Source organism: Crossiella sp. CA198 (assembly GCF_052078295.1).
Lineage (GTDB): Bacteria > Actinomycetota > Actinomycetes > Mycobacteriales > Pseudonocardiaceae > Crossiella.
This window is the reverse complement of sequence record NZ_JBQJIM010000003.1, coordinates 166,511-276,759: the sequence shown is the minus strand read 5'-3', so window position 1 is coordinate 276,759 and position 110,249 is coordinate 166,511. Positions and strand designations below refer to the sequence as shown.

The following is a 110,249-nucleotide window of genomic DNA, read 5'->3' as shown; positions in this document are numbered from 1 at the left end:
CTTCCTGGTCATCCTGTTCGTCGGCGTGGTGCTGCGCGGCACGCTGTCCCGCACCGCGGTGCTGGTCGGGGTGCTGGTCGGCTGGCTGCTGGCCGCGTTCAACGGGGAACTGGACCCGATCCGGCTGCGCGAGGTGCTGTCCGCGCCGTGGTTCGGGCTGCCCGCCTTCCAGACCCCGGAGATCCGGCCCGCGCTGGTGATCGCGGTGCTGCCGGCCGTGGTGGTGCTGATCGCGGAGAACGTCGGCCACCTCAAGGCGGTGGCGGCGGTGACCGGCCGGGACCTGGACGGCAGCGCGGGCGACGTGCTGATCGGCAACGGGCTGGCCACCGTGCTCGCGGGCACCGGCGGCGGGGTGGGCACCACGACCTACGCGGAGAACATCGGCGTGATGACCGCGACCCGGGTGTACTCCACGGCCGCGCACGTGGTGGCCGCGCTGGTGGCGATCATGCTCTCGTTCTCGCCGAAGCTCGGGGCGATGATCAACACCGTGCCGCCAGGGGTGATCTCCGGGGCGAGTCTGATGCTGTACGGCATGATCGGGCTGGTCGGCATCCGGATCTGGCTGGACGCCAGGATCGATCTCTCCGATCCGGTGAACCTGATGGTCGGCGGCGGCGCGCTGGTCGCCGGGATCGGCGACCTGACGCTCAGTGTCGGCGATGTGCCGCTGGCCGGGATCGCCTGGGGCACGATCATCATCGTGGTGCTGCACCCGCTGTTGCGCTGGCTGCGGAGTCTCACCCATGGCACGGCGCGGGCGCAGGCCGCGGGGAGAGGCCCGCGTGGCCGGGAGCCGGGCAATCGGGATCAGGACGGCCAGCAGCCGGGCGAGCGGGAGTCCGACGGCGGCAAGGCCTAGCGGCCGCGCAACACCAGTTCGGCCGGGTCCAGGGTGAGCGGGAACGGGCGGGAGATCGTGGTCTGGCTGCCCGCGAAGGCGGTCAGCGTGTGCGTGTACTGGCCGCGCCGCAACTCCGAGGTGATCAGGTGCGGGGTGCGTTCCAGTTCCAGCCGCCAGTAGACCGGGATGCCCGCCTCGGCGTAGAGCTGCGGTTTGATGATCCGGTCCTGCGGGTGGGTGGACGGGCTGACGATCTCCACCACGGCGCGGACCTCGGTGGCCGGGTAGCGGGCCGGGTCGGTGTCCGCGTAGTCGCCGTTGACCACCACGATGTCCGGGACGGCGAGCCGCCCGCCGGGGATGACCACGTTGACCGCTTCGAGGATCTCCACGTCCGCACCGGCCCGCGCCGCGGCGGTCTCCAGCAGGTTGGCCAGGGCGCGGGAGGCGCGCTGGTGCCGGGTGCCCGGGGCGGGACTCACCGTGAGGACTCCGGGCGTGAGCAGCTCGTAGCGCGTGTGGTTGCCGTTGTCGGGAAGGGCCTCGATGTCCTCGATGGTCCACGGACCGACATGGCGGACGAACGCGACACTCACGGGCTCCCTCCCTCCAGCTCGGGGTCGACTGCCTCCAGTGTGGCATCAGGCTGGCAGCCAGGACAGTGGTAGGTGACCCGGGGCATCCCGTAACTGAGCTGCTCGCCCACCCGAACCGGACCGCCGCAGCGCAGGCAGCCCGCGCGGCCGCGTTCGAACACCCAGTGCTTGCGCCCACCGGTATGACCGGTGGTGGACTGCTCGGGGTGCAGCTTGTTCCGGGCGAGCAGGCGGCGGCACAGCCGGACCGCGGCCCGCGGGTCCACCGCGCCGACCGGGGACCAGGGCGAGACGCCGAGCAGGAAGCAGGCCTCGGTCTTATATATGTTGCCGATGCCTGCCATGACCCGCTGGTCGAGCAGGGCCGTGCCCAGTTCGCGGGTGGGGTCGGCGGCGAGGCGGCGGACCGCCTCGTCCTCCAGTGCGGCGTCCCAGTCCGGGGACAGCAGGTCGGGGCCGAGGTGGCCGATCAGGGTGTGTTCCCCGGCGGTGGGCAGCAGGGCCAGATCGTGCAGGCGGAAGCCGACCGCCACCCGGTCCTCCGTGCTCAGCAGGGCGCGGATCTGGTGGGCCGGGCCGCGCCAGGCTTCGCCGGGGCGGTAGAGGTGCCAGCTGCCGTCCATCCGGAAATGGCTGTGCAGCGTGGTGTGGTCGTCCAGGCGGAACAGCAGGTGCTTGCCGACCGGGCGCACCGACAGCACCGTGCGACCGGCCAGATCGGCCGCGGCGAGGTCAGGGTGGCGCAGCTCGCCACGGGTGAGGATCCGGCCGCTCAATGCCTCGTGCAGGCGTTTCGCGGCCAGGAAGACGGTGTCGCCCTCGGGCACCTAGGGCCCCTGCAACGCCAGTCGCAGGCCGAGACCGAGCAGGATGGTCGCGGTCAGCCGGTCCAGCCAGGTGCGCACCCGGCGCTTGGTCAGCCAGCGGCGGGCGCTGCCCGCCAGGCCGACCAGCACGAACTGCCAGAGGAAACCCAGGCCGACGTGGATGAGCACGAGCAGCGCGGCCCAGCCGGTGGTCGGGCCGGCCGCGGGCAGGAACTGGGGCAGCAGGCTCAGGTAGAAGACGCCGACCTTGGGGTTGAGCAGATTGGTCAGCAGGCCCGAGCGCAGGGCCCGCCAGCCGCCGAGCGCGGGTCGTTCCGGCTGGTCGTCGACCTGGGTGGGCTTGCCGCGGTCGCGCCAGGAGCGCCACAGCGCCGAACCGCCCAGCCACACCAGGTAGACCGCGCCGGCCAGGCGCAGCGCGTGGTACCCGAACTCCGAGGCGCGCAGCAGCGCGGTGATGCCCGCGATGCTCGCCGCGCCCCAGACCAGGCAGCCCAGGGTGATGCCGAGGCCGGTGGCCAGGCCGGTGCGGCGGCCGCCCAGGACCACCGAGCGCAGGATCAGCATGGTGTCCAAACCGGGGGTGACCACCAGGACGACCGCGGCCAGGCAGTAGGCCAGGAGTAACTCGCCGTTCACTCGACGTCCTGGTCGACCAGCTCGCGGCCGACGGCCTGTTCCTCGGCCTCGGCGATCTCCTCGTCGAGTTCCCGGCGGGCGCGGGCGTTCGCGCTGCGCGCCGAGCGCAGCACCCGGGCCAGCAGCAGGTTGAAGGCGAGCGCGACCTCGCGGGCGCCGGGCGTGCCCCACTGGTGGATCGGCATGCACGCGCCCTGCGCCTGCTGCACGGCCAGCCGGTCCGGCAGCGAGACCGGCATGACCAGCGGGCCGAAGATCTCGCGCAGCTCCTCGATCCGGAACTGGTGCTCGTGCGAGCGCGGCCGGACCCGGTTGACCACCACACCTAGGGGCTGGAGTTCCGGGTTGTTCTCCTCGCGCTCGTTCTGCACCGCCTCGAAGGCGCGCTGCACCCCGGACACGGCGAAGATCGTCGGCTCGGTGACCAGCAGCGCGCGGTCCGCGGCGACCAGGGCCGAGCGGGTGAGCTGGCCCAGCGAGGGCGGGCAGTCCAGCAGCACGAGCTGGTAGGGCAGGTCGTCCTCGGCCATCAGCTCCTGCACCCGGTCGAGCACCGTGCCCAGCCGGTTGAGTTCGGTGAGGGTCGGGTTGGGCTGGTTGATCAGCTCGGCTTCCTCCGCGCCGACCAGCACGTCGACCTCATCCCCCCAGGCGCTGGGGGCGATCGCGGCCCGCACGGCCGTCTTGGTCGGGTTGGTCAGGACATCGACGAGGGAGGAATCGGTCTCCTCTGGCTCCAGCGCCGAGGTGGCGTTGCACTGGGGATCAAGATCGATCACCAAGGTGCGCACCCCGCGCCGCATCGCTGCTGAGGCGAGCCCCAGCACCACCGTCGTCTTGCCGACCCCACCCTTGAGGCTCAACACCGCGACCGTATGCACGGGTGCAGCCTACGGGTTTCCCGATTCAAGGTCTTGTAGCCCGTTTCGGGACTCCTGAGCCAGGCGGATTAGGGTGCGGCTATGCGATCCGACGCCGTGCACCGTGTGCTGGAGGCCGAGCTGGCCGCGGTCCGGGACCGCGGGGTCAGCGCGCCCCGGGTGCTGGATGTCGGCGGTGGCAGCGGGGTGTGGGCGGTGCTGCTGGCCGCGGCCGGATGCGCGGTCACCGTGGTCGAGCCGAGCCCGAACGCCCTGGCCACCCTGCAGCGGCGGGCGCGGGAGGCCGGGGTGGCCGACCGGGTCACCGCGGTGCAGGGCGATGTGGACTTCCTGCTCGACGTGGTCGAGCCCGGCGGGGCGGACCTGGTGCTCGGGCACGGGCTGCTGGAGGTCGTGGACGACGTGACCGCGGCCATCGCCGCGCTGGCCGCGGCGGCGGTGCCCGGTGGAGTGGTGTCGGTGCTGGTGGCGAACAGGTACGCGGCGCTGGTCGGGCGGGCACTGGCGGGCAGGCTGGGCGAGGCGCGGCGGTTGCTGGACGATCCGGACGGCCGGGTCGGGCCCGCGGACCAGTTGCAGCGCCGCTTCGACGCGGACAGCCTGGGCGAGCTGCTGGCCGGGGCCGGGCTCGCGGTCGAGGTGCTGCAGGGGGACGGGGTGCTCACGGACCTGGTGCCAGGGGCGGTGCTGGACGCGACGCCGGGGGCGGCGGAGGCGCTGGCGGAGCTGGAGCTGGCGGCCGCCGCGCGGCCACCGCTGCGGGATCTGGCGACCCGGCTGCACGCGGTCGGGCGACGCTGAGCGGGTTCTAGCGCGAAACGCGGTTACCTAGAGAACCGTGTTTTCCGGTGCCGGTGAGCTTGGCCGGGACGGCGGCCATTCGCCGCCCCAGCCGTCGCGGGCCCGGCGAGGGGTCACTGGGCGGTGCCGCCGGTGGGGCTGTGGAAGGTATAGACGGCGGTGTATTTGACCGGCTGCTGGGCGCCGGTGACGCAGGCGCCGGTCGGGCTGACGCCGCCTTCGGTCTTGAGGCGCTGGACGTAGCCGACCTTGCCGAAGACGCCTTCGCCGCGGGTGGCGGTGGACTTGAGCAGCAGTTCGGGCACGGCGCCTGGCCGGGCGTTGCTGGCGCCGGCGACCGGGGCGGCGGCGACCGCGCTGCCGTCCAGGGTGGAGATCCACACCGGGCCGCGGGAGTGCAGGCCGATGGTCCTGCCCTCCTTGTCGGTCAGGGTGGCGGCGGGTTCCAGGGGCTTCCAGGCCGAGTCGAGGCAGGTGTAGACCTGCACGCCGGTGGCGTCGTAGGTCGCGGTGAGGGTGTGGCCGGCGGGGACGGCGACCGCGGCGGCGACCTGGCCCGCGGCCTTGACCACGCTGCCCGGCGCGCCGGTGGCGGGCTGCCGCGGGGCGCCGTAACCCGCGCCGCCGCCCTGGTCGCCCTCGCCGAGGCGGCCAGGACGCTCGCGAGGCCGATCAGGCCGAGCGTGACACCGAGCATCGTGAACCGGTTCATGATCTTCTCCTCGAATCGCACCATTCGGGTGACCAGGTCGTGTCCTCGTCAACCGCCGTGAGATACGGGTGCGATGCGGGCTCGGCTCAGCACAGTGACGCTGTTCGCGATCCGGGCCGGAGCTGAACGGGCGCGCGTGACTCCTCGTGCGAACCGTTGGTACAGAAGGGTTGTGGATGCTCAGCCGGGTTGTGGATGCTCGGCGGCTCAGTACGGCGTGTGCACCGCGGGTGGCGTCACGTGCACGCCCGCCCGGTACTTCGGCACCCGCACCCGCACCTTGGTGCCCGCGCCGACCGCGGTCTCCACCACCAGGCCGTAGTCGTCGCCGTAGACCTGCCGGAGCCGCTCGTCCACGTTGGCCATCCCGATGCCCTCCGACGGCGCGCCCGCCCCGGCCAGGATCCCGCGCAACGTCTCCGGGTCCATCCCGGCGCCGTCGTCCTCGATCACGATCTCCGCCTCGGCCCCGGCGTCCCTGGCCAGGATGGTGACCCGGCCGGTCATGTCCCGGCCGGACAACCCGTGCTGCACCGCGTTCTCCACCAGCGGTTGCAGGCACAGGAACGGCACCGCCACCGGCAGCACCTCCGGCGCCACCTGGAAGGTCACCGCCAGCTTGTCCCCGCTGCGCGCAATGGCCAGGGTCAGGTACTGGTGGATGGCTCGCAGCTCGTCGGCCAGGGTGGTGAACTCGCCGTGTTTGCGGAAGGAGTGCCGGGTGAAGTCGGCGAAGTCCAGCAGCAGTTCGCGGGCGCGTTCCGGGTCGGTGCGCACGAACGCGGCGATGGTGGCCAGCGAGTTGTAGATGAAGTGCGGGGAGATCTGTGCGCGCAGCGCCTGCATCTCCGCCTCGACCAGCCGGGTGCGCGAGCGGTCCAGTTCGGCCAGTTCCAGCTGCGCGGACACCCAGTTCGCGACCTCCTTGGTGGCCCGCACCAGGATCGGCGGGCTGGAGTCGCTGTAGGCGATGAGCGTGCCGAGCACGTGCTCGTCCACCACCAGCGGCGCGATCACCGCGTGCCGCAGCGGGCAGCGGGAGTCGGCGCAGCGGGCCGAGCTGACCTGCACCCGCCCGGACCGCAACGTCTCCGCGGCCTGGGTGAGCGCGCTGGCCGCGTGTGTCTCGCAGTCGCCGGACCAGGCCAGCACCGTCTCCTGGTCGGTCAGGCAGAGCGCGGGGGTGCCGAGCAGATCGCGCAGCCGCCGGATCGCCTTGCGCGCGGCCTCCGCGGTCAGCCCGGCGCGCAGTGGTGGCGCGGCCAGTGAGGCAGCGTGCAGGGTCTCGAAGGTGGCCCGGTCGGTCGGGGTGCCGAAGTCCCGGTTGGCCCGGGAACGGCGCACGATGACCAGCAGCGCCACGCTCAGCGCGGTGAGCAGCAGCAGGAGTACGAACAACGCGGAGGTGCGGGTCATCGGCCGGTGGTTCCTTCCGGGGCGTGCAGCCGGGCCATGGTCGCGTTCACCGAACGCGGTGCGCGCTTCCGGGTGACCAGCGAGACTCCGATCATCACCGCGAAGCCCAGCGGCACCGACCAGGCGGCGGGCCAGGACAGCAGGGTGGTGAACCAGCCAGCTTGCAACTCGCCGGAGATGGTGGCCAGCACCGCGAGCAGGGCCAGCCCGCCGCCGGTGAGCAACCCGGCGACCGCGCCCGCGGCGGTGAGCCCGCGCCACCAGATGCCGAGCACCAGCAGCGGGCAGAACGAGGAGGCGGCGACCGCGAAGGCCAGGCCGACCGAACTGGCGATGGGCAGGTCGGTGCCGATCAGCGCGAGCCCCACCGGCACCACCGTGGCCAGCACCGCGGACAACCGGAACCCGCGCAGCCCGCGCCCGCGGAAGACGTCCTGGGAGAGCACTCCCGCCACCGACATGGCCAGTCCGGAGGAGGTGGACAGGAACGCGGCGAACGCGCCGCCTGCCACCAGCGCGCCCAGCAGTTCGCCGCCGAACCCGGGGATGAGCCGCCGGGGTAACACCAGCACCAGCGCGTCGGTGGCCCCGGTCATCAGCAGATCCGGCGCGTACAAGCGGCCGAGCGCGCCGAAGACCAGCGGGAACAGGTAGAAGACGCCGAGCAGTCCGAGCACCACCAGGGTGGTCCGCCGGGCCGCCCGGCCGGTCGGGTTGGTGTAGAAGCGGACCAGCACGTGCGGCAGGCCCATGGTGCCCAGGAAGGTCGCCACCATCAGCGAGTAGGTGACGTAGAGCGGGTGGTCGTCCCGGCCGCCGGAGAGCGGACTTGCCCATTCGTCCCCGGTCAGCGGCCGGGCCGGGGTCACGTGCGGCACCGCGGCGCCCGCCGGGAACACCACCGTGGTGTCCTGCCCGAACTCGTGCGCGCCCGAGGTCAGCTCCAGCCGCGCGCCGTCATAGGTCTTGTCGTCCAGCCGTCCGCGCACGGTGACCTGCACCGGTTCGGCGTTGTGCACCCGGACCGGAGTGCGGATGGTGACCGTGGTCTGCTGGCTGAAGGCCACCGGCCGGTCCCCGTCCAGCAGCGGCGCGCCGTCCCGCTGCCAGACCATGATCAGCAGGATGGCCGGGACCGCGATCGCGGTCAGCTTGAGCCAGTAGTGGAAGGCCTGCACGAAGGTGATGCTGCGCATCCCGCCGGAGGCCAGGTTCAGCGTGACCACCACCGCCACCACCACGCCGCCCACCCATACGGGCGCGTTGGTCAGCGTGTTCAGCGTCAGCCCCGCGCCCTGCAGCTGGGGCAGCAGGTACAGCCAGCCGATGCCCACCACCAGCAGGCTCGCCACCCGGCGCACCGCCACCGACTCCAGCCGGTTCTCCGCGAAGTCGGGCAGCGTGTACGCGCCGGAGCGGCGCAGTGGCGCGGCCACCAGCGCCAGCATGATCAGGTAGCCGGCGGTGTAGCCGACCGGGAACCACAGCATGTCCGCGCCGAAGCTGAGGATCAGCCCGGCCACGCCGAGGAAGCTGGCCGCGGACAGGTACTCGCCGCTGATCGCCGAGGCGTTCCACCACGGGCCCACCGAGCGGGAGGCGACGTAGTAGTCGGAGGTGGTGCGGGAGACGCGGAGGCCGTAGGCGCCGATGAGGATGGTCGCCACCGTCACCACGCCGACCGCGATCAGACCGGAGAGCGCGTTCACGTCGAGTGGTCCTCCACGAAGTCCTGGTAGTCGCGCTCGATGCGTTCCGCGCCGCGCACGTACAGCCAGCCGATGAGCAGCAGCACCGGGTAGACCCCGCCGCCGAGCACCAGCCACGGCACCCGCACCCCGAACAGCTCGGCCGAGCGGCTGGCCGGGACCAGCGCGAACAGCAGCGGCAGCAGACCCAGCGGCAGCACCGCCAGGCAGACCGCGATCGCGGCGCGCAGCTGGCTGCGGATGAGCGCGCGCAGCGACACCTCGTCCAGGGTCGCCTTGTCGTCCCGGCCGATCCGGGCGGCGCGATTGGGCCGGGCGGACCTGGTGCGCGGGCCGGTGACCACCACCCGCCGGGGTGGCTGGCGCGGCTCGGTCACGTCGTGGTCTCCCGTGGTCGCGGAGCGTGGTCAGGCGGTGCCGGCGCTGACCCGGGTGGATGATGCCGGAGAGCAAGCCTGTTGAAAGTGACCCAGGTCACGGCCGAGTCTAAGGTCCGCGGATATCAAGGCCAAACGGATCGAGGGAGCCCACCGGTCGGCGGCCGTTCATCGTGGCGGCTGCCGATCGGGACGGGCCTGCCGCACCAGCAGATCGCGCAGTTCGCGGGCGTGCCGCCGGCTCACCGGCAGCACCTGCGCGCCGACCCGCACGCTGAGTTGCCCGGTGTCCAGCCGCAGTTCGTCGACGAAGCGCAGCGACACAAGGTGGCTGCGGTGCACCCGCACGAACCCGGCCGCCCGCCAGCGTTCCTCCAGTTGTCCGAGCGAGGCGCGGATCAGGTGCGTCTCCTGCCCGGTGTGCAGCCGCGCGTAGTCCCCGCAGGCCTGGGCGTAGTGCACGTCGGCCAGCCGGACGAACCTGGTCAGCCCGCCCAGCTCGACCGGGATGACCTCATCCGGCGGCTCCTGGGTGACCGGGTGCGCGCCGGCCGGCTGCGCGGCCGCGGGCGGTCCGGCGGGGACGGGATCGAGGCGTTCGGTGCGGACCCGCTCGTCCACCCGGCGCACCGCCTCGGCCAGCCGCGCCGCCCGGATCGGCTTGAGCACGTAGTCCACGGCCTTCAGCTCGAAGGCCTGCACCGCGAAGTCCTCGTAGGCGGTGACGAACACGACCAGCGGCGGGGTGCTGAACCGGGTGAGCAGCCGGGCCAGTTCCAGTCCGTCCAGGCCGGGCATGTGGATGTCCAGGAACACCGCGTCCAGGACATCGCCTTCCTTGGCGACCTGGTCAATGTGGCGCAACGCCTCCATCGCGCCCTCGGCGCCGTCGGCCTGCTCGATCCGGCCGTCCGCGCGCAGCATGTGCAGCAGCTCCGCCAGCAGCGGAGCCTCATCGTCGACCGCCAGCACCCGTAGCACCCTCGGTACTGTAACGACCTGATCAAACGATCAGTAGCGGGTGCCCGGGTACTTCCTGGCGCAGACCGGTGAAGTGCCTGCGGACGAGGTCCTGGGCGTAGCCGAGCACGCACTCCACCAGCTCGAAGGCGGGCAGCCCGCCCAGGTGGTAGGTGCGCCGCTGGCCTTGCAGGGCCTCCAGCCGGTCCAGCGCGCCCGCGGCCAGGTCGGCGCTGTCGAAGTGCGGCAGGAACCGCCAGCGGCGTTGCAGGTGCAGCCGGTGCAGCTGCCCGCCCCAGGCGCGGACATCGGCGCGCAGCAGATCGGCCACCGCCGGTCCGTCCAGGTCCGGCCGGCCGTAGGCGTGGCAGGCCAGCACGTCGGTGTCCGGGTGGCGGCGGTGGAAGGACACGCAGTGGCCCCGGCTGGCCGAGCCGGTCAGGTGCGGCTGGACCAGGGTGTGCGCGCCCGGCGGCAGACCGCTGACGCTGCCCAGGGTGGTGTAGAGGTCCAGTCGCCGGATCCGGGCCGCCAGGGCGCGTTCCTCCTCGGTGGCGTCCAGCACCGGCAGCACCTCGTCCAGCCCGACGGCCAGCACCAGGTCGTCGAAGGTGTGCTCGGTCCCGTCCACGACCACGCGCACGCCGTCGGCGTCCCTGGTGATCCGCTCGACCCGCACGCCGCGGCGCAGGCCGGGCAGCTCCCGCGCCACCCGCCGCCACAGTTCGGCGAAACCGCCGTCGAGCGCGCGCACCTGGCCCGCGCCCAAGCCGGTCAGCTCGGCGTACTTGACCAGGTAGAGCGCGGGCAGGTCCAGGTCGAGGTGGCCGTAGCCGGCCGCGGTGTAGCCAGGGCCGAATGCCTCGGCCAGCGCGCTGAGCCGGTACTCGGCCAGCCAGCGCCGGGCCGGGGCGGCCAGCACCCTGGCGGAATGCGCGAGGCCGGGATCGGCGATGCGCGGGAACAACTCGGCCCGGACCCGGTGGTAGCGGGTCAGGGTCTCGCGGCAGAGCGGGCCGGGGACGCGTGGCCGGGAGCGGCCGGTGACCGGGTCGAACAGTAGCGGCGGGCCGGTGTCGGTGGTGCGCAGGCCGAGTTCGGCGACCAGCGCGTCCAATCGGTGGTGCGCGGGGGAGTAGCCGTGGCCGCCCAGGTCGTAGCCGCGGCCGTCGATCTCCGCCGCCGCGCACTGCCCGCCGACGGCGTGCCGGGCCTCCAGCACGGTCACCCGGTGCCCGGCCCTGGTCAGCTCGCGTGCGGCGGCCAGCCCACTGGCGCCGGCGCCGAGCACGGCGACCGAGCGCGCGTGCTCGAAGTCTGCGGGCATGAGTTCCTCGGTGCGTTCGCGCGGGGGCCGGAGAAGAATCACTCCACGGCCAGCATGGCCTAACCTGCGGCCGGTCGGCCACTTCCACACCCAATCGGGTGAGTCGGATCAAAATAACGGTTCTGGCAATGTTCTTGATGGCTGGCAAGTTCTGTGCTCTCCAGGAACATTGCCGCTGGTGACCGCCGGTGCGCTAGGCTCTGGCACGAGTAGATCGGTTCATTTTCAACTACTTCGCCGGGTCGACCGATTAACGGTGAAACTGACCGTTCGTCGCCAATTCCGCGCCATTCGTCGGCGGTATAGTCCATTGGTGGCGCGCTGGCGGGAACATGTCATTCCGGTCGCTATCGTGCGGAATCCGCTCCCTGTCCCCGCTGGCGCCGCCGGTGTTCTCCCATCGATCCGGCTGAGCCGCCGCGGTCCCGTGGCCCGTACGGGAAGGGGAGTGGACCGCCTGCCGTCGCCCGCCGTCCCGGCCCCAGCCGGGGGCGGGCGACGGTCTCGCGGACAGCGATGTTTCCCGGTCACTCACCACAGTGGACCGCACATGGCAGGATCGGCATGGCCGAGCAGGTGCGGGGAGGAGGCGCGAGATGTCGACAGACGCGGTCACCTCGCCCGACGCGGCCGCCCCTGACCGGATGCGCGAGCTGATCAGGGAAGGCGCGCTGAGCGAGGCCATCGCCCTGGCCGACGCGGTGATCGCGCGTGCCGAGGAGCCCGCGATCGTCGGCCGGTCGCTGCTGATGAAGCTCGGCTGCCTGATGATGGACGGCCACCGCCTGGAGGCCGTGTCAGTGGCCGACCAGGCCTTCGACGTGGTGCTGGCCAGCGGCGACCCGGCGCTGATGGGCGAGTTGTACGCGCTGGCCGCCTACGTCGCGCTCACCGAGGGCTCGGTGGACCGCTGCGTGCGGCACCTGGTCCGCGGCTCGCGCACGATGGAGCTGGTGACCAGGGCGGACCTGATCGCCGCGGACGCCTGGGCCGATCTGGCCATCACCTACTCCATCGCCGGTTTCCACAACCAGGCGATGCTGGCCTCGGTGCGCGCCCGCAACACCGCCGCCGCGGCCGGGCTGCCGCCGGAGGAGTACCTGACCCCGGAGATCCCGCTGCGCTGCGCGGTGTCGCTGGACCACCGCGGCGACGAGCAGGGCGCCAGGGACATGCTGCGGGCAGCGGTCGCGCTGGCCCGGCAGTGCACGCCCGGTGGCGAGCTGCGCCCGGCCGACTACCCCTTCTACCGCTACGCCAGTGCCCGGCTGCGCGCGCTGGGCGAACCGGTCGAGCTGGCCCTGACCGAGGTGTCCCTGGAGGGCCACGAGGCCGCCGACCTGGGCGCGCTGGCCCAGGTGTGCGACGCGATCTCGGCGGGCCGCCCGCTGGACGCGCTGGCCCGGCTGGACTCGATGACCCTGGTCGCCAACACCCTCGGCCCGGCCGAGTTGTTCCGGCTGCGCGCGCTGGCCTACGCCGCCGCGGGCGACCACCGGGCCGCGCACACCGCCGACCGGCAGACGTTCAAGCTGGCGGGCGAGCACCCGTCCCGGCTGGTCGACCGGTTCATCGAGGGCGTCGGCGCCCGGCTGGACCACGAGGACCTGCGCCGCGCGGTCGGCCGCTACGCCGCCGAGGCGCTCACCGATCCGCTCACCGGCCTGCCCAACCGGCGGCACCTGGAGCAGCGGCTGGCGATGATCGCCGAACAGCGCGGCACCGCGGCCATCGGCGTGATCGACCTGGACGGGTTCAAGACGGTCAACACCGTGCACGGCCACCTCTCCGGAGACTTGGTGCTGGAACGGGTCGCGGCCATCCTGTCCCGCACCGTGCGCCGCGGCGACTTCGTGGCCCGCTACGGCGGGGACGAGTTCGTCGCGCTGCTGCCGGAGACCAGCGTGGTCGAGGCGGTGGAGATAGGGGGCAGGCTGGCCGCGGCGGTGGATGAGGAGGACTGGGAGGCGCTGGTCGCGGGCACTCCCATCTCGGTGACCATCGGCTGGGCGGACCTGGCGCATCCCGCGGACCTGCCCACCGCGCTGGCCGAGGCCGACCGCGCCATGCTGGAACTCAAGGGCGCCCGCCGCTAGCGGCACCGGCGCCAGCCGACACCGGGAGTCCGCCGACGCCAGGGAGTCCACCGTGCCCGGACCGACCAGCCACGTCGAGCACACCGCCGAGATCCGCGCGGTCAGCCGGGCCGGTCGCGAGGTGCTGGCGGCCTTCGAGCGGGTGGACCGGGGCTGGTTCGTGCCGCGCCGGATGTGGTGCTCGCCGCGCGGCAGGCTGCCGCAGCCGGTGGACCTGCTGACCGATCCGGAGCTGTGGCGGCGCTGCGTCTACGGCGACACCGTGGTGGTGACCCAGTTCGACGACGGCGCGACCCACTGGCCGGAGGTCGGCCGGGTGGCCACCAGCAGCGCCTCCCAGCCGCGGCTGGTGGTGGACATGCTGGAGCGACTGCGGCTGCGGCCGGGCACGGCAGTGCTGGAGATCGGCGCGGGCACCGGCTACAACGCGGCGTTGCTGGCCGAGCTGACCGGCGCGGAGCGGGTGACCACGGTGGAACTGGACCCCGCGCTGGCCGAGATCGCCGCCGCCAACCTGGCCCGCACCGGCCACCCGGTGCACCTGGTCCGCGGCGACGGCACCCTGGGCTGCCCGGACCGCGCGCCGTTCGACCGGGTGGTGGCCACCGTGGCCGCGGTCGGCGACGGCCTGCCCTACGCCTGGGTCGAGCAGACCCGGCCCGGCGGACTGATCCTCACGCCCTGGGGCAACGCCTATGACAACGGGGTGCTGCTGGAACTGACCGTGCGGCCGGACGGCACCGCGTCCGGCCCGGTGGTCGGCGGGGTGGCCTTCATGCAGTTGCGCGGCCAGCGGGTGTTCACCGGCCACGCCGCGGACTTCGCCGAACTGGCCGACGCCGGCGACCCCCGGCACAGTGCGGTGCCGCCGGGCGAGGTGGCCTTCGGCGAGGGCGTGTTCGGCATCGGCCTGCGCATGCCGGAGGTGTGCTGCGAGGTCAGCTACACCGGCGAACGAGACTACGAGGTGCTGCTCTACGACGCGGGCAGCACCTCGGCCGCGGTGGCGGACGTGCGGGACGGCGTGGTCGAGGTCCGCGAGTCCGGGCCCCGGGCGCTGTGGGCGGAGGTCGAGGCGGCGCACGGCTGGTGGGTAGGTCAGGGCCGCCCCGGACTGCACCGCTTCGGCGTCACCGTGACGCCCGAGGGACAGTGCGTATGGCTGGACCGCGAGTCCAACCCGCTGTAGCGGCTGCCCGGGCGGGCACGGCACGATCATCGCCTCGTGCGAGGGCGATGCCGTCCGCGCCGAGCCGGGCGGCGGTGACCCGCTGCACCGGCACGGTCTGGAAACCCTGAACCGGCCGCCTCAGCGCGCGTACTGGGCCTGATCGGTCTGCATCCGTCGCAACAGCACCTGCTCGATCAGCGAGACCAGCACGCCCTTGACCGAGGACCGCTGCCGCGCGTCGCAGCTGACGATCGGCACGGTCTCGTCGATGCCGAGGGCCTCCCGCACCTCGTCCATGGCGAAGCGCTGCGCGCCCTCGAACTCGTTGACCGCGAGCAGGAACGGGACGTCCTTCTCCTCGAAGTAGTCCACCGCCGGGTAGCAGTCCTCGATGCGTTCGGTGTCGGCCAGGATCACTCCGCCCAGCGCGCCTTCCACCAGGTCGTCCCACAGGAAGGAGAAGCGCTCCTGGCCAGGGGTGCCGAACAGGTAGAGCACCAGGCTGCGGTCCAGCGAGATGCGGCCGAAGTCGAAGGCGACGGTGGTGGTGGTCTTGTCCGGCCTGCCGGTGGAGTCGTCGACGCCGACCGACACCTCGGTCATGGCCGCCTCGGTCACCAGGGGTTCGATCTCGGAGATCGCGCCGATAAACGTCGTCTTGCCGACACCGAAGCCGCCACTGACGATGATCTTCACCGCGGACGGGATGGCGGTGGAGGACAACCCGTCGTGGTCAGAGTGCCCTGACAAGGTCACGGATCCTTTCGATGACGTGGACCGGCAGGTCGGCGCGTTCCTTCAAGGACAGCAGGCCGCCGGTGACGAGGTCGGCGATGAGCACCTGGGCCACCCCGACCGGCACGGTGAGCAGTGCGGCGATCTCGGCGACCGAGCGCGGAGTCTGGCACAGCTCGATGATCCGCCGCCGCTCGAAGGCCAGTGGCGCGGACAGCGCCGCGGGCGCCGCGCCCACCATGGTGTCCACCCGCAGCCCGTCGTGCAGCGGCCGGGTGCGACCGCCGGTGACGATGAACGGCCGGACGAAGGTGTCCTCCACGGCCGAGTCCGCCCGCACCGGCGGGGGCTGGTTCTGCGGCTGGTCACCGTGGATCGGATCGAACCAGGACCGCGGCTGGGCGGCCGGGATCATCCGTGGATCGGGCAGGCGGGGCGCGTCGCTCATTCCGGCAGGAACCTCCGCAACTCCGAGATCAGCATCGGGGTGAGCATGCCGCCCGCCCGCTCGGCCAGCACCGCGATCTCGTAGCCGATCAGGCCGACATCGCAGTTCACCTCGGCCAGCACCCCGACGCAGCTGCCGTCGGCGATGGCCGAGACCAGCAGGAAGCCCCGCTCCATCTCGATCATGATGAGCTTGAGCCCGTCGAAGTCGTAGCTCCGCGACGCGCTGCGGGCCAGGCTGGTCAGCCCGGACACCAGCGCGGCCAGCCGGTCCGCGGAGTTGCGGTCCAGGCCGTTGGACATCGCGATCAGCAGACCGTCGGAGGACACGCACACCGCGTCGCGCACCCCGTCGGTGTCGCGGACGAAGTTGACGAGCAGCCAGTTGAACGTATTCCCGTTCGGGTGCAGTTCAACGGTCACCGGGGGTCCTCCTCGGAGGGTCGGGGGTGGGAAGGGGACGTGCGCGCCCCCGGCTCGGCGGAGCGCTCCGCCTCGAACAGACCGCGCTGTCCGCGCCGGTGCCCGTTGCGGAAGGAGGACAGCATCGAGCGCACGTCGTCAGGGTCACGAGTGTCCACCGGCGGCCGGTCCTCAGCGGGGCGGGGGCGGCTCGCCGGTTCGGGGCGAGTGGGTGCGCGGTTCTTGGGGACGCGTTTGAGCAGGCCGTTCTTGGTGCGCGCGCCCGGGGTGGCTTCGGGGCGCACGGGGGCGCCGGTGGGCGCGGCGGGGTTCGCCGGGGCCTCGGCGGGGGCGGTCGCGGCGGGGGCGGGGGCCTCGGACCCGGATGCCGCGGGCGGCGGTGTCGTGAGGGGCGGGGTCGCGTTCGCGACGGGCGGGTGCGCAGCCGGTGTCGCGGCGGTGCGCCCGAAGGTCGCGGGGGATTCGGCCAAGCCGGCGGCGAGAGGCGCTCCGGCAGGCGCCGGTGCGGCGCGGTGCGGCGCGGGTGTCGCACCGGCCTGCCGCGCGGCGGCGGCCGGGGGCGGGCCCGACACCGGTGCCGCGGACTGCCGCGACTGCTGCGCGGGCACGTTTGCCCGGCTCCCCGCGGCGACGGCAGCCTGGCTCGCCTGCGCCTGCGCCTGCGCCTGCGCCTGCGCCTGCGCCTGCGGTTCGGCGGACAGCGGCTGCTTCGCCGAGGGATCCGCGATCAGCGTGCCCGGCAAGGTGATCCGGGCCGTGATGCCGGTCGCCGGCGACTCCGCCAGCTCCACCGTCGCGGACAACCGCTGCGCCAGCCGGCCCACCACGTAGTGCCCGAGGAACCGGGTCGGCGCCACCAGGAAGTTCTCCTCGCCGCGCAACCGGGCGTTCGCCCTGGCCAGCGCGTCGGCCGGCATGCCGACCCCGTGGTCGATGATTGCCAGCAGGTACTGCGAGCCGACCCGCCGCCCGTAGATCTCGACCTCCAGGTCCGGCGGTGAGAAGGACAGCCCGTTCTCGATCAGCTCGGCCAGCAGGTGCGCCACCTCGGTCACCACCGAGCCGGTGAGGTGCACCTCGTCCATCCGCCGCAGCACCACCCGGCGGTAGTCCTCCACCTCCGACAGCGCGGCGCGGATGACATCGGTGATCGGCAGCGGCGCGGCCCAGCGCCGCGGGTTGGACTCGCCGACCAGCACCAGCAGGCTCTCCGCGTTGCGGCGCATCCGGGTGGCCAGGTGGTCCAGCTCGAACAGGTTGGCCAGCGTGGTCGGGTTCAGCTCCTCCTGCTCGAACTCGCTGATGAAGCCGAGCTGGCGGCGCACCAGGTTCTGGTTGCGGCGGCCCAGGTTGGCCAGCGACTCGCTGGTGTTGCGGCGCAGCACGGCCTGTTCGGAGGCCAGGGAGAACGCGGTGTTCTGCACCCGGTCCAGGGCCGCGGCCACCGAGCGGATCTCGGTGCTGGACCGGTCCGGGATGCGCACCGGCGGCGGGGGTTCGGCGTGCTCGCCACCGCCCTCGCCGATGGCCGCCTGCACCCGGTCCACCGCCTCGGGCAGCCGGTGCCGGGCCATGTCGTCGGCCTCGGTCACCAGTCCGGCCAGCGGGCCGATGATCGACCGGGTGGCGCCGATGACCAGTGCCACCTCGACCGCGATGGCCAGCGCGGCCAGCGCCAGGTACCCCAGCAACTGCCAGGTCGCGTTGTTCTGCAGACCGGCCGCCACGCCGCGGATGTCATCACCCACGGCCTGCTGCACGGCCCGCATGTCGTCGACCAGCCTGGTCATCGTGTTCCACCAGGCCTGCGCGTCCACCTTGCTGGACAACGCCCCCGCGGACCCGCTGATCGCGATGCCCTCGTAGCCCGCGGCCTCGGTGGCCGGACCCGAGCGCATCGCCTCGTCCAGCTTGCTGCGCTGGTCCTGGGTCGCGGCGCGGCCGAAGGCGGACAACGCGTTCTGCTTGCTCGCCCGGATCTCGCTGAAGTGCACGTACTCCTGCTGCTGGCGGAACTTGTTCGCGGCGAAGACACCGTTGAGGAACCCGCGTTCCTGCGCGGTCGCCTCCTTGGCCTCGCCCAGCGCGGTCAGCGCCAGCACCCCGCGCCGGATCACCGGGTCGGCCGACTCGCTCAGGCCCAGCTCGGTGTGGGTGAGGGTGGTGATGTTGTCGGTGTAGTAGTTGAAGGTGGTGTCCCGCTCGGCCCGGCCGCCGTCCACGGTGCCGCGCACCTGCGCCACCCCGGCCAGCCTGCTCAGCGCGGCGCGCAGTTCGCCCGCGCCGCTGAGCGCGGCGTCGGAGTTGAGCCGGTTCAGCCGGTTGAGCACCTCATCGGTGCGCCCGCGCTGGGTGTCGACCTGGGGCCGGTAGCGGGTGTCGCCGCCCAGCAGACCGTTGGTCATGCCGCGTTCGCGCTGGAGTTCGTGGATGAGGTCCTGCACGCCGAGCGCGAGCGAGACGGACTCGGCGGTCTGGGTCGCCTGCCGCTGCCGCTGCACCACGTCCAGCACGATGATCACCAGCAGGGCCAGCACGATCACCAGGGACACGGTGAGGATGCGGGCCAGCTTGGCCCGGATCGAGCGCGGCCGGACCAGGGAGGTGGCCAACGTCGCGAACCGGGACTGATCTGTCCGCGTCTGCTCGTCCTGCGGTGCGGTGATCGAGCGATGACGAGCGCCCACCAAACCTCCGGTCCATGGAATTCGACAGGCCGTTTCGCTCGACCATTCATGTGCGGGCCGCCTGCACGTTCTCAGTTCCAGTGAACCGCGACAATACGACAACCGGGTGAACTTCTGATGTTTTCACCAAGCGTGACGGAAAACTACTGACTAGCCGGTCAGTAGTGCGGCATAAGTCGCTTCTATGCGGTTTGACCTGCCGATATGGCTAGCTGAAAACCCATCCTACGGGTGTTACGTGATGCCCAACCTGGTTATACAGTGATTTCTTTAGGGTAACGGAGTTCGATTTGCCCACTTGATGGGCATCTTTGTGGGTCGGCACGCCTTTCTGCTATGAAACTCACCGGTTCGATTGCGCCTGGGGGATCGTCGGAATTCCCCGCGCCCCGCGCTCGTGGCCTGGAGGGGACAGCGATGAGTCCGCGGCAGGTGGTCGTCGTCGGCTACGGCATGGCCGGGGCCCGGCTCGCCGAACTCATCCGCCGCCGCGAACCCGACCCGGCCCGGATCGCGCTGACGGTGATCGGCGCCGAACCCGAACCCGCCTACAACCGGGTGCTGCTGTCCGGCGTGCTCGCCGGACAACTGTCGCCCGTGGCGGTTCATCTGCACGAACCCGACTGGGCGGACCAGTCGGGCATCGATCTGCGGCGCGCGGTCAGCGTCACCGCCGTGGACCGCGACAGCCGGATGCTGACCCTCTCCGACGGCGACCGGCTGCACTACGACGCCCTCATCCTGGCCACCGGCGCCCGCCCCTGGCTGCCGCCGACCCCGGGTCTGTGCGCCGCGAACGGCGCGCCGGCCCCCGGCGTGCGCGTGTTCCGCACCCTCGCCGACTGCGCTCAAATCCTTGAAGTGGCCCGCCCCGGCGCCCCCGTGGCCATCCTCGGCGGCGGCCTGCTCGGCCTGGAGGCCGCCCGCGGCCTGGCCGGCCGGGGAAGCCTGGTCACGGTGGTGCACCCGGTCGGCCATCTGATGGAACGCCAGCTGGACGCGACCGCCGGCGCCATCCTGGCCGAGGTGCTGGCCGAACTCGGCATCGAGTTCCGCCTGGGCGTCACCGCCACCGGCTATCGCCCCGGCGACGGCCTGGCCCTCTCCGACGGCAGCCAGGTCCCCGCCGACCTGGTCGTGGTCGCCGCGGGCGCCACCCCGGACACCACCCTGGCCGAGGCCGCGGGCCTGACCGTCGACCGCGGCGTCCGGGTCGACGACGCCCTGCGTACCAGCGACCCGCGCATCCACGCCCTGGGCGACTGCGCCAGCCACCCGGGCGCCACGGGCGGTTTCGTGCAGTCGGCCTGGGAACAGGCCGAGGTGCTGGCCGACCTGCTCACCGGCGCCGACCCTGCGGCCCGCTACCACGGCACCCCCGCGGTGACCCGCCTGAAGATCCGCGACGTCGACCTGGCCACCCTGGGCGAGGCCCACCTCGACCGCACCGACCCAGGAGTCGAGATCCTCCGCCTGGAGGACTCCACCCGAGGCCGCTACGCCAAGCTCGTCCTCCGCGGCGACCAGATCGCCGGCGCCATCATGCTCGGCGCCCCGGACGCCGCCGCCCGCATCACCCAGCTCTACGACCGCGGCGCCCCAGCCCCCACCGACCGCCTGGCCCTGCTGCTGGGCCGCGCCCTGCCCACCGGCGCCGAGCCCGCGGGCAACCCGGCCGACCTGCCGGACGCCGCGATCATCTGCCGCTGCAACACCGTCACCAAGGCCACCCTGACCCAGGCCTGGCACAACGGCGCCCACCAACCCGCCGACCTGGCCCGCGTCACCCGCGCCACCACCGGCTGCGGCAGCTGCCGGGAAACAGTCAAGGCCCTGGCCGCCAGGCTGGCCGAATCAGCGGCCACCGCGGCCCAGCCGCCAACAGCGACCCAGCCCGCGACCACGGCCCAGGCCCCGACCACGGCCCAGACCCCGACCATGAAGCCCGCCGCACCCACGCCTGCCGCGCCCGCGCCCGCCGCTCCGCCGCCGCCCGCCACGCACGCAGGGACCGCCGCGCCCGCAGCCGCCGTGCTCATGGCCGCCACGCCACCGTCCGCCGCGCCCGCAGCTGTCACGCCACCGCCCGCCACGTCCGGGCCCGCCGCGTCACCGCCGACCACACCCGTCCCGCCGACCGCCGTGCCGGAGCAGCCGGTCAGGCCGCAGCCCACGGTCGGGCCAGCCCAGGGCACCGCGCCTCTCGGCGCTGCCCCGGCCATCACCGCGGCCGCACCCAACGGCACCGCGGCGCTGGCCGGCGTCACCGCGTCCGCCGAGACCACCACATCGGGAACATCTGCCGCACCCACGGCTGTCCCCGAGCCCGGAGCCGTTGCCGCCCAACGGTCCTGACCCCATGAGAGACAAGGCGGTTCCTTCGAACATGAGCGCGCAGACCACAGTTCGCCGCGGCCGGTGGATCGAGCACTGGGAGCCGGAGAACCCGGAGTTCTGGGCGAGCACCGGTCGCCGGGTGGCCAACCGGAACCTGGTGTTCTCGATCCTGGCCGAGCACCTGGGTTTCTCGGTGTGGCTGTTGTGGAGCACGGTGACCGTGTTCCTGCCGGCAGCGGGGTTCGCCTTCTCCGTCGACCAGCTTTTCTGGCTGGTCGCACTACCGAACTTGATCGGCTCCGTGCTGCGCCTGCCCTACACGTTCGCGGTCGCCACCTTCGGCGGTCGCATGTGGACGGTCATCAGCGCGGCCCTGTTGCTGGTGCCCACCGGGATGCTCGCGTGGTGTGTCTCCGATCCGTCGACGCCCTACTGGATGTTCGTGCTCGCGGCCTGCACCGCCGGTCTCGGCGGCGGCAACTTCGCTTCGTCGATGGCCAACATCTCCTTCTTCTTCCCGGACTCGCGCAAGGGATTCGCGCTCGGCCTCAACGCCGCGGGCGGCAACATCGGCGTGGCCGTGGTGCAGCTCGCGGTGCCGTTGGTGATCTCGGCGGGCTCCGGGGTGCACCTGGCTTACGCCGGGCTGATGTGGCTGCCGTTCGTGATCATCGCGGGCGTGTGCGCGCTGTTCTTCATGGACTCGCTCACCGAGGCGCGTTCGGACTTCCGGTCCTACGCCGCCTCCACGCGTAATCGGCACACCTGGGTGATGTCCTTCCTCTACATCGGCACCTTCGGTTCCTTCATCGGCTACTCGGCCGCGTTGCCGCTGCTGATCAACTCGACCTTCCCCGAGGCCAAGGCGGGCTACTTCGCCTTCCTCGGCGCCCTGGTCGGCTCGCTGTCCCGGCCGATCGGCGGCTGGCTCGCCGACCGGATTGGTGGCGGGCGGGTCACGTTGTGGACCTTCCTCGCCATGGGCGCCGGAGTGCTCGGGGTGGTGCTCGGCCTCGCTCAACACGATTTCTGGTTGTTCCTCGGCTCCTTCCTCTGGCTGTTCATCACCACCGGGGTCGGCAACGGCTCGACCTACCGCATGATCCCGGCGATCTTCAGTGCCCAGTTCGACGATCCGGCCACCGCGCGGCGACAGGCGGCCGCGGTGATCGGCATCGCCGGCGCCGTCGGCGCCCTGGGCGGCTTCCTCATCACGCGCGCCTTCGCGATGTCGGTGACCGCCTACGGCTCCCTGGTGCCTGCGTTCCTGGTGTTCCTGGCGTTCTACGGCGTCTGTCTGGCGGTGACCTGGTGGTACTACCTGCGCCGCCGGGTGTTCGTCCGGGTGCCCAGCCTGGCCCACGCCGGGATCTGAGCGCCAGCTCGTAGCCAGGACCTGTGCGTCCCTGGGACTCCCCGTCCCAGGGACTGCCGGTCCCAGGGACGGAGAGTCCCCCCTTCGGGACCGGCATGCTGTCAGACCTTCTGTCTAGACTCCGCGAGGATGGCTCGAACGCTCGTTCGAGGCCTTGGATCGGAGCTGGTACGGAGGTGCCGGGTGGGCCGCAGCGGTGACCTGCCGCGTGGGCTGGTCGACCGGTACCGGGCGCGTGACGGCGTCTGGCCGGACGACACCGGCTGTCCGATCCTGCACGTGGACATGGACGCCTTCTACGCCTCGGCGGAGATCAGGGAACGACCCGAGCTGAAGGACCTGCCGGTCGTGGTCGGCGGCACCGGCAACCGCGGTGTGGTGTCCTCGGCCAACTACCTGGCCCGCACCTTCGGCATCCGCTCGGCGATGCCGACCAACCGAGCCAGGGCGCTGTGTCCGAAGGCCGTGTTTATCCCGCCCGATTTCTCGCTGTACACGGCGGTCTCGGCCGGGGTGATGGCGATCTTCCGTGACTTCACCCCGCTGGTGGAGCCGCTGAGCCTGGACGAGGCCTTCCTCGACGTCCGCGGCGCGTTGCGCAGGCTGCGGATGACGCCGGGGCGGATCGGCCAGGAGATCAGGGCCAGGGTCGAGGCCGAACACGGCATGACCTGCTCGGTCGGTGTCGGCTCGACCAAGTTCGTGGCCAAGCTCGCCTCCGGCCTGTGCAAACCCGACGGCATGCTGGTCGTGCCCAAGACCGAGGTGCTGCCGTTCCTGCGCCCGCTGCCGGTGGGCGCGCTGTGGGGCGTGGGCAAACGCACCGAGGAACGCCTGGTCGACCGCGGTTTGCACACCGTGGCCGAGCTGGCCGAACTGCCGCTGCCCAGGCTGCGGCGCATCGTCGGCAACGCCCAGGCGGAGCACCTGCACAGCCTGGCCAACGGGCACGATCCGCGGACCGTGGTGCCCGAGACGCCGGAGAAGTCGATCGGCGCCGAGGAGACCTTCGAGACTGACCATCACGACCGCGCCGTGCTGCGCCGCGAGCTGCTGCGGTTGTCCGAGCGCACCGCGGGCTCGCTGCGTGGCCGCGGACTGCGCGGGCGAACCGTGTCGATCAAGGTGCGATTCGCCGACTTCAGCACGATCACCCGCTCCCGCACGCTGCCGCTGCCCACCGACGTCACCCAGGAGATCTACCGGCTGGCCTGCCAGTTGCTGGACGAGCAGACCCCGCCCGGCCCGGTGCGGCTGATCGGGGTGCGGGTGGAACAGCTCGACGACCACGGCGGCGCGGGCGATCAGCTGACCTTCGACGAACCGGAACGCGGCTGGCGGGAGGCGGACCAGGCCGCCGACGCCGCGCGGGCCAAGTTCGGCGGCGCGGCCGTCAAACCGGCCTCGCTACTCGGCGCCGCGCCACAGCGGGCCGATGTGACCAGGCCCCGGATGGCCCGCGACTGAGTCGCGCCGGACTAGGAACCGGCGGCGCGGACCACCGCCACCGGCACGTGCGCGTAGTGCACGACCGCGTGGCTGACCGAGCCGAGCAGCAGACGCCGGAACGCGCCTCGGCCGTGGCTGCCCACCACGATAAGCGCCGCGTCCTGGCCGCGTTCCAGCAGGGCGTCGGCCGGCTTCTCGGTGGTCACGACCGCCTCGACCTCGATGTCCGGGCGTTCCCGCTGGAGCGGCTGCAGCCAGCCCGCGAGCAGTTCCTGGCCTTCCCGCTGCATGACCTGGGGGTCGAAGTCCCACACCCGGACTGGGCCGAAAGCATCCAGCGGCAGATCACTCCAGGCGTGCACGGCCACGATCCGGCGGCGGTGCCGGGCGGCGAAGTCGAAGGCGAACTCCAGGGCCGCCGCGCTGGTCGCCGAACCGTCCACGCCGACGATCACCGGGCCGCGCTCGGGGTCGGCCGGGGCACGCAGCACGATCACCGGGCAGCTCACCCCGCGGACCACACTGGAGGCGATCGAGCCGAGCCGGATGCCGGTGCTGGCCGAGCGCCCGGCCGCGCCGAGCACCAGCAGCGCGGCCTCGCGGCTGTGCTCGACCAGCACATCCAACGGGTCGCCGGGCACGAAGTCGCCGTGCACATCCAGGTCAGGGTGGGCGGTGCGGCAGCGCTGGACCAGCTCCGCCAGGGACTGTCTGGCCCAGTCCCGCACCGAGTCCTGCTCGACCGCGCCCTCCGGCAAGGCAGCCACCCCGTAGCCAGGGGCGGTCACCTCGTGCGCCCACACCAGCCGTAGCGGCAGTGCCCGCAGCCGGGCCTCGGTCGCCGCCCACTCGGCCGCAGCCACCGCCGAGGGCGAGCCGTCGACTCCCGCGACCACCCGTGCGCCAAGTTCCGCAGTCATAGCTCCGGCTACCCCCTCCGAACCCGGACAAACAGAACCGCCGACAACAGCCACTGCCAGCGGATTTGACTAAAATTTCAGTCAGTGCCATGGTGGACCCATGCCGCCGAACAGCCAGAACACCGCACCAGGCCCACCTTGGCGGATGCCGGCCGAGTGGGTTCCGCACGCTCGCACGCACCTGTCCTGGCCCGCGCACACCTCGCTGTACCGGACGGACCTGCCCGCCGTCCGCGCGACCGTGGCCCGGCTCGCCCGAGCCATCGCCGAATACGAACCGGTGGCCCTGCTGGCCCGGCTCGAGCAGCAGACCGCGGCCAGGCAGGCGGTCGGCGGCGCGGTCGAGGTGCTGCCGATCCCGGTGGACGACCTGTGGACGCGCGACCACGGGCCGACCTTCGTCCGCCGTCCCGGCGAGGTGGCCGGGGTCGACTTCGGCTTCAACGGCTGGGGCGACAAGCAGCGGCCGCACGAGGACGACCACCAGGTGCCCCGGCGGCTGCTCGGCCACCTGGGCCTGCCCCGGCGCGCCGCGCCGGTCGTGGCCGAGGGCGGCTCGCTGGAGGTCGACGGCGAAGGCACCCTGCTGGCCACCGAAAGCTCGCTGATCAACGACAACCGCAACCCCGGTCGAGGCAAGGAGGACATCGAGGCCGTGCTCGGTGCGCTCCTGGGTGTCCGCAAGGTCATCTGGCTGGCCGGGCTCCGGGGCGGCGACATCACCGACTGCCATGTGGACGGCCTGGCGCGGTTCACCCCGCCCGGTGTCGTCCTGCTCAACCGGCCTGCCGCCGGATCATCGCCGGATGAGTGGACGGCGGTCTGTGACGAGGCCCTGAAGTCCCTCCAGGCCGCCACGGACGCCCAGGGCCGGGCGATCGAGGTGATCGAGCTGCCGGAGCCGGAGCGCTCCCGGATCCGCGGCTCAGGGGACTTCCTGGCCACCTATCTCAACTACTACGTGGCCAACGGCGCGGTGTTCGCGCCGCGGTTCGGCGACCGGCGGGCCGACGACCACGCCCGCGGCCTGCTGGCCGAGTTGCACCCGGGCCGCACAGTGGTCCAACTCGACATCGACCCCATCGCCTACTACGGCGGTGGCATCCACTGCGCGACCCAACAGGAGCCAGCCATGACAATGTGACCTTGTGAGCGAAGCCCCAGACCGACGGCAGGCCCTGCTGGAGGCGACCTGCCGGATGATCTCCCGCACCGGCGTCCGCGGCCTCCGGGTCGAGGAGGTGGCGCAGCAGGCCGGCGCGTCCACCGCGTTGATCTACTACTACTTCAAGAGCCGGAGTGGCCTGCTGGCGGCGACCATGCGGTTCGTCGACGAGCGTGCCGAGGACTACACCCACTCAAGCCGCGGCACCGGGTTCGACCGGCTGCTGGACAACCTGCAGCGTGAGTTCCAGGACAAGCGCCGGGTGCGGGAGAACTCCGCGGTATGGGGTGAGCTGCGCGCCGCCGCGGTGTTCGACAAGGGACTGCGAACCATCGTGGGCAACGCCAACCTCCGGTGGAACAACGCCGTCACCGAGCTGATCGAGCGGGGCACGGAGGACGGCAGCATCCGGGCCAAGGTCGATCCGGCGGCGATGGCGGTCCGATTCACCGCGCTCGTGGAAGGACTCAGCTCACGCTGGCTGGCCAAGTTGATCAGCACCGAGGAGGCGCATTCGGCGGTACTGGCCGCGGTGTCCGCCGAGTGTCGGCCGCGACATCTGCACGCGGTCCAGCCGGAGCCGACTGCTCCGACCGTGTGACGTGTGGATCACCTGCCTGGCAGCCGTGACCTGGGGTTCCCAGGGGCGACTGGGAGGGTGGTGGCGATGCGTGGTCCGGCCTGGGCGGAGCGATCAAGCAGATGGTCCGTCGGAGTGGGGTTAACGGACTGGAACATCATTCTGAACGGTGTTCAGTCACCCTTGGCTACTACCCCGAGCGGATGACGTCTGAGACACCACGGTCTCGACTCCGGCGACCGGGTAGTCTAGGCGTCGCACGGATCGTATTCTCAAAGTGACGCCCCACGCGGGGCGCCCGCCGGGTCCGGCGGAACCGCTGAAGCCCGGCGCCCGCTACAAGCTGTGCCGGAGGAGGAGCCATGCCACTCTCCGAGCACGAGCAGCGACTGCTCGACCAAATCGAGCGCGCGCTCTACGCCGAGGACCCCAAGTTCGCCTCCACCGTGCGCGGCGCTCGGTTGCGAAGGCCATCTCGACGGCGACGCCTACAGGGGCTTGCGGTGTTCGTGGTGGGCCTGTTGCTGCTCGTTGTTGGTGTGATCTTGCCCGTGTTGCGACCGGCCGAAATTCCGGTGCTGAGCGTCGTCGGCTTCCTGCTGATGTTCGTCGGCGCCGTGTGGGGCCTGTCCGCCACGAACAAGACAGACCCGGCCGCCGAGGAAGGTGGATCGCCACAACAGCGCTCCGCCACTCCTAGACGGAGCTCGTTCTCCCAGCGGATGGAAGAACGTTTCCGCCGCCGTTTCGACGACGGTGATCAACACTGATCGCAGCCGCAGCCACAAGATAGTCCGACTACCCAGCGGGGTGTCGCCTCCCAGCAGCCAGGGAGCCGACACCCCGCTGAGTCATGCCCATGGGCGGGTGGGCACTGGGCTGGGTCGGGCACGAGCACCGTCGTGCGTCGGTAGTCACGGGTGCCCTTCGCCAGGGCAGAAGCTCCAGCGTGCGTGCGCCGCGGGGCCGGGCAGGTAGGTCGTCGCGGCGTTGCGGATGGACGGGGCGAGCTGAGCGACGGGTGGGCGAGGTGGGCGATGTGATGGGCGCGGCGCTCAGCTGCGGCGTGGTTGAGGCCGCGGCCAACCCGCCTGCCGGGGCGAGCCGGGAGCGCTGGGGCGACCTGCGCGAGCGCGTGGCGCTCACCGGCAGGTCAGGAGGCTGGACAGGTCAGCGGGCTGGCAGGTCAGAGGATTGGCAGGTCAGGGGGCTGGGTGGGGCCAGGGGTCGGTGGGGTTGAGGTGTTGCCAGGTGTTGTGGGCTCGGCGGGCCAGGTCGGGGCGGGTGGCGGTCAGGGTCAGCCAGGTTTCGGGGTCCAGGTCGGCCAGTAGGTAGGGGTCGGTGGTGGGGGCTCGTTCGAGGAGGGTGATCAGGGCTTCCGCGGCGAGGGGGGTGGGGTCGTTCTGCAGGGCGTCGGTGATCAGCCTGGTGAGGGGTTCGGTCAGGGCAGGGGTGGGGGGTTCGGGGCGGGTCAGCAGGGTCAGGGCGTGGCGGATGGTTCGGGTTTCCAGTGCGGGGGCTCGGGTGGGGAGGCGGAACAGGTGTTGGATCAGGTCGGCCAGTAGAGCGGTGGCCAGGGTGGTGGGGGACTGGTCGTCGGAGGTCATCAGGGTGAGGGCCAGGTCGAGGAGGGCTAGGCGGTCCGGGGCGGCGGGGTCTTGTGGGCGGGTTTCAGTGATCTGGATGAAGCGTTCGTACTGGGCTGCGTGGTCGGTGGTTGGCTCGCGGTAGGGCAGGGTCAGCAGGTCCAGCAGGGCGCGGGGGAGGGTGGGCAGGATCTCGCCGTCCGCGACGGGGTGCAGGGCGTAGTCGCGGGCCAGGTGGTCGAAGAGAGGTTCCAGCACGTGCAGGTGGATGTCCTCGTTGCCGCAGAGGAAGTGCAGCAGACGGCGTTGGGCGCGCGGGGTCTGGTTGGCGTACTGGAGGCCGCTGAGGGTGGGCGACAGCTCGGTCGCCGGGCGGCGGGTTGACCAGTTGAGGTCCAGGGGTGGCGGGGTGAAGGAGCCGTCATCCAGGCGGAGGTCGAGGTCTCGGCGGGTGCCGCGCCAAGTTCGGGTCAGGGCCAGGGTTTCGACCAGGCCGGTCCAGTCGTCGGTGCCGAGTTGGGAGCGCCACAGCAGGGCGTCGGCGCGCCACTGCAGGATCACGCCGGGCTGATCCTCGTCGGTGCCGTACAGCTCGCTGGCGCGCAGCTCTCGGGCGGTGATAACAGTGAGCAGCAGCAGGTTGGCGCGGTAGGCGGCGTGCTGGGCGGGGACCGTGGTGCGGCGGGGCCGGTAGTCGGCGTGACTGCGGGTGGGGTGGGCTTCGGGGGCCGCGCGGTACAGGCGGATCAGCAGAGCGGTCAGGCCGGTGCGGGTGTCCGGGGTGGCGGCCGCGGCGAGTTCGGTGAGGAAGGTGAGGATGGGGCGGCGGCTGCTCAGCGGGTTGTGCGCGAGCAGGGCATGCAGGAAGCCGTCGTTGAGTGGGATGACGGCGAGGGGGTTGGCGGCCGCGGCGGCGGCCATCGCGTGCAGGCCGTGCAGGGCCTGCCAGGTGAGGCGGGCGACCAGGTATTCGCCGAAGGTGGCGTGCAGGAACTCGTAGGTGCGCAGGCGGCGGTCGTCCCGCTGGGCCTCGGCGCGGTGGATGAAGAAGAACCGGCCCAGCGTGGTCTCGGCCGGACCGAGCGGGGTGCGCACGCCGGTGCGCGGGTCGCCGCGGGTGCCGAGCAGGGCGGCCAGGTCCGCGTCCAGGTCCGGCTCGGTGATCCACTGCTGGCCGCGGTTGAACATGCCGTAGGCGACCACCGACAGCCGCCGGAGTTCCTCCTCGACCGCGGCCGCCAGGTCCGGATCGGCCAGGCCGTCGCGGGTCTTGCCGACCTCGCGCCGGGCGAAGCGGCGCAGCAGGCGTTCGTACAGCTCGCTTTCCCGGAGCTGGGTGTCGCTGAGGTCGCCGCCGTCGGCGTCGTAGATGGCCAGCATCAGCAGCAGCAACGGCTGGGTGGCCAGGGCCGGGTAGCGCAACGCGGTCGCCGCGGTCAGCCGGAACCGGGAGCCGGGGTTGCTGGCCTGCCAGTGCGCCAGCCAGCGGGTCACCCGGGGTTCGTCGAAGGGCTCCAGGCGCAGGGCCACACAGCCGTCGGGGATGCGGGCCCGGTCGGCGACCGAGGTGCGGGTGGTGACCACCACCGCGACCGGCCGGCCCTGGTCGGATTCGCGTTGCTGGAACGCGCGGACCCGCTCCAGGTAGTCGCTCTGGCTGACGCCGGTGGTCTGCAGCAGTTCGTCGAACCCGTCCAGCAGCACCACCGGCAGCGCGTCACCGGCGGAGTTCGCCAGCTCCGGCCAGTCCAGCCGGTACCCGGTGCCGAGCCGGATCGCCTGCTCGATCTGGGTCTGCACGTCGACCTCGGTGGCCACCTCGCGCAGCGGCACCCGCACCGGCAGGAAGTCCGTCGCGGGCAGCCTGGCCGCGAGCACCTGGGTCAGCACCGACTTGCCGGAGCCGGGCTGCCCGAGCACCAGCAACGGCCGCGCCACCGCCTGCGTCGAGGTGAGGTATCCGGTCAGGAAGTCCTGGATGTCCTGCCGCGGCTGCACTTCCTCCCACCACGGCTCCTGACTCGGTGTGTCGCCCTGGTGGATTTCCCTTACCCGGCCCAGCGGGTCGATGTAGGCCTCGCCGAGGGTGGGGATCCGGAAGTCGGCCGGCAACTCGGCGGGCTCGACGAGTGTCCGCTCCAGCCTGGCCAGGTAGCCGCGGGCCAGTTCGGCCCGCCGGGCGTCCGGCTCGCGGCCGGTGGCCAGCGCGGCCAGGTGGGTTTCCAGCCGGGAGAGTCCGGCGCGGAGGAGTTCCTGGGTGCCCTGGTGTTCGGTGAGGTTGGCCCAGAATCCGAGTTCCGGGCATTCCACGGCCAGCTGCCGGAACAGTTCCTGGTACCGCGCGAGCGCCGCGGGCACCAGGAGGTCATCCACCTGAGAGAGGAACCGGTCGCGCTCGGTCTCGTTCCACCGATCCCACACCGCGAGCCCCATGACGAAGGCGATCAGCTCGGTGCCGTGCCGGTCGTAGTGACCCCTGAGTGCGTTGAGATTGTCGCGGTAGGGGCGCTGCGGTGCGGGCAGTGGGACGCCGCTGTTCAGCAGCTTGCCGACCAGTTGGGCTGTCCTGGCACGATCGGCCTGGACCTCGGCGGGATCCGGTCGGAACGGCAGCGCCTCGAACGCCTCGAAGAAGGCCAGGGTGACGATGACCGCGTGCGCGGCCTCCAGGCGCTGGGTGCGGTCGAAGCGGCGTAACCCGCGGACCCGGTCGGAGAGGCCGTTGACCAGATCATGGCCGTGTTTCACCAGATCCGCCTTGGCGTCGAACCAGCCGAGCACCTCCTCCACCGCGGGCGCGGTGCCGAGCATGGCCGCGCCGGTGATCCGGTCCAGCCAGGTGACGGCCTTGTTTTCCTTGCCGCCCAACAGGCGGACGGCGTCGGCGTAGCTCAGGATGCGCGGCACGGGTCAGCCTTCCGAGCGGAGGTCGTCGAGGATCCGGGCACAGCGCCGGTAGATCGGGCTGCTGCTGCCGAGGTGTTTCCCGGCGCGGGTGAGCAGTTCTCCCAGAGCGGCGGAGTCGAGGGCGGTGTCCGCCGCCAGGCGTTCCAGGATGAAGGTGAGGTACTGCTCCTGTTCGCTACCGGAGAGGAGTTTGCAGGCGGCACCGGCCAAGAAGTCGAGTGCATGTTGGTAAAGCGCGATCCGGTCCGGCAGGGGGATCTGGCGGGCGGACAACAACCACAGATCCATGATGCGGCGGGCTGGCGAGGGTTCGACGATGCCGTTGACACAGGACGCAAAGTTGATCATGTCGCCGAGATGATGAAGGAGGGGTTCGATTGCGTGTACCAGCATCGGCGACCGACCGAGGAAGTGGTAGCGGCGCAAAATCTCGGGGCCCGATTCATCGTCGTAGCTGTAGACGTGGGCAGAGCTGTGGTCGGCCCTGCATAGCTGGTCCAGATCAACTGCAGGCGGAACTTCGTCTGGCTCTGCGAGGCGCAACCAGGTCTGCCTCCCAGACGGGGAGAGGACGTAAGTCGGGGCAATCGTGTCCGTCAGGCTGCGCCACGCAGAGTGTTCGAGTTGGGCGTGCCATAGGCGTGACTCGTAGTACCAGGATCGGTAGGCAGTGACTTCGACTTTGCCCGCGACGATTACGTTAAGCAGCATCAGGTTCGCGCTATAGGCGGCGTGCCGGGTGGGGACAGAGTGTCGATTGGGCAGGTAAGCAGCATGGCGGCGGGGTGCTCGTTCGTGGTGTGCGGTCTGGAACAAGCGCCCGAGTAGCGCGAAAGTTGCCACCTGGGACGATTTGTCCAGGCAGGCCGCCAGTTCGGACAGGAAACTGATCACCGGTTTGCGGGAGCTGAGGGGCTCGAAGGAGATCAGGGCGTGCAGCAGGTCGTCATTGACCTCGGTGGTGGAGTACGGGTCGTCGGCGATGGCTTTCTCCTGGGCTACCAAGCCCTGTAGGACTTTCCAGGTGAAGCGGGCGACCAGGTATTCGCCGAAGGTGGCGTGCAGGAATTCGTAGGTGCGCAGGCGGCGGTCGTCGCGGCTGGCTTCGGCGCGGTGGATGAAGAAGAAGCGGCCCAGGGTCTGTTCGGCCTCGGTCAGGTCGGCCTGGAGGCTTTGCGGGGCAACGGGTGTGCGCGGTGGGCCGGGCAGGGCGGCGAGGTCGGATTCCAGGTCTGCTTCGGTTATCCACTGGGTGCCGCGGTTGAACATGCCGTAGGCGACCACGGACAGGCGGCGTAGTTCCTCTTCGATCGAGCGGCGGATTTCCTTGTCGGGCAGGGAGTTCTGGGTTTTCACGACTTCGCGGCGGGCGAAGCGGAGCAGCAGGCGTTCGTAGAGTTCGCTCTGGCTCAGGCCCGCCTCGGCGGTGAGCGCGCCGCCCTCGGAGTGGTACAGGGCGAGCATCAGCAACAGCAGGGGCTGGGTGGCGAGGTCGGGGTGGTGCAGGGCGACTTCGGCGGGCAGGGCGGTGAAACCGGGGCCCGTGTTGGCGGTGTTCCAGGTGTCCAGCCAGGTGCTGACCCTGGGTTCGTCGAAGGGTTCCAGGCGCAGGGCCACGCAGCCGTCGGGGATGCGGGCGCGGTCGGCGACCGAGGTGCGGGTGGTGATCAGCACCGCGACCGGGCGGCCGGTGTCGGACTCGCGTTCCTGGAACTCCTGGACCTTCTCCAGGTAGTTGCTCTGGCTGACGCCGGTGGTCTGCAACAACTCGTCGAAACCGTCGAGCAGGACCACCGGCAGCGCGTCCCCGGCGGAACGGGAGAATGTGGGCCAGGACAGGGATTCGCCGGTGTCGGCGCGGATGGCCTGTTCGATCTGGGACTGGATGTCGCTCTCCGCGGCGACATCGCGCAGCGGCACCCGGACCGGCAGGAAGTCGGTGGCGGGCAGGCGGGCGGCCAGCACCGAGGTGAGCATGGACTTGCCCGAACCCGGCTGGCCGAGCACCAGCAGCGGGAGCTGGGTGGCGACCGGATTGGTGAGGTAGCCGGTGAGGAAGTCGTGGATGTCGGTGCGGTCCGGGAGTTTCCGCCACTCGGACTCGTGCGCGGGCGAGCGGCCCTCGGCGGCCATCGCCCGGAAAACCGGGTCCACGTAAGCCTTCTCCAGCGCCGGGATGCGCAGGTGCGCCGGCAGGTCGCCGCCGATGAGCACCGGGCGGGACAGCCTGGCCTGGTAGCGGCGGGTCAGTTCGGCGCGGCGGTCGTCCGGGAGGCGGCCGGTGGCGATCTGGTCCAGGCGCTGCGACAGCGCGGCCAGGCCGGTGCTGATGGTGCCGCGGGTGGCCTGGTGGTCGATCAGGTTGGCCCAGCAGGCCAGTTCGGGGCAGTCGGTGGCGAGTTGCCGGAACAGGTCCTGGTAGTGGCCGATCGCCTTGTCCGGCACGGTGTTCCGCAGGGTGCCGGTCACCCGGTCGCGCTGGGTTTCGTGCCAGGTGTCCCAGATCGCGAGGCGGGGAAGTTCGTCGCACAGGAGGGCGGCGCGGACGCGGTAGTGCCCGTGCAGGGTGGCCAGGTTGTGCTCGTACGGGTGCTCGGGGCTGGGCAGCGGGAGCGGGGCGGTCAGCAGTTCGCGCACCGCTTGCTCGAACGAGCGGGAGGGGCGGTCCTCGGTCGGCAGCGGCAGGTCGGCGCAGGCGGTGAGGAAGGCGGTGGTGACGATGATCGCGTGCGCGGCTTCCAGGCGCTGGGTGCGGTCGAAGCGGTGCAGGCCGCGCAGCCGTTCGGACAGGCCGGTGACCAGGTCGTGGCCGTGGCGGACCAGGTCGGACTTGGCGTCGAACCAGCCCAGCACCGCCGCCGAACCGGGCGCCGCGGCCAGCATGGCGGTGCTCGCGGCGCGGTCCAGCCAGGCCACGGCCGGGCTCTGGCCGTCGCCGAGCAGGCGGACCGCGTCGCGGTAGCTCAGGATTCTCCGCACGCCTCACGTTATCCAGAGTGCGCGGGCGATCACTGCCAGCGGAACAATTTCGTTGCACCGAACATGGCCACGGCCGCGAAACCTGCCGCCACCAGCAGGTGCACCGGATTGGGCCAGTTGCCGGACCAGGCCGCCTGCATGGCCTGGGTGCCCGCGCCGAGCGGGCTGAACTCGCCGATCCGGCGGACCAGCTCCGGCATCAGCGGACCCGGCGTCCACAGTCCGGCCAGGAACATCAGCGGGAAGAACGCCAGAGTGCCGATGCCCTGGGCCGCCTTGGTGGTCGGCGCGAGCGCGGCGATCAGCAGGCCGATGCCGAAGACCGCCAGCGTGGCCAGCAGGAAGGACAGCAGGAAGGCGACCGGGTTGCGAGGCAGCGGGACGTCCGCGACGACCTTGCCCAGCCCGATCAGCACCACGGTGGACACCGTCACCATCAGCAGGTGCACCAGCAGTTGCGCGGCCAGCAGCCGGACCGGCGGCGTCGGGGTGGTGGCCAGGCGGCGCAGCACACCCAGTTCGCGGTAGTTGGCCAGGCTGCCGGAGAGCAGGCTCAGGCCGATCATGGCCAGCGACATCGCGATCAGCGTGGGCAGGTAGAAGTCGACGATCCGGGCGCCGCCGTAAGCCGCCTGCGGTTCGCGGAAGAACGGGATCGAGCCGAACACGATCAACAGGACCGGACCCAGCCCGAGGCTGAGCACAACGGCGGCCGGGTCACGCAGGAACAGGCGCAGTTCGGTGGCGCTCAGGCGGGTCAGGGCGGTCATCGGGCGGTTCCGTTCTGCTCGTCGGTGAGGGCGGCGCCGGTCAGCGCCAGGAAGGCATCGTCCAAAGTGGACCGTTCGATGCTCAGGTCCAGTGGGGTGAGCCGGTGCGCGGACAAGGTGGTGACCACCGCGTTGAGCAGGTTTCCCTTGCCGGACACGGTGATCCCGTCGCGCCGGGTGGTCATCGAGGTCACCTCGGGCAGTGCTCGCAGTGCTTGCTCCGGGACGGCGCCGTCGAGCCGGAAGGTCAGTCGCTGCTCACTGTCCACAGTGGACATGAGTCCGGCCGGACTGACCACCGCGAGCACCCGGCCCGCCTCGATCACCGCCAGCCGGTCGCAGAGCCGTTCAGCCTCGGCCATGAAGTGGGTGACCAGCAGGATGGTGACGCCGCGGTCGCGGACCTGTTCGATCAGCCGCCAGGTGTCCCGGCGGGCCTGCGGGTCCAGGCCGGTGGTCAGCTCGTCCAGCACCGCGACCTCCGGGTTGCCGATCAGCGCCAGCGCGATGGACAGCCGCTGTTTCTGACCGCCGGAGAGCTTCTTGAACGGGGTGCGGCGGTGCTCGGTCAGGCCCAGGGTGTCCAGCAGCGCGGCCGGATCCGCCGGGGCCGGGTAGAAGGAGGCGTACAGCTCGACCGCCTCGCCGACCCGGAGTTTGTCCGGCAGCGCCGCCTCCTGGAGTTGCACGCCGACCCGCTCGCGCAGCTGCGCGCCGTCCCGGGCCGGGTCCAGGCCCAGCACGCGCAACCGGCCGCCATCCGGGGTCCGCAACCCGGTCAGGCACTCCACCGTGGTGGTCTTGCCCGCGCCGTTGCGGCCCAGGATCCCGAAGATCTCCCCGCGTTCGACGCGGAAGGACACCTCCGCGACCGCGACCCTCTCGCCGTACCTCTTGTGCAGGTTCGCGACCTCGATGACCGGCATCTCCGGCAGCTCCCTCCTGGTTGGTGTTGCTGACCGGAGGAACGTTAGGAAGTCGCTGACCTGCGGAGAATCCGTCTGGGTCCCGAGCAGGGGTTGTGCTAGCCCCACCCTCGGCACGGTGTCTGGGCGGAGCGCGCGCGGCGGGCGGACTCGGTCAGACTGGGCCGGTCGAAGGAGGTGCGCGGATGGGCCGCGAGTACGTCACCGCACTCGGCCACGCGCTCCGGCTGCTCGGGCTCGCGGTGGCGGGGCTGGCGGTGCTGCTGTTCGGGCTGATGTGTTTCCTGCCCGCGATGGCCGGGCTGATCTTCTACTACGGCTGGGGGCTGCGGAACTGCCGCCCGTTCCTCAACCGGGTGCGGGCCGTGGTGAGCCAGTGGTCCGGGACGGAGATCGCACCGCCGTACCGGCCGCGGCCGCCGCTGCCCGAACGTGCCGCCGACGGGCTCTACCGGCTGGGTGACAGCCTCTACCGGTCCCGGCGCCGGCTGGTCTTCCAGCACAACCTGGCCTGGGTGTCCGACGATCCGGCCACCTGGCGGGACCTGCGCTGGCTGCTGGTCAACCCGGTGCTCGCCCCGCTCACCGCGCTGGCCACGGTGCTCGCGGGGCCGCGTGCACTCCGGGTATACAGCCGGTGGACCGCACATATGCTCGGTGTGCACCAGCCGTGCGGCGAGAACCGGTTCCTGCAGTGGCTGTTCCGCGGCTGGGAGGTGTCCTGGCGCGGGTTCCTGCTCGGCCTGCTCGCGCTGGCCGGACTGCCGATCCTGGTGGCCAGCCTGCTCGGCTTCCTCGTCTACCACGTGCTCGGGATGTGGCAGTTCTGGTGGCCGCCGCTGGTGGAGTACACCCGGCAGTTCACCGACCTGCACCGCCGGTTGCTGCGCGAGTGGACCGGGATCGAGGTGCCGGATCCGTACCTGCCGGTGCCGCTGCCGCCCCGGCCGGAGCCCGACGGCAAGTACCGCTACGGCAACCAGCTCTTCAGCACCGCCGCCCCGGTGCGGCGGATGCGCCGCTACGTCTGGGTGATGACCGACCGGGCCGCCTGGCGGGACCTGTTGTGGTTGCTGGCCAACACCATCGTGGCCCCGGTGCTGGTGCTGCTGCCGCCACTGGCCGCCATGGCCGGGCTGCTGTTCGGGGTGTGGCTGCCGCTGGTGGTCTCGCCGGTGATCTCGCTGTTCTTCGGCCGGGACATGCTGCCCACGATGTACCAGTGGATGCCGCTGGACCCGGTGCCGACCACGCTGTTCCGCACGCTCGGGCCGCTGATCGGTCTGCCACTCGCGGTATGCGTGGTGTATTCCGCGCCGGCCCTGCTCACCGGCTACGGCCGGTGGTGCGCCTTGCTGCTCGCACCGACCAAGGCGGCCCTGCTGGCCCAGCGGGTACGCAGGCTGACCGAGAGCCGCACCGAGGCGGTGGACGGTCAGGCCGCCGAACTGCGCCGGATCGAACGCGATCTGCACGACGGCGCGCAGGCCAGGCTGGTCGCCCTCGGCCTGACCCTGGGCACCGCCAAGGCGCTGGTGGACACCGATCCGGCGCGGGCCAAGGAGGTCCTGGACCAGGCGCTGGCCTCCTCCTCGTCGGCGCTGACCGAACTGCGGGAGCTGGTGGCAGGCATCCACCCGCCGGTGCTGGCCGAACGCGGCCTGGCCGACGCGATCCACGCGGTCGCGCTGGACGCCGCGCTGCCGGTGCGGCTGGAGGGGTCGCTGCCCGGCCGGTTCGAGCCGCCGGTGGAGTCCGCCGCCTACTTCGCGGTGTGCGAGCTGATGACCAACGCGATCCGGCACGCGGGCGCGGACACGATCGTTGTACGAGTTGTATACGACGCGGATACCTTGCGTATCAGCGTGGTGGACAACGGGTGTGGCGGCGCGGACCCGGCCGGTGGCAGCGGGTTGCGGGGCATCCGGCGGCGGCTGGGAGCATTTGACGGTCAGCTCATCCTGGACAGCCCGCCCGGCGGTCCCACGACGGTCAGCCTGGAGATCCCGTGCGCGTTGTCCTCGCCGAGGACCTCTACCTCCTCCGAGACGGCCTGACCCACCTGCTCACCGCACACGGTTTCCAGGTGGTCGCCGCGGTGGAGACCGGCCCCGAACTGCGCGCCGCGCTGACCGAGCACCGCCCGGACGTGGCCGTGGTCGACGTCCGGTTGCCGCCCACCCAGACCGACGAGGGCCTGCAGGTCGCCCTGGCAGCCCGCACCGAGACGCCGGGCCTGCCGATCCTGGTGCTCTCCCAGCACGTGCAACAGCTCTACGCCAGGGAACTCCTGGCTGACGGCACCGGCGCGATCGGCTACCTGCTCAAGGACCGGGTGTTCAACGCCGAGCAGTTCGTGGACGCCCTGCGCCGGGTCGCCGCAGGCGGCACCGTGATGGACCCGGAGGTCATCGCGAAGCTGCTGGACAGCTCCCCGCGCCGGTCCGGAGTGGACCGGCTGACCCCGCGCGAACGCGAGGTGCTGGAGCTGATGGCGGAGGGCCGCTCCAACGCCGCCATCGCCCAGCGCCTGTTCGTCAGCGAGGGCGCGGTCGGCAAACACACCGCGAGCATCTTCGGCAAGCTCGAACTGGCCCCGTCGGATGATGACAACCGCCGGGTGCTGGCCGTGCTCGCCTACCTGCACGGCACGACCGGCGCCTGACCCGCCCACAACGGCCAACACCCTGTCCCACGACTCTGTTGGCGAATCGGCGGCGTGATCCACACCCCGCACCACTTGGGCCAACTGGTACGCCCACTTGAGCCAAACCGGCGTACCAGTTTGCCCAACTCGCCGGAAGATCGGCGCGCCAGGGCGAATTCGCCAACAGAGGCGTCCCACTACGACCAACTCGGCGTACGACAACGGCCAAACTGGCGTACGACAACGGCCAACACGCGGTGTGGGGGTGCCGCGCGCTCCCGTGGGGTGGGGTCAGCGGGCGGGGCGGAGGACTGATGGGGGGAAGAGGCGGGAGCGCCAGCCCAGGGGTGAGCTGGCGGTGAGGCTTTCCAGGACCTGGCGGACGGCGGCGAACAGTTCCGGTTCCGGGTGTGGGGCGCCGCCGTACCAGGAGCGCTCCACCGCGCCGATGATCGTGCGCAGCCCGTTCTGGCCGCGTTCGTCCAGCTTGTGTTCGCGCACCAGTTTCCGCGCGGCCGCGCGCACCGTCTCGGTGCCGGCCGCCGCCGAGCCCCGGTCCACCGAGGCGGCCATCAGCTCCTGCCAGGCCGCGCCCGCCGCGTCCGGACCGCCCAGGGCGACCGCGTGCAGCCGCCGGTCGCGCAGGTACCGGCGCAACCAGGACGGCACCGCCAGCGCGACCCCGGCCACGCCGAGGGCCAGCAGCAGCCACCACACGATCGGGTGGACCAGGAACCACAGCGGCACCAGCACCGCGATCCCGCCGCACAGCGCGGCCAGGCCCCACCACAGTTCCGGCGGTTCCTTGCCGCCTGCGGCCACCCCGGCCCGCCGTTCCCGTCTGCGGGCCTGGCTGACCGCGGCGCCACGGGCGGCGGCGGCCATGGCCAGCAGGGCGAGTGGGCCGGAGGTGAACCAGACCCACACCGGCACGATGCTGTCGTCGCGGTTGTTGTCCTTGTTCCCCTGCTCGCCCTGGTCCTGGCCGGGAAGTCCGGTGGTGGTCGGCGCGGCGGTGGTGGTGCGGCCCGTGGACGGGACGACCGCGGAGCTGGTCGGCGCGCCAGGGGTGGGCTGCTCGTAGGTGCCCGTGGAGCCGCGGCTGTCCGGCAGTGGGGTCGGGTCGAACTGGATCCAGCCGACGCCGTTGAAGAACACCTCGACCCAGGCGTGCGCGTCGTTGGTGGTGATCGAGTAGTAGCCGCTGTTGTTGTAGCCGGGGGTGAACCCGACCGCGACCCGGGACGGCACGCCCACCGAGCGCAGCATGGCCGCCATCGAGGAGGCGAACTGCTCGCAGTAGCCGGTCTTGCCGTTGAACAGGAAGTCCACCAGCGGGTCGCCCTGGCCGGTGCCCGCGGTGCGCAGCTGGTACTTGAAGCCGCCGCTCTGGGCCAGGAAGTGGCGGATCGCGACGGCCTTGTCGTAGTCGGTGCCCGCGTTGCGGGTGATGTTGCGGGCCAGCGATTCGACCTGCGGGTCCACGTTGTGCTCGAAGTAGCGTTCGCCGATGAGCCCCGCGGTGCGGGACCGGCCGCCGGGCGCGGCGCGCATGGACTCGATGCTGGGTTCGGGCAGCACCGCGGACTGCAGGTACTTCCCGGCCTGCCGCTTGCTGGGGGCGTGCACGATGCCCGCGCCCGGATCGTAGTTCCAGTCCTCGGAGATGTTGGCCAGCTGCATCGGCACGCCGTAGACCGGCAGCCACGGGTCCAGGTAGCCGATCGCCTCGATCTCCACCTGCAGCGGCCTGCCCTCGGCGAGCAGCCGCTGCCGGGTGGTCCCCGGCGGCATCGCCAGCTCGCCGCGGGTGGACTGGTTGTCCAGCCTGCTGTCCACCTCGAAGCCGCGGGCGGTGTCGAACTTGCTCAGCGTGGTCACCCGCAGGTACGGCGGCTTCTCCGGCAGGCCGCGCACCCGGAACAGCTCGATGCTGCTGTCGCGTTCCAGCTGCCCGCGCAGCGAGGTGAACGTGTTGAGCCCGATGGAGGCGGTCGAGTCGGCCGCGCCGCCGCCGGGCAGCCTGCCCGCGGTGCCGACCATGGTCAGCACCGCGCCCGCGACCAGCGCGATCGCCACCGCGGACGCGGCGACTCCCGCGGCGGCCGGCGCCGAGCCGTCCCCGGAGCGCAGCGCGGGCAATCCGAGCCTGCCCCGCCACAGCCGGTGCCGCTGACGTTCGTCGATGACCAGCAGCAAGGCGAACCCGGCCGCGCCCGCCGCGAAGGACCACCAGGGCAGCAGTTCGTCGGCCAGCGAGGCGGGCACCGCGAACACGCACAGCAGCACCAGTCCGGAGGCCGCGGGCGCGGCGGCGGCCACCGCGAGGGTGTCCACCACGATCGCGACCAGGCCCAGCGCCACGCAGACCAGGCAGAGCATGGCCGCGGTGGCGGTCACCGGCGCCACCCCGGTCTGCACCTGCGCCATCGCCTGCCGCAGCACGCCGAGCAGATCGCCCAGCGCGCCGGGCCCTGGCAGCACGACCAGGATGCCGCTGCGGGTGAACACCGCGGTGAGGAAGCACAGCAGCCCGGCGAACTGGCCGAGCGCGACCAGCGGGGTCGGCGTGCGGACCGAGCGCAGCGCGATGCCGGTGCCCACGATCACCGCCACGGTGACCGCCACGAACACCAGCCAGCGCATGCCGCTGATGACCCCGGACAACGAGGTCGCCGCGGTCAGCACGGCCAGCCCGGCGGCACTGGGCACCACCGGCCCGGTCCAGCCGACCGGCGCGGTCACCGCCCTTCGCCTGTTCACCATCAGTCCTCGCTCACCATGGCCCAGCCCCGGCCACATGGCCGCTGGACATCCGTTCCGGCACGGTGTTGCACAGCAGTGACCACACCGCGGCCATGCCCTGTTCCGGCCGGGCCACCACCGCGCCCCAGCTGGCCGAGTTGAGCAGCCGCACCGCGTCGGCGGGGTCGTTGCCCCGCTCCTCGCGGGCGCTGGCCCAGCCGTTGACGTCGAGCACGATCGCCAGGCTGCGCACCCCGCGCGGCCGGAAGCGCACCAGTTCGGCGATCGAGGCCGGGGTGACATCGCCGAGCACCGCGATCATCTCCCGGCCGGCGCCGGGGTCGCCGGTGACGGCCAGTTGCGCGCGGTGCGCCGGGTGCAGCGCGGCCAGCGCGTCCAGCACCGGCATGTCGCTGAGTCCGGCCGAGGCGGAGCCACCGGCGAGCAGCACGCCCTCCTCGGTGCTCAGCCGCACGTGCTGACCGTGTTTGTGCAGGTGCAGGCAGATGCTCGCGGCCAGCGAGATCGCCCATTCCAGGCTGGAGGTGGGGCCGTTGCCGCGGTGCGCGGCGGCCCTGGTGTCCAGCAGCACGGACACGCCGCCGTGCCAGGGGCTTTCCTCGACCCGCACCATCAGCTCGTCCCGGCGCGCGGTGGACTTCCAGTGCACCTTGCGCAGGTCGTCGCCGTGCCGGTACTGCCGGATGATCGCGTCGTCCTCGCCCTGCCCGGCCCGCAGCCGGACCGCGCCGTCATCGCCCGCGCCCAGCCCGGAGCCGTGCGGCAACCCGTTGAGCGCCATCACCTTGGGCACCACGACGAGCCTGCTGCGGCCGCCGAGTTCGCGTTCGAATTCGGCGAGGCCGAAGGGGTCGGTGACCCTGGCGCGCAGCGGTCCGAGCTGGTGCACACCGCGCATGACGGGCTGCAGCGGGTAACGCAGCACCGCGGCGCTGCGCCGGGGCAGCCGTTCCACCACGAACCTGGGCTTGTTGCCCAGGGCGTAGGGCACGCCGTCCTCCAGCATCAGCCCGCCCGCGGGCAGCCGTCCCGAGCTGCGCACCTCCAGCCGGACCTCGGAGGCCGCGCCCACCTGCACCCGGTCGGGCACCAGGTGGCGCAGCGCGGCCAGGCCGATCCGGGCGTTCGCGGCCATCACCGCGGCGATGATCGGCAACGCGACCACGAACACCGCGATCCGCAGCAGGTCACGTTCGTCGAGCAGCAGCGCGCACAGGGCGGCGGCGAGTCCGGCGGCGAGCAGGCAACGGCCTCTGGTGGTCAGTCCCGCCAACGCGCCCATGGATCACCTGGCTCCGCGCAGGCCCGCGTGCCACTGCTGGCTCTGGTGGCCGGCCGGACCCTGCGGCACCGGCACCCGCTGGACGAGTCCGCGCACCAGGTCGGCGGGGGAGCGGCGAGCGGCCTGGGCCTCGGCGGTGAGCACCAGGCGGTGCGCGAGCACCGGCACGGCGACCGCGTGCACGTCGTCGGGCACCACGAACTCGCGGCCGGACAGCGCCGCCTGCGCCCGCGCGGCCCGCACCAGGTGCAGGGTGGAGCGCGGCGAGGCGCCCAGGCGCAGCTCGGGCAGGCGGCGGGTTGCCGAGACCAGCTCGACGCTGTAACGCCTGATCTCCGGCGAGAGATGTACCTCCCGAACGGTGGCGACGAGCTGGCGCACCCGTTCGGCGTCGGAGACGGGCTTGAGGTCGGCCATGGGGTCGTGTCCGGCGTGCTCGTCGACCATGGCCAGTTCGGCCTGCGGGTCGGGGTAGCCGATGGAGACCCTGGCGGTGAACCGGTCGCGCTGCGCCTCGGGCAGGGCGTAGGTGCCCTCCATCTCCACCGGGTTCTGGGTGGCGATGACCATGAACGGCGAGTCCAGCTCGTAGCTGCGGCCGTCCACGGTGACCTGGTGCTCCTCCATGCATTCCAGCAGGGCGGACTGGGTTTTCGGCGAGGCGCGGTTGATCTCGTCGCCGACCACGATGTTGGCGAAGACCGGGCCGGGCCGGAACTCGAACTCGCTGTTCTGGCGGTTGAAGATGGACACGCCGGTGATGTCGCTTGGCAGCAGGTCCGGGGTGAACTGGATGCGGCTGACCGAGCAGTCGATGGAGCGCGCGAGGGCCTTGGCCAGCGAGGTCTTGCCGACGCCCGGCACGTCCTCGACCAGGAGGTGGCCTTCGGCGAGCAGGGTGACCAGCGCGATCCGCACCACCTCGGGCTTGCCGACCAGCACCCGCTCGACGTTGGCCGCGATCCGTGAGGCCGTGGCGTGCAGCTCCGGCAGTCCGCCGCCCGACTCGCGCGAGTTCACCGTGGTCCCGTCCTCACCGAACTGGTGGCCGGCTAGCGCGGCGGGCTGGGTACTGGGCGTCACACGTCCTCCTGCTGAAATCATTCTGCCCCGTCGCTCCGCTCGCCCCGGACCCTGTGCGGCAGCCTGCCACGCAGTGTGTCAAAACCGGGCGAAGGCGGTTGTCGGTCAGGGTCAGTCTTACCGCACGCCTGGTTCGCCACATCGTCCCCCACTTCTCACCACCGTGGACGGCCGATAGACCAACTGGTTGCTCTTCGGGCCCGGATTCGTGGGCGCAGGGTGATCGGATGGCTGTCAATTCGCCCCGCTCGGGCTGCCTCTCCGGGCAGGACTGCATACATTCTGCCCCGTCGCTGCGCTCGCCCCGCCATCCCCGCCCCACCGAGGCCCACCGCCGTTTTCCTGCGAAAACGCCGACACACCCGGGGGACAACGGGTCCGTTTCGCGTTGACTGTGGGGGAAAGTGGGGTACTGTGGCGGCCGGTGGGGCAAACGGGGGCCCCGCTGCCGGTCCCGTCGGGTCGGTTGGGAGGTGCGTGGCCGATGTTCCTCGGCACTCACAGCCCAAAACTCGACGACAAGGGGCGGCTCACCCTGCCGGCGAAGTTCCGGGACGCACTCGCGGGGGGTCTGATGCTCACCAAGGGCCAGGACCACTGCCTGTTCGTCTTCCCGCGAGCGGAGTTCGAGCAGATGGCGCGGAAGGTGGCCGAGGCGCCGTTCACCAACGAGGCGGTCCGCGCGTACCAGCGCTACCTGTTCGCGGGCACCGACGAACAGCGACCTGACTCGCAGGGCCGGATCTCGATCACGCCGGAGCTTCGGCGTTATGCCTCACTGACCAAGGAGTGCGTGGTCATCGGGGCGATCAACCGGCTGGAGATCTGGGACGCCACCGCCTGGGAGCGCTACCTCGAGGAGAACGAGGAGAACTACGCGCAGGCCCGCGAGGAGGTGCTCCCCGGCATCTTCTGACCTGTGAGGCATTCGGATGCGGCTTGGCCTCGGTCCGCTCGGCTTTCGACCCTGGTGCACCTTCCCCGGCACCAGGTGCGACGGGCGGGCGGGGACCTGGCGGCATCGGGAGACGAACAAGGCACCTGCTTGTCGCGCATGGGCGGGTAAGAGAGGTAGTGACCGCCATGACGGGGCAGCCGCAGCACGTGTCGGTCCTGTTGGACCGCACGCTTGAGCTGCTCGCACCCGCGCTGAGCGGACCGGACGCCGTGGTGGTCGACGCCACGCTCGGTCTGGGCGGGCATTCCGAGGCCCTGCTGGCCGCACACCCCCGGCTGACGCTGATCGGCCTGGACCGGGACACCCAGGCGCTCAAGCTGGCCGGCGAGCGACTCGCGGTATACAACTCGCGTACCCACCTTGTGCACGCGGTGTACGACGAGCTGCCCGAGGTGTTGCTCGATCTCGGTATACCGCGGGTGCACGGCGTGCTCTTCGACTGCGGCGTCTCCTCCCTGCAGCTGGACGCGGTGGAACGCGGGTTCGCCTACTCCAAGGACTCCCCGCTGGACATGCGGATGGATCCGAGCGGCCCGGTCACCGCCGCGGACATCCTCAACACCTACAGCGCGGGCGAGCTGTCCCGGATCCTGCGCGACTACGGCGAGGAGCGCTTCGCCGGCCGGATCGCCGCCGCGGTGGTCCGCGAGCGGGAGAAGGAGCCGTTCAGCACGAGTGGACGCCTGGTGGACCTGCTGTATGCCAGCGTCCCCGCGGCCACCCGGCGCACCGGCGGGCACCCGGCCAAGCGGACCTTCCAGGCCCTGCGGATCGAGGTCAACGCCGAGCTGGACGTGCTGCGCCGGGCCATCCCGGCCGCCGTCGACGCGCTGCGGCTGGGCGGCCGGATCGCGGTGATGTCCTTCCAGTCGCTGGAAGACAAGATCGTCAAACGGGTGCTGGTCCAACGGGCCACCTCGACCACGCCGCCGGGGCTGCCGGTGGAGCTGCCCGGCCACGGCCCGGAGCTGAAGCTGCTCACCCGAGGGTCGGAACAGGCCGGTGAACAGGAACAGGCGGTCAACCCGAGGGCCGCCTCGGTGCGGCTGCGGGCCGCGGAGCGGATCAGGGAGGCGACATGACCGCACCAGCACGGCAGACCCCACCCGAACTGCCGGAGCACGCGAGCCCGGCCACACCGGGCGACCGCGGCCGGTCCACCGCCGCCGAACGCGCCTACGCCCGCCGCGAGCAGCGCAAGGACCGCTGGCTGCGGCCGGTGCAGGAACGCGCCGCCGCGACCGGCTTCCGCGCGCCGTTCGTGCTCATGGTGATGTCGCTGCTGGGCATCGGCCTGGTCACCTCGCTGTGGCTGACCACGGCCGCGGCCGCCGACTCGGTGAAGCTGGAGCAGATCAAGAAGGACGCGCGCGCGCAGGCCGAACTGGTCGAGTTGCTGCGCCGGGAGGTCGCCACCAAGGAGTCCCCGGCCGAGCTGGACCGCAAGGCCAGGGAGATGGGCCTGCTGCCCGCGGTCGACCCGGCCATGCTGGTGCAGCGGCCGGACGGCAGCTGGGCCCTGGTCGGCGAGCCGAAGGCGGTCAAGCCCGCGCCCCGGCAGCAGCCGAACCCGCCAGCGCAGAACCCGGCCCCGCCGGCCAGCCCGCCCGCGCCGAACAACCCGCCTGCGCAGAACCCGCCGCCCGACCAGGGGCAACAGGGCGGCGCGCCGGGGCAGCCCGCCGGCCAGAACGCGCAAGGCCAGGGTCAGCCCGCTCCGGATCAGCAGGGACAGCCCGCGCAGGGACAGCAGCAACCGGGTGGCCCGGCCGAGGGCGCGGGTCAGCCAGGAGGAGCCGGCTGATGCAGCGTTCGCGCACGAGCCGCCCGGTCCGGTCGCGGTCCGTCCGCGGCGCCCGGACCAGCCGCCCGCCCGGCGGCATGGGCAACCACCGCACCCGCGCCGTGGTCGGCCGGATCATGCTGGTCATCGCGCTGGTCGCGGCCGGGGTGAAGCTGATCGAGGTGCAGGTCATCAACGCGGGCGAACTCTCCGCGGCCTCCCAGCGTCAGCGCAGCACCCCGCAGGAGCTGCCCGGCCCGCGCGGATCGATCACCGACCGCAACGGCGCGCTGCTCGCCTTCTCCAGCCAGGTCCGCGCGCTCTACGCGCTTCCGCAGCGGATCAGCCAGGAGTGGGACAAGGCGGCCGAGGACGCCAAGACCAAGGGCGCCAAGGAACACGTGCCCAACGGGGACGAGCGCAAGCGCAACATCGCGGCCAAGTTCAAGCAGGTGCTCGGGGACCAGGTCAACGAGAACGACATCCTGGACAAGCTGCGCAGGGAAGCCAAGTACGTGGTGCTGGCGCCCAACGTGGAGCCCGGCAAGGCCAGGGAGATCACCAAGGCGTTCTCCGACATCGGCGCCGAGTCCCGGGAGGAACGGCAGTACCCCGGCGGCACGCTGGCCTCCGACCTGCTCGGCTTCGCGAACTGGCGGATGGAGGACAAACCCAACCGCCTGGCCGGGATCGAAGGCCTCGAGAACATGCGCAACGACCTGCTGACCGGCAAGAACGGCAAGCGGATCGTGGACACCGTGGCCAACAACGAGGACGCGGTCATCCCCGGCAGCGAGCGCGAGCTGATCCCGCCGACACCCGGCTCCGACCTGGAGCTGACCATCGACGCGGACCTGCAGTACCGGTTGCAGCAGCAGCTCACCGACTACGTCCGCCGGGTGGGCGCGCGCAACGGCTCGGCCGTGGTGCTGGACGCCAAGACCGGCGAGGTCTACGCGCTGGCCGATGACAAGCCGTACGACCTGAAGAACTTCACCACCGCGACCAAGGACCAGCTCAACCGGTTCGCGGTCACCTCGCCGTTCGAGCCCGGCTCGGTGAACAAGATCGTCACCGCCGCGGCCGCGATCGAGTACGGCCTGGTCACCCCGACCACGGTGCTCAGCGTGCCGGGCAGCATCAGCTACCCGGGGCACGTCGTCTCCGACGCCTGGGACCACGGCACCGAGCGGATGACCTTCACCGGGGTGCTGGCCAAATCCTCCAACGTGGGCACCCTGCTCACCGCCAAGGAGATCGGCGAGGACCGCTACGCCGACATGCTGGCCAAGTTCGGCCTGGGCAAGCGCACCGGCGTCGGCCTGCCCGGCGAGTCGCCGGGCACGGTGCCGCCGCGCTCGCAGTGGTCGCAGTCCACCTTCGGCAACCTGCCGATCGGCCAGGGCCTGAACATGACCGTGCTGCAGATGGCCGGGATGTACCAGATCATCGCCAACGACGGGGTGCGCGTCCCGCCGCGGATCGTGCGCGCCGAACTCGTCTCCACCCCCGGCGGCGGGGCCGATGCCAAGCAGCGTCGCGAGGAGAAACGCCCGGACGGGGTGCGGGTGGTCTCCCCGGAGACGGCCAAGACGGTGCGGGACATGATGCGCGCGGTGGTGCAGCAGGTGCCAGGCAAGCCGGACCTGCGCGGCACCGGGCCCGCGGCGGCGCTGGAGGGCTACCAGATCTCCGGCAAGACCGGCACCGCGCAGCAGGTCGAGAACGGCCGGTACAGCCAGAGCCAGTACTGGATCACCTTCGCCGGCATGGTGCCCGCGGACAACCCGCGGTTCGTGGTGGGACTGATGCTGGACGCGCCCACCGAGGGCGGCGCGGAGGGCAAGTCCGCGGCCCCGCTCTTCCACGAGGTCGCCTCCTACCTGGTGCAGCGCTACCGGATCCCGGTCTCCCCGGAACCCAGCCCGATCCAGAGCCTGATCGTGCGCTGATCGCCCAGCACAGACGCGAAAGCCCCGCTCCGGCAAGCGGAGCGGGGCTTTGTCAGCGGGTGGGTCAGAGGCGGCGCAGCACCGCGACGACCTTGCCCAGGATCTGCGCCTCATCGCCCAGGATCGGCTCGTAGGCCGGGTTGTGCGGCATCAGCCAGACGTGCCCGTCGCGGCGTTTGAACGTCTTCACCGTGGCCTCGCCGTCGATCATCGCGGCCACCACGTCCCCGTTGTCCGCGTCGGGCTGCTGACGCACGGCCACCCAGTCCCCGTCGGTGATGGCCGCGTCGACCATCGAGTCGCCGACCACCTTGAGCAGGAACAGCGAACCCTCGCCGACCAGCTCCTTGGGCAGTGGGAAGACCTCCTCCACCGACTCCTCCGCCAGGATCGGGCCACCGGCGGCGATGCGACCGACGACCGGCACATAGGTCGGGACCGGGCGGGCGAAGCCCTCCGGCTCCTCCTCACCCTCCGGCGTGCGCACGCCGTAGGCCCGCGGGCGGTTGGCGTCACGCCGCAGGTAGCCCTTGCGCTCCAGCGCGCGGAGCTGATGGGCCACCGAGGAGGTGGAGTTCAGTCCGACCGCCTCGCCGATCTCCCGGATGCTGGGCGGGTAGCCGAAGCGCTCCAGCCAGTCCTTGATGACCTCCAGGACCCTGGTCTGCCTGGGGGTCAGGCCCACGAGTTCGGCGCCCTCGGCCACCGGCGCCGGTAGGACGTGCACCTCGGCCCGTCGCGCCGCCTCCCCCGCCTCGGCAGCGGGTTCAGCGCCGGTAAGAACAGGCTCCTTGGTCGTCTCGCGTGCCACGGGGGTGCCCTCCAGATCCCAGGTGAACTCAGGTTCGAACGGTAGTCGCACAGCGTGCCCAGATCAAACGCGTGTTCGAACGACACGCCGGAAATGCTTCAAATCAGCGCGCCGTGGTGGTAGACATTCGCACGGACGTTCGATCGAACAGGCGTTCGATCAGCGTCCGGGCCAGGGACCGCTCGCGTTGGATGGAGACGTCATGTCGGCGCTCACGCACACCGAAACCGCGCAGCAGCAGGCCGGGGCCGGCCACGTGCCCGCGCACGTCGCCTGGCAGCGGCGCAGCCTGCGGGTCCGCCGGGCCGGGGACGGCGCCCGGCCGCACGGGCGCCCGGACAGCGAGCTGTCCGCCGAGGAGGCCGGCCGGGTGATCGCCACCTGCGGACCGGCCCGGCGCCGCGCCACCTGGGTGGACGTGGTGCTGGTCGCCCTGGTCACCGCGCTGGCCGTGCTCGGCCTCGGCCTGCTCGCCGAGCTACGGATGGGCGGTGACACCGCCCCGCTGCCCGCCAAGACCATGCTCACCCAGCTCGGCGCCGGCGAGACCCTGACCGACCTGGCCCGCAGGGTCGCCCCCGGCCGCTCCACCGCCGAGGTCATCGCGCGCATCCACGAGCTGAACGCCTCGCTGTCCAATGGTCCGCACGCCGGTCAGCCGCTGTGGGTGCCCGACCTGGACACCGACCCCGCCCGGCCCTGAGCCCGGCCGCGATCCGGCCCTGAACTGGGCCGTCTGTCACCTGATGGCGTGATCCCGCTCGCATGTCCCCCCGACGCGTGATGACATGCGCCTGTCAACTTGCTTCCTTAACCCGCTCGGCCTAGTTTCTACCCCTACATCTAGTAGTTACACCGCTGTGTTTGTCCCACTGATTGGGTCGAGGCGGCTGGTGCGGGGAAGGGGCGAGGACCGTGCGGTGTCCATTCTGCCGGCATGCCGACTCGCGGGTGGTGGACTCCCGCGAGGTCGACGAGGGCCAGGTCATCCGCCGTCGCCGGTCCTGCCCGCAGTGCAGCCGCCGGTTCACCACGGTCGAGGAGGCCGTGCTGGCGGTGGTGAAGCGCTCCGGCGTCACCGAGCCCTTCAGCCGGGAGAAGGTGGCCCGCGGGGTCAGCCGCGCCTGCCAGGGCCGCCCGGTCGATGAGGACAAGCTGCAGCTGCTGGCCCAGCAGGTGGAGGAGGCGATCCGCTCCACCGGCGTCGCGGAGGTGCCCAGCCACGAGGTGGGCCTGGCCATCCTCGGTCCACTGCGCGAGCTGGACGAGGTCGCCTACCTGCGTTTCGCCAGCGTGTACCGGTCCTTCACCTCGGTGGAGGATTTCGAGAAGGAGATCCTCGACCTCCGCGAGGCCAAGGCGCCCGAGGCCGGGGACGAGCAGGAAGCGGCGAAGAGCGAATGACCAGCCAGGAACGGCGTCCCGGTCAGCGCGCCAAGGGCGCGACGGCCAAGACCCCGGCGGCGAAGAACAAGAAGAGTCTTGCCGGACCGAATCGGACGGGGACACCGGACGGGGCCAGGCGTGCAGCAGCGAGCGAGGGAGAGCAAAAGGTCATGACGGAGACCGTCGGGACCCCGGCCGCCGGGGAGCAGGCCACCGGCCTGCGCATGGAGCGCGTCTACACCACCGCCGGTGTGCACCCCTATGACGAGGTCACCTGGGAGCACCGCGACGTCGTCATGACCAACTGGCGCGACGGCACGGTGAACTTCGAGCAGCGCGGAGTGGAGTTCCCCGGCTTCTGGTCGGTGAACGCGGTCAACATCGTGACCAGCAAGTACTTCCGCGGCGCTGTCGGCACCGACAAGCGCGAGAGCAGCCTGCGCCAGCTCATCGACCGGGTGGTGCTGACCTACACCAAGGCCGGGGTGGACAACGGCTACTTCGCCACCCAGCAGGACGCGGAGATCTTCGAGCACGAGCTGACCTGGATGCTGCTGCACCAGGTGTTCAGCTTCAACTCGCCGGTCTGGTTCAACGTCGGCACCGCCTCCCCGCAGCAGGTCTCGGCCTGCTTCATCCTCGCCGTGGACGACACCATGGAGTCGATCCTCAACTGGTACAAGGAAGAGGGCCTGATCTTCAAGGGCGGCTCGGGCGCCGGGGTCAACCTCTCCCGCATCCGTTCCTCCCGCGAACTGCTCTCCTCCGGCGGCAGCGCCTCCGGCCCGGTCTCCTTCATGCGCGGCGCGGACGCCTCCGCGGGCACCATCAAGTCCGGCGGAGCGACCCGGCGCGCGGCCAAGATGGTCATCCTCGACGTGGACCACCCCGACGTGGAGGAGTTCATCGAGACCAAGGCCCGCGAGGAGGAGAAGATCCGCATCCTCCGGGACGGCGGCTTCGACATGGACCTCGGTGGCAAGGACATCACCAGCGTCCAGTACCAGAACGCGAACAACTCGATCCGGGTCTCGGATGAGTTCATGCGGGCCGTGGAGGGCGGCGGCAGCTACCACCTGCGCTCCCGCACCACCGGCGAGGCGATCGACTCCAGGGACGCCAAGGAGATCTTCCGCAAGCTGGCCAAGGCCGCCTGGGAGTGCGCGGACCCCGGCATCCAGTACGACGGCACGATCAACGACTGGCACACCTGCCCGGAGTCGGGCCGGATCAGCGCGTCCAACCCGTGCTCGGAGTACATGCACCTGGACAACTCCAGCTGCAACCTGGCCTCGCTGAACCTGATGAAGTTCCTCAACGAGGACGGCAGCTTCGCCGGTGAGCGCTTCGCCAAGGCGGTCGAGTTCGTCATCACCGCGATGGACATCTCCATCTGCTTCGCCGACTTCCCGACCGAGCCGATCGGCGAGACCACCCGCAAGTTCCGCCAGCTCGGCATCGGCTACGCCAACCTGGGCGCGCTGCTGATGGCCACCGGCCACGCCTACGACTCCGACGGCGGGCGCGCGCTGGCCGCCGCGATCACCTCGCTGATGACCGGCACCGCGTACAAGCGCTCCGCCGAACTGGCCGGGGTGGTCGGCGCGTACGAGGGCTACGCCCGCAACGCCGACGGCCACCAGCGGGTCATGCGCAAGCACGCCGCGGCCAACGACCTGGTCCGCACCATGCACAGCAACGACAAGGCCGTGCACAAGCTGGCCACCATCGCCTGGCAGGACTGCCTGGCCACCGGCAACCGCAACGGCTGGCGCAACGCGCAGGCCAGCGTGCTCGCCCCCACCGGCACCATCGGCCTGATGATGGACTGCGACACCACCGGCATCGAACCGGACCTGGCGCTGGTCAAGTTCAAGAAGCTGGTCGGCGGCGGCTCCATGCAGATCGTCAACCAGACCGTGCCGCGCGCGCTGACCGCCCTGGGCTACCAGGACGAGCAGGTCGAGGCGATCGTGGAGTACATCGGCGAGCACGGCCACGTGGTGGACGCGCCGGGCCTGCGGCTGGAGCACTACGAGGTCTTCGACTGCGCGATGGGCGAGCGTTCCATCGCCGCGATGGGCCACGTCCGGATGATGGCCGCGGTGCAGCCGTTCATCTCCGGCGCCATCTCCAAGACGGTGAACATGCCGGAGACGGCCACCGTGGAGGAGGTCGAGAAGATCTACTACGAGGGCTGGAAGCTCGGCCTGAAGGCACTGGCGATCTACCGGGACAACTGCAAGGTCGGCCAGCCGCTCTCGGCGGGCAAGAGCGCGACCAAGTCCGGCGAGAGGCAGCCCGAGACGATCATCGAGTACCGCCCGGTCCGCAAGCGGCTGCCGAAGAAGCGGCCCAGCCAGACGGTGTCCTTCACCGTGGGCGGCGCCGAGGGCTACCTGACCGCGGGTTCCTTCCCGGATGACGGCCTCGGCGAGATCTTCGTCAAGCTCGGCAAGCAGGGCTCGACCCTGGCCGGTGTCATGGACGCCTTCTCCATGTCCATCTCGGTGGGCCTGCAGTACGGCATCCCGCTGGAGTTCTACGTCTCGAAGTTCATGAACCAGCGCTTCGAGCCGGCGGGCATGACCGACGACCCGGACGTCCGCATCGCCACCAGCGTGCTGGACTACCTGTTCCGCCGCCTGGCCCTGGACCACCTGTCACCCGCCAAGCGCGCCGAACTCGGCATCCTCACCGCCGACGAGCGTTCGGCCCAGGTGGAGGCCGAGTACGGCGGCGGCGAGGTCGACCTGACCGCCCTGCGCACCACGGTCGAGGCCAAGCCCGCCACGGGCAAGGGCGAGGTCGCGGCCAAGCCGGCCGAGGTCACGGCGGGCAGCTCGACCGAGCTGATCGAGTTGCAGCTGGGCATGGCCGCCGACGCGCCGCTGTGCTTCACCTGCGGCACGAAGATGCGCCGCGCGGGTTCCTGCTACGTGTGCGAGGGCTGCGGCTCGACCTCCGGCTGCAGCTGACCATCAGCACCGGTTGAACGCGAAAGGCCCGGTCAGGGTGGGCGACCCCCACCCTGACCGGGCCTTTCCGTGGCTATCCGCTCAGTACCCCTCGGAAGCCAGCCGACTGGCCTCCTGCACCGGCATCAGGTCCTGGACGCCCGCGAAGTAGGGCGCGGCCTCGGCCGGTTCCAGGATCTCCTCCAGGTCGAGGCGTCCGGGCACCCGAGGCAGGAAGCGCACGGCCTGGTAGGCGTGGGTGAACACCGGCGGGTCCAGCACCAGCCTGCGGATGCCGTCCACCACCGGGATCCGGCTGGGCGTGGACTCGCCCCAGATCCAGCGGCCGGAGGGCTCGGCGAAGTTGAAGCACTCCACCGTGTGCGGCAACGAGTCCAGCGCCTTCATGTCGATCTCCGCGACACTGCTCAGCGCCACCGCCTCGGCAGTAGGCGCCTGTCCCGGCAGGTGCCCGCCCCCGATGAGCGCCCCGGCCAGCAACGTCTGGAGCTGGTAGTTCCCGGCGATCCCGCTCATCCGCATGCGGAAGGCCCGCCCGGAGGCGCGGTCCAGCACCAGCAGCGGTTCCTCGTCGAGCAGCAGCAGCGCCCACTGGACGCAGCGCAGATCGCCGTAGTCCGGTTCCAGCCGGTCGATCAGCTCCAGCAGTTCGGCGCGGTTGGTCAGCCCCCGGCGCACCCGGCGATCGGCGAGCACGGCCACCGCGGCCATCTCCCACTTGTGCACGGTGTGCCAGCCGAAGTACGGCGCGTGCCAGACGTCCCCGAAGTCCGGCCCGAGCCGGTCCTGCACCTCTTCGCTGGGCATCTCGGTCGGCTCCGGCAACTCGGCGTCCTCGCCGAACCTGTTGCGCCACAAGCGAGCGAACTCGATCGCGTCTTCCAGACTTTCCTGCAGACCGTCGAGGATCGGCGGCGCGCACGCCACCGCGTCCGCCTGCCATTCCACCAGCGCGCCCACGAACACCGCGTACACGGCCGAATGCCACTGCGGCATCTCGGGCAGCAGGGCGGTCAGCCGAGGGCCGATCGCGGCCGAGTGCGCGGCCAGCACGTCTGTCGGGGCCGAGGCGAGGTCGTGATAGGCCGCTTCCAGCAGCGAGAGCTTCTTCGCCGCGATCGCCGCCTCTACCGCCTCGACCGCGGTGTCGACCGAAAACCCATCGGGTGCCATCGCCGCAGTCTAGGTGGGCGCCCGTCCGCCCCACGACGCTTCCCACCCCACACCACCCGCCCGCCAACCCCCAAGATCGGATCCTGGTCCGATCCCCAAGCCCCAGCCCCACCCCAAACTCCACCCGTGCCCCTACGCCCCTTCCTCCTGACCGCGATCACCGCACTTGTCAGCACCCTGCTCCCCACCCTCGCCACCACGGCATCAGCCCACACGGCCCCGATCCACACGGCCCCGATCCTCACGGCCCTGACCCCCACAGCCCTGACCCACACAGCCCCGACCCATGCGGCATCTGCCAGGGCGCCATTGGGTCGCGCGGCCCCGCTCTCCGCGGCAGCGACCCCGATGACACCGACCACCGCGGCACTGACCCCGGTGCCCTCGCCCTCCGTCGACCCGCCCTCTATGGCCCGGCCCACCGCGTCCCGGCCCACCGCGTCCCGGCCCACCGCGTCCCGGCCCACCGCTTCCCGGCCCTCCGCGGCATCGGCCGCCGTGACACCGGCCGCCATCAACACGATCGTCCGCGAGTACCTGGACGCCACCGGCCTCCCCGGCGCCGCGGTGACCATCACCCACGGCACCCGGGTCCTGCACGCCGCGGGCTACGGCCGCACCCCGTCCGGCGAACCGGTCACCGCCGGCACCGCGATGCCCATCGCCTCACTCAGCAAGTCCTTCACCGCCTTGGCCGTGGCACAGCTGGCGGAAGCGGGCCGCCTCGACCTCGACCGCCCGGCCCACACCTACCTGCCCGAGTTCAGCATCGCCGACTCCCGGGCCGGCTCGATCACCGTGCGCCAGCTGCTGAACCAGACATCAGGCCTGTCCGACACCACATTCCCGTCCTTCACCCGCCCCCAGCCCAACACCCTGGCCGAGTCGGTCGCGTCCATGCGTGAAGCCAGGCTGGCCACCGACCCAGGCACCCGCTGGGAGTACCACAATCCGAACTTCCAGGTGGCCGCCCGCCTGGTCGAGGTCGTCAGCGGCCAACCCTTCGCCGACTACCTGCGCAGGCACATCCTCACCCCACTGGCCATGACCAACACCCACACCCTCAACACCGCCCAAGACCTCCCAGGCCCAGTAGGCCACCTGCTGATCCTGGGCTTCCCGCTAGCTCTCCCCGAACCCCCGGCCTTCGGCAACGGCTCCGGCGGCATGCTCAGCTCCGCCCAGGACCTGGCCGCCTGGCTGATCACCCAGACCGGTAATGGCCGCAGCCCCACCGGAGCCACCATCGCCACCCCGGCGACCATCACCGCCACCCACACCCCGTCCCCCACCTCGGGCAACTACGCCCTGGGCTGGTCAACCGGCCGAACCGACTCAGGCGCGAAGCTGATCGCGCACAGCGGCGACCTGTTCACCGCCACCGCCTACCAGGCCCTGCTCCCCGACACCGGCTACGGCATCGCGGTCCTGGCCAACACCGGCACCACCCACGCCGACGCCCCCGCCCTGGCCCACCGCCTCATCGCCCTGCTGGAAGACCGCCCCCAACCCACCCCGCCAACAAACCCCTTGCTCGTCACCGACATCATCCTGCTCACCCTGGCCGCCGCGACCCTGCTCCTCGCCGCTCGAGGCATCCGCAGATCCCGCCGCTGGGCCCATTCCCGCATCGGCACATCGCCGCCCACGACCACGGTCAGCCCCACACCGGTCGCAGCCCCCGCCAGCCCACCGCGCCGGGCGGCCAGCTTCAGTCCCAGCTCACTGAACCGGGCGGCCAGCTTCAGCCCGCTGCGCCTGGCCGCCCGGCTCCTGCCTTACCTGCTGCCACTGCCGCTGTTCCTGCTCATCCACCGCGTTGTCGGCCTGCTGTTCCGCGGTCGCGACATCGCCTGGCTCCAGGTCGCCTACCTCTACCCGACCTTCATGGTGTTCCTGGCCGTGCTTACCGTTGGCTGCCTGCACGTTCTGCTGACCAGGGTTGCCGCGCTAGTCCGGCTTCGTAGCCCGCGATGACCAGTTGCGCCCGGTCCCGCGCGCCGAGTTTGGTCAGCAGCCGCCCGATATGGGTCTTCACCGTGCCCCGGCTGAGGAACAACTTCTCCTGGATCTCGACGTTGGACAGGCCATGGGTGATCAGCACCAGCACCTCGCGCTCCCGCTCGGTCACCCCGGTGAGCTGCCGGAGCGGTTGCCGCTGTCGCCATTCGCCGGTGAACTCGGCGATCAGCTTGCGGGTGATGCTCGGCCCGAGCAGCGACTCCCCGGCGGCGACCACCCGGATCCCGGCCAGCAGGTCCTTCGGCGCGGTGTCCTTGAGCAGGAACCCGCTGGCGCCCGCGTACAACGCCCGGAACACGTAGTCGTCCAGGTTGAAGGTGGTCAGCACCAGCACCTTGGGCGCCCCGGGACGGGCGGTGATCCGGGTGGTCGCCTCGATCCCGTCCATCACCGGCATCCGGACATCCATCAGCACCAGGTCGACCTCGTGCGCGGCGACCAGGTCGAGTGCGACCTGCCCGTTCTCCGCCTCGCCGACGACAACCACGTCCGAAGTGGCCTCCAGTAGCAGCCGCAACGTGCTGCGCAGCATCGGCTCGTCATCGGCCAGCACCAGCCGGATCGGCCCGGTCTTCGATGGCTCTGTCGACGCGGGCTCTGTCGACGCAGTCCCGGTCGTCTCGGCCTCTGTCAGCACAGCCTCTGCCGTCACCTGCTCTGTTGTCACGGGATCAGTCCTCATTGGCTGGGGCAGCATCGGCTCAGTCATCGCCTCGCCGCAACGGCAGTCGGGCCCGCACCGCGAACCCGCCCTCGGCGCGCGGTCCGACCACCACGCTGCCCCGATGCAGCGCGGCTCGCTCCCGCATGCCGACATGTCCGTGCCCGGACGGCCCGATCGGGCCACGAGCGGGACCATCGTCCTCGATCTCCACCAGCAACTCGTTCTCCTCAACGGCCAGCCGGACCCGGCACTCCCGGGTCTGAGCGTGCCGCACCACATTGGTCAGCGCCTCCTGCACGATCCGGTACGCCGAGACCCGCACCGACTCCGACACCGCGGACAGATCAGGCGCCACCAGCCGGACGTCCAGACCGACCAACCGGCTATCCGCGACCAGCCGCTCCAGCGGCCGCGCGTCCGGCTCCGGATCGGCCACGTCACGCAGCGCGCCGAGCACCGTGCGCACATCCGCCAGCGCTCGCCGACTGATCGTCTCGATCTCGCTCAGCGCCGGGTGTCCCTGGTCGGCCAGGTGGCCGGCCACCGCGGCCCGCAGCGCGATCAGGCTCAGGCTGTGCCCGACCACATCGTGGATGTCCCTGGCGATCCGCAGCCGTTCCTCGGCCACTGCTCGCAGTGCCCGCAGCTCAGCCACCTGCGCCGCATGGTCCCGCCGTGCCCGCACCGCCCTGGCCAGTGCCCACCCCACGCCCACCACCACGCAGACGTAGAGCAACGCGCTCACCGGAGTCCGGCCGAACGACTCGACCCCCGGCGGGCTCGCCACCGGAAGCACCGCACGGATCAGTCCCGCCGCGACGACCACACCCAGCGTGACCACCAGCGCCACGGTCGCCCGCCGAACCGACGCCGCCAGCGCCACCGGGTACAGCGCGAACGCCACCGCCGGCGCCACCACGTCTCCGGCAACCTCCGCCAAGGTCGCCAGCGTCGCGGCCACCAGCACCACGCCCAGCACTGCCGTCGGCCACCGGCGTCGTACCGCCAGCGGCGCGCCGACCGCCACGGCGAGTACCCAGCTCGCAGCCAGGCCGCCCACGGGTGTGAAGCCGTAGGCTGTCCGCACCCCGGCCACGACCACCACGACGACCGCCACCAGGGCGTCGGTGACCAGTAACGCTCGCGACCCGAAACGCGGGATGCAGGACTCCGACACCACAGGACCGTAACCGGAGTTCGGTGGGGTGACATCGGACCAGGGTCCGATCTCTTGGCCCTGTCACTGGCGGCTGGGTTTCAGGCTGTCCGCAATGGAACCGCGAGATACCGGCACCGGCCGTGCCGGCCTCCGCCAGTTCGCTGCCCAGGGCGAGCACGTGCTGGCTGTGCTGGACGCCCGCGTCATCGCCCAGACCGAGGCCCGTGACCGCCTCGTCGCCGTCCACCGCGAGGTCCGCCTCCCCTGTGGACAACGCGCCCCACCAAGGCCGAGCCTCGGCTAACGTCCCAGGCATGGACGCGCTGCGGAAATCAGGACCCCTGGGCTTCAGGTAGTTCCGCCAGGAGATACCTGGCGGTGCTCACCTGGGGAGTCCCATGTCCCGCACCGCAACCCACATCAGGTCAACCCGCGCCCGGACCGCTCATCGCCGGGCCTGGCACGCGGTGGCCGTCAGCGACCTGCGCTACAGCAGGGCGATCCGCGCCGAGGCCGAGCACCACGGCCATCGGCCGCGGCCGGTCGCGTTCCGGCGGGTTGTCGCGATCTACTCGTATTCGCGTGCCCACAACGGGAATCGGGAGATCGCCCGGCTGGCCCGCAACGCGGAACGACGTGCCCGCCAGGACCTGCGCCGCGCCATCACCACGGTGCTGCGCGAGGTCAACGCGGCCGCTCGCCCGCACTCTGGCCCGCTGGCCGAGGCAGACATTCCGCCAACCCGACACCGGCATTCCGGACGCTGGCACGCCTGGTGACCGGGACCACGTCGAGGGCGGTCACACCCGGACAGGGTGGCTCGTCCTCAAGGTGAACCCGTGAACAGGAGGCCCAGCGATGAGTGTGGTTCTGGTGACCGGCGGCAGCGGCACCCTCGGCCGGGCCGTGGTGCGCGGACTGGTGCGCGAGGGCCATCGGGTCCGGCTGACCAGCCGAAGCCCGCGCCCGGCCGAGCCCGATCCGGGTGTCGACTGGCACACCGTCGACTACGCCACGGGACAGGGGCTGGACGCCGCCTTCGCCGGGGTCGACTCGATCGTGCACACCGCCACCGTTGTCAACGGCAAGCGGGACGCGGCCCTGACGCGCACGGTGGTCGAGGCCGCGGTCCGCGCGGGCGCGCCGCACCTGGTCTACATCTCCATCGTCGGCGTCGACCGGATCCCGTTCTCCTATTACCGGGGCAAACTCGCGGCCGAAGCGGTGGTCCGCGAGTCCGGGCTGCCGTGGACGATCCTGCGCACCACCCAGTTCCACGACCTGGTGCTCCGGGTTCTCAGTGGGCTGGCGGTGTTGCCGATCATGCCGGTGCCGTCCGGGATCCGGGTGCAGTCGGTGGAGGTCACCGAGGTCGCCGAACGGCTCGTCGCGCTCGCCACCGGCACGCCCGCCGGCAACGTGCCGGACCTCGGCGGCCCGGAAACGCACCTGGTGAGTGACCTCGCCCGGCTGTACCTGCGTGCGCGGGGCAAGCGCCGCAGGCTGTTGCCGGTGCGATTCCCGGGCAAGGTGTTCACCACGTATCGAAACGGTGAACACCTCGCACCGGAACACGCACACGGAACGGTCACATTCGCCGAGTTCCTCGCCGAAGAGACCGGAAAAAGCCAGTGAAACCGGACATGGGATGACTCGACAAGGTCAGCGCAACCGGTCCAGGGCTGAGCTGAATGCGTCCGGATCGACCTTGACACCGCCGCTGAACGGGTTTTCCAGCTGGTAAATCGCGAACAGCAGCAGAGTCAGTGCGGCGGTCAGGATCACTACGATAACGATATGTGGAATTAGCTTCGGGCCGCCGAACAGGAACGGGAACAACGCTGACATCACCGCGCCGAGAATGAGCGCGAACCACATCACCGTGCTGACCCCGCCGCTGGCGGCGTCCAGTCGCGACTGTCGTGCCTGGTAGGCCTCCCAGAGCTGGTTGGACGCCTCGGTCTTGCGGTTCTCCAGCCAGTGACCCTCGGCCGGGGCCTCCGCGATGACCTTGCGCAGCTCGTCCAGCTTCTGCCAGCCGTCCTCGTCGACCTCCTGCTCCTGGCGGAGCTTCGGCCACTCGTCGTTGAGCACGGTGCCGAGGTAGGACCTGGTCAGCTCCTCGACCTTGCCACGCACCGGATCCGGGAAGGAGGTCGCGGCCCAGTTCACCGCGACGATGCTGTTGGCCTCCTTGGTCGAGTCGTCGCCCACCGACTTGACCGTGTCCAGCAGGGAGATCAGCACAAACGCGGTGACCACCGCGTGCAGTCCGCCGACAATGGTGAAAACCAATCCGGCTGACTCGTTGTTGCTCAGTCGTTCCTCGTCGGAGCCGAATCTGCGGAACAGGACGGCCAAGGCCGCGACCACCACAGCGACTCCGGCGACCCAGAGCAAGCCCGACAGGTAGAGGTTCAATTCAGCTCCTTTCTGGTCCGGGATTACATCACGGTCTACTGTGAGGAGTACAGTCCGGGCCAGTCGCGAAGCGATGACGATCCGATGCTGTAAGCAGAGCGAATCAGCGCGATCCTGAAAGGAGTACCCGATTGTCGTATTCAGTTGCTCCGATACGGTGGTCGCGCCATTTGGTTGCACTGTGCAGTACCTCGTTTCTGCTCTTCCTCAGCAGTGGCGGGCTCAGCCCGATCGAGGCCGACGCGGCCAGCGTCTGCACGGCCTACCAGGTACGCGCCACCTCCCACGGCGGCCTGTCCACCCTGTTGCGAGTCACACTGCCGTCCGGTCTGCCCAACCGCGCCCCACAGCCATTGGACCTAGCCGTTAACTCGATCGGGTATGCCCCGGCGCAGGGCCTTGTGTACGGGATCGCCTCCCGGGACCGGACCGGCAAGTTCCGTGACGGCGGTCACGTCGTGCGCATCGACCAGAACGGAGCGGTCAAGGACCTCGGCCCGGTGCGGCGCACGGGCAGTGTGCCGGTGCCGTGGAGCGGTCTGATCGACAGTTTCGCGGGCACGGTCGTCGGCAACCGGTTGTACGTGCGCGAATGGGACAAGCTCTACGCGATCGACATCGATCCCCGAAGCCCCAGCTTCCTCGGCCTGGTGCACTCGGTCCGCCTGGACTGGCACTGGCTCTCCGACGACCTGGACGACTTCGCGCACAATCCGGCCGACGGCAAGCTCTACGGCATCTCCAACACCGGCCACGGGAACGGCACCCTGGTCAAGGTCGACCCCGGCAACGGCAAGGTCACCAAGGTCAAGGTCCTCAAGGGCCTGCCCGGCTCCAGCACCTACGGCGCGGTCGTGCTGGACCCGGCCGACAACGGCCTGTGGGTGCTGAACAACGACCACCGCCGCGCCAGCCGCCTGTACCGCATCCAACTGGGTGACAACACCTTCACCGAGGTCAACACCGGTCCCGCCCTGGCCAGCACCGACGGCGCAGGCTGCGTGAAGTCAACCCCAGCCCCCACCGCGCCGCCCACCACCACACCCCCGCCCCCCGCCGTGATCCCCCCACCCCCACCTGCCCCGCCAACCCCCACCACGACCACAACCACCCGCCCGGCCCCCGTCATCCCACCCCCGCCCCCAAGCCGCGCCACTCCACCCCCGCCTCCGGCGAAGCCGGTCGTCGCCCGAGCCTCAGCCCGTCCCACACCAAGGGCTCAGGCCTCGTCTTCACTGGTCCGTGACCAGCGACGCTGGACCGTGGTGACCGTGGTGATGATCATCTTCGGCTCAGGCGCCGCGCTCCGCGTTGTCCGCTCCCATCGCTGACCGCGGCTCGACCCCACACCTCGGCGCCACTGTGCTGCCCGGATATCGGTGACCGCCTGCCCGGACCCGCCAGTCGGTGACCCCTGTCGGGTCCTTCCCACCTGGTGCGGACTGGGCCGCTGGCTGGTGCTCGACCCGGCCCCCGGCACCGGCAAGCTGGCCAGCCTGCCGACCTGCTGGCGCCCCGAGATTCTCGCGAGCCTGAGTACCCGCCGACGTGCTCGCGAGTCCGCCCGCGCCCGGCCGTAGCCGGAAAATCCCGGCGGCCGGGCGCGGGCATGTCCTAGACTGTGCCCGGCCGCAGCGAGCGGCCCTTGTGCAGGGAAAGGAGGCCCGAGATGTACGCGTTCCCTCCGGCGCCTCCGCGGATCGCCTGACCGATCCAGCGCGCGCCTCCTGATCTTAGCCTTGGAGGCAGCTCCATATGAAGTTCCGTTCCATCGCTGCGGCCGACTTCGACCGCACGCCGCATCACACTGCCCCGTTCGACTGGGCCACCGCCGTTCAGTACGACGAACGCCGCGCCGCCGGCCAGTACCGTCCACAGTGGACATGGTTGGCCGAGGACGGCGACCGGGTCCTGGCCCGCGCCATGTGGTGGGGCTTCGGTGACGGCAAACACCCGCTCGCCCTGGACTACCTGTACGTGCACCACTCCGTCGCCGACCCCGTCATCCTGGTCGGTGACCTGCTCAACGTGGCACACGAGAAGTTCCTGGCCGAAGGCGCGCCGGAACTGCCCGCCTACCACCTCAAGCTGCCGCTGGACTGGCATGCCGACCCGGTGTCCGTGGCCGCGGTCGACTGGCGGCGCACCGCCGCCGCCCGCGCCGGGCTGACCGAGGACAACGAACGCCTGCGCTTCGAGTGGACCCCGGCTGACGGCCTGCCGGAACCACCGGCACGCCTGGATTTCCGCCCCGAACCCGACGACGAGGTGGTGCTGTCGGTGTTCCGCCGCCTGACCGAAGGCAGCCTGGACACCGAGACCCGGCGCGGGGTCACCGCGGTCGGCGTGGACGCGCACGCCCGCGCCGACTTCGAGTTCTACCGCGACCAGATGCCGGGCCCCCGCGATTGGTGGCGGCTGGCCTACACCGCGGGTGGCGACCTGGTCGGCCTGGCCCTGCCCTCGCGCAACGCGAGCAACGCCGTCGTCGGCTACCTGGGCGTGCTGCCTGAGTACCGCGGCCACGGCTACATCCACGAACTGCTCGCGCACATCACCCGCCACCACGCCGGACTGGGCGCGTCCAGAGTGGTCGCGGACACCGATCTGGTGAACCAGCCGATGGCCGCGGCCTTCACCCGCGGGGGCTACCGCAATATCGAGATGCGCCTGGTGTTCAGCGCGCCCCACTGACCCAGCGGTCCAGCACGTCGTCGATGGTGTCGCGAATCCGTTCCCTGGCAACGGTTCGCGGCACCCCGGCCATCAGCATCGCGTCGTAGCCGGTGTCCTCATGCCGGATCGAGGCGATCACCGCCCGACCCGGCCACTGCTGCGGGCACCCGCGTGCCGAGCGATCGCCTCGGCACGGGCGGAGGCGCAACCGGGGAAGAGCCGCAGGATCTCCGCGGCGAGCCGGGCCTGGAACTCCAGGTCCTGCTCGCCCCGGCGAACCGTGTCCCGCTCCCGTCGCCGCGAACGTACCTCGGCGTCGGCAAAGCACTGCTCCTCCGCCGCCTCCAGCGCGTTCTCCTCGACGAGCAGGCCCAGCCGGTCGAACCGCTTGCGTGACAGGTTGAACCGCTGCACCACCGCGGACAACGTGCTCGCCTTCTTCGCCCGCCGGGTCAGGGTGGCGTCGCCGGCCGCCAGGAACACCAGGTGGTCCAGGTCAGCGCATTCCAGGCAGTGCGGCCGCTTCTCCTCGACGAACTGGTAGGTGTCCGAATCACCGCAGTCCGCGCAGGCCCAGCCGCCCTCGGTGCGCAGGACCACCAGATCAGGTGCCGACTTCTGTCGTTGGACCACCCGATCCCGTTGTGCCTGCGAGAGTCCTGCCGCCAGCCAGTGCGTGCTGAACCGTTGTTCGGCCAAGGAGGAACCGGATACGCTGAACCGCAACGGCCGACGATCCCGGGTCGCCGCAACATAGTCCACCACCTCGATGGTCAGACCTTGTTGCCGTGCCCAGTGCTCGAGGTGCCCGAGTGCGGCGTCCACCTTGTCCGGCGGCACCGTCATCGCCTCGGTGAGTGAGCCGATCCGGCCCTGTTCCCAGTCGCCGATCCGCCTGTCGGTCAGCCAGCCGAGCCGGTTGAGCACGAGCACCGGGGAGACGAACTTCTTCTTCGCCAGCAACGCCACGGCCGCCTCGGTGACGCGCCGTTCGAGCTTGGACTTGACTGCCTGGACCACCACGCCAGTCTGTCAGGCCGGTGCGGTGACTGGGGAACGGGACAAACTGATCACGTACCTCCGGGTATGGGTGAGCAGGTGTGGGGAAATGCTGGGCAGGGGCGGCGCCGCCGAGTTCGCTGGCGCCGAGCGAAGCATACCGCCGGTCGCGATGTCGGCGTCCCGGTTATCCACAGGCTTTCCGCGGCATGATCGCGCAACAGCGTGGACCAATAGCGTTGACCTGCAAGGAATGTCGGCGCTGGGGCCGGAGTGTGTCGAGTGTTGTCAACGGATCGGGTGATGAACGGTCGGTTCGGTGCACATCGCCCGTAGGATGAACTCGTGGCTGCGATACCTGTGGTCACCGAAGTTGTTGCGGCACAGTCGAATTGATCAAGCGGAGTCTCTGGGACGTGCGTGTTCCGGGGTGGAACTCGATCATCAGAATGTGCGCTACGATGCGTCCAGGCGGAACGAGACTCGGGACTCGACCGCTGTGCACGCCGAACATGAGCATCCCGAGCATATTCAGCAACATCTTCCCAGCGACCTCATGTCGCGGGACTTCGGGCACGATCTGCGGCCCCATATCTCTGTGAACTGAGCATCAACCGTGCCGGGCAGGTGCGTGTGTGGTCACTCGAACATCTCTACAAGCTTTCCCTGGAGGCACAATGCGTTGATATGTCCACAGTGGACTGTCATTCGACACCATGCGAACCGACGCCAGCCGGGTTCCCGGCGCGCGTCGCCCAGCCTGTGTGATTGCCCGGACTGACCCGGCTGACTTGTCCAGCTCTGCCCATTGAGGAGGTGAAAACGCTGGCAGAGCTGGACATCCAGGGCGGGACGGTCAATCGCAGGCGACAGTGACGATCGTATGCCGTTGATCGACTGCCGATGTGGCTCGTGGCCACCACGTGGGCCGGCACCACGTGGCTGCCCGAGGCGCTTGAGCGGTCGAACTGGCTCACGGATTTCGCACGGTGGCGATGACATCCACCTCCAGCAACGCCTCCGGCCGAAACAGCCGGGACACCTGCACGGTCGTGCTTGTGGGCGGGTCGACTGGGAACAGCCGGCGGCGTACCGCGCCATAGGCAGGCAGGTCGTCCATATCCGTCAGGTACGAGCGGATGTTGACGACATCGGCCAGGGTCGCGCCATGCGCGTCCAGCAGGGCGGTGATGGTGGCGAAGACGTTCTCCGCCTGAACCCGCATGTCCCGGTCCGGCAGGGGCCGGCCATCGTCGGCGACCGCGATCTGTCCGGACAACACCAGCAACGCGCCGCCGCCCAGGTCGATTCGGGCGACCTGCGAGTAGTTCGTGAAGGGGCGGGGTGCGCTGGCTGGATTGTCGAAGGTGGTCCGCATGGCGGCGACGTTAGGCGTGCGGCTGACATGCGACCAGCGACTGTTTCGCACAGGTGCGATGCGTCGTGGGCATGGCACCTGTGTGGGCAGTACGTTGCTTTCGACCGTGGTCTGGCGAGGCGCGGCCCTTGCCCGAGCGCTGTCTGGGCTGGATTGTTCCAGCTGGGCGGGGCCGCGCTGCCTGAGCAACCCCGCGAATGCCGCGCTGCCGGACTGGCTGAACCGGGCCGCGTTGACTCTGCGGAGTCGTGCTCTCTCCGCCGTGCCGCAGCGGCTCTGCGGAGTTGCGGTGGCGTGACTGGGCCGAGCTGATTTGGCGCCGCTGTGCTGCCTGATCGGCGTTGTGGTGGTCGAGCGGCTGCCGCACGGATGAGTCGATTCCGGCTACGCGTCCAGGTTCGCGATAACCCTGGACGGAGCTGGGCTGCTCGGGAAAGCCTTGGTGCCCAATGGTGACTGGTCCTCGGCGGGGGTGCCCCCGTGCCGGAGACCTTGTCTGGAAAGGAGGTTTTGGAGCTGGGACTGGCTGCGTGTGCCGGGCCACGGGCTGTTGACGCGGCTTCCGGTGTCGTCGTGGTGTGGCGATGCCGGGTGGGTGGCGAGGTAGGTTGCGGGGATGCGTGCCAGTCGGTTGTTGTCGGCTTTGCTGTTGCTGCAGACGCGAGGGCGGATGTCGGCCAGTGAACTGGCTGCCGAGCTGGAGGTCTCGGTGCGCACGGTGTACCGGGACATGGAGGCGTTGTCCTCGGCTGGGGTGCCGGTGTACGGCGACGCCGGGCGGTCTGGCGGGTACCAGTTGGTGGACGGGTACCGGACTCGGTTGACGGGGTTGACCGCCGCGGAGGCGGAGTCCTTGTTCCTCACCGGGATTCCGGGGCCTGCGGCGGAACTTGGGCTTGGCGGCGTGCTGGCGGCGGCGGAGTTGAAGTTGCTGGCGGCGTTGCCTGGGGAGTTGCGGGTTCGGGCGGAGGCGTTGCGGGGGCGTTTTCACCTGGATGCGGCGGGGTGGTTCCGGCCGGTGGACCGGGTGCCGATGCTGGGTGCGATCGCGGCGGCGGTGTGGGAGGGGGAGCGGATCGCCGTGCGGTATCGGCGGTGGCGGGAGCCGCGGGAGGTTGAGCGGGTGTTGGAGCCGCTGGGGCTGGTGGTGAAGGCGGGGCTTTGGTACCTGGTGGCGCAGGGGGTGGATCAGCCTGGGCGGGTGCGGACCTATCGGGTCGCGGAGGTGCTGAAGCTGACGCGGTTGGGGGAGGGATTTGTGCGGCCGGAGGACTTTGATCTGGCCGTGTATTGGGGCGAGTGGGCTCGGCTGTATGAGCGGGAGATGTTGGTGGGGACGGCGGTGGTTCGGTTGTCACCCAAGGGGATGTCTCGGTTGGCGTATGTGTACGGGGACACGGTGGCCGCGGCGGTGGTGGGCAGCGCGGGGGAGCCGGATGAGCGGGGGTGGGTGGTCGCGGACATGCCGATAGAGCAGGTCGCCGTAGCGCATGACGACCTGCTCAAGCTCGGTGCGGAGGTGGAAGTGCTTGCGCCGCAGGAGCTACGGACCCTGCTGGCGGAGTCCGTGCGTGCGCTGGCGGCGGCGTACCTCGGGTGATCTCAACGTGCGGCGGCTGTGTCCCAGCCTTGGAGCAGCAAGGTGTTTCGACTCCTTTCTGTTGACGACAGGTACTGGGTGCGACCATGTGGATTTGGCCCGTGGGGACGGTCGCGTGGGACACGAACGCCGGACGGGAGAAGACATCGGTCCACAGCGGACAGTGGGGCGGCGGACTTTCGCGCGGCTTTGTGCACCGTGGAGCCGATGGCGGGGAGCGCTGCAATCGTGGGTATTTCTCCGGAGTGATGACCGGAAACCCACGAGGGGCCGGTCAACGGCCTGGGCGGGACTCGCCCTTTCGCTTCAGCAGCATGGCCGAATCATCCCGGATGTTCCGCGCCTTCCGCAAGAGAGTTCTTCCCGGGCGAACAGCTAGGTGGGGCAGTCGGGTTGGTGGGGGCTGGGTCGGTGGGGGCTGGATAGGTCGGGGCTGGATTGGTTGGGGCTGGATTGGTTGGGGGTGGATTGGTTGGGGGTGGATTGGTTGGGGTGGTGGGGCGGTTGGGGTGGTGGGGCGGTTGGGGTGGTGGGGCGGTTGGCTGGGTCGGTGGGGTGTTTGGGTTGGCTGAGGGGTGGGTTGGCTGGTTAGCCGAGTAGCTTGGCGAGCAGGGCCGGGTGGTAGGACAAGCCCTCCTGGATCATGGCCTTGCTCCACTGCTTGCCCTGCTCGAAGTCCACAGTGGACCAGTCGATGCCGCCGAGTGGGGGCCGCGGGTCGTACTCGATGCCGGTTTGCACGCCCCGGGCGACCTCCGGGCCCGCCAGCACCTGGACCACGTGCAGGGCGGCGTCGATGCCCGCGGCGACGCCGGCCGCGGTGATGAACTTGCCGTCGGTGACCCAGCGTTCGGCCACGGGGGTCGCGCCGAATCGTGGCAGCAGGTGGCGGCAGGCCCAGTGGGTGGTGGCGTTGCGTCCTTCGAGCAGGCCGGCGGCGGCGAGCAGCAGGGAGCCGGTGCACACCGACAGGGTCAGTTCGGTCTGGGGGCTGGTGGTGCGGAGGTAGTCCAGCAGGGCTTCGTCGGCCATGGCGCGGAAGGTCGGGCCGCCGCCGCCGGGGACTAGCAGCGCGTAGGGGGCGGGGGCCTCGGCGTAGGTGTGCGTGGCGGACAGGTTCAGGGGCAGGTCGGTGGGGAGAGGGTTCTTGGTGGCGGACACCGTGATCGTGCGGTAGGGCAGGCCGAGTTGGGTCAGGGAGGTGAGCACCTGGAGTGGGCCGACCAGGTCGAGTGGGGTCAGGCCGGGGTAGAGGACGAACGCGATGGTGCGGACTTCGGTGGTCATGGAGCCAGCCTGGCGGGTGGTGCGGGCGGGGCGCTGGGCGATGTCCGAAAACCTGTGCTCCTTGTCTGACGGACATGGGGCGTTAGGTTGGCGGTATGGCGACTGGCCCCCGGCGGGTGGTGATCATTGGCTATGACCAGGCGGAACTGCTGGACATCGCGTGTCCGAGCGATGTGCTGGACGCGGCCAATCGGCTCGGCGCGACGCCGGGGTACGAGATCCGGCTGGCCAGCATGGGTGGGCGGGCGATCCGCTGCGCCTCGGGGCTCACGCTGGCCGCGCAGGTGAAGTTGGAGCAGGTGGCCGGGCCGGTGGACACGATGATCGTGGTCGGTGGCTGGACCTATCTGGAGCAGGCCGGAGACCAGCGGTTCCTGGACCAGGTGCGGCGGGTGGCCCGGTTGAGCAGGCGGGTCGCGTCGGTGTGTGTCGGGTCGACCTTGCTGGCCGCGGCGGGGTTGCTGGACGGGCGGCGGGCGACCACGCACTGGTTCTACGCGGAGAAGATGGCCGAGCACTATCCGGCGGTGACCGTCGACCCGGCGCCGTTGTTCATCAAGGACGGGTCGGTCTACACCTCGGCGGGGGTGACCAGTGGGCTGGACCTGACACTGTCGCTGGTCGAGGAGGACCACGGGGCCGTGCTGGCGCGGGCGGTGGCCCGGAACCTGGTCACCTACCTGCAGCGGCCTGGTAACCAGGCGCAGGTGAGCGTGTACGTCGCCGCGCCGCCGCCAGAGCATGCGGTGGTGCGCGAGCTGATGAACCTGATCGAGGCCGATCTGGCCGCTGACCTGCGGGCCGGCACCTTGGCCCGCCGTGCGGGACTGAGCACCCGGCACCTGGCCCGGTTGTTCGAGCAGCAGCTGGGCAGCACCCCTGGCCGGTACGTGCGCACCGCGCGCACCCGGGCCGCGGCGCGGTTGCTGGAGTCGACCCGGTTGCCGTTGACCGCGGTGGCGGCGCGCTGTGGGTTCAGCTCGACCGAGACCCTGCGGCAGGCCTTCCTCGACCTCTTCCAGACCTCGCCCTCGGTCTATCGGATGGTGCATCGCAGGCGGGCTGCGGCGAGCTGACCTCGGGCGGGCCGACCTGGGCCGACCTGGGCCGACCTGGGCCGACCTGGGCCGACTTGGGCCGACCTGCGCTGACCTGGGCGGGGCCGGTTGCGGGGGTTGTGCGCGGGTGTGGGTCCGTGGGCAGGGCGGGATCGCGTCGGCGGGGGGCCGTGGATCGGGCAGTGGGCTGAGCTGGTGCGGGGGCCGGGTTGGACCGGAAGAACCACCGTTGGGGGCGCTGCGCGTTCGGCTGTCCCCCGTTAGCCTGAAGCGGGTCGGCCGGTGTCGATCGAAGGGTGTTGCCATGCGGATCGCGGATGTCCTGCGCACCAAGGGTTCCACTGTTGCCACGGTCGAACCGGGCAATACGGTCACCGAGTTGCTCGCGGCGCTCGCCGAGCACAACGTGGGCGCGCTGGTCGTGGTGGGACCGGACGGGACCGTGGTGGGCATCGTGTCCGAGCGGGATGTGGTCCGGCGGCTGCGGGAACGCGGGGCCGAACTGCTCAGCGGCACGGTCGCGGAGATCATGACCGCCGCCGTGGTGACCTGCACGCCGCAGGACACCGTGGACAACCTGACCGTGCTGATGACCGAGCGGCGGATCCGGCATGTGCCGGTGCTCGTCGACGGTCGGCTGGCCGGGATCGTCTCCATCGGGGACGTGGTGAAGTCGCGGATCAGCCAGCTCGAAGAGGACCACGAGCACCTTCAGGCCTATATCGCCCAGGGCTGACCACTTCGCGGTGGCGCGGGCGCTGGGCTGGTTCTAGCGTTCGTTGTCATGTCACGTATCGCTTTTCTCGGACTTGGCCGCATGGGTGTGCTGATGGCGGGCCGGCTGCTGGCCGCGGGGCACGAGCTGACCGTGTGGAACCGGACCGCGGCCAAGGCCGGCCCGCTCGTCCAGCGTGGTGCGCGGGTCGCGGACAGTCCCGCCGCGGCGGTGGACGGGGCGGAGCACGTCATCACCATGCTCGCTGACGGCGACGCGGTGAACGAGGTCATCTTCGGCACCGGTGGCGCGGCCGGGAAGCTGGCCACCGGGGCGACCGTGGTGGAGATGTCCACCAGTGGGCCAGGTGCCGTGCGCGATCTCCGCGCGCGGATGCCCGAGGGGACCACGCTGGTCGACGCGCCGGTCAAGGGCACGTTGCCGCAGGCCGAGGGCGGCACCCTGGACATCTACGTGGGTGGCACCGAGGCCGAGTTCGCCGCGGTCGCCGAGGTGCTCTCGGTGCTGGGCAACCCGGTTCGGGTGGGCGAGGCCGGGGCGGGGGCCGCGTTGAAGCTGGTGGTCAACGCGATCACCGCGACCGTGCCGGTGCTGGTCGGTGAGGCGATGGCGCTGGCTGATCAGCTCGGGGTGGACCAGGGCACGGCCTGGGACGCGCTGGCCGGGTCGGCGGTGGGCGGCATGGCCGCGCGGTTGCGGGAGCAGAACGAGACGGCGGGGCTGCCGATCACGTTCTCGCTGGCGCTGGCCGCGAAGGACCTGCGGCTGGCGCTGGAGGCGGGGGCGGCCGAGGCCGGGGTGATCGCGACGGCCCGGCGGGAGCTGGACGCGGCGGCGGGGGCTGGGCTCGGTGGGCGGGATTTCAGTGCCGTGGTGGCACATCTGCGCGCCAAGGACTGACGGGAGCGGGGCGGGCACGGCCTGCGCGGGAGGAGCTGGGGCGAGGGCCGGGCGTGCGGGCTTGCCGTGCGGGGCTGAGGTGTGGGGCGGGTGGGCGCGCTCGGTGTGCGGCTATGGCGAGAGCCGGGGGAGCGGGTGGTGCGCAAGCCGGCCTGGTGCGTTAGTTCTCGCTGTGTTTCTGCGCGAACTCGGTCAGCGGCACCGGGACCGCGCGCAGCGTGCGCAGGATCTCCGCCTCCCTGGTCAGCATCCGGCGGATCAGTCGCAGCCGCCGGATCGGGCAGGTCTCCTCCAGCAACCGCTGCTGGTCCTCCAGGGTGAGCATGCAGTCGGCGGCCAGTTCGTGGGACAGGGAGGCGACATCGGCGGTGCCACTGGGTTCCTTCCAGTCCTCCTGGCGCCAGGCCGTGGTGCAGTAGCGGCGGTGGGCGGCGCGGGCGGCGTCGGCGAGCACCGTGGGCCTGGGGCCCAGGGCCGGTTCCGCGTCCGGCATCCACTCGACCTGGCCGATCAGGTAGGGCGCGCTGGTGCGGTCGACCTCCAGCAGCCGGAACCGGCGCTGGCCGCGGACGACCACGTCGTACTGGCCGCCGTCGAGTCTGCGGACCTCGCGCAGCAGCGCGGTGCAGCCGATGTCGTGCACGGCCTCCAGGTTGTCCTCGCCGATCTCCCAGCCCTGCTTGACCGCGACCACGCCGAAGCTGCGACCGGGCACGGCGCCGGTCACCAGGTCCACCATCAGCTGCCGGTAGCGCGGTTCGAAGATGTGCAGTGGCAGCGAGGCGCCCGGCAGCAGCACCGTGCCCAACGGGAACAGCGGCAGTGTGTCGGTCACCCGTTCACGTTACGACGAGCCGGTCGAGCCCGCTGGCCGATTTCCGGCGGGCGGACGCAGCACCGCGAACGGATCGGTCACCTCCAAGCCCTTGCCGGGGAACCGGAACAACGCAGCTGGGCGGCCCCCCGACGGGCCCGGCGGGGCGGTGTGGCCGGTGGGTTCCAGCAGGCCGCGGCGGGACAGCACGCGTTGCAGGTTGGTCGCTGACACCCGGTAGCCGAGTGCCGCTGAATAGAGCGAACGCAGCGCCGAGACGGTGAACTCCGGCGGAGCCAGGGCGAAGCCGACGTTGGTGTAGGACAGCTTGGCGCGCAGCCGGTTGCGGGCGCGGTGCACGATGGCCTCGTGGTCGAAGGCGGTCGGCGGCAGCGCGTCCACCGGATGCCAGGCGGTGTCGGCCGGGATGGCCGGGTCCACGTCGTAGGGGACCAGGCCGAGGAAGGCCGTGGCGACCACCCGTTCGCCCGGCACCCTCTCAGGTGCTGAGAACACCGCGAGTTGCTCGACATGGGGCACTCCGCGCACATCGACCTTCTCACCCAGTTGCCGCCGGACCGAGGTCTCGACGTCCTCGCTGGTCCCGAGCCTGCCGCCGGGCAAGGACCACCGCCCGGCATGGGGTTCGCGGGCCCGTTCCCAGAGCAGCGCCTGGAGTGATCCTGCTCGCACCTGGAGTACCGCGGCCAGAACCTCATGTGCCGCATGACCCTTTTGGCTGATACCATCACCCATAGTTTTCGATTCTAAGGCGAAAACCTGGTTGACGGCCACTCGGCACGCTCGGGTGGAGCAAGGAGGACGACATGGCCGCTACTGCGTGGTTGGAGCGGACCGACCTGACTCCCTACGGCGGCGTCGAGCCGAACGCGGAGTGGGCCGCCGAGGTACGCAGGCTGGCCGAGGAGCGGGATGCGGTGCTGCTGGCGCACAACTACCAGCTCCCCGAGATCCAGGACATCGCCCACCACACCGGTGACTCGCTCGCGCTCAGCCGCATCGCGGCCGAGAGCGAGGCCTCGACCATCGTGTTCTGCGGCGTGCACTTCATGGCCGAGACCGCGAAGATCCTCAGCCCGGAGAAGACGGTGCTGATCCCGGACGCGCGGGCGGGCTGCTCGCTGGCCGACTCGATCGACGCCGACCAGCTGCGGGCCTGGAAGGCCGAGCACCCCGGCGCGGTGGTGGTCTCCTATGTCAACACCACCGCCGAGGTGAAGGCGGAGACCGACATCTGCTGCACCTCCTCCAACGCGGTGGACGTGGTCCGCTCGATCCCGGAGGATCGGGAGGTGCTGTTCCTGCCGGACCAGTTCCTCGGCGCGCACGTCCGCCGGGTGACCGGCCGGGACAACCTGCACATCTGGGCGGGCGAATGCCACGTGCACGCCGGGATCAACGGTCCCGAACTCGCCGAGAAGGCCGCCGCCAACCCGGACGCGGACCTGTTCATCCACCCTGAGTGCGGCTGCGCCACCTCCGCGCTCTACCTGGCGGGCGAGGGCACCGTGCCCGCCGAGCGGGTGCACATCCTCTCCACCGGCGACATGGTCAAGGCCGCCAGGCAGACCAAGTCGAGCACGGTGCTGGTGGCCACCGAGATCGGCATGATCCACCAGCTCAAGCTGGCCGCGCCGGAGATCGACTTCCGCGCGGTGAACGAGCGGGCCTCCTGCCGGTACATGAAGATGATCACCCCGGCCGCCCTGCTGCGCGCGCTGCGCGAGGGCAAGGACGAGGTGCACGTGGACCCCGAGATCGCCGCCCGCGGGCGCGCCTCGGTGCAGCGGATGATCGAGATCGGGCAGCCGGGCGGGGGCGAGTGAGGTGCCGCGCTGGGAAGCAGCCGCGGACCTGGTGGTGGTCGGCACCGGGGTAGCCGGGCTGACCGCCGCGTTGCGCGCCACCGAACTCGGGCTGCGGGTGCTGGTGATCACCAAGGCCAGTGCCGAAGCGGGCAACACCCGGTGGGCCCAGGGCGGCATCGCGGTGGTCCTGGAGGGCGAGCACGAACCCGGTGACAGCGTCAGCGGGCACCTCAGCGACACGCTCACCGCGGGCGCCGGGCTGTGCGATGAGGTCGCCGCGCGCACCATCCTGGCCGGTGGACCGGCCGCGGTGCGGCGGTTGCGGCGGCGCGGCGCGATCTTCGACGCCCGGCCGGACGGCACCCTCGCGCGCACCAGGGAGGGCGGGCACTCCGCGTTCCGGGTGGTGCACGCGGGCGGGGACGCCACCGGCGCCGAGGTCGAGCGGGCGCTGCTGGCCAGTGCCCGCGACGGGCGGCTGACCATCCTGGAACGGCACACCGCCGTGGACGTGCTGCGGGCCGAGCCGGTGCAGGTCGGGCCGCGGCCGGGCAGCGCGGTCAGCGGACTGCTCGTGCTGGACGAGTCGGGCAATCTGGGCGTGCTCGCCGCGCCGGCGGTGCTGCTGGCCACCGGCGGGCTCGGTCAGCTCTACGCGGCCACCAGCAATCCGGAGGTGGCCACCGCGGACGGGCTCGCGCTCGCCCTGCGTGCCGGGGCCATCGCGGCCGACCTGGAGTTCACCCAGTTCCACCCGACCGTGCTCTACACCGGGCCCGGGGCCCGCGGGCGCCGTCCGCTGGTCACCGAAGCGGTGCGCGGGGAGGGCGCGGTGCTGGTGGACGGCGCAGGCGAGCGGGTGATGACCGGCGTGCACCCGCTGGCCGATCTCGCGCCGAGGGACGTGGTGGCCGCCGCGATCACCCGGCGGATGAACGCCACCGGCACGAGCAACGTCTACCTCGATGCCACCAGGCTGGGCCCGGACACCCTCGGCATGCCCTTCGCGCAACGGTTCCCGAGCGTGCACGCGGCCTGCGTGGCGGCCGGGATCGACCCCGCCGTCGATCCCATCCCGGTCGCGCCCGCCTGCCACTACGCCTGCGGAGGTGTCATGTCCACAGTGGACGGACGCACCGGGGTGACCGGGCTGTACGCGGTCGGCGAGGTGGCCAGGACCGGACTGCACGGGGCCAACCGGCTCGCCTCCAACAGCCTGCTGGAAGGCCTGGTCGGCGGCGAGCGGGTGGCCGAGGCGGTCGCGCTGGACCTGGGCACCGGCCTGGCCGACGGGCACCGCGGGCCGGTGCGGATCGGCAGCCCGGTGGCCCGGATCGCCGAGCGGGACACCCTGCAGCTGACCATGAGCAGGCACGGCGGGATCGGGCGCACCGCGGCCGGACTCGCCGAGGCCAACGAGACGATCGGCGCGGTCAGCGTGGACTCGCTGCTGCGGACACGTGCGGATGTGGAGGACGCGGCACTGACCCTGGCCGCCGCGGTGCTGCTGGACAGCGCCGCCGCGCGGACCGAGACCAGGGGCTGCCACGTCCGGTACGACCATCCGGCCGCCGACGACCTGGCCTGGCGGCGCAGCATCGCCGTCCGGCTCGGCGCCGACGGCAGGCCGGAGTTGATGCGGTGGACCGCGATGGGAGGTGCGGCGTGAGAGCCGTTGGCGGGGTCGAGTACTGGCGGAGCTGTTCACACCGGGTCTCGGCCAAGCTGGGCCGGGCCGGGCTGGACGTCGACGACGTGCAGCGGGTGATCAGCCTGGCCCTCGGCGAGGACCTACGGTACGGCCCGGACGCGACCACCGACGCGACCGTGCCCAGGGAGGCGGTCGCCGAGGCCGACCTCAACCCGCGCAAGGGCGGGGTGCTGGCCGGGGTGGTGGTCGCGCTGGCCGTGTTCGACACGGTGATCGGCGCGGAGAACTACGAGGTCCTGGAACTGCGCAAGGACGGGGAGAAGCTGTCGCCGGGGGAGAGCGCGCTGCGGTTGCGCGGCCCGGTGCGCGGCCTGCTCACCGCCGAGCGGACCGCGCTGAACCTGGTGTGCCACCTCTCCGGGGTGGCCACCGCGACCGCCGCCTGGGTGGACGCGGTCAGCGGGACCGGGTGCGTGGTGCGGGACAGCCGCAAGACCATGCCAGGGGTGCGGCTGCTGCAGAAGTACGCGGTGCGCTGCGGCGGTGGGGAGAACCACCGGCTGGGCCTCGGCGACGCGGTGCTGATCAAGGACAACCACGTGGTCGCCGCGGGCGGGGTGGTGCAGGCGCTGAAACTGGCCCGCCAGCACGCGCCGCACCTGCCCTGCGAGGTCGAGGTGGGCACGCTGGAGGAGCTGGACCTGGTGCTCGGCGAGCAGGCCTCGCTGGTGCTGCTGGACAACTTCACGCCGGAGCAGTGCGCCGAGGCGGTGCGCCGGGCGGCCGGGACCGGGACGAAGCTGGAGGCATCCGGCGGGCTGACCCTTGACGTGGCGCGGGAGTACGCCGAGACCGGGGTGGATTACCTGGCGGTGGGTGGGTTGACGCACTCCTCGCCCGCGCTGGATCTCGGGCTCGATTTGCGCTGAGGGGCTTGGGGGGAGGAAGAGGAGGGGCGCCCGTCCGGGGGGAGGGCGCCCTTCCGCTTGTCCGGGGTGGCGGCGGGCCCGGGCGGGGAGAAGCCGGGGCCGGGCTGCCGCCTGGTGCGGGCCGGGGCCGGGGTGTGGGTCAGAGCCTGCGGTTCTCCAGGACCGGGATGGCCTCGCGGGCCTGTTCGACCATGAACGGGTCGATGCTGACGACCAGCACCTCCGGTTCGGCGCCCAGGCCGGCGTGCACGTTGCCGAAGGGGTCGACGACCGCGCTGTAGCCGACGCCGGTGGGGGCGTTGCCGGTGGTCTCGACGCCGGTGGTGGCCGGGTCGGCCTGGCCGCAGGCGACCACCCAGGTGGTGGAGTCCAGGGCGCGGGCCCTGGTCAGCAACTCCCACTGTTCGCGCTTGCCCTCGCCTGAGCCCCAGGAGGCGGCGGTGATGATGACGCTGGCGCCGTTGTCGGCCAGGGCCCGGTACAGCTCGGGGAAGCGGACGTCGTAGCAGGTGGTCATGCCGACGGTGACGCCGCCGATCTCGATCGCCACCAGGTCGTCGCCGGGAGCGACCGTCTTGGACTCGGTGAAGCCGAAGGCGTCGAAGAGGTGGATCTTGTGGTATCCCACCGGGTCGTCGCCGCCGGTGACCAGCAGCGTGTTGTAGACCCGGCCGTCGGGAGCGGGAGTGAACATGCCCGCGACGACCAGCACGCCCGCCTCCTTGGCCAGCCTGCCGACCGCGGTGCCCCAGGGACCGTCCACCGGCTCGGCGATCTCGGCCAGCTTCGGGCCGCCGAAGCAGGCCATCGTGGCCTCGGGGAAGACCACCAGCTCGGCGCCCTGGTCCGCGGCCAGCTGGATGCCCTCTCGAACCAGCTCCAGGTTCTTGGCGGGGTCGGCGCCTGACACGATCTGACACAGGCCGATTCGCACTCTGGGTCCTCCTAGAACTCCGCGGCAAGCTGGCACACACAGTGTGACCTACTTGTATACTTCCAGTATGCAAGGGGGTGTCTGATGGCCAGTGGCCGTGACCGTGCCTATGAGTTCCTCAAGGACACGGTGCTGGGTGATCCGGCCATGCAGGGACAGTTCATCAACGAGCAGGAACTCGCTGACCGTATCGGTGTGTCGCGCACTCCGATCCGGGAGGCGTTGCTGATGCTCGCCGCCGAGGATCTCCTCCGCCTGGTGCCGAAGAAGGGCGCCTACATCCCGATCATGACCATGCGGGAGATCAAGGAGCTGATGGAACTCCGGGAGATGCTCGAACGGCATGCCGCCGCGCGCATCCTGGAGGGGGACCGGGGCGCGCTGAACGAGATGGCGGTGGCGCTGGAGACCCAGCGCGGGTTGCTGGCCGCCGAGGATCCGCGGGAGTTCATCGAGTGGGATCGGCGGTTCCACGCGGCGCTGGTGGCGGCCTCGGGGAATCAGCTGCTGGTGCGGGTCTACGACGGGTTGCGGGCTAGGCAGGTCACCGTGGGGGTGGCCGCGCTGGGCCGGGCGGCCGGGCGGCGGGAGGCCGTGCTGGCCGAGCACGAGCTGATCCTCAACTCGCTGAGCGAGGGGGACGGGCTGGCCGCGTCGCTGGCCATCACGACGCATCTGCAGGCGACGCTGAAGTTGCTGCTGGCGGGGTGAGCCGCTCCTCCGTCGGGTCGGGGTCGCGGCCCAGGGCCACGCCGATCAGGGTGATCACGCCGGTCAGGCCCAGGTAGGCGGCCAGGGCCAGCCAGTCGTGGTACTCGGCGAGCAGGTAGGTGAACAGCAGCGGGGCGATGGCGCCGCCGATCACCCCGGCCAGGGTGTAGGCCAGTGAGCTGCCGGTGTAGCGCAGCCGCGGGGTGAACTGCTCGGAGATGAAGGCCGCCTGCGGGCCGAACAGGGCCGAGTGGATCACCAGGCCGCCCAGCACGCCGAGGATGAGGGCGGGCAGCGAGCGGGTCTCGGCCAGCGGGAAGAAGACGAACGGCCAGGCCATCGCGGCGACGGTGGCGACGGCGTACATCCGGCGGCGGCCCCACCGGTCCGACAGCGCGCCTGCCAGTGGGATCAGGAAGACCTGGACCGCGGAGCCGATCAGGACCGCGGCCAGGGCCCAGCCGCGCGGGACGCCGAGTTCCTGGGTGGCGTAGGTCAGCACGAACACCGCGAACAGGGCGTAGAGCACGTCGGGGCAGACCCGGCAGAGCACCGCGGCGATCAGCGCACGGCGCTGGGTGGTGAAGACCTCGGTGATGGGCGCGGTGGGGCGCTCGCCGCTGTCCGCGATGGCCTGGAAGACCGGGGTCTCTTCTAGCCGGGCGCGGATCCACAGGCCGAACAGCACCAGCACCGCGGAGAGCAGGAAGGCCACCCGCCAGCCCCAGGCCAGGAAGTCCTCGGCGCTCATGGACACGCCGAGCAGCGCGATCACGCCGTTGGCCAGCAGGGTGCCCAGTGGCGGGCCGACCTGGGCGGCCGAGGCCCAGAAGCCGCGGCGGGCCGGATCGCCGAACTCGCTGGAGAGCAGCACCGCGCCGCCCCACTCACCGCCCAGGCCCACGCCCTGGGCGAAGCGGAGTACGACCAGCAGCACCGCGGCGGTCACCCCGATGTCCTCGTGGGTGGGCAGCAGGCCGATGGCGAAGGTGGCCACGCCGGTGATCATCAGGGTGATGACCAGGACTTTCTTCCGCCCGATCACGTCGCCCAGGCGGCCGAAGACGAAGCCGCCCAGTGGCCGGGACAGGTAGCCGACGGCGTAGGTGGAGAAGGCCAGCAGGGTGCCGGAGAGCGGGTCGTGGCTGGGGAAGAACAGCGCGCCGAAGACCAGGGCCGCGCTGGAGGAATAGATCGCGAAGTCGTATACACGCTTCGCTGACCTGGGGTTTCGCCGATTGGGGCCGATGTGAGCGGATGTGAGCGGATGTGACTGTCCGCGCAGGTCAGCCGAGGGATCGACGCAGCTGGATGTGAGCGGATGTGAGCAGATCGGAACCCTCATTCGTCCCAGAACTCATCCCAGAATCCTCAGTCGTCTGTCCACTGTGGACAAGTTCGAGGTTGCGAGCACCAGGCCCGTTGAGAGCGGCCCGGCACTGCCGCATCGCTCTCGGGGACACCTCGGTGTAGCCAAGGGTTTCCTCCGTACTCGCGTGGCCCATGAGCAGGGTGATCGCCATCGGGTCAACGCCGCACTCGGCGAGCAGTTCCCTGTAGCCCCGCCGGGCGGAGTAGGGCGACAGCCGCGGCAGGCCGGCCGCCAGGCGGGCCCGCCTGATCTGGTTGCTGAAGGCCTGGTTTGTCAGGGGCGCGCGGGTGCGGGGCGTGCGGAAGACCAGGTCGGACTCGCACACGCCGTACGGACGGTGTACGAGTCCACACTTGGCCATGGGTGGATACCGCTTCTGCCAGCGACGCAGGATCTCGACTGCCTGCTCGCCGAGCGGCAGGGTGCGCGCCTTGCCGTTCTTCGGATACGGCTTGATGATCCTCTCTGGCGTCACGGAATGGCCCTTGACTGGCCGGAGGTAGACCAGTACCTCGCGAATCTCAACTTCGCCGGATTCCAAACCGACCCGACTCCAGTGCAGGCCGCCGAGTTCACCGGGGCGCACGCCCAGTTGCAGGCTCAGCCATAGAGCGAACTGGTAATGCGGGTGTAGGTGATTCCACAGCGTCTGAAAGGTACCCTCGCGAATGGTATTCTTCGGGCGGGTCAAGTTCTTGGAGCCGGGAATGCTAATTTTCACGCATGGGTTAGCGTCAAGAACCTCGGCGGTTACGGCGGAGATCATTGAAGTTCTGAAGAGCGAGTAGATTCGGTGACCATACTTAGGGGACATTCCTGGTCTGCCGATCTTGAGGCTGTTCACCCATGCCTGTACCTTCTTGCGGGTGATGGTGTTAATCGGAGTTTCGGACCACTGTGGCATTAGGTACCTATTGCACAAGTCAAGCTCGCGGTTGTGTGTCTGCTCCTCGATTGGCTCGCGCTCATCTGTGCCGGTTGTTCGTACCGGCCACCAAACGTCCGTGGCCCAGTCGCCCCACTTGATGCTGGGCGGAAGCAGACCTTCGTCTACGGAGGCCCTGCGTTCGGCGGCCGTTTGCAGGACACGTGCCTGCCGCCTGGCTTCGCGCTTCGATGTCGGATAAGGCTTGTGCGTGTACTTCTTCTTGCCGTTGACATAATAGACGCCGCGGTACTTGATTCCATTCTTGGTCTTCATTGGGTCGACACTAACCACGTGTATCGCTCCCCTCGGTCAGCGCGAAATGTGCGCCACGAAGTCGCGTTCGGAGTCGCATGCGGAGAGAGGCTAGGGGAGGGTTCTGCTCCCGCCAAGCAGAACCCCACCTGCGTTGCTACCTGTCCGTCAGGACCTTGCTGACGAGCGCCAGTACGATCTGTTCGGATACGCGCCGGTCTGCCCAGATGATGACTTGTTCACCGTCTCGGGAAGCCAACACGTCTGGCGCTGGTAGGTCCGTAAGGTGGAGCTCAAGCACTTGCATGCGGCTCCTTGCGTTCGGCTTGACGCTGAGGGTGCCGGACAGTACGCACCACGCACGGAGATCAACACAAACGTCGGCCTAAACCACCCTTACGGCGGATGTGGCATCACTGAGCTGCAACGATACGGAGACTCTAGATAACTATCCTGCCTGCGGGCTAACGCTCATTCGCGGGCTGGGTCTTCGCCGCGGCGGCCCGCTCGGCCATCCGCTCGTCGACCTTCTGTCGCAGGATCTCGGCCAGCTCGGCCACCTCCTCGGGTGTCCGATCTCCGGTTAGCGTGATCCAGGCTTCGATGTTGGGGTCCGCGACCTCCACATCCACCCGGCGTAGGCCGAGACTCTCCTCTACGGCGTCGAGCACCTCACGCACTGTCGTATCGAGCGCGGCCGCGAGCGCGCGGATGGTGTCCGGCTTGGGATGCTGGGCGATCTCTCGCCTGGTCAGCTGCCAGAGGATGTTGCCGCGAATCCTCTGCCCTCGGTCGCGAGCGCGGTCAGCCATGTCTTCGTAGCTCAGACCCGAGGCGGCCTTCTGACGCTCGATCAGCTCCGCGAGGTTCACAGCCCTACCTACCCCCGTAACGGCCAGAGACGTCAACGGCCAGTAAACACCGCGACCGAATCGTGACGTTAAACGGGTGTTGACGCCATCCGCCGCGAGAGTTAACGTCAGCGTGCCGTCTTCATGGTGAAGACAGCTAGCAGACGGCATCACGCAAACGACGTCGGCCAGCGGAGGCACTGTGAGTTCCATCTACGTCACCATTCGCAACACGGAGGTCCTCCGAACGGCGATCGACGACGCTGGCACCCAACGGTCTGTCGCCCAGCGAATCGGGATCTCGGCGGCCCGCCTGAACCTCCTCGCCACAGGCCGCCGCCCGCGAGTTGAACTGGCCCTCGCCGGGCGAATCGAAGAGTGCCTCGGATACAAGGCGGGAGCGTTGTTCCAGCTCGTGGACGCCGAGGGGCTGGCGCCCTACCTCTCGAACGCGGAGGTGCGCTGTGCCAGCTGACGAGTGGCTGTCGGTTACCGAAGCCGCCACCCACGCGAAACGCCACGAACAGACCGTTCGGCGTGCGCTTCGGACGGGTCGACTTCAGGGCTACCAGCACAAGGAATGCGCCAGCTGGCGCATCCAGCGCGAGGCCGTCGACCGGTGGCTGAAGGGCCAGCCCGCTGAACCGCGACGCATTCGCGTCGCCTGATCTCCGGTCCGGCTGCCGCCACCCCGAGACGGCAGCCGGACCGGCCCCCGAACAACCGATCCCGTTCATATGCGCGGACCGCCCGCGCGCTGTGCGACCAGCGCGAACGAGCGGCCCGCCGACCAGCAGGAGAGGTACCTCCCGATGGACAACCCGAAGGTTACCGAGCCGCTCCGGCCGCTCGCCGCCCTGGCCCAGCAGCTCCGCCGCTTGTACGAGTCCGGCGCTCTCCACCAGGCCAGCACCAGGGACCAGCTCACGGCCCCGGCCGCTGCCGTCTCGCCGTGGTTCGCCGCGGCCACGACCACCCGGGCGGGGGTCTGACCATGCAGACCACCACCACCATCCCCGCCGTCCACCTGGACCAGGCCGACAACTGCACCCACTGCGGCGAGCACGCCTCCGTACACATCCGCCGCGGCGAGATCCTGGCCCCGGCCACCTTCCACCACGGCGAGCTGGCGCTGACCGCGCCGGTTGCGGCGGTGGCGTGATGACCACCGCGACCATGCTGCCCCGGCTGCGGGCGATCACCGCGCACATCGACCGCCACGAACTCCACCAGGCGGGCTCGGTCAGCATCACCATCCACCCCGACAACGACGACATCGTCATCGGCACGCACCACGGCGACGACAGGCTGCGGATGGCGGCCGCCTGGTACGAGTCCTTCACCGGGGCCATGATCTTCGGCCAGAGCCGGACCGTCGGCCACACCTGCCTGCACCTGCGCACCCTGCTGGAGGGCTGGGACACCTGGATGGTGCTGAACCTGGATGGTGCGGCCGCGACGGTCGCGACCGCGCGCTTCGAGCTGGACGCCCGCGATGAGCACGGCTGGTTGGAGAACCAGCCGGTGGATGTGGCCGTGCTGCGGACGTGGGCCGCCGAGGGTCTTCCGGCGGGGGTGGCGTGATGACCGCCCCCGCCACCACCGACAACGCGCACGGCCTGCGCTGTGCCCTCCCGGCCCACCACCGGTTCCCGGTCGTGGCCACGACGACGACCAGGTCGCCACGCACGAAGACCAGCAGGGTGCAGGCCTACTGCGGGATCTGCGCGAGCTGCGTGCACTGCGGGCAGCTCGGCGCCATTCTCGACACCAGCGGCCGCGTGCTCTGCCGTGCCCACCACGACCCCGAGTCCGGGATGTGGTTCACCGAGCTGACCCACTTCCCCGAGGCGTTCTGCACGGTGGCCCACCAGCCCCCGCGACCGGCCGTGGCCGCACTGGCCACCTGCACCAGCAACGGCACGGTGCGCCTGGACTGGAGCACCCGTCTGTGCCGGGACTGCGCCATGTGCGCCCGTCCGGACTGCACCGGCGAGGGCGTACAGCTCGACATCGAGGACCGCCCGAGGTGCTTCGAGCACCGGCACGACGACGTCCGCACGGCCGGGCAGACGGACATGCTGGTGATGTCCATGCAGCACACCTGGTACTTCGAGCTGCTGCGGGACGGTGCCTGATGGCCGGGACCGTGCCCGACACCATGACCCTGGCCGAGGCCTCCGCCGAGCTGCGCGCGGCGGGCTACACCGTGCGCACCCTGGCCGCCTCGGCCGCGGTGATCGCCACCCTGCGCGTCGGGGACCTGCGGGCCTCGGTACTGCTGGACCCGGACACCGCGGTGCCCGCCGTCGCCCTGCACCGCACCAGCGGCCGAACCAGCGCGGTGCTGTTCCGCCGCGACACCAGGATGGTCGGCGGCCGCTTGGTCTCCTACTCCCTGGTCTCCGCGGTCGGTCACGGCTGTGCCCTGGCCCGCCAGCTCGGTGCGGGGGTGGCGCGATGACCACCCCGCTGCACATCGGCGACCGCATCCCGCTGCCCCCGCACACCATGTGGAACTTCGGGCAGCTGCCCGGTGCCCGCCGGATGGACGGCTGCAGCGCGCAGGTCATCCGGATCGGCCCGGCGATGCCGACCTGCGGGCTGGCGCCGCTGGTGGTGCTGGCCTGCCCGGAGATCCCGGCTCTGCCGGAGTGGCTGCTGATGGCCGCCGACCGCGAGGCGCTGGCCGCCCAGCTCGACCGGGCACGGTGGATGGCCACCCGCCGCACCTGGACGGCCCTCTGCCGTGGCTGGGAGTCCAGCCGTCCGGCCCGGGAGTTCGCCGGGGCGGTGGCCACGGTGGCCGGCCTGCTGCTGGTGCTGGTCGTCATCGCCTGGCAGGTGCTGGCCCCGCACGGCTTCGGCCCGGCCGAAGCGCTGCTCGGCGGGCTGGTCCTGGCCACCGCCACCGCCGCGGCCTGCCGGGTGCTGCGCCGCCGGAGCCCCCGGTGAGCCGGGACCGCGCCCGCGCGCGCCTGGCGGATGCGGGCGCGGTCCTGCACGCGCTGTTCTTCCCCGTCCTCGGCGGGTTCGCCCTCGGCCTGGTCCTGGCCGGCGTGCCCGTCCTCGCCCTCATGACCGGCTGGGGCACCTGATGCCCCACCCACGAACGGAGCACGTCATGGGCCGATTGCCCACCCATCCCGTCCACCAGCCCACCGGCCGCGTGCTGGCCTGGCTGTCCACCCACCGCGACCTGCCACCGATCACCCGCCTGAACGTGGCCGCGGACCTGCTCGCCGTCCAGCTCCAGATCGGCGACCCCGACGCGGAGTCCCTGGACAGCGTCCTCGGCCTGGCCCCCCGGGCGCGGGTCCTGCTGCCCGCGCTGCTGGCCTGGACCGACGTGCTCGCCCACCCGGTGATCACCGTCGAGGACCGGCCCGGCGCGCACATCGCCTACGTCCACGGACACGGCGTCATCCCGGACGAGCGGGGCGAGCCGATCCCGGTCACGGTGACCATCACCCTGCTCGGCGCGGACCGGGCGCTGCTGGTCTCCGGGCTGGGCTCGGCCACCGACGGACAGATCGAGCCGGAATTCCTCCGCGCCCTGGTCGACCACGCCGCCGCCGAGGGCCTGCCCACCGACGCCGACATCGCGGCGGTGACCGCGTGAGCGACGCACCGCGGTTCGGTGGCCGCGACACGCTGCGCCGCATCGAACGCCACCTCACCCGTCACAGCAGGCTGTACTTCCCCACGCGGATCGAGTTCGACTCGTGGAAGGGCGCCAGGCTCACGCTGAACCACTTCGTGGCCGAGCCCCGTGCGCACCGGCCGCTGGCCGAGTGGGCCGCCTCGCTGGCCACGATCGACCAGATCGAGCTGTACCCGCCGACCACCTCCGACCGCACCCACGTGCTGGGCCGCCGGTACGCCGTCAAGATCGTCGGCCGTCTGGGTCGTGTGCCCTCGCCGATGGTCACCCTGTGGGACATCCTCCCGCTGGACCTGGACGAGCCGATGTACCCGGCCGACCCGCCCCGCGAGCTAAGCACGGCGGAGTGGTCGGCGCTGCTGGTCAAGCTGGAGCTGGCCGCGGAGGCACGGGCATGACCGCGACCTCCGGCGGCTACCGGCCGACCCAGCCCAGCGAGCGTGAACTCCAGGCGCTGCGCATGGCCGCCAACGGACTGACCAACAGCCAGATCGGCACCCGGCTGGGCATCACCGACAGTGCCATCAAGGCCCGCCTCAGCCGGTTGTACCGGGCACTGGGTGTGCCGAACCGGGCCGGGGCGGTCGCTGAGGCCCACCGGCGCGGGCTGCTCTCGGCCGCCCGCGGAGACGGCGGTTCCCCGTGACCGAGCGACGCTCACGCGGAGCCACCTGGCTCACCCCCGCACAGCGCACCGCGCTCAACCTGGTCGCCCAGGGCCTGACCACCAACGAGATCGCCGCCAAGCTGGTCCTCTCGCCGTCCACGGTGAAAACCCGGATCACCGAGTGCATGGACCGGCTCGGCGCGAACACCCGCACGGTCGCGGTGATGATCGCCGCCCATCAGGGGCTGCTCGACTTCGCCCTGGTACCGCTGCCCACGCCCAGTCAGGTCCGGGACACCGGAGAGCGCAGGTGGAGTGCCGTCAACTACCACCCCTTCCCCCTCTCCGACGGAGAACCGGTCTGGCTGGCCCGCTACGGGGCGATGACCGCCGAGCACGCCACCACCCTGGCCGGTCAGCTCCTGGCCGCCGCCCAGCACGCCAGGCAGGCACGCCGATGAGCGCCCCCCGCCACGGCCGCCTCCTGGCCGAACCCCACATCGCCGTGCTCCGCCTGGTCGCTGACGGACTGACCAACGCCGAGATCGCGCAGCGGCTCCACATCGCCCCCGACACCGTGAAGTCCCGCATCGTCACGATCCTGGACCGCCTCGGCGTCCGGACCCGGGCGGCCGCGGCGCTCAAGGCCTTCCACCTCGGCCTGCTGGGTGTCGTTCCGGTGCCGCTGCTCCCACCCGACACGGTCACGGCCTCGGGCCTGGCTGTGTTCGGCCCCGTCGTCTGTGACCGCGGCCGCGACGACGCGCCGATCTCCACCGCCACCGGCATCTGGATCTCCGCCACCGAGGCCACCAGGCAGGCGGCCGCACTGTTCTCTGCCGTCCACTACGCCCAGGGAGGGCACCAGTGACCACCCCGACCCCGCCGCCGCGCCTGGGCTCAGGCCGGATGATGCCGACCGCCACGCTGGCCCTGCTGCTCGGCGCGGTTCACCGCCCGGCCGACCACGTCAGCGCCGCCTACGGGTCGCCGGCCGCCGACCCGATCGGCACCGTGCGCCTGGCCCCCGACACCGACCGGCTGTCCCCGACCGCGCACCGCCGTATCAAGCTCCCCGTCGGCGGGCGGCCCGGCTACTACTGGCGGGACCTCACCGGCGGCAACCTGCGCGAGTGCGTCGCCGACGATCTCGACATGGCGGGCTGGCCGGTCCAGCCCTCCCACGAGGTGGCCGCGGTCCTCGGCCACCCCCTGCCCCCGCCCGCCGTGTCGGACACGGCGATGTGGGAGACGGTCGAGGATGCCCTGGTCGCCGTCGACCTCGCCGCCGAGACCGAGGCCCGGCGCCGTGGTCCGGGCTGGGATGCCACCGCCGAACGCCTCCGCCGCGTCCGCGAGATCATCCGGCCCGAGCACGCCCGGCTGGCCGCGCAACTCCACCGGCTGCTGCACCGCCAGCGCAACGCCACCGAGGAGACCGCCAAGTTGGCGGCCCGCCTAGCCGAGGCCGGGGCGCGGATCGTCCGCCTCACCGACGAGAGCGCCGGACGCCAACGCCGCGCCGCCGCCTACTTCACCGCCGCGGTGAACTGGGCCAGCAAGTTCAAAGTGGCCTCCGCCGCGCTGGGCACCGCTGAACGCGAGCGCGACCAGGCCCGCGCCGAGCTGGCCCGCCTGCGTGCCACCCCGGCCGAGCCCGCCCCGCAGGCCACGTGGACGTGGAACTGCCTGGCCTGCCACCAGGACGTCGAGATCACCGGCGGGCGGGTCGCGGTGCACCAGCACCACGGCGCGGTCACCCAGCCCTACTGGACCTCGCCGGACTGCCCGCTGTCCACGGCCTCCGTCCAGCTCTTCCGCAACGACCCGCCGCCGACCAGGTGGGACCTCGACGACAACGCCCCGGCCACCCCGCTCTTCACTGTGGAGATCCAGCGATGACCCGCACCCGACCGACCGACATCACCGACCTGCTCGCCGAAGACCTGGTGCGGCTGCTCGACTACCTCTCCCGCGTGCTCGGCGCCGCCGACGACGGAAACCTGCACTACCTGCACGACAAGGCACACGGCCTCGCCGGTGCGGCCCGCCAGGTCTATGACCAGCTCTCCACCGACCAGCGCCCGAACCACCCCGAGGACTTCCGCCGTCTCGACGAGACCCAGACGTTCAACCCGGTACGCCTGCGCACCCTGCTCACCACCCAGGCCCGCTTCTACCGCGCGGGCCGGGCGCTCTACCCCGTCGGCGGGGACATCAACGCCGCCACCGCGAAACACGCCCTGGACCGGGCGGCACTCGACCTCGAGTTCGGCGCCCCCGACGCCGCCGGACTGACCCCCGACCAGGTGTACGCGGTCGCGCAGTGGCTGCGCGAGCAGGCCCCGAAGGAGGCGCGCCGATGACGAGGACGGCCCTCGACCTCGACGACACCACCCACTGCCCCGCCGCCGAGCGCGAGGACACCGCCGGAGGTGCCTGGTGAGCTACGAGACCCGCACCTACGACAAGCCCGGCACCGACGGTTTCCCGCCGGACCCGGTGGTCGTGCTCGTCGTCACCGGCACCCACGACGTGTCCCGGCTGGTGAACCTGTTCGCTGGTGGCCTGTGCGAGCACGTCGGAGTAGCGAAGACGATGCTCCGCCAGGTGCGCCGCCACAACGGCGGCAAGGCCGCGCTGAAGTTGCTGGCCGCGCACGGCGGCCCGGACTTCACCCAGGACAACACCGCCGGTGGTGCGCGATGAACGGCCGGGACCGCCTGCCGTGGCGGGACCGCCTCATCCTGCTGGCCTGGGCCGGGCTGGCCAACCTCACCGGCCTGGTCCTGCGCTGGCGCACACCCACCCCCCGGCCAGCCCGCCCGACCGCCCGGCTGGCCCCGTGCACGAACCGCTCGACCGCGGAGTCCTGCGACTGGCCCACCTGCACCAGCTGCACCACCGGGCCGGTGATGCCGACCGTGGCTGACCTGTCCGCCGAACACCGCCTGTCCTGCGACGGCACCGACCATGTTCAGCCCGTCGGGGAATACGAGGGCCAGCCGCATGACGGCCAGCACGGGGAGCCGTCGACCGGTGGCCTGCCGGAGCAGTGCATGTGCGGCCACCTGACCTACTTCTCCTGCCCGGACTGGTTCCTGGGAGAGGACGAACCGGACGTCATTCCCCCGTTGCCTGACTCCTTCGCCAACCCGTACCTGCTGTGCCCGCGGTGTCAGCGGCAGGTCACGAACGTGGACTTCGGCACTAGCCCTGCCCGGTCGCTGCCGTGTGGCCACACCGAGGGCTACGCCGACGTGTGCTTCTCGTGGGACCCGGTGCAGGGGTGCACCTGCCCGAGCGGAACCCACAAGGAGGCTCCCCATGGCTGACCTGTCCCCAGCAGAGGCAACATCCTGGGTCACCGAGTACGTCGTGTCGTGCCTGCCCTACGAATCACTGTCCACAGTGGACGGTCACACTTTCGCGGTGACCGTGGCCTACGCCGGACACGACCGGTGGGCCGTGCGCTACCTCAGCACCTGCTACGCCGCCGACGGCACCCGCTCCCACGAGCCGCTCCCCTCCGCGCGCACCGAGGACTGGTTGTCGCGCCACCGGTTCGACCTGGACACCGCGCTGCGCATTGCCCGCTGGGCCGCACCGCAGCTCCGCGTCAACGGCCGCACCGTCGCCGACGCCCTCCGCCGCCACCGGGAACCACACGTGGCTGACTGCGAAGTGTGCCCCGGCAACGGGAACTGCCACGGCGAGAACGACCCGGACAACTGCAACTGCACGAACTGCACCGGCAGCACCAGGTGCCCGGAGTGCAGGGAGGACGACGGTGACGACTTCTGACCAGACCCCGGCCACGCCGGACAAGCGCGCGGATCTCGCTGGCCGGGTGCGTCGTCTGGTGCACCGGCACTTCCCGTACTGCGACCACAACCAGGTGAACACCTTGGCGGGTCAGGTGTGGACCGAGGTTCAGGTCACTCTGGACCAGATGCTGCCTGCTCCGGCCGCCGACGAGGACCAGGAGCAGCGCGAGGCCGAGACCGCGAGCGACTGGGGCGGCAGCACGTACAGCACGTACAGCGATCCGGCAGTGCGTGCCGCAATCACCGCCCACTGTCGGGAGGTGAACCGTGGCTGAGCCTCGCAGGATGCGGTCGGTCGCGGTCGGCGCCGGTCTGGTCTCCGTGCTCGCCGCGGTGCTGTCGGGCTGCACCACCGAAACCGCGGCCGATGAATACGACCACGTCGCGGTGTGCGTGGACCCCCGCACCGGCGACCGCGTCGACGACGGCCGCTGCGGGGACGACGACGGCGGGTCCGGCGGGATGGCGTGGTTCTGGATCTCCACCAGCACGAGCCACGCCGCGCCCGGGGTCGGCCAGCGCGTCAACGTCTCCCACGGCAGCTACACCCGGCCGCCGCAGACCTCCAGGGTGCAGCGCGGCGGGGTCCCGGCCGCCGGGGGCACGGTCACCCGCGGCGGGTTCGGCGTCTCCGGCACAGCAGGAGGTGGTGGATGAACGCAACACCGAAGGCCCCACCGGCCTGGGTCCCCCTAGCTCGCCGGATCCTGGCGGCCTCCGCGGACAACCGGCACGCCGAGGCCTCCCGGCTCATGCAGGAACTCCTCAACCGGTACGGCTCCGCCGCCGGGCTGCCCGCCCTGTTCGCGATGATCGACGCCGCAAACACCAGCGCGGGCCACCGGGCTGGCCAGCACCCGCGCCAGCTGATGTACCTGTGTGCCGACACCGGCCAGCTCCAGACCGCCGACCAGGTGAACCCCGCGGTGCGCTGGGCTGGGCGCCTGATGGTCGCCCGCGCCGCCAACGACCGCGACCAGGCCGAGGCGCTGATCAACTCAGTCCCCTCCGACAACGACAAGCAGTGGTCGGACAACGTCCTCGCGGTGATCAACATGTGTGGGCAGATGGTGCGCGGGGCACGCGGCCGCGCCGGAGGCGGTGAGTCCGATAGCCGGTGACCACGATCGCGACCAGCACGCCCGCACCCGCTTCGCCGAGCTGTGCGCCCAGCTCGACGAGATGGTGGCCCAGCTTGGGGGACCGCGGTACTACAACCGCCGCGGCGAGCAGATCACCTACACCCAGCACCTGCTGAGCACCCCGGCCGATGTGTCCGTGGCCCGGACGGTCCTCAACGGCGCCACGGTGGTGACCTCCTGCACCCAGCGGGACTTCGGTGGCAACCATCCGCCGCTGATCTTCGAGACGCTCGTGCAGTCCGACAACCCAGCCCAACCCGACCAGATCGAGCGGTACGCCACCGAGGCCGCCGCCCTCGCCGGCCATCAGCGCTGGGTCGAGCGCGCCCGCGCCGAACGGGAGGTGGTCGATGGCCCGCCCTGACCCGCCCGCCTCCCCGTCCGGCCGGTGGACGGAGATCCCGCTGTACGGCATGCCGTGCTCCTGGTGTCACCGCCCCGCCCTGCTCATGATCGTCAGCGGCTCCTACTGCGTGATCGGCCACACCGCCCGAGGCCTGCCGCTCTGCCCGCCCGATGCCATTCCCGGCCAGATCCCGGACCGGGGCTGACCCAGCCACAACTCCATACGCGGCCGCCTGGCCGACCTCCTCACATCCCTCTCGATCAGGCGGCCGCAGCCACCACCACCGCCTCCGCGCCCTCCGGCGCGCTGACCACGAGAGGGGTGCCCACATGTCCGCTCGCACGCACGCCGCGTTCTACTTCGACATCTGGGACGACGAGAACTTCTGCAACCGGACCGGCCCCGCACAGCTGTTCCTGCACTTCCTGTTCGAGCAGCCCAACCTGTCCTACGCCGGCGTCCTGCCGCTGACCATGGGCCGCTGGGCCCGCAAACTGCGCTCGCTCGGCGATGAGCGCATCCGGGTGGCCCTGGCCGAACTCGACACCGCCGCCTTCGTCCTCATCGATGAGGACACCGAGGAGGTGCTGATCCGCGACTTCGTGCGCTCCGACCGGCTCTGGCGCATGCCCCACATGCTGACCTGCTCCATCCGGGAAGCCCGGCTGATCCACTCGGCGACGCTGCGCCAGGCCTACGGCGCCGACCTCGTCCGCATCATCGAAGACCCCACCCTGGCCGAAGAGGCCGCCCGCAAGTTCACCCCGGAGCACCGCGCCGCGGCCTACGAACTCGCCGGCGCCACCGCACCGTTCTCCCCTCCCGGGCCACCCCCCGGGGAACCCCTGCCCCAACCCCTCTCGAACCCCTCCGCCAACCCCTCGGCAGGGGATAACCGAACCCCTCCGGTAACCCCTGCCCCAACCCCACCGGCAACCCCTCGCGAGGGGCCTGGTGTAGGTGCAGGTGCTGGTGCACCTGCACCACAAGACCCCCCCTCCCCCCGCCAGCAGGCAGAAAGCCCACCACCGCCCAGTTGCCAACGCCACAACCGAACGCGCCGAAACTGCCTCGCCTGCGCCAAGGCCGCCCTGCTCGCCTCACTGCCCCCGCCCTGCTCCGACCACGAGGGCCGCCACCGCATCAACGACGAGGGCCTGCCCGTGCGCTGCCCGGACTGCAACCCGCAAGGCGAGTTCGTCCCGGAGGTGCCGCGTCACCTCAGCGCCGTCGCCGGTGGTGGCTGATGGACCCCCGCGACCCGATCGACCGCGCCTTCCCCGGCCGCCACGGGTACCGCGACCTCGCCCAGCGCGTCCCGTGCCCTGACCCCGGCTGCGAAGCCCCACCCGGTGCACCGTGCCTGCGCCGCGACGGCGTGCCCATGGAGCACATGGACCACCCCCGACGCCTGGCCATCGCCGTGGACGCCCTGCACGCCGGGGACCTGCCCGACCCGCCCGCCGCCGATACCACCGACCCCCGACAGGACTCCGGACGATGACGACCATCGCCGCCGCGGCCGCCGCACCGCCGCCGACCGCACGCCTGGAACAGGCCGTGCAGAACGCGATCATGCTGGCCATCGCCGCCAGCGCCGCCGCGTCCGCCTTCACCCACGTGCGGGACCTCTCGATGTCCTACGGCCTGCCGGAGTGGCAGGGCTGGACCAACGCCGTGGTCGTGGAGCTGATGGGCGCGGCCGCCGGCCTGGAACTGCGCCGCCGCCTGCGGGCCCGGCAGAGCATCGTTTTCGCCGCCGCGGTCCTGGCCGTGGCGGTCCTGGTCTCGCTGGCCTGCCAGGTCGCCGAAGCGCACCCGTCGCCCTGGGGCTGGACCCTCAACGCCATCCCTGCGGTCGGCTTGCTCGCCGTGACCAAGCTGGTCCTCGGCCGGGCCACCGTGGTCCCGGTCCCGGCCACTGTCGAGGTCCGCGCCGCTGCCGACCTGGTCCCGGTCCCGGACCGGTCCGCACACCAGGCACCAGTCCCTGGGCCACTGGTCCCGGTCCGGTCCGGACCGGCCCCGGCCCCCAGGCCGGAGCAGGACCAGCCGGGCCGCCCGGTCCGGACCGCCGTCCCGGTCCCCGCGGTGGCCCCGGACCACGGTCCCGGACCGGCGGACCGGACCACCCGCCCGGACCAGCGGACCGCCGACCTGGTCCCCGGACCGCCGGTCCGGACCCCGGGCCCGGCCTACGCCGCCACGGTCCAGCGGACCCAGGTCCGGGCGACCGTGGACCCGGACCCGCGCTTGGCCCTTGTCGAGGACCTGGTCCGTGCCTGGTCCCCGGACCGCACGCCAGGCCGCCGCGACGCCGCCGAGGCGATCCGGGCCGCCGGCCACGCGGTCAGCAACGCCGCCGCCGGGGACCTGCTCCGCCGGGCCCTGGCCAAACACACAGGAGGACCGCAGTGACCGACGACACCGCCGCCCTGCCCGCGGTCCTGGCCGCCATCGACGAGGCCCTGGCCCCGGTCTGCCACTGGTGCGTGAGCACGCTGGACCCTGCCGGGCCCTCCGCCCTGTACTGCTCGGAACAGTGCCAGCGGCAGCACCAGAGGCAGACCAGCGAACCGCTGGTCATGGGGTACGAGCTGGACGCCGATGACGCGCTTGCGGCCCTGCGCCCGCCCTACGGCCAGCACCGCCAGATGCTGGGCATCGATTCGGCGGTCCGGCCGGCCCGCGCCGGGAACCGCCAGCCTGACCCCGTGACCGGCCGCCGCGACTACCTGGACCGAGCCTTCCGGACCGCGGTGCAGGTCGAGGCCGATGCCCTGGCCCGGTCCGCCCGGTCCCTGACCCCGATGCTGGCTGGCGGCCAGCTGGACCCCGTGATCCTGGCCCGGACCACCGACCTGATCCAGGCCGACCTGGCCGCGATGCTCGGCCCTTCGTTGGGCCGACTGGACGGCGTGGTCCTGACGGCTCACCAGTTCGCTGCGGAGCTGGCCAAGCTCGCACCGCCGAAGCCGGTGCCGCCCCGGTCCGCTCTGGTCCGGGCCTGGCTCGGCCTGGCCCCCACCCTCGGCCAGGTGCTCCACCTCGCCCGCCGGATCGGCGCGGCCATCGTGGACCAGCTGGCCACCGAGGTCCGCGCACTGCGGCGCCTGCCGGTCCGCGCGGTCCGCCGTCTCGGCCGGTGGTGGTCCTGATGGCCGAGCTGGTCCCCGGCCGCATGACGCCGGGCCGGGCCGTCACCGCCACCGACGAACGCCGCGCCGGGCTGGCCGCGGCTACCTGGGTCCTGGGGACTGGGGCCACCGGGGACCAGGCGGTCCAGGCGTGCGCGGACCTGCTGGACCACCTCGGCCTGACCGCCAACGCGCGAGTGGTCCGCCGCCGCAAACACCAGGCGACCACCACTCCCACCCCCTCGAACGCCGGCCAGGGAGCGACATGACCGTGAACCTGATCGACTTCATCGACAGCCGCCTCGACGAGGACGAAGCGCAGGCCCGGCGCTTCGACGGTGTTCCCGCCGACACCTACGAAGTCGCCGGCCTGGAAGCATCGCCGGAGTACCGGACGGTCTATATCAGCCCGGCCCGCGTGCTCCGAGACGTGATCGCCGCGCGATGCCTCCTGCGCCTCTACGCCGACGTCGCCGACGCGGACGACCCGGACGGCTACGAGTTCGCCCACGGCCACGCCGTCGGGCTTGGCATCGCGGCCCGCCTGCTGGTCGGCCGCTGGGCCGACCACCCGGACTACCGCGACACCTGGTGGTCGCAGTGACCGCGGCCGTGCGTTGCGTGCTCTGTGGCAAGCGCGCGGCGGCTGAGGGCTGCTTCACCTGCGACCCGTGCGCGGGCGAGCTGGTGACCACGCTGCGCCGGATCGCCGACGCCTACGACCTCGTGGCCACCAGCCCGGCCCTGCTGCTGCCCCGACGCCCCGGCCTCGTGCACCGCAGCGCCCCCGGCTACGGCAGCAGGTCCCCGGCCAACGACGACTTGATCGTGCTCACCGACCGGCGCACCGCGATCGGGGACGACCTGCGCGCGCACTCCGTCCCGGCCGCGGTCTCGCAGTGGGTGCGCCAGGTCGCCGAGGAGACCGGGGGCCGCCCGCCCCGCCCGGCCACCGTGGCCGACGACATCCACTACCTGCTCGGCCTGCGCCGCTGGCTGTTCCGGCAGCCCTGGATCGACGAGTTCGCCCAGGAGATGCAGGAGCTGTACACGGCCCTGCTCAACCAGATCCAGCGCGAAGCCCGCCCGGTGCCCATCGGCCCCTGCCCGGTCGACCTGGCCACCGACGGGCGGGTGCTGCTGTGCGGCCGGATGCTGCGGGTCCGCCCCGAGGCCGACCAGATCCGCTGCTCCGCCTGCCGCACCGTGTGGCCCCGCACCGAGTGGGACCAGCTCGGCCAGGCACTCGGCGACCCGCGCAGCGACTACGCACAGCTCGAAGCCTGGCTGGGCGTGCCAGCCGGGACCCTGCGCCGCTGGGCCGCCAAAGACCGCTGGACCGCCGACCCAGCACGCGGCCGCGGCCGCGCGACCTGGCTGCGCGCTGAAGCCCTGGCCTCCTGGACCCGCCGCCACGGCGCCGACCCAGGCAACCTGCCAGCCTGACCCCCACACCACGATGGTCAACGGACACCGCGCGCCGCTGCCCACAGGAAGGACATCGATGACCGACATCCCCCAGGAGACAGACCGCTTGCAGCTGCGGCGGACCGTCGCCTCGGCCGCCTCCGCCGCCACGACCGCCGCAGGCTGGATCGAGGACTGGGCCGGGGCCGACCGCGCGCAGCGGTGGATCCAGGAGGCCCGGGACGTCTCCGGTGCTCGTGCGGTCAACAGTCTCGATGAGGCGATCAGGAAGCTGACCGCTGTCCGCGACGCCGTGGCCGCGGTGGTCGGCGCCTGGTATCCGGTACCGCTGACCAAGGAGATCGAGGCGAAGGCCGAGGAGATCGCCGACTACTGCCTGGGCCCCGACGCCCCAAGCGGGTGTTCCTTCGACACCGCGGTTGAGTTCGTCCTCACCCGCGTCCCGCACGGCTTCTCCGTCGACCAGCTGACCACCGCGATCATGCACGCGAGGGAGCTGTGCACCGAGCACGGCTACATGACGACCACGACCGCCGCTGGAAAATCGGCGGCGGCCGTCAACGGCGGAACGGCACTCACCCGCGCCCACGACGCGCGGACCGCGGGGTCGCTGTGCGACACGCCGCGAAATCTCTAGGTACTTGCCGCTGACCTGCGGCGAACATAACGTGTGCTCTGCTGGAACTGCTGCGGGCAGCGGCAGACTCGGCGTGGTTACGGAGTTCATCACCGAGACCCCCGCACCGGACACGGTGTGGGGGTCTCGGCGTAGCAGGGAGAGACCATGCAGCTGACCAACCGCCACCCCAGCACCATCCACCTCGCCCAGTTCTTTGCCTACAGCCACCTGCCCGAGCACCTCCAGGCCCCAGCACAGGTCATCCACGACGCCGCGGCCGAGCTGCTCGCCCTGGTCCCCGACGGGCCGGAGCTGACCACCGCACTCCGGAAAATGCTGGAGGCCAAGGACTGCGCCGTGCGCGCCCTGCTGTAGCTGGAGGACCACCGTGCCGATCCTCGTCTGTCACGTCGGCGACTGTGACCGCCCGGTTCAGCTGAGCTGGCAGCGCGCCGCGACCGAGGCCGAGCTGGCCGAACTGCCCGCGCTGCGCGAGAAGGAGGGCCGGGCGGCCGTGCTGGTGCTGGGCTGCATCGAACACAAGATCGACGACCAGTCAGCGGCCGGTCTGCACGCCGCGGACTGCCAGGCCCCGCCCGCATGCACCTGCACGCCTACCTACCCGCCAGCCGACCCAGTGCCCTGGACGTCCTGATCCGCAAGGCTCGGTGCGGCCGAGATGGCCTGCTCCTTGGGACGCATCGCCAGCGCGCCGATCAGCGCGACCACGCCCACCCCGAGGATGATCCCGCCGAACAATCCGCGTGAGCCCAGCGCCTCACTACAGCGCTGCACTCCCGTCCCGGCAGTGGCTCGCTCGCCGCGCAACGCGTGACCCAGCGTCCGGCCGAAATCGGCCGTCCGCGCCGGAGTGTCATCCGGTGACCAGGGCGACCCACAGCTGACCGTCTCGCTGGCCACCACGATCGAGGCCGGCCACAACCCCAGCGCCACGCCGACCAGCGTCAGCACCAGGCTCGCGACCACGGCCATGCTCTTCTGCGTCATGACCGCACCGTCGCAACTGATCTACCGCGCGTTACTGGTCGTTACCCGATGGTGGTCAGGGGGTGGCCATGCCGCTGCGTCCCTGCCTCGGCACGCCGGCCCGGCGCTGCGGCCAGCTCACCCCCGCCGCGCGGTGCCGCACCTGCGCCGCCGAGGTCGAGCTGGTGCGTACCCAGGGCAAGCGCACCCGGCGCCCCTACACCGCGGCCGAGCGGACCCGCCGCGCGCGTGCGGTCGCCGCTCACCGCGCACAGCACGGGGACATCTGCCCAGGGTGGGAGGTGCCAGCCCACCGGGCCAGCGACCTGACCGCCGACCACCACACCCCGGTGGGGGCAGGCGGACAGGAGGGCGGGGCACTCGGTGTGCTCTGTCGATCATGTAACGGCCGCAAGGGTGCACGGCCTGACCGTCACGATCAGTGACATCGGGGCTGATCACGGTCGGGTTGGTCCGAATGCCACCCCCCGGGTCTCGGTCCCTCCGACCTGCGGATACGTGACCCCGCCACAGCCTCCCTTTTTTTGGTGGTACCACCGGCCCCCGTTTTCCCCGAACGGCCCATTTTCCGTGAGGAGTCATCACTCAGCGTGAAGGGGGGTTGGGATGCCGCGGACGAAGAAACCCGCTGGTCAGGCCATCGACTCCCGCAACGGGCAGCGCGCCGAGCTGATCGTGATCACCGGCGGGGACACCCCCGCCAAGACGCCGCCGGCGCCGCGCGGGATGCGCGCGGATGCGATGAAACTGTGGCGGGCCTACTGGGCGGATGTGATCGCCGGGGTCTGCCAGCCTTCGGAACTGTGGCTGGTCCGGCGGTGGATCAGCAACTTCAACCGGTACCAGATCCTCATGAGCGCCGCCGATGCCGAGCCGATGGTGCTCGGCTCGATGGGCCAGCAGCGTCTCAACCCCGCCTACGACCTGGCGCTGAAGCTGGAGGCCAGCCTGCGCGCCGATGAGATGCAGCTGGGCTACGGGCCGAAAAACAGGGCTGGCCTGGGCATCGCGGTGGTCGAGCAGCAACGCACGCTCAACGATCTCAACGCGCAGTACGGGGGCGAGGATGGCCGCACCGACCACATCCCCGAAGAAGCCGACGACGAGGACCCCCGCCGCGCGGCGGACTGACCCGGCCTGCCAAGCCTGCGGCTGGCGCCCGGCGACCGGGAAACTGTGGCCCTCCCAGGGGCGCACCGCGGTGCGCTGGATCCAGGACAACCTCATCCACGGGGAAGGCGACTGGTACGGGCAGAAGTTCACGCTCCGCCGTGATCAGAAGCTGTTCCTCTACCGCTGGTATGAGCACTGCGGCAACCGCAAGTGCGGGCAGTGGCGCTACGACGAGGCGCTGCGCGGCGCCGCCACCGGCGACGGGAAGACCGCGTTCGTGGCGGCCATCGTCTGTTTGGAGTTCGCCGGGCCGCCCTCGATCGCACCGCCCTCGCCGAACATTCCGATCGCCGCGGCCTCGTTCAAACAGGCGAACCTGCTCTTCAGTGTCGTGGCCACGATGCTGGGCGGCCGCGACAACATGGCCAAGGAGTCCCCGCTCTGCGGGATGTTCGAGGTCTACGACACCCTGATCACCTTCCGGGAAGGCAAGCCCGGCCAGATCCACCGGGTCGCCGCGGTGGCGGGCACGAACGAGGGCGGCCTCCCCTCGCTGTTCGTCTGCGACGAGCTGCACGAGTGGGGCGATGTCGAGTCCACCCGCGCCCGGGTCGCCACGGTCATCGGCAAGAGCACAAAAAAGCGGCGGATGCCCCGGGGGTCCGGTCGCATCCTGAGCCTGTCCACCGCCGGGTTCGACGTCGATCACAGCTTGCTGGGCGCGATGTACAAGCTCGGCAAGAAGGCCCTGAAGAAACCGAGCATCTCGCCGCGGTTCCTCTTCGACTGGCAGGAAGCACCCGCAGGGCTGGACTACAAGCTGGCCAAGCACCGCGAGATCGCCGTCCGCGCCGCCTCCCAGGCCGCGGACCTCCAGTGGTCGGTGGCCGACCGGGTGGCCCAGTGGGGCCAGCCGAAATATCCGGCGCACGAGTGGATCAGATACTTCGCCAACCGGTGGGTGCCCATGACCGAGGACTCCTGGCTCAAGGACCACCCCAGCGCGTGGGCCAGCTGCGAAGGGCCGTGGAGTTCCTCCGACAGCAACCCGTGGGTGCTCTCGGTGGACATGGCGCTCAAGCACGACAGCGTGGCCGTGGCCCGCGTCGAGCTGCTGCCCGATGGGCGGATCGCGGTCACCACAATCATCTGGACCGCGGAGAAGTCCAAGGACCAGCGGATCAACCACGCCGTGGTGTGGGACTACATCCGCGAGCACGCCCGCGGTCCCGGCTTCCGGGGCGTGGTCTATGACCCCCGCTTCTTCGAGGTACCCGCCCGGCTGCTGGAGGACGCCGGGGTCCCGGTCATCCAGTTCGACCAGACCCCCGTGCGGATGTCACCGGCCTGCGGGCTGACCTTCGACCTCATCCTGGCCGCCACCATCGTCCACAACGGCGACGAGGAACTGGCCGCGCACGTGCTCTCGGCCACCAAGCGGCTGCAGGAACGTGGCTTCACCTTGTCCAAGGGCCGGTCCAAGCGGCACATCGATGCCTGCATCGCGATGTGCATGGGCGTGTGGGTGCTGCACGAAGTCCCCGAACCGGAGGCCCCACCGGCAGCCGCGGCCAACAACGCCCCGGCCGAGAACGACACCAGCGACCTGTTCCGCCCGACCGAACGACTCAGCCTCTAAGGAGGACAGGCGGTGCTGCTGTCCAACGTGCTCGGCGTGGCCGGGCTGACCGGCCTGGTGCTGGCGGTGTTCATGCTGACCGGCTCGCCGTGGTGGACGCTGCTGCTGGCCAGCCTGCTGCTGCTGTCCGTGGCCTACGCGATCTACACCCACACCCCACCCGCCGCCCCCGCGCCGAACACACCGCCCGCGGCCGCGGCCGCGGCGCCCGAACCCAGGCGAGGTGGCGTGTGAAGAGTTGGCTGTTCCCGTCCCGGGCGACCGAGGCGACCCTGGCGCAGGTGGTGGCCACCGGCGCGGCCGGCGGCGCCTGGGGCACCGACCCCCTCGACGAGGACCGCGGCTGGAAGCCCGCCGGGTCGGGCCGCCGTGAGGTTCCGCCCTGGACCCAGGAGAAGTCGCGGATCTACTCGGTGGCGGCCTACCGCGCCAACCCCATGGCCAGGGCCATCATCGACACCTACACCTCCTTCTGCGTCGGGGATTCCGGTGTGTCCACTGTGGCCACCAACGCCGAGGTCGGCCAGGTGGTCGCGGAGTTCTGGAACGACCCGCGCAACCGGCTCGGTGACCGGCAGGAGGCGATGCTGCGGGATCAGCTACTCACCGGCGAGACGCTGCTGGAGATGCTGACCGGCAAGGTCAGCGGGGTGACCCGCTTCTCGCCGGTGGACACCACCGCGGTCACCGATGTGTTGCTGGAGAAGGGAAATCCGCTGTGGCCCCGCGCGGTCGTCATCGGTGCGGGCGAGGACCGGCGCGAACTCACCGTCGCCCAGGTCGACGACAGCACCGGCCTGCGTACCGGCGAGGCGATGTGGTGGACCCCGTTCAAGGCGTTGATGTCCGACCGGCGCGGCCAGCCGTTCCTGGAACCGGTGCTGGACTGGCTGGACTCCTACGACACCGTGCTGTCCAACCTGATCGACCGCACCGCGCTGGCCCGCTACCTGGTCTGGGACGTCACCGTCGACGGCGGCCAGGAGGAGATCGACGCGTTCGTGCGCGCCCGCGGCGGGCTGCACGTGCCGCGCTCCGGCGGGGTCGAGGTCCACAACGCCGCGGTGAAGTGGGAAGCCAAGAACGTCCAGACCGGGGCGTATGAGGACTCCGCGGCCGCCAAGGCGGTGTTGACCCTGGTCGCCGGTGGTACCGGGCTGGCCAAGACGTGGCTGGCCGAACCCGAGGACGCCAACCGGGCGACCTCGCTGACGATGGCCGAGCCGGTGCGCCGCCGGGTCGCCGGGGTGCAGAAGGTGTGGCTGGGCAACCAGACCGAGATGACGCGCTACGCCGTCGACAAGGCCGTGGCCGCCCGCCGTCTGCCGGAGACGGTGACCGCGACCGACCCGAAATCCGGGACCACCTACGACATCCCGGCCTGCCAGTCGGTGATGGTCACCGGCCCCGAGGTCGCCGCCGCCGACGCCCAGATCACCGCCCAGGTCCTGCTCAACCTGTCCACCGGCCTGGAAAAGCTCGTCGCCACCGGCGCCCTGAGCACCGAGGCCGCGCAGATGGCCGCCCGCCGCGCCTGGGAGGACTACGTCGGGGTGCCCTATCACCACGACCTCGACAGCCCCGAGGCCGACCGGGACGACATCGCCACCCACATCGACGACACCGCGTCCGCGCCGCTGCGCGCGGTGACCTGATCCGTACCACCGCCCCGGAGGGCTCTGTCATGACGCAGTACCACGAGTTGGCCGCCCACATCCTCGGCATGAAGGTCAGCGAGATCACCGACGTGCAGCGCACCGCCAGCGGTCAGGTGGTCACCACCCACGACGGCCAGCGCACCCTGATCACCCCCGAGGGCCAGGCCGTGCCGCTGACCGGAGGCGAGTTGCTCGGCGAGCACAGCGAACCCGTTCCGCCGGCCGAGACCGACCCGGCTGCCGACGGCGAGGAGGTCGACGAGGACCCGGTTCCCGAAGGCACCGCCGAAGAAGTCCTGGCCTGGGTCGGAGAGGACACCGAGCGCGCCCGCCTGGCCCTGGAGCACGAGCAGGCCCGGGAGCGTCCGCGCGTGACGCTGTCCAAGGAACTGGAGAGGCTGGCGACCCCGTGACCGAGCAGAGGCACGGCTGGGTCACCCCGCGCCCGGACGGGACCCGGGAGAACTGCGGCGGGCCGGGCCGCTGCGCCCCGTGCAGCCACGAGTCCCTGCAGGCCGGATTCCGCGGCGAGCTGTCCCACCTGACCCAGCCCACACCCGAGCAGCTCACCTGCCCCAGCTGCGGTACCCGGTTCACCCCGGACCGCCTGGCGCGAGCCACCGAAGCCGAGGACGGCGACAAGCCCTACGGCGAGGTCGAGTACGCCGACCCGGGCTACCAGGCCGACGGCAAGAAGCGGTACCCGATCGACACCGCCAAGCACGTCAAGGCCGCCTGGTCCTACATCTCCCGGCCCGCCAACGCCGCGAAGTACAAGAAGGGCGACCTCAACCGGATCCGCGCCCGGATCAAGCGCGCCGCGCGCGGCTTCAAGATCCAGCTCGCCGAGGCCGCGGCCGAAGCGCTGATCAACGGCCAGCTTTCCTACAGCGACGTTCAGGAACTGCTCGGTGCCGCCTTGCGCGAACGCGCCCAGGCGGCCGTGGGCGGGTACTGCTGGGTGTGGGTGGTCGACCTGACCGGCACCGAGGTCGTCTACCAGTCCGATGACACCGGCCTGTACCAGTGCTCCTACACCCTGAGCACCGGCCCGGACGGCAAGACCACGGTCACCCTGGGCGAGTCCGTCGAGGTCGCGCGCACCTACGCCCCCCTGTCCGCTTCGGACACCGAGACCGAGGCGGTCACCGAGGCGGTCACCGAGGAACGCGCCCACATCCTGGGCCGCGTCATCGAGTCCAAGGGCAACACCGCCGGCGGCGGGCGGATCTTCCGGGTCCGGGTCATCGCCTACGGCGACAGCAAGAACGGCCGCCGCTACCCCGAGTCGGTATTGCGCGAGGCGGTGGCGCTCTACGAAGGCGCCGGGGCCTATGACCACCACCGCGACGACGCCGAGCTGCGGACCTCCACCATCGCCGGACTGGTCGGGCACTACCGCAGCGTCGAGGCCACCGCCGACGGCCTCGAAGCCGACCTGCACCTGCTGCCCTCCGCGGCCCACGCCGCCGAGGCCCTCGATGCCAGCCTGGCCGCGCAGGCCGAAGGCCTGGCCCCGGTCGTGGGGATCTCCCACGACGTGATGGCCGAGTGGCGGCCGCTGCAGATCGGCGGCCGCCGCATCCAGGAAGCCACCGCGATCCGCAAGGTCAACTCGGTGGACATCGTCGCCAGCCCCGCCGCCGGCGGCCAGGCCACCCGCGCGGTGGCCGGCGGCATCGACCCCGACCCGGCAGGCACCCCGCCAGCCGGAGACAGCACGGAGGAGGACAGCGTGACCACCACCGAGAGCGTGCTCGCCGCTCTGACCAACGCCACGGACGAGCAGCTCGCCGCGGCTGGTCTGCGCAAGGCGACCGACACCGCCCCCGCCACCGAGGCCACGAAGGCCCCGGCAGCACCGGCGCCCGAGCCGGACGGGGAACTGAAGACCAGCTTCCTCGGCCGGTTGCTGATCCGCTCCAAGGTCATCGACGCCGGCATGCCGGAAAGCGCGGTGGAGTCGGTGGCCGAGGCCCTGCCCGAGCGCGTCACCGAGTCCGCAGTGGACACCCACATCGCCGCGATCAAGACCAGCCTGGGCCTGATCGAACGTGCCGGGCTGACCCCGCAGCACGCCGGGGCGGCCACGGTCACCCAGGAGTCCCTGGACAAGAAGGTCGCCGCGCTGGATGCCTTCTTCGCCGCCGACTACCGCAAGGGCTACCGCAGCTTCCGGGAAGCCTTCATCGACATCACCGGGCGCAGGCCCAAGGGCTTCGATGAGGACTTCAACCGCACCATGTTGAAGGAGTCGATGTGCGCGGGCGGGTTCGAGTCCGCCCGCCGATCCACCGAGTCGCTGACCACCTCCAGCTGGGATGCCATCCTCGGCGACAGCATCACCCGCCGCATGGGCGCCGAGTACGGCCGGCCGAACCTGCAGACCTGGCAGCTCATCGTCTCCAGCATCGTGCCGGTCAACGACTTCCGTACCCAGCGCATCGACCGGCTCGGCGGCTACGGGGTCCTGCCCGCGGTCAACCAGGGCGCCCCGTATCAGCCGTTGACCTCGCCCGGGGATGAGGAAGCCACCTACGCGATCACCAAGCGCGGCGGCACCGAAGACCTGACCCTGGAAATGCTGGCCAACGACGACATCCGCTCCATCCAGCGCATCCCGATCAAGCTGGGCCTGGCCGCGGCACAGACCTTGTATCGCTACGTCTGGGACATCCTGGTCACCAACGCCGCCACCACCTACGACGCGACCGCGCTGTTCCACGCCAACCACGGCAACACCGACAACCCCGCGGTGCTGGGCCAGTCCACACTGGCCACCGGCCGCCGCAAGATGCGCCAGCAGGCCGCCTACGGCGACTCCTCCGACGTGCTCTCCATCATCCCGCGCACGCTGATCGTGCCCAGCGCGCTGGAGGAGATCGGCTACCAGCTGGTCACCAGCGCGGTGGCGATCCCGTCCACCCCGGCCGGACCGTCGGACACCCCGAACCTGCACCAGGGCATGCAGATGGTCGTCATCGACTATTACGCCGACACCAACGACTGGTTCCTGGCAGCCGATACGGGCGAGTGCCCCACCATCGAGATGGGCTTCTATCAGGGCAAGCAAGAGCCCGAGCTGTTCACCCAGAGCGATCCGCAGATGGGCTCGATGTTCGACGCCGACAAGATCACGTGGAAGCTGCGGCACATCTACTCCGGCGCGGTCCTGGACCACCGCGGGTTCTACCGCGGCGCCAACTGACCCACCCCCCACAAGTCCGTGCTCCGCCCCATCCGGTTGCGGGCGGGGCGGAGCACGGACACCCCCAGAACCGTTGTCGTGCAAGGAGAAGGACTATGCCGCAGCTTAAGGAAATCCGGGGCGACCAGTGGTTCCGGATCAGCGTCGCCGGTGCCGGAGTCGCTTCGACTCCGGCGGAGTTCCCCGGGTTTGTCGTCCCGTTCAACGCCAAGGTCACCTCCGCCAAGTGGGTGCCCGAGTCCTCCATCACCGCCAACGGCACCAACTACTTCACGTTGACTCTGCGCAACCGCACCACCGGCGCGGGCGCCGCGCTCCCGGCCAGCCGCTCCTACATCGCCACCAACTCCACCGCGCTTGCACCGGAGGCCATGACCCTCTCGGGCACCGCGGCTGACCTCAACGTCGCCGAGGGCGATCACCTCAGCGTGGAGAAGCTGGTCACCGGCACCGGTCTGGCCATGCCGGCCGGGGTGGTCATGGTCGCCCTGCAGGTGCGCTGAGATGGCCAACCGTCCCCCCGCCTCGGCGGCCCCGGTGACCGCCTCCGCGCTGGTGTTCACCGGCGCGGCGGTCTACAAGGGAGTGTCCGTGCGGGAGACCGCCGGGGCGGTGGCCTCGGTGCGCATCTTCGACGGCACCACGGCCGCGGGCACCCTCCTCGCGGTGATCTCCCTGCCCGCCAACGGCTCCTTCGCCGAGAACCTGCCCGACGGGGTGCGGGCCACGACCGGGATCTACTTCTCGGTGGTGGCCGGGGCGGTCGAGGGTTCGGTCAGGGTGGGGTGATGCAGCCATGCCCACGCTGACCCGTGTTGCCCGCACCAGCGCGGCCACCCTGGACCATGTTTTCCTGGTGGGCGAGACGGCCACGGACTCCACCACCACGGTGACCGTGGCCGTCACCGACGCCAACGGCGCCGCGGTCATCTCCGGCAACGCCAGCTCGGCCGGCGTCGGCACCGGCCGCTACACCTTCGCGCTGCCCGGCCAGGCCCTGCTGGGGCTGCTGACGGTGACCTGGTCGGCGACCATCGCCGCCACCGCGGTGACCGAGGTCGACCAGGTGGAGATCGTCGGCGGGTTCCTGTTCACCCTGGTCGAGGGCCGTGGCTCGGATGAGTCGCTGACCTCGACCGCGAAGTACTCCACAGCGAAGCTGGTCGAGGCGCGGCTGGAGGTCGAGCAGGAGTGCGAAGAGATTTGCGACCGGGCCTTCGTGCCGCGCTACCGCCGTGCCCTGCTGGATGGCACCGGCTCCTCCGAGCTGGTGTTGCCCACCAGCGACGTGCGTTCGATTCGCGCGGTGCGTATGGCGCCCCGGGCGGGCGGGACGTTCACCGCGTTCACCGCCTCCGAGCTGGCCGCGCTCGTCGCTACTGAGGCCCAGGTGCTGCGCCGGGTGGACAGCAACCTGTTCACCGAGGGCCTGGCCAACGTCATCGTGGAGTACGAGCACGGCTGGGACGCGCCACCGGCGGACCTGAAAAAGGCTGCGCTGCAACGCCTTCGCAGTCGATTGAACTTGACGCGCACCAACATTCCCGACCGCGCCGCCAGCTTCGTCAGCAGTGAGGGCGGCACCTACCGGCTGACCCTGCCGGCCAAATATCAGACTGGGCTGCCGGAGGTCGACGCGATCTACGCCCGCTACTCCCGGCGTGCGACCACTGAGGACGGGGACGGCGGCACCAGCGGCGGCCCGGCCTCGCGGACGCTGGACTTCGATCCGCAGTACTACTCCCTCTACCACGGCGGGAGGCGCTGATGCCCGGCACCAACGCGGTAGTGATCAAGAAAGCCCTGGTCACCCTGCTCGCCGCGGCACCGTCGCTGGCCACGGTGCAGGTGGCCTACCAGTGGCCGGGCCGGATCACCGAGCGCGAACTCATCCACCTCGGCCGGGTGCGTGCCAGCCAGGAGTACGCGGCGTTCAAGGCCACGGGCAGGATCCCGCGGCACGAAACGCTCATGGTCTCCGTGCACATCATCGTCACCCTGCCCGGCGGGAGCGTGGAGGAGACCGACGAACGCGCCACCGCCCTCGGTTTGGTTCTGGAAGAACTCGTCGCGGGGGATGCCAACCTGACCGACCCGGCGGGCCTGCTCTACGGAGGGGTGGACTCGGTGGAGCTGGACTACGAACTCACCGATGACGGCGCCACCAGCGTGCTGACCTACGAACTGAAGTTCGAGTCGCGCCTGACCTGATTGTTCCCAACCCTTTCAGCGCTGGACCGGATCGCACCCGGCGCGCTGCCGCACGCCCTGGAGGCACCGTGCCCCGAATGCGCAGCCCCTACGACGAACCACGCCACATCCCGTGGTTGGGCCGCGACGTCGCCCCCGACGAAGTGACCGAGGTCCCGGCCGCCTGCGTCGAGAACTTCCTGGCCGCGGGGTGGACCGAGGCCGACAAGCCCACGGCGGCGCGCAAGACGGCCGCTGTCGAGACTGTGAAGGAGGGCTGAGATGGGGATCGGATCCGGTCTGGGCAGCAGCCTGGGCGCCCGCGCCGAAAGCACCTACGGCACCTACGTGGCACCCAACTTGCGCTGGTATGAGTGCAACAGCGTCAAGCTCGGCAAGACCAAGAACGTCGTGATGAGCAAGGCCCTGGCTGCCGGGCGCACGGTGTCGCCGGCCAGCCGCCGCGCGGTCACCACCAAGGCCGGTGGCGGCTCCTTCGAGATGGAGATCGCGCGCAAGGGCGGGCTGGGGCTGCTGCTCAACACCCTGATCGGCGGCACGGTCACACCAGCGCAGCAGGCCGCTACCGCCGCCTACCTCCAGACCCACGCGCTCACCGCCACACAGGACCCCTTCGGTAAGAGCCTGACCCTCCAGCTCGGCACCCCGGATGCCGGGGGCACGGCCCGCCCGTTCACCTTCCTCGGCTCGAAGTTGACCTCGGCGGAGTTCTCCTGCGGGATCGATGAGTACCTGATGGGCGCCTTCGAGATCGACTCCCGCGATGTCACCGAAGCTGAAACCCTTGTCGCACCGAGCTATCTCACCGCGGTGAAGGCGTGGCACTTCGGCCTGGGCACGATCAAGGTCGGTGCCACCGTCGGCGCGGCGGCCGCGGTCGACGGCGTGCGCAAGATGAGTTTGAAGATCGATAGGAAGCAGGACACCGAGCGCCAGTACTTCGGCGGTGGCGGATTGAAGGACGAGCCGATCCTCAACGATCACACCGAAATCTCCGGCACGATCGAGGCCGACCTGATCACCAAGGCCGACTTCGCCGACCGGTTCCGGGATGACACCCAGTTCGCGTTGGTCTGGGAGTTCGTCGGCGACGTCATCGAAACCAGCTACAGCGAAACGCTGCGCTTCACCTTGCCCGCCTGCTTCCTCGACGATGCCGCGCCCACCCCGGAAGGCCCCGGGATCGTGAAGATGCCGCTCAAATTTACGACGCTCAACGACGGCACGAACGCCCCGGCCACCATCGAGATCATCAGCGTGGACACCGCGCTGTGAGAACGGGGGCCGTGCGATGATCGACATGCGTGTGTTCGGCGCCGACCGGTTCAAAGTCGTGGCCGCCAAGTTGAAGAAGGCCGGCCACAACGACATCTACCGGAGCCTGGCCAAGGCAATCCGGGTCTCCACCAAGCCCGCGGTCGATGACGTGAAGCGAGCTGTGGAGACCCTGCAGATCGACGGGGAGGGTTCCGGTGGCCGCGGCGGCGGTGCCCGTGCCCGCGCCGGACACGCACTGTCCAAACGCAAGCGGCTCACCGACGCCGCCCGCGCCAAGGCCCAGGCGGGCAGTGGCCTGCGGGCCTCCGTCAGCCGCGCGATCCGCACCCACATCCGCGCCAGCGGCCGCCCTACCGCCGCGGTGCGGATCAAGGTGGAGCGGAACTTGCTGCCGCCGGATCAGCGGAAGTTGCCCGGCCACATGGAAAAAGGCAGCTGGAGGCATCCGGTGTTCGGCAACCAGGAGAACTGGGTCGGCCAGACCTCCACGCCGGGCTGGTTCAAGGGGACGCTGCGCCGCCATGGCCCCGGCATCCACCGCGAGATCGACCGCCAGGTCACCGCCGCCATCAAATCCATCTAGGGCAAGGAGAGAGGGGGTCGCCATGGCCATGCTCAAGTACACCTTCGACGACACCGCCAACCCCGAACTGGCCGGCAAGAGCGTCTTGCTCGACACCGAGGAGCTGCGCCTGGAGGAAGCTGAGGACCTGGAGAAGGTCACCGGCAAGCCCGTCAACGCGGTGTTCAAGGAGTTCCAGCAGGACCGCGCTTCCGGCATCCGGGCGTTCGTGTGGCTGGCCACGCGCCGCAACGGCTACAACATCAAGTACAGCGAGCTGTCCTTCAACATCGTCAAGACCATCATGACGATCCTCCCGGAAGCCGAGGAGGACGAGGCGGCGCCCGTCGACCCTTTGGACCACCCCGAGACCGACCCAGTCTCAGCGCCGACATAGACCGCTACGAACCGCTGTTCCGGCACCTGTTCCACCTCACCCCCACCCAGACCCGCCGGCTCTCCTACGCCGCGTGGCTGCGGCACCGGCAGTTCGCCGAAGCCTGGCGCAACCAGTTCACCGCACCAGAACAACCCCCGGATTCCTAGACACACCAACCAGATCCGGGGGTGAGTCGTGACTGATCTCGTCTTCACCATCCTGGGCATCGACCGGGGCAGCCCAGCGTTTGAGCGGGTCGCCAAGTCCGTGGACCGCGCCGCGGAGCGGCTGGCCAATCTCGGGTCGGTCAGCATCAAGGCCCTGGGTGGGGTCGCGGCCGCGGGCACGGCGTCCTCGGTGCTCATCGGCGGGGCCATGGCCGGCACCTCGCTGGCGTTCCTGGGCATGGCCGTGGCCGCGCAGGCCAGCAACGAACGCGTACGGTCCAGCTTCGCCGAACTCGGCGGCGGGGTGCGCACCGAGATCACCGCCATGACCTCCCACATCGCCCCCGAGCTGGAGGCGGTGGCCGGGAAGCTGACCACGACTTTCGGTCAGCTCAAGCCGTTGTTGCAGACCGCGTTCAACGCCGCCGGGCCCCAGCTGCAAACCCTGACCGACGGGGTGAGCGCGTTCGCCCTCAACGCCATGCCCGGCATGGTCCGCAGCGTCCAGCGCGCCGGACCGGTATTCGAGGGCCTGCGGGATCTGCTCGCCGACGTCGGCTCCGGGGTGTCGGGTTTCCTGGATGAGCTGTCGAAGGGCTCGACCGGCGCCGGAACTGTCCT

The 110,249-nt window shown here is 71.0% G+C and carries 120 protein-coding genes and 1 pseudogene (2 of these 121 running past the window's edge); 83 read left to right on the top strand and 38 right to left on the bottom strand.

What is annotated here, in order from left to right; all coding sequences use genetic code 11:
• A protein-coding gene (locus ACTOWY_RS06350; protein WP_441308658.1) for a uracil-xanthine permease family protein crosses the window boundary here: on the top strand, positions 1–865 show its 3' portion. It extends 506 nt beyond the left edge of the window; the window shows 865 of its 1,371 coding nt (coding positions 507–1,371); its start codon lies off the left edge, out of view; it ends in the stop codon at positions 863–865.
• Here ACTOWY_RS06350 and ACTOWY_RS06345 read toward each other — a convergent pair.
• From ACTOWY_RS06345 to ACTOWY_RS06330, 4 genes are read right to left on the bottom strand one after another with little or no spacing between them, the layout of a single operon-like run.
• Positions 862–1,443, bottom strand: coding sequence for a Uma2 family endonuclease (locus tag ACTOWY_RS06345; RefSeq protein ID WP_441308657.1), 582 nt, complete (start codon positions 1,441–1,443; stop codon positions 862–864). The two genes, ACTOWY_RS06350 and ACTOWY_RS06345, sit on opposite strands and share 4 nt — an antisense overlap.
• Complete coding sequence (locus ACTOWY_RS06340; protein ID WP_441308656.1) at positions 1,440–2,270, bottom strand: DNA-formamidopyrimidine glycosylase family protein; 831 nt, start codon at positions 2,268–2,270, stop codon at positions 1,440–1,442. Before ACTOWY_RS06340 ends, ACTOWY_RS06345 begins: the two co-directional genes overlap by 4 nt.
• The gene (locus ACTOWY_RS06335) at positions 2,271–2,909 is read right to left on the bottom strand and encodes a LysE family translocator (RefSeq protein WP_441308655.1); all 639 of its coding nucleotides are present in this window, start codon (positions 2,907–2,909) and stop codon (positions 2,271–2,273) included.
• Positions 2,906–3,790, bottom strand: coding sequence for a ParA family protein (locus ACTOWY_RS06330; RefSeq protein ID WP_247760395.1), 885 nt, complete (start codon positions 3,788–3,790; stop codon positions 2,906–2,908). Before ACTOWY_RS06330 ends, ACTOWY_RS06335 begins: the two co-directional genes overlap by 4 nt.
• A gap of 81 nt (positions 3,791–3,871) precedes the next feature.
• Here ACTOWY_RS06330 and ACTOWY_RS06325 point away from each other — a divergent pair, with 81 nt between their 5' ends.
• A complete protein-coding gene (locus ACTOWY_RS06325) occupies positions 3,872–4,591 on the top strand; it encodes a class I SAM-dependent methyltransferase (RefSeq protein WP_441308654.1) in 720 nt (239 codons plus the stop codon).
• A 113-nt stretch (positions 4,592–4,704) separates the two neighbouring features.
• Here ACTOWY_RS06325 and ACTOWY_RS06320 read toward each other — a convergent pair whose 3' ends face one another.
• From ACTOWY_RS06320 to ACTOWY_RS06295, 6 genes are all read right to left on the bottom strand, one after another.
• A complete protein-coding gene (locus ACTOWY_RS06320; protein WP_441308653.1) occupies positions 4,705–5,163 on the bottom strand; it encodes a DUF3455 domain-containing protein in 459 nt (152 codons plus the stop codon).
• Between the two features lie 347 nt (positions 5,164–5,510).
• On the bottom strand, positions 5,511–6,719 hold the full coding sequence (locus tag ACTOWY_RS06315) for a histidine kinase (protein ID WP_441308652.1): 1,209 nt from the start codon (positions 6,717–6,719) through the stop codon (positions 5,511–5,513).
• Positions 6,716–8,428 carry a sodium/solute symporter gene (locus tag ACTOWY_RS06310; RefSeq protein ID WP_441308651.1) on the bottom strand — a complete coding sequence of 571 codons (1,713 nt, stop codon included), beginning with the start codon at positions 8,426–8,428 and terminating at the stop codon, positions 6,716–6,718. The genes ACTOWY_RS06315 and ACTOWY_RS06310 overlap by 4 nt, the downstream gene beginning before the upstream one ends.
• Positions 8,425–8,805, bottom strand: coding sequence for a hypothetical protein (locus tag ACTOWY_RS06305; protein ID WP_247760390.1), 381 nt, complete (start codon positions 8,803–8,805; stop codon positions 8,425–8,427). The genes ACTOWY_RS06310 and ACTOWY_RS06305 overlap by 4 nt, the downstream gene beginning before the upstream one ends.
• Positions 8,806–8,973: 168 nt before the next feature.
• A complete protein-coding gene (locus ACTOWY_RS06300; RefSeq protein WP_441308650.1) occupies positions 8,974–9,786 on the bottom strand; it encodes a LytR/AlgR family response regulator transcription factor in 813 nt (270 codons plus the stop codon).
• 22 nt (positions 9,787–9,808) lie between these two features.
• Positions 9,809–11,092 (bottom strand): FAD-dependent oxidoreductase, encoded by a 1,284-nt coding sequence (locus tag ACTOWY_RS06295; RefSeq protein WP_441308649.1) that lies wholly within the window; start codon positions 11,090–11,092, stop codon positions 9,809–9,811.
• Between the two features lie 596 nt (positions 11,093–11,688).
• Between ACTOWY_RS06295 and ACTOWY_RS06290 the strand changes: the two genes are divergently transcribed.
• Positions 11,689–13,188, top strand: a complete 1,500-nt coding sequence (locus tag ACTOWY_RS06290; protein ID WP_441308648.1) for a diguanylate cyclase — start codon at positions 11,689–11,691, stop codon at positions 13,186–13,188.
• 52 nt (positions 13,189–13,240) lie between these two features.
• Positions 13,241–14,377 carry a methyltransferase domain-containing protein gene (locus ACTOWY_RS06285; RefSeq protein WP_441308647.1) on the top strand — a complete coding sequence of 379 codons (1,137 nt, stop codon included), beginning with the start codon at positions 13,241–13,243 and terminating at the stop codon, positions 14,375–14,377.
• A 120-nt stretch (positions 14,378–14,497) separates the two neighbouring features.
• On the opposite strand, the gene ACTOWY_RS06280 is transcribed toward ACTOWY_RS06285, so the two are convergent.
• From ACTOWY_RS06280 to ACTOWY_RS06265, 4 genes are read right to left on the bottom strand one after another with little or no spacing between them, the layout of a single operon-like run.
• Positions 14,498–15,109: a GTP-binding protein gene (locus tag ACTOWY_RS06280; RefSeq protein WP_221490209.1), complete on the bottom strand. Its 612-nt coding sequence runs from the start codon at positions 15,107–15,109 to the stop codon at positions 14,498–14,500.
• On the bottom strand, positions 15,093–15,542 hold the full coding sequence (locus ACTOWY_RS06275) for a DUF742 domain-containing protein (RefSeq protein WP_247760384.1): 450 nt from the start codon (positions 15,540–15,542) through the stop codon (positions 15,093–15,095). Before ACTOWY_RS06275 ends, ACTOWY_RS06280 begins: the two co-directional genes overlap by 17 nt.
• On the bottom strand, positions 15,539–15,964 hold the full coding sequence (locus ACTOWY_RS06270) for a roadblock/LC7 domain-containing protein (RefSeq protein ID WP_441308646.1): 426 nt from the start codon (positions 15,962–15,964) through the stop codon (positions 15,539–15,541). Before ACTOWY_RS06270 ends, ACTOWY_RS06275 begins: the two co-directional genes overlap by 4 nt.
• Positions 15,961–18,651 carry a sensor histidine kinase gene (locus ACTOWY_RS06265; RefSeq protein ID WP_441308645.1) on the bottom strand — a complete coding sequence of 897 codons (2,691 nt, stop codon included), beginning with the start codon at positions 18,649–18,651 and terminating at the stop codon, positions 15,961–15,963. The genes ACTOWY_RS06270 and ACTOWY_RS06265 overlap by 4 nt, the downstream gene beginning before the upstream one ends.
• Before the next feature lie 417 nt (positions 18,652–19,068).
• Between ACTOWY_RS06265 and ACTOWY_RS06260 the strand changes: the two are divergent.
• From ACTOWY_RS06260 to ACTOWY_RS06250, 3 genes and pseudogenes are all read left to right on the top strand, one after another.
• Positions 19,069–20,502: pseudogene (locus ACTOWY_RS06260) on the top strand (FAD-dependent oxidoreductase); the annotation flags it as partial.
• A gap of 535 nt (positions 20,503–21,037) precedes the next feature.
• Positions 21,038–22,363 carry an MFS transporter gene (locus tag ACTOWY_RS06255; protein WP_441308644.1) on the top strand — a complete coding sequence of 442 codons (1,326 nt, stop codon included), beginning with the start codon at positions 21,038–21,040 and terminating at the stop codon, positions 22,361–22,363.
• A gap of 183 nt (positions 22,364–22,546) precedes the next feature.
• Positions 22,547–23,830, top strand: a complete 1,284-nt coding sequence (locus tag ACTOWY_RS06250; protein ID WP_441308643.1) for a DNA polymerase IV — start codon at positions 22,547–22,549, stop codon at positions 23,828–23,830.
• 11 nt (positions 23,831–23,841) lie between these two features.
• On the opposite strand, the gene ACTOWY_RS06245 is transcribed toward ACTOWY_RS06250, so the two are convergent.
• Positions 23,842–24,732, bottom strand: coding sequence for a universal stress protein (locus ACTOWY_RS06245; protein ID WP_441308642.1), 891 nt, complete (start codon positions 24,730–24,732; stop codon positions 23,842–23,844).
• A gap of 100 nt (positions 24,733–24,832) precedes the next feature.
• Here ACTOWY_RS06245 and ACTOWY_RS06240 point away from each other — a divergent pair, with 100 nt between their 5' ends.
• The 3 genes from ACTOWY_RS06240 to ACTOWY_RS06230 all read left to right on the top strand — a co-directional run bounded on the left by ACTOWY_RS06240 (position 24,833) and on the right by ACTOWY_RS06230 (position 27,247).
• Complete coding sequence (locus ACTOWY_RS06240) at positions 24,833–25,876, top strand: agmatine deiminase family protein (protein ID WP_441308641.1); 1,044 nt, start codon at positions 24,833–24,835, stop codon at positions 25,874–25,876.
• Positions 25,877–25,880: 4 nt separating this feature from the next.
• Positions 25,881–26,498: a TetR/AcrR family transcriptional regulator gene (locus ACTOWY_RS06235; RefSeq protein ID WP_441308640.1), complete on the top strand. Its 618-nt coding sequence runs from the start codon at positions 25,881–25,883 to the stop codon at positions 26,496–26,498.
• A gap of 341 nt (positions 26,499–26,839) precedes the next feature.
• Positions 26,840–27,247: a DUF3040 domain-containing protein gene (locus tag ACTOWY_RS06230; RefSeq protein WP_185008604.1), complete on the top strand. Its 408-nt coding sequence runs from the start codon at positions 26,840–26,842 to the stop codon at positions 27,245–27,247.
• 432 nt (positions 27,248–27,679) lie between these two features.
• Here the strand turns inward: ACTOWY_RS06230 and ACTOWY_RS06225 are convergent, their stop codons facing one another.
• From ACTOWY_RS06225 to ACTOWY_RS06210, 4 genes are read right to left on the bottom strand one after another with little or no spacing between them, the layout of a single operon-like run.
• Positions 27,680–30,970, bottom strand: coding sequence for an NACHT domain-containing protein (locus tag ACTOWY_RS06225; RefSeq protein ID WP_441308639.1), 3,291 nt, complete (start codon positions 30,968–30,970; stop codon positions 27,680–27,682).
• Positions 30,971–30,973: 3 nt separating this feature from the next.
• Positions 30,974–33,949, bottom strand: a complete 2,976-nt coding sequence (locus ACTOWY_RS06220) for an NACHT domain-containing protein (protein WP_441308638.1) — start codon at positions 33,947–33,949, stop codon at positions 30,974–30,976.
• Between the two features lie 29 nt (positions 33,950–33,978).
• On the bottom strand, positions 33,979–34,719 hold the full coding sequence (locus tag ACTOWY_RS06215; RefSeq protein ID WP_441308637.1) for an ABC transporter permease: 741 nt from the start codon (positions 34,717–34,719) through the stop codon (positions 33,979–33,981).
• A complete protein-coding gene (locus tag ACTOWY_RS06210) occupies positions 34,716–35,645 on the bottom strand; it encodes an ABC transporter ATP-binding protein (protein ID WP_441308636.1) in 930 nt (309 codons plus the stop codon). The genes ACTOWY_RS06215 and ACTOWY_RS06210 overlap by 4 nt, the downstream gene beginning before the upstream one ends.
• A gap of 185 nt (positions 35,646–35,830) precedes the next feature.
• On the opposite strand from ACTOWY_RS06210, the gene ACTOWY_RS06205 reads away from it, so the two are divergent.
• Both ACTOWY_RS06205 and ACTOWY_RS06200 read left to right on the top strand, forming a co-directional pair.
• A complete protein-coding gene (locus tag ACTOWY_RS06205; RefSeq protein WP_441308635.1) occupies positions 35,831–37,702 on the top strand; it encodes a sensor histidine kinase in 1,872 nt (623 codons plus the stop codon).
• A complete protein-coding gene (locus ACTOWY_RS06200) occupies positions 37,654–38,310 on the top strand; it encodes a response regulator (RefSeq protein WP_441308634.1) in 657 nt (218 codons plus the stop codon). Before ACTOWY_RS06205 ends, ACTOWY_RS06200 begins: the two co-directional genes overlap by 49 nt.
• Before the next feature lie 273 nt (positions 38,311–38,583).
• Here the strand turns inward: ACTOWY_RS06200 and ACTOWY_RS06195 are convergent, their stop codons facing one another.
• From ACTOWY_RS06195 to ACTOWY_RS06185, 3 genes are read right to left on the bottom strand one after another with little or no spacing between them, the layout of a single operon-like run.
• Positions 38,584–41,055, bottom strand: a complete 2,472-nt coding sequence (locus ACTOWY_RS06195) for a transglutaminase family protein (RefSeq protein ID WP_441308633.1) — start codon at positions 41,053–41,055, stop codon at positions 38,584–38,586.
• A gap of 13 nt (positions 41,056–41,068) precedes the next feature.
• Complete coding sequence (locus ACTOWY_RS06190) at positions 41,069–42,340, bottom strand: DUF58 domain-containing protein (RefSeq protein WP_441308632.1); 1,272 nt, start codon at positions 42,338–42,340, stop codon at positions 41,069–41,071.
• A 3-nt stretch (positions 42,341–42,343) separates the two neighbouring features.
• Complete coding sequence (locus ACTOWY_RS06185; RefSeq protein ID WP_441308631.1) at positions 42,344–43,423, bottom strand: AAA family ATPase; 1,080 nt, start codon at positions 43,421–43,423, stop codon at positions 42,344–42,346.
• A gap of 484 nt (positions 43,424–43,907) precedes the next feature.
• On the opposite strand from ACTOWY_RS06185, the gene mraZ reads away from it, so the two are divergent.
• From mraZ to ACTOWY_RS06165, 4 genes are all read left to right on the top strand, one after another.
• Positions 43,908–44,339, top strand: coding sequence for a division/cell wall cluster transcriptional repressor MraZ (gene mraZ / locus ACTOWY_RS06180; protein ID WP_441308630.1), 432 nt, complete (start codon positions 43,908–43,910; stop codon positions 44,337–44,339).
• Positions 44,340–44,506: 167 nt separating this feature from the next.
• Positions 44,507–45,463 (top strand): 16S rRNA (cytosine(1402)-N(4))-methyltransferase RsmH, encoded by a 957-nt coding sequence (gene rsmH, locus ACTOWY_RS06175; RefSeq protein WP_441308629.1) that lies wholly within the window; start codon positions 44,507–44,509, stop codon positions 45,461–45,463.
• Positions 45,460–46,185 carry a hypothetical protein gene (locus ACTOWY_RS06170; RefSeq protein ID WP_441308628.1) on the top strand — a complete coding sequence of 242 codons (726 nt, stop codon included), beginning with the start codon at positions 45,460–45,462 and terminating at the stop codon, positions 46,183–46,185. The genes rsmH and ACTOWY_RS06170 overlap by 4 nt, the downstream gene beginning before the upstream one ends.
• Positions 46,185–48,116: a peptidoglycan D,D-transpeptidase FtsI family protein gene (locus tag ACTOWY_RS06165; protein ID WP_441308627.1), complete on the top strand. Its 1,932-nt coding sequence runs from the start codon at positions 46,185–46,187 to the stop codon at positions 48,114–48,116. Before ACTOWY_RS06170 ends, ACTOWY_RS06165 begins: the two co-directional genes overlap by 1 nt.
• A 64-nt stretch (positions 48,117–48,180) precedes the next feature.
• Here the strand turns inward: ACTOWY_RS06165 and lexA are convergent, their stop codons facing one another.
• A complete protein-coding gene (lexA, locus tag ACTOWY_RS06160) occupies positions 48,181–48,927 on the bottom strand; it encodes a transcriptional repressor LexA (protein ID WP_374205825.1) in 747 nt (248 codons plus the stop codon).
• A 202-nt stretch (positions 48,928–49,129) separates the two neighbouring features.
• Between lexA and ACTOWY_RS06155 the strand changes: the two genes are divergently transcribed.
• The 3 genes from ACTOWY_RS06155 to ACTOWY_RS06145 all read left to right on the top strand — a co-directional run bounded on the left by ACTOWY_RS06155 (position 49,130) and on the right by ACTOWY_RS06145 (position 53,291).
• A complete protein-coding gene (locus tag ACTOWY_RS06155) occupies positions 49,130–49,630 on the top strand; it encodes a hypothetical protein (RefSeq protein ID WP_441308626.1) in 501 nt (166 codons plus the stop codon).
• 212 nt (positions 49,631–49,842) lie between these two features.
• Positions 49,843–50,331 (top strand): transcriptional regulator NrdR, encoded by a 489-nt coding sequence (nrdR, locus tag ACTOWY_RS06150; protein WP_247760366.1) that lies wholly within the window; start codon positions 49,843–49,845, stop codon positions 50,329–50,331.
• Positions 50,332–50,483: 152 nt separating this feature from the next.
• Positions 50,484–53,291, top strand: coding sequence for a vitamin B12-dependent ribonucleotide reductase (locus ACTOWY_RS06145; protein ID WP_441308625.1), 2,808 nt, complete (start codon positions 50,484–50,486; stop codon positions 53,289–53,291).
• A gap of 81 nt (positions 53,292–53,372) precedes the next feature.
• Here ACTOWY_RS06145 and ACTOWY_RS06140 read toward each other — a convergent pair whose 3' ends face one another.
• Complete coding sequence (locus ACTOWY_RS06140) at positions 53,373–54,464, bottom strand: hypothetical protein (protein WP_441308624.1); 1,092 nt, start codon at positions 54,462–54,464, stop codon at positions 53,373–53,375.
• Between the two features lie 348 nt (positions 54,465–54,812).
• On the opposite strand from ACTOWY_RS06140, the gene ACTOWY_RS06135 reads away from it, so the two are divergent.
• On the top strand, positions 54,813–56,441 hold the full coding sequence (locus ACTOWY_RS06135; protein WP_441308623.1) for a serine hydrolase domain-containing protein: 1,629 nt from the start codon (positions 54,813–54,815) through the stop codon (positions 56,439–56,441).
• On the opposite strand, the gene ACTOWY_RS06130 is transcribed toward ACTOWY_RS06135, so the two are convergent.
• Positions 56,371–57,042, bottom strand: a complete 672-nt coding sequence (locus ACTOWY_RS06130; RefSeq protein ID WP_441308835.1) for a response regulator — start codon at positions 57,040–57,042, stop codon at positions 56,371–56,373. The genes ACTOWY_RS06135 and ACTOWY_RS06130 overlap by 71 nt on opposite strands.
• Positions 57,043–57,187: 145 nt before the next feature.
• Positions 57,188–58,327, bottom strand: coding sequence for a histidine kinase (locus ACTOWY_RS06125; protein WP_441308622.1), 1,140 nt, complete (start codon positions 58,325–58,327; stop codon positions 57,188–57,190).
• A gap of 94 nt (positions 58,328–58,421) precedes the next feature.
• On the opposite strand from ACTOWY_RS06125, the gene ACTOWY_RS06120 reads away from it, so the two are divergent.
• From ACTOWY_RS06120 to ACTOWY_RS06110, 3 genes are all read left to right on the top strand, one after another.
• Positions 58,422–58,613, top strand: a complete 192-nt coding sequence (locus tag ACTOWY_RS06120; RefSeq protein WP_441308621.1) for a hypothetical protein — start codon at positions 58,422–58,424, stop codon at positions 58,611–58,613.
• A gap of 94 nt (positions 58,614–58,707) precedes the next feature.
• The gene (locus tag ACTOWY_RS06115) at positions 58,708–59,088 is read left to right on the top strand and encodes a hypothetical protein (protein WP_441308620.1); all 381 of its coding nucleotides are present in this window, start codon (positions 58,708–58,710) and stop codon (positions 59,086–59,088) included.
• A gap of 79 nt (positions 59,089–59,167) precedes the next feature.
• Positions 59,168–59,944 carry an SDR family oxidoreductase gene (locus ACTOWY_RS06110; protein WP_441308619.1) on the top strand — a complete coding sequence of 259 codons (777 nt, stop codon included), beginning with the start codon at positions 59,168–59,170 and terminating at the stop codon, positions 59,942–59,944.
• A gap of 27 nt (positions 59,945–59,971) precedes the next feature.
• Here the strand turns inward: ACTOWY_RS06110 and ACTOWY_RS06105 are convergent, their stop codons facing one another.
• Positions 59,972–60,730, bottom strand: coding sequence for a bestrophin-like domain (locus ACTOWY_RS06105; RefSeq protein WP_441308618.1), 759 nt, complete (start codon positions 60,728–60,730; stop codon positions 59,972–59,974).
• A 131-nt stretch (positions 60,731–60,861) separates the two neighbouring features.
• Here ACTOWY_RS06105 and ACTOWY_RS06100 point away from each other — a divergent pair, with 131 nt between their 5' ends.
• Together ACTOWY_RS06100 and ACTOWY_RS06095 are read left to right on the top strand one after the other, a co-directional pair.
• The gene (locus ACTOWY_RS06100) at positions 60,862–62,061 is read left to right on the top strand and encodes a DUF6923 family protein (protein ID WP_441308617.1); all 1,200 of its coding nucleotides are present in this window, start codon (positions 60,862–60,864) and stop codon (positions 62,059–62,061) included.
• Between the two features lie 424 nt (positions 62,062–62,485).
• Positions 62,486–63,424 (top strand): GNAT family N-acetyltransferase, encoded by a 939-nt coding sequence (locus tag ACTOWY_RS06095; protein ID WP_441308616.1) that lies wholly within the window; start codon positions 62,486–62,488, stop codon positions 63,422–63,424.
• Here the strand turns inward: ACTOWY_RS06095 and ACTOWY_RS06090 are convergent.
• The 3 genes from ACTOWY_RS06090 to ACTOWY_RS06080 form a co-directional block, all read right to left on the bottom strand.
• Complete coding sequence (locus ACTOWY_RS06090; protein WP_441308615.1) at positions 63,408–63,545, bottom strand: DUF2293 domain-containing protein; 138 nt, start codon at positions 63,543–63,545, stop codon at positions 63,408–63,410. The two genes, ACTOWY_RS06095 and ACTOWY_RS06090, sit on opposite strands and share 17 nt — an antisense overlap.
• Positions 63,542–64,426, bottom strand: coding sequence for a DUF2293 domain-containing protein (locus ACTOWY_RS06085; RefSeq protein WP_441308614.1), 885 nt, complete (start codon positions 64,424–64,426; stop codon positions 63,542–63,544). Before ACTOWY_RS06085 ends, ACTOWY_RS06090 begins: the two co-directional genes overlap by 4 nt.
• 952 nt (positions 64,427–65,378) lie before the next feature.
• Positions 65,379–65,783, bottom strand: a complete 405-nt coding sequence (locus tag ACTOWY_RS06080) for a RidA family protein (protein ID WP_441308613.1) — start codon at positions 65,781–65,783, stop codon at positions 65,379–65,381.
• A gap of 616 nt (positions 65,784–66,399) precedes the next feature.
• On the opposite strand from ACTOWY_RS06080, the gene ACTOWY_RS06075 reads away from it, so the two are divergent.
• Positions 66,400–67,383, top strand: a complete 984-nt coding sequence (locus ACTOWY_RS06075) for a helix-turn-helix transcriptional regulator (RefSeq protein ID WP_441308612.1) — start codon at positions 66,400–66,402, stop codon at positions 67,381–67,383.
• 588 nt (positions 67,384–67,971) lie between these two features.
• On the opposite strand, the gene ACTOWY_RS06070 is transcribed toward ACTOWY_RS06075, so the two are convergent.
• Positions 67,972–68,670, bottom strand: coding sequence for a DJ-1/PfpI family protein (locus ACTOWY_RS06070; RefSeq protein ID WP_441308611.1), 699 nt, complete (start codon positions 68,668–68,670; stop codon positions 67,972–67,974).
• Positions 68,671–68,765: 95 nt separating this feature from the next.
• Between ACTOWY_RS06070 and ACTOWY_RS06065 the strand changes: the two genes are divergently transcribed.
• The 3 genes from ACTOWY_RS06065 (at position 68,766) to ACTOWY_RS06055 (ending at position 71,364) form a co-directional block, all read left to right on the top strand.
• Positions 68,766–69,746 carry a GlxA family transcriptional regulator gene (locus tag ACTOWY_RS06065; RefSeq protein ID WP_441308610.1) on the top strand — a complete coding sequence of 327 codons (981 nt, stop codon included), beginning with the start codon at positions 68,766–68,768 and terminating at the stop codon, positions 69,744–69,746.
• Between the two features lie 286 nt (positions 69,747–70,032).
• Positions 70,033–70,464 carry a CBS domain-containing protein gene (locus tag ACTOWY_RS06060; RefSeq protein ID WP_441308609.1) on the top strand — a complete coding sequence of 144 codons (432 nt, stop codon included), beginning with the start codon at positions 70,033–70,035 and terminating at the stop codon, positions 70,462–70,464.
• 48 nt (positions 70,465–70,512) lie between these two features.
• Positions 70,513–71,364 (top strand): NAD(P)-dependent oxidoreductase, encoded by an 852-nt coding sequence (locus ACTOWY_RS06055; protein WP_441308608.1) that lies wholly within the window; start codon positions 70,513–70,515, stop codon positions 71,362–71,364.
• Between the two features lie 160 nt (positions 71,365–71,524).
• On the opposite strand, the gene ACTOWY_RS06050 is transcribed toward ACTOWY_RS06055, so the two are convergent.
• Together ACTOWY_RS06050 and ACTOWY_RS06045 are read right to left on the bottom strand one after the other, a co-directional pair.
• Positions 71,525–72,199, bottom strand: coding sequence for an LON peptidase substrate-binding domain-containing protein (locus ACTOWY_RS06050; protein WP_441308607.1), 675 nt, complete (start codon positions 72,197–72,199; stop codon positions 71,525–71,527).
• Between the two features lie 9 nt (positions 72,200–72,208).
• Positions 72,209–72,934 (bottom strand): NUDIX hydrolase, encoded by a 726-nt coding sequence (locus ACTOWY_RS06045; protein WP_282106428.1) that lies wholly within the window; start codon positions 72,932–72,934, stop codon positions 72,209–72,211.
• A gap of 71 nt (positions 72,935–73,005) precedes the next feature.
• On the opposite strand from ACTOWY_RS06045, the gene nadA reads away from it, so the two are divergent.
• The 3 genes from nadA to nadC are packed head-to-tail and all read left to right on the top strand — an operon-like array spanning position 73,006 to position 76,587.
• On the top strand, positions 73,006–74,025 hold the full coding sequence (gene nadA / locus ACTOWY_RS06040; RefSeq protein ID WP_441308606.1) for a quinolinate synthase NadA: 1,020 nt from the start codon (positions 73,006–73,008) through the stop codon (positions 74,023–74,025).
• Position 74,026: 1 nt separating this feature from the next.
• Positions 74,027–75,676: an L-aspartate oxidase gene (locus tag ACTOWY_RS06035; RefSeq protein ID WP_441308605.1), complete on the top strand. Its 1,650-nt coding sequence runs from the start codon at positions 74,027–74,029 to the stop codon at positions 75,674–75,676.
• A 56-nt stretch (positions 75,677–75,732) separates the two neighbouring features.
• Positions 75,733–76,587: a carboxylating nicotinate-nucleotide diphosphorylase gene (nadC, locus tag ACTOWY_RS06030; RefSeq protein ID WP_441308834.1), complete on the top strand. Its 855-nt coding sequence runs from the start codon at positions 75,733–75,735 to the stop codon at positions 76,585–76,587.
• A 139-nt stretch (positions 76,588–76,726) separates the two neighbouring features.
• On the opposite strand, the gene ACTOWY_RS06025 is transcribed toward nadC, so the two are convergent.
• On the bottom strand, positions 76,727–77,521 hold the full coding sequence (locus ACTOWY_RS06025; protein ID WP_441308604.1) for a carbon-nitrogen hydrolase family protein: 795 nt from the start codon (positions 77,519–77,521) through the stop codon (positions 76,727–76,729).
• 84 nt (positions 77,522–77,605) lie between these two features.
• Between ACTOWY_RS06025 and ACTOWY_RS06020 the strand changes: the two genes are divergently transcribed.
• Positions 77,606–78,232, top strand: coding sequence for a GntR family transcriptional regulator (locus tag ACTOWY_RS06020; protein WP_441308603.1), 627 nt, complete (start codon positions 77,606–77,608; stop codon positions 78,230–78,232).
• Here ACTOWY_RS06020 and ACTOWY_RS06015 read toward each other — a convergent pair.
• The 3 genes from ACTOWY_RS06015 to ACTOWY_RS06005 all read right to left on the bottom strand — a co-directional run bounded on the left by ACTOWY_RS06015 (position 78,186) and on the right by ACTOWY_RS06005 (position 81,656).
• Complete coding sequence (locus ACTOWY_RS06015; RefSeq protein WP_441308602.1) at positions 78,186–79,577, bottom strand: MFS transporter; 1,392 nt, start codon at positions 79,575–79,577, stop codon at positions 78,186–78,188. The genes ACTOWY_RS06020 and ACTOWY_RS06015 overlap by 47 nt on opposite strands.
• Positions 79,519–80,805 (bottom strand): tyrosine-type recombinase/integrase, encoded by a 1,287-nt coding sequence (locus ACTOWY_RS06010; RefSeq protein WP_441308601.1) that lies wholly within the window; start codon positions 80,803–80,805, stop codon positions 79,519–79,521. Before ACTOWY_RS06010 ends, ACTOWY_RS06015 begins: the two co-directional genes overlap by 59 nt.
• A gap of 443 nt (positions 80,806–81,248) precedes the next feature.
• The gene (locus tag ACTOWY_RS06005; RefSeq protein WP_441308600.1) at positions 81,249–81,656 is read right to left on the bottom strand and encodes a hypothetical protein; all 408 of its coding nucleotides are present in this window, start codon (positions 81,654–81,656) and stop codon (positions 81,249–81,251) included.
• Between the two features lie 181 nt (positions 81,657–81,837).
• Between ACTOWY_RS06005 and ACTOWY_RS06000 the strand changes: the two genes are divergently transcribed.
• The 34 genes from ACTOWY_RS06000 to ACTOWY_RS05835 all read left to right on the top strand — a co-directional run bounded on the left by ACTOWY_RS06000 (position 81,838) and on the right by ACTOWY_RS05835 (position 97,060).
• Positions 81,838–82,110 carry a hypothetical protein gene (locus ACTOWY_RS06000; protein WP_441308599.1) on the top strand — a complete coding sequence of 91 codons (273 nt, stop codon included), beginning with the start codon at positions 81,838–81,840 and terminating at the stop codon, positions 82,108–82,110.
• Complete coding sequence (locus ACTOWY_RS05995) at positions 82,100–82,303, top strand: helix-turn-helix domain-containing protein (protein WP_441308598.1); 204 nt, start codon at positions 82,100–82,102, stop codon at positions 82,301–82,303. Before ACTOWY_RS06000 ends, ACTOWY_RS05995 begins: the two co-directional genes overlap by 11 nt.
• Before the next feature lie 144 nt (positions 82,304–82,447).
• The gene (locus tag ACTOWY_RS05990) at positions 82,448–82,627 is read left to right on the top strand and encodes a hypothetical protein (RefSeq protein ID WP_441308597.1); all 180 of its coding nucleotides are present in this window, start codon (positions 82,448–82,450) and stop codon (positions 82,625–82,627) included.
• A gap of 2 nt (positions 82,628–82,629) precedes the next feature.
• A complete protein-coding gene (locus ACTOWY_RS05985) occupies positions 82,630–82,797 on the top strand; it encodes a hypothetical protein (RefSeq protein WP_441308596.1) in 168 nt (55 codons plus the stop codon).
• Positions 82,797–83,219 carry a hypothetical protein gene (locus ACTOWY_RS05980; protein WP_441308595.1) on the top strand — a complete coding sequence of 141 codons (423 nt, stop codon included), beginning with the start codon at positions 82,797–82,799 and terminating at the stop codon, positions 83,217–83,219. Before ACTOWY_RS05985 ends, ACTOWY_RS05980 begins: the two co-directional genes overlap by 1 nt.
• Positions 83,219–83,773 (top strand): hypothetical protein, encoded by a 555-nt coding sequence (locus ACTOWY_RS05975; RefSeq protein WP_441308594.1) that lies wholly within the window; start codon positions 83,219–83,221, stop codon positions 83,771–83,773. The genes ACTOWY_RS05980 and ACTOWY_RS05975 overlap by 1 nt, the downstream gene beginning before the upstream one ends.
• Entirely contained in the window at positions 83,773–84,099 is a 327-nt protein-coding gene (locus ACTOWY_RS05970; RefSeq protein WP_441308593.1) for a hypothetical protein, read from the top strand. The genes ACTOWY_RS05975 and ACTOWY_RS05970 overlap by 1 nt, the downstream gene beginning before the upstream one ends.
• Complete coding sequence (locus tag ACTOWY_RS05965) at positions 84,096–84,590, top strand: hypothetical protein (protein ID WP_441308592.1); 495 nt, start codon at positions 84,096–84,098, stop codon at positions 84,588–84,590. Before ACTOWY_RS05970 ends, ACTOWY_RS05965 begins: the two co-directional genes overlap by 4 nt.
• Complete coding sequence (locus ACTOWY_RS05960; RefSeq protein WP_441308591.1) at positions 84,587–84,733, top strand: hypothetical protein; 147 nt, start codon at positions 84,587–84,589, stop codon at positions 84,731–84,733. Before ACTOWY_RS05965 ends, ACTOWY_RS05960 begins: the two co-directional genes overlap by 4 nt.
• A gap of 26 nt (positions 84,734–84,759) precedes the next feature.
• Entirely contained in the window at positions 84,760–85,257 is a 498-nt protein-coding gene (locus ACTOWY_RS05955; RefSeq protein ID WP_441308590.1) for a hypothetical protein, read from the top strand.
• A complete protein-coding gene (locus ACTOWY_RS05950) occupies positions 85,254–85,697 on the top strand; it encodes a hypothetical protein (RefSeq protein WP_441308589.1) in 444 nt (147 codons plus the stop codon). The genes ACTOWY_RS05955 and ACTOWY_RS05950 overlap by 4 nt, the downstream gene beginning before the upstream one ends.
• A complete protein-coding gene (locus ACTOWY_RS05945) occupies positions 85,694–85,945 on the top strand; it encodes a response regulator transcription factor (protein ID WP_441308588.1) in 252 nt (83 codons plus the stop codon). Before ACTOWY_RS05950 ends, ACTOWY_RS05945 begins: the two co-directional genes overlap by 4 nt.
• Positions 85,942–86,367 carry a response regulator transcription factor gene (locus ACTOWY_RS05940; protein WP_441308587.1) on the top strand — a complete coding sequence of 142 codons (426 nt, stop codon included), beginning with the start codon at positions 85,942–85,944 and terminating at the stop codon, positions 86,365–86,367. Before ACTOWY_RS05945 ends, ACTOWY_RS05940 begins: the two co-directional genes overlap by 4 nt.
• On the top strand, positions 86,364–86,777 hold the full coding sequence (locus ACTOWY_RS05935; protein WP_441308586.1) for a LuxR C-terminal-related transcriptional regulator: 414 nt from the start codon (positions 86,364–86,366) through the stop codon (positions 86,775–86,777). Before ACTOWY_RS05940 ends, ACTOWY_RS05935 begins: the two co-directional genes overlap by 4 nt.
• Positions 86,774–87,808, top strand: coding sequence for a hypothetical protein (locus ACTOWY_RS05930; protein ID WP_441308585.1), 1,035 nt, complete (start codon positions 86,774–86,776; stop codon positions 87,806–87,808). The genes ACTOWY_RS05935 and ACTOWY_RS05930 overlap by 4 nt, the downstream gene beginning before the upstream one ends.
• Positions 87,805–88,272, top strand: coding sequence for a hypothetical protein (locus tag ACTOWY_RS05925; RefSeq protein ID WP_441308584.1), 468 nt, complete (start codon positions 87,805–87,807; stop codon positions 88,270–88,272). The genes ACTOWY_RS05930 and ACTOWY_RS05925 overlap by 4 nt, the downstream gene beginning before the upstream one ends.
• 76 nt (positions 88,273–88,348) lie before the next feature.
• Positions 88,349–88,615 (top strand): hypothetical protein, encoded by a 267-nt coding sequence (locus tag ACTOWY_RS05920; RefSeq protein ID WP_441308583.1) that lies wholly within the window; start codon positions 88,349–88,351, stop codon positions 88,613–88,615.
• Complete coding sequence (locus ACTOWY_RS05915; RefSeq protein WP_441308582.1) at positions 88,612–89,241, top strand: hypothetical protein; 630 nt, start codon at positions 88,612–88,614, stop codon at positions 89,239–89,241. The genes ACTOWY_RS05920 and ACTOWY_RS05915 overlap by 4 nt, the downstream gene beginning before the upstream one ends.
• Entirely contained in the window at positions 89,234–89,710 is a 477-nt protein-coding gene (locus ACTOWY_RS05910) for a hypothetical protein (RefSeq protein ID WP_441308581.1), read from the top strand. The genes ACTOWY_RS05915 and ACTOWY_RS05910 overlap by 8 nt, the downstream gene beginning before the upstream one ends.
• Positions 89,697–90,008: a hypothetical protein gene (locus ACTOWY_RS05905; RefSeq protein ID WP_441308580.1), complete on the top strand. Its 312-nt coding sequence runs from the start codon at positions 89,697–89,699 to the stop codon at positions 90,006–90,008. The genes ACTOWY_RS05910 and ACTOWY_RS05905 overlap by 14 nt, the downstream gene beginning before the upstream one ends.
• A gap of 10 nt (positions 90,009–90,018) precedes the next feature.
• The gene (locus ACTOWY_RS05900) at positions 90,019–90,390 is read left to right on the top strand and encodes a hypothetical protein (protein ID WP_441308579.1); all 372 of its coding nucleotides are present in this window, start codon (positions 90,019–90,021) and stop codon (positions 90,388–90,390) included.
• Entirely contained in the window at positions 90,387–90,854 is a 468-nt protein-coding gene (locus tag ACTOWY_RS05895; protein ID WP_247762730.1) for a hypothetical protein, read from the top strand. Before ACTOWY_RS05900 ends, ACTOWY_RS05895 begins: the two co-directional genes overlap by 4 nt.
• Complete coding sequence (locus tag ACTOWY_RS05890) at positions 90,835–91,239, top strand: hypothetical protein (protein ID WP_441308578.1); 405 nt, start codon at positions 90,835–90,837, stop codon at positions 91,237–91,239. Before ACTOWY_RS05895 ends, ACTOWY_RS05890 begins: the two co-directional genes overlap by 20 nt.
• A complete protein-coding gene (locus ACTOWY_RS05885; RefSeq protein ID WP_441308577.1) occupies positions 91,226–91,426 on the top strand; it encodes a hypothetical protein in 201 nt (66 codons plus the stop codon). Before ACTOWY_RS05890 ends, ACTOWY_RS05885 begins: the two co-directional genes overlap by 14 nt.
• A gap of 124 nt (positions 91,427–91,550) precedes the next feature.
• On the top strand, positions 91,551–92,468 hold the full coding sequence (locus ACTOWY_RS05880) for a hypothetical protein (RefSeq protein ID WP_441308576.1): 918 nt from the start codon (positions 91,551–91,553) through the stop codon (positions 92,466–92,468).
• Positions 92,468–92,725 (top strand): zinc finger domain-containing protein, encoded by a 258-nt coding sequence (locus ACTOWY_RS05875; RefSeq protein WP_441308575.1) that lies wholly within the window; start codon positions 92,468–92,470, stop codon positions 92,723–92,725. The genes ACTOWY_RS05880 and ACTOWY_RS05875 overlap by 1 nt, the downstream gene beginning before the upstream one ends.
• The gene (locus ACTOWY_RS05870) at positions 92,722–93,639 is read left to right on the top strand and encodes a hypothetical protein (protein ID WP_441308574.1); all 918 of its coding nucleotides are present in this window, start codon (positions 92,722–92,724) and stop codon (positions 93,637–93,639) included. Before ACTOWY_RS05875 ends, ACTOWY_RS05870 begins: the two co-directional genes overlap by 4 nt.
• A complete protein-coding gene (locus tag ACTOWY_RS05865) occupies positions 93,636–94,379 on the top strand; it encodes a hypothetical protein (RefSeq protein WP_441308573.1) in 744 nt (247 codons plus the stop codon). The genes ACTOWY_RS05870 and ACTOWY_RS05865 overlap by 4 nt, the downstream gene beginning before the upstream one ends.
• A complete protein-coding gene (locus ACTOWY_RS05860) occupies positions 94,379–94,627 on the top strand; it encodes a hypothetical protein (protein WP_441308572.1) in 249 nt (82 codons plus the stop codon). The genes ACTOWY_RS05865 and ACTOWY_RS05860 overlap by 1 nt, the downstream gene beginning before the upstream one ends.
• The gene (locus tag ACTOWY_RS05855; protein ID WP_441308571.1) at positions 94,624–94,962 is read left to right on the top strand and encodes a DUF6221 family protein; all 339 of its coding nucleotides are present in this window, start codon (positions 94,624–94,626) and stop codon (positions 94,960–94,962) included. Before ACTOWY_RS05860 ends, ACTOWY_RS05855 begins: the two co-directional genes overlap by 4 nt.
• Positions 94,959–95,804, top strand: coding sequence for a hypothetical protein (locus tag ACTOWY_RS05850; protein ID WP_441308570.1), 846 nt, complete (start codon positions 94,959–94,961; stop codon positions 95,802–95,804). The genes ACTOWY_RS05855 and ACTOWY_RS05850 overlap by 4 nt, the downstream gene beginning before the upstream one ends.
• 58 nt (positions 95,805–95,862) lie before the next feature.
• Positions 95,863–96,423, top strand: coding sequence for a hypothetical protein (locus ACTOWY_RS05845; RefSeq protein WP_441308569.1), 561 nt, complete (start codon positions 95,863–95,865; stop codon positions 96,421–96,423).
• A 147-nt stretch (positions 96,424–96,570) separates the two neighbouring features.
• Entirely contained in the window at positions 96,571–96,780 is a 210-nt protein-coding gene (locus ACTOWY_RS05840) for a hypothetical protein (RefSeq protein ID WP_441308568.1), read from the top strand.
• A 13-nt stretch (positions 96,781–96,793) separates the two neighbouring features.
• Positions 96,794–97,060: a hypothetical protein gene (locus ACTOWY_RS05835; protein ID WP_441308567.1), complete on the top strand. Its 267-nt coding sequence runs from the start codon at positions 96,794–96,796 to the stop codon at positions 97,058–97,060.
• Here ACTOWY_RS05835 and ACTOWY_RS05830 read toward each other — a convergent pair.
• Positions 97,024–97,413 (bottom strand): hypothetical protein, encoded by a 390-nt coding sequence (locus tag ACTOWY_RS05830; protein WP_441308566.1) that lies wholly within the window; start codon positions 97,411–97,413, stop codon positions 97,024–97,026. The genes ACTOWY_RS05835 and ACTOWY_RS05830 overlap by 37 nt on opposite strands.
• 68 nt (positions 97,414–97,481) lie before the next feature.
• On the opposite strand from ACTOWY_RS05830, the gene ACTOWY_RS05825 reads away from it, so the two are divergent.
• The 16 genes from ACTOWY_RS05825 to ACTOWY_RS05750 all read left to right on the top strand — a co-directional run.
• Positions 97,482–97,838, top strand: coding sequence for a hypothetical protein (locus ACTOWY_RS05825; protein ID WP_441308565.1), 357 nt, complete (start codon positions 97,482–97,484; stop codon positions 97,836–97,838).
• A gap of 181 nt (positions 97,839–98,019) precedes the next feature.
• The gene (locus ACTOWY_RS05820) at positions 98,020–98,544 is read left to right on the top strand and encodes a hypothetical protein (protein WP_441308564.1); all 525 of its coding nucleotides are present in this window, start codon (positions 98,020–98,022) and stop codon (positions 98,542–98,544) included.
• On the top strand, positions 98,480–100,165 hold the full coding sequence (locus ACTOWY_RS05815; protein ID WP_441308563.1) for a hypothetical protein: 1,686 nt from the start codon (positions 98,480–98,482) through the stop codon (positions 100,163–100,165). Before ACTOWY_RS05820 ends, ACTOWY_RS05815 begins: the two co-directional genes overlap by 65 nt.
• Positions 100,166–100,177: 12 nt before the next feature.
• Complete coding sequence (locus ACTOWY_RS05810; protein WP_441308562.1) at positions 100,178–100,399, top strand: hypothetical protein; 222 nt, start codon at positions 100,178–100,180, stop codon at positions 100,397–100,399.
• The gene (locus ACTOWY_RS05805) at positions 100,396–101,820 is read left to right on the top strand and encodes a hypothetical protein (RefSeq protein WP_441308561.1); all 1,425 of its coding nucleotides are present in this window, start codon (positions 100,396–100,398) and stop codon (positions 101,818–101,820) included. Before ACTOWY_RS05810 ends, ACTOWY_RS05805 begins: the two co-directional genes overlap by 4 nt.
• Before the next feature lie 29 nt (positions 101,821–101,849).
• Positions 101,850–102,236, top strand: a complete 387-nt coding sequence (locus ACTOWY_RS05800; RefSeq protein WP_247762705.1) for a hypothetical protein — start codon at positions 101,850–101,852, stop codon at positions 102,234–102,236.
• Complete coding sequence (locus tag ACTOWY_RS05795) at positions 102,233–105,031, top strand: phage major capsid protein (RefSeq protein WP_441308560.1); 2,799 nt, start codon at positions 102,233–102,235, stop codon at positions 105,029–105,031. Before ACTOWY_RS05800 ends, ACTOWY_RS05795 begins: the two co-directional genes overlap by 4 nt.
• A gap of 95 nt (positions 105,032–105,126) precedes the next feature.
• Complete coding sequence (locus tag ACTOWY_RS05790) at positions 105,127–105,534, top strand: hypothetical protein (RefSeq protein ID WP_441308559.1); 408 nt, start codon at positions 105,127–105,129, stop codon at positions 105,532–105,534.
• A gap of 1 nt (position 105,535) precedes the next feature.
• Entirely contained in the window at positions 105,536–105,820 is a 285-nt protein-coding gene (locus ACTOWY_RS05785; RefSeq protein ID WP_441308558.1) for a hypothetical protein, read from the top strand.
• 7 nt (positions 105,821–105,827) lie between these two features.
• On the top strand, positions 105,828–106,799 hold the full coding sequence (locus ACTOWY_RS05780) for a hypothetical protein (protein ID WP_441308557.1): 972 nt from the start codon (positions 105,828–105,830) through the stop codon (positions 106,797–106,799).
• Positions 106,799–107,242, top strand: coding sequence for a hypothetical protein (locus ACTOWY_RS05775; protein WP_441308556.1), 444 nt, complete (start codon positions 106,799–106,801; stop codon positions 107,240–107,242). The genes ACTOWY_RS05780 and ACTOWY_RS05775 overlap by 1 nt, the downstream gene beginning before the upstream one ends.
• A gap of 77 nt (positions 107,243–107,319) precedes the next feature.
• Positions 107,320–107,502, top strand: a complete 183-nt coding sequence (locus tag ACTOWY_RS05770; RefSeq protein WP_441308555.1) for a hypothetical protein — start codon at positions 107,320–107,322, stop codon at positions 107,500–107,502.
• A gap of 1 nt (position 107,503) precedes the next feature.
• Positions 107,504–108,517 carry a phage tail tube protein gene (locus tag ACTOWY_RS05765; RefSeq protein ID WP_441308554.1) on the top strand — a complete coding sequence of 338 codons (1,014 nt, stop codon included), beginning with the start codon at positions 107,504–107,506 and terminating at the stop codon, positions 108,515–108,517.
• A 16-nt stretch (positions 108,518–108,533) separates the two neighbouring features.
• On the top strand, positions 108,534–109,103 hold the full coding sequence (locus tag ACTOWY_RS05760; protein WP_441308553.1) for a hypothetical protein: 570 nt from the start codon (positions 108,534–108,536) through the stop codon (positions 109,101–109,103).
• 22 nt (positions 109,104–109,125) lie between these two features.
• A complete protein-coding gene (locus ACTOWY_RS05755; protein ID WP_441308552.1) occupies positions 109,126–109,479 on the top strand; it encodes a hypothetical protein in 354 nt (117 codons plus the stop codon).
• Positions 109,480–109,656: 177 nt separating this feature from the next.
• Positions 109,657–110,249, top strand: the start of a protein-coding gene (locus tag ACTOWY_RS05750) for a hypothetical protein (protein WP_441308551.1). The gene runs 2,041 nt beyond the window's last position; 593 of the gene's 2,634 nt are visible here — the first part of the coding sequence; its start codon is at positions 109,657–109,659; the stop codon falls past the right edge of the window.

What these genes read in the sequence shown, in the direction of transcription:
- ACTOWY_RS06165 (WP_441308627.1), top strand. Translation starts at nt 46,185, where the DNA reads ATGCAGCGTTCGCGCACGAGCCGCCCGGTCCGGTCGCGGTCCGTCCGC.
- ACTOWY_RS05915 (WP_441308582.1), top strand. Translation starts at nt 88,612, where the DNA reads ATGAACGGCCGGGACCGCCTGCCGTGGCGGGACCGCCTCATCCTGCTG.
- ACTOWY_RS06095 (WP_441308616.1), top strand. Translation starts at nt 62,486, where the DNA reads ATGAAGTTCCGTTCCATCGCTGCGGCCGACTTCGACCGCACGCCGCAT.
- ACTOWY_RS06170 (WP_441308628.1), top strand. Translation starts at nt 45,460, where the DNA reads ATGACCGCACCAGCACGGCAGACCCCACCCGAACTGCCGGAGCACGCG.
- ACTOWY_RS06205 (WP_441308635.1), top strand. Translation starts at nt 35,831, where the DNA reads ATGGGCCGCGAGTACGTCACCGCACTCGGCCACGCGCTCCGGCTGCTC.
- ACTOWY_RS06070 (WP_441308611.1), bottom strand. Translation starts at nt 68,670, where the DNA reads ATGACCACCGAAGTCCGCACCATCGCGTTCGTCCTCTACCCCGGCCTG.
- ACTOWY_RS05800 (WP_247762705.1), top strand. Translation starts at nt 101,850, where the DNA reads ATGACGCAGTACCACGAGTTGGCCGCCCACATCCTCGGCATGAAGGTC.
- nadA (WP_441308606.1), top strand. Translation starts at nt 73,006, where the DNA reads ATGGCCGCTACTGCGTGGTTGGAGCGGACCGACCTGACTCCCTACGGC.
- ACTOWY_RS05860 (WP_441308572.1), top strand. Translation starts at nt 94,379, where the DNA reads ATGGCCGAGCTGGTCCCCGGCCGCATGACGCCGGGCCGGGCCGTCACC.
- ACTOWY_RS06015 (WP_441308602.1), bottom strand. Translation starts at nt 79,577, where the DNA reads ATGAGGGTTCCGATCTGCTCACATCCGCTCACATCCAGCTGCGTCGAT.
- ACTOWY_RS06045 (WP_282106428.1), bottom strand. Translation starts at nt 72,934, where the DNA reads ATGGGTGATGGTATCAGCCAAAAGGGTCATGCGGCACATGAGGTTCTG.
- ACTOWY_RS06255 (WP_441308644.1), top strand. Translation starts at nt 21,038, where the DNA reads ATGAGCGCGCAGACCACAGTTCGCCGCGGCCGGTGGATCGAGCACTGG.
- ACTOWY_RS06055 (WP_441308608.1), top strand. Translation starts at nt 70,513, where the DNA reads ATGTCACGTATCGCTTTTCTCGGACTTGGCCGCATGGGTGTGCTGATG.
- ACTOWY_RS05845 (WP_441308569.1), top strand. Translation starts at nt 95,863, where the DNA reads ATGACCGACATCCCCCAGGAGACAGACCGCTTGCAGCTGCGGCGGACC.
- ACTOWY_RS06230 (WP_185008604.1), top strand. Translation starts at nt 26,840, where the DNA reads ATGCCACTCTCCGAGCACGAGCAGCGACTGCTCGACCAAATCGAGCGC.
- ACTOWY_RS06295 (WP_441308649.1), bottom strand. Translation starts at nt 11,092, where the DNA reads ATGCCCGCAGACTTCGAGCACGCGCGCTCGGTCGCCGTGCTCGGCGCC.
- ACTOWY_RS05985 (WP_441308596.1), top strand. Translation starts at nt 82,630, where the DNA reads ATGCAGACCACCACCACCATCCCCGCCGTCCACCTGGACCAGGCCGAC.
- ACTOWY_RS06135 (WP_441308623.1), top strand. Translation starts at nt 54,813, where the DNA reads ATGACACCGACCACCGCGGCACTGACCCCGGTGCCCTCGCCCTCCGTC.
- rsmH (WP_441308629.1), top strand. Translation starts at nt 44,507, where the DNA reads ATGACGGGGCAGCCGCAGCACGTGTCGGTCCTGTTGGACCGCACGCTT.
- ACTOWY_RS05770 (WP_441308555.1), top strand. Translation starts at nt 107,320, where the DNA reads ATGCGCAGCCCCTACGACGAACCACGCCACATCCCGTGGTTGGGCCGC.
- ACTOWY_RS05765 (WP_441308554.1), top strand. Translation starts at nt 107,504, where the DNA reads ATGGGGATCGGATCCGGTCTGGGCAGCAGCCTGGGCGCCCGCGCCGAA.
- ACTOWY_RS06275 (WP_247760384.1), bottom strand. Translation starts at nt 15,542, where the DNA reads ATGAGCGACGCGCCCCGCCTGCCCGATCCACGGATGATCCCGGCCGCC.
- ACTOWY_RS05855 (WP_441308571.1), top strand. Translation starts at nt 94,624, where the DNA reads ATGACCGTGAACCTGATCGACTTCATCGACAGCCGCCTCGACGAGGAC.
- ACTOWY_RS06290 (WP_441308648.1), top strand. Translation starts at nt 11,689, where the DNA reads ATGTCGACAGACGCGGTCACCTCGCCCGACGCGGCCGCCCCTGACCGG.
- ACTOWY_RS05780 (WP_441308557.1), top strand. Translation starts at nt 105,828, where the DNA reads ATGCCCACGCTGACCCGTGTTGCCCGCACCAGCGCGGCCACCCTGGAC.
- ACTOWY_RS05775 (WP_441308556.1), top strand. Translation starts at nt 106,799, where the DNA reads ATGCCCGGCACCAACGCGGTAGTGATCAAGAAAGCCCTGGTCACCCTG.
- ACTOWY_RS06010 (WP_441308601.1), bottom strand. Translation starts at nt 80,805, where the DNA reads ATGAAGACCAAGAATGGAATCAAGTACCGCGGCGTCTATTATGTCAAC.
- ACTOWY_RS06140 (WP_441308624.1), bottom strand. Translation starts at nt 54,464, where the DNA reads ATGGCACCCGATGGGTTTTCGGTCGACACCGCGGTCGAGGCGGTAGAG.
- ACTOWY_RS05970 (WP_441308593.1), top strand. Translation starts at nt 83,773, where the DNA reads ATGGCCGGGACCGTGCCCGACACCATGACCCTGGCCGAGGCCTCCGCC.
- ACTOWY_RS06245 (WP_441308642.1), bottom strand. Translation starts at nt 24,732, where the DNA reads ATGACTGCGGAACTTGGCGCACGGGTGGTCGCGGGAGTCGACGGCTCG.
- ACTOWY_RS05990 (WP_441308597.1), top strand. Translation starts at nt 82,448, where the DNA reads ATGGACAACCCGAAGGTTACCGAGCCGCTCCGGCCGCTCGCCGCCCTG.
- ACTOWY_RS06210 (WP_441308636.1), bottom strand. Translation starts at nt 35,645, where the DNA reads ATGCCGGTCATCGAGGTCGCGAACCTGCACAAGAGGTACGGCGAGAGG.
- ACTOWY_RS05815 (WP_441308563.1), top strand. Translation starts at nt 98,480, where the DNA reads ATGGCCGCACCGACCACATCCCCGAAGAAGCCGACGACGAGGACCCCC.
- ACTOWY_RS05945 (WP_441308588.1), top strand. Translation starts at nt 85,694, where the DNA reads ATGACCGCGACCTCCGGCGGCTACCGGCCGACCCAGCCCAGCGAGCGT.
- ACTOWY_RS05925 (WP_441308584.1), top strand. Translation starts at nt 87,805, where the DNA reads ATGACCCGCACCCGACCGACCGACATCACCGACCTGCTCGCCGAAGAC.
- ACTOWY_RS05870 (WP_441308574.1), top strand. Translation starts at nt 92,722, where the DNA reads ATGACGACCATCGCCGCCGCGGCCGCCGCACCGCCGCCGACCGCACGC.
- ACTOWY_RS05790 (WP_441308559.1), top strand. Translation starts at nt 105,127, where the DNA reads ATGCCGCAGCTTAAGGAAATCCGGGGCGACCAGTGGTTCCGGATCAGC.
- ACTOWY_RS05880 (WP_441308576.1), top strand. Translation starts at nt 91,551, where the DNA reads ATGTCCGCTCGCACGCACGCCGCGTTCTACTTCGACATCTGGGACGAC.
- ACTOWY_RS05895 (WP_247762730.1), top strand. Translation starts at nt 90,387, where the DNA reads ATGAACGCAACACCGAAGGCCCCACCGGCCTGGGTCCCCCTAGCTCGC.
- ACTOWY_RS05760 (WP_441308553.1), top strand. Translation starts at nt 108,534, where the DNA reads ATGATCGACATGCGTGTGTTCGGCGCCGACCGGTTCAAAGTCGTGGCC.
- ACTOWY_RS05875 (WP_441308575.1), top strand. Translation starts at nt 92,468, where the DNA reads ATGGACCCCCGCGACCCGATCGACCGCGCCTTCCCCGGCCGCCACGGG.
- ACTOWY_RS06240 (WP_441308641.1), top strand. Translation starts at nt 24,833, where the DNA reads ATGCCGCCGAACAGCCAGAACACCGCACCAGGCCCACCTTGGCGGATG.
- ACTOWY_RS05910 (WP_441308581.1), top strand. Translation starts at nt 89,234, where the DNA reads ATGGCTGACCTGTCCCCAGCAGAGGCAACATCCTGGGTCACCGAGTAC.
- mraZ (WP_441308630.1), top strand. Translation starts at nt 43,908, where the DNA reads ATGTTCCTCGGCACTCACAGCCCAAAACTCGACGACAAGGGGCGGCTC.
- ACTOWY_RS05885 (WP_441308577.1), top strand. Translation starts at nt 91,226, where the DNA reads ATGGCCCGCCCTGACCCGCCCGCCTCCCCGTCCGGCCGGTGGACGGAG.
- ACTOWY_RS05980 (WP_441308595.1), top strand. Translation starts at nt 82,797, where the DNA reads ATGACCACCGCGACCATGCTGCCCCGGCTGCGGGCGATCACCGCGCAC.
- ACTOWY_RS05830 (WP_441308566.1), bottom strand. Translation starts at nt 97,413, where the DNA reads ATGACGCAGAAGAGCATGGCCGTGGTCGCGAGCCTGGTGCTGACGCTG.
- ACTOWY_RS06325 (WP_441308654.1), top strand. Translation starts at nt 3,872, where the DNA reads ATGCGATCCGACGCCGTGCACCGTGTGCTGGAGGCCGAGCTGGCCGCG.
- ACTOWY_RS06190 (WP_441308632.1), bottom strand. Translation starts at nt 42,340, where the DNA reads ATGGGCGCGTTGGCGGGACTGACCACCAGAGGCCGTTGCCTGCTCGCC.
- ACTOWY_RS05785 (WP_441308558.1), top strand. Translation starts at nt 105,536, where the DNA reads ATGGCCAACCGTCCCCCCGCCTCGGCGGCCCCGGTGACCGCCTCCGCG.
- ACTOWY_RS05900 (WP_441308579.1), top strand. Translation starts at nt 90,019, where the DNA reads ATGCGGTCGGTCGCGGTCGGCGCCGGTCTGGTCTCCGTGCTCGCCGCG.
- ACTOWY_RS06315 (WP_441308652.1), bottom strand. Translation starts at nt 6,719, where the DNA reads ATGACCCGCACCTCCGCGTTGTTCGTACTCCTGCTGCTGCTCACCGCG.
- ACTOWY_RS05965 (WP_441308592.1), top strand. Translation starts at nt 84,096, where the DNA reads ATGACCACCCCGCTGCACATCGGCGACCGCATCCCGCTGCCCCCGCAC.
- ACTOWY_RS05840 (WP_441308568.1), top strand. Translation starts at nt 96,571, where the DNA reads ATGCAGCTGACCAACCGCCACCCCAGCACCATCCACCTCGCCCAGTTC.
- ACTOWY_RS06020 (WP_441308603.1), top strand. Translation starts at nt 77,606, where the DNA reads ATGGCCAGTGGCCGTGACCGTGCCTATGAGTTCCTCAAGGACACGGTG.
- ACTOWY_RS06145 (WP_441308625.1), top strand. Translation starts at nt 50,484, where the DNA reads ATGACGGAGACCGTCGGGACCCCGGCCGCCGGGGAGCAGGCCACCGGC.
- ACTOWY_RS06060 (WP_441308609.1), top strand. Translation starts at nt 70,033, where the DNA reads ATGCGGATCGCGGATGTCCTGCGCACCAAGGGTTCCACTGTTGCCACG.
- ACTOWY_RS06115 (WP_441308620.1), top strand. Translation starts at nt 58,708, where the DNA reads ATGTCCCGCACCGCAACCCACATCAGGTCAACCCGCGCCCGGACCGCT.
- ACTOWY_RS05755 (WP_441308552.1), top strand. Translation starts at nt 109,126, where the DNA reads ATGGCCATGCTCAAGTACACCTTCGACGACACCGCCAACCCCGAACTG.
- ACTOWY_RS06110 (WP_441308619.1), top strand. Translation starts at nt 59,168, where the DNA reads ATGAGTGTGGTTCTGGTGACCGGCGGCAGCGGCACCCTCGGCCGGGCC.
- ACTOWY_RS05935 (WP_441308586.1), top strand. Translation starts at nt 86,364, where the DNA reads ATGAGCGCCCCCCGCCACGGCCGCCTCCTGGCCGAACCCCACATCGCC.
- ACTOWY_RS06075 (WP_441308612.1), top strand. Translation starts at nt 66,400, where the DNA reads ATGCGTGCCAGTCGGTTGTTGTCGGCTTTGCTGTTGCTGCAGACGCGA.
- ACTOWY_RS06155 (WP_441308626.1), top strand. Translation starts at nt 49,130, where the DNA reads ATGTCGGCGCTCACGCACACCGAAACCGCGCAGCAGCAGGCCGGGGCC.
- ACTOWY_RS05825 (WP_441308565.1), top strand. Translation starts at nt 97,482, where the DNA reads ATGCCGCTGCGTCCCTGCCTCGGCACGCCGGCCCGGCGCTGCGGCCAG.
- ACTOWY_RS06215 (WP_441308637.1), bottom strand. Translation starts at nt 34,719, where the DNA reads ATGACCGCCCTGACCCGCCTGAGCGCCACCGAACTGCGCCTGTTCCTG.
- ACTOWY_RS05955 (WP_441308590.1), top strand. Translation starts at nt 84,760, where the DNA reads ATGGGCCGATTGCCCACCCATCCCGTCCACCAGCCCACCGGCCGCGTG.
- ACTOWY_RS05975 (WP_441308594.1), top strand. Translation starts at nt 83,219, where the DNA reads ATGACCGCCCCCGCCACCACCGACAACGCGCACGGCCTGCGCTGTGCC.
- ACTOWY_RS06080 (WP_441308613.1), bottom strand. Translation starts at nt 65,783, where the DNA reads ATGCGGACCACCTTCGACAATCCAGCCAGCGCACCCCGCCCCTTCACG.
- ACTOWY_RS06065 (WP_441308610.1), top strand. Translation starts at nt 68,766, where the DNA reads ATGGCGACTGGCCCCCGGCGGGTGGTGATCATTGGCTATGACCAGGCG.
- ACTOWY_RS06120 (WP_441308621.1), top strand. Translation starts at nt 58,422, where the DNA reads ATGGAACCGCGAGATACCGGCACCGGCCGTGCCGGCCTCCGCCAGTTC.
- ACTOWY_RS05820 (WP_441308564.1), top strand. Translation starts at nt 98,020, where the DNA reads ATGCCGCGGACGAAGAAACCCGCTGGTCAGGCCATCGACTCCCGCAAC.